Source organism: Vibrio sp. Vb2131, from assembly GCF_033338535.1.
Lineage (GTDB): Bacteria > Pseudomonadota > Gammaproteobacteria > Enterobacterales > Vibrionaceae > Vibrio > Vibrio alginolyticus.
Window position 1 is genome coordinate 64,510 of record NZ_JAWOSW010000012.1, and the last position, 103,259, is coordinate 167,768.

Below are 103,259 nucleotides of genomic sequence, written 5' to 3' on the forward strand. Positions count from 1 at the left end.
CATTTCCTAGCGAGCTGTAACCCGATTCCTAGTCTCGTTTTAACTCGCCGGAAAGACCCTATCTTGAAGCTGCTCCAATACCTAGGGTTGTGGCGAGCAATATATCTTCCAACATCCGTCATCCTGAACAGCGAGGGACGAGCGTGATTCAGGAGCTCCCCACCGAGAGCTTTGAAGTGCGGAAGTTATCGCTATTTCCTAGCGAGCAGTAAACCGATTCCTAGTCTCATTTAAACTCGCTAGAATGACTCTAACTTTAGTTCATGGTGCGGAGCCTAAGTATTAATATCAACCCACCAACTCTTTACGAATGATCTCCGCACCCGCACTTAACGCATTGAGCTTAGCGGTCGATACTTCACGAGACAAAGGCGCCATACCGCAGTTGGTACATGGGTAAAGCTTGTCGGCATCAACGTACTTCAACGCCTCTCGCAGTGTGTTCGCCACTTCTTCTGGCGTTTCAATTTCGTTGGTAGCGACGTCAATCGCACCAACCATCACCTTCTTACCGCGAATCAACTCAAGTAACTCAATAGGCACTCGTGAGTTATGACACTCAAGCGAGATAATATCGATATTTGACTGCTGCAATTTAGGGAATACTTCTTCGTATTGTCGCCATTCAGTGCCTAGCGTTTGCTTCCAATCCGTGTTCGCTTTGATGCCGTAGCCATAGCAGATGTGCACTGCAGTTTCACATTTCAGCCCTTCAATCGCACGCTCTAAACACGCAATGCCCCATTCGTTCACATCATCGAAAAACACATTGAACGCAGGTTCATCGAATTGAATAATGTCGACACCCGCCGCTTCAAGCTCTTTCGCTTCTTGGTTGAGGATCTTTGCAAATTCCCAAGCCAGCTTTTCACGGCTACCGTAATGATCATCATAAAGTGTGTCGATCATCGTCATAGGGCCTGGCAGCGCCCACTTGATAGGTTGCTTAGTTTGCTGACGCAAGAACTTGGCATTTTCAACAAACACGGGCTTTGTGCGGCTTACTGGGCCAACCACCGTCGGAACACTTGCTTCATAACGGTTGCGAATGGTCACCGTTTTACGGTTTTCAAAATCTACGCCGCTTAAATGCTCAATAAAGGTCGTCACAAAATGTTGCCGAGTTTGCTCTCCATCACTGACGATATCAACGCCTGCCAATTCTTGCTCTTGCAAAGCGACGCGTAGCGCATCACGTTTGCCATCAATCAGTTCTTCACCTTGCAGTTTCCACGGTGACCAAAGTTTTTCTGGTTCGGCCAGCCAAGAAGGTTTCGGTAAACTGCCAGCCGTTGAAGTCGGTAATAGTGTTTTCATCGTCATTCCTTTCTAGATTCTCGTTGTCGATTACGCGTAGTTTGCAGACCATTGTTCAAGCACAGATTGATAAGGTTTGATGAAATGCTCCTCGGCAAATTTTCCTTGTTCAATCGCCAGTTGGCTGCGCTCTTCTCGGTCGTAAACGATTTGAGTTAGCGAGTGGTCTAGGTTTTTTAGGTTTGGCTGGTAGCAATTACCGGCAACCGCGTTGGCATTGTAAATCTCAGGTCGGTAAATCTTCTGGAATGTCTCCATCGTGCTAATCGTGCTGATAAGCTCTAGGTTTGAATAATCGTTCAACAAGTCACCGAAGAAGTAGAATGCCAACGGTGCAACGCTGTTTGGCGGCATAAAGTAGCGCACCTGTAAGCCCATCTTCTTGAAGTACTGCTCCGTCAACGAAGATTCGTTCGGCTGATATTCAAAGCCCAAAACAGGATGTTGATTTTCGGTGCGTCGGTATACCTTGTTGTCCGATACGCTCAGACAAATCACTGGCAGCTTTTTGAAATGCTGTTTATAAGACTCAGAATTAACGAAAGCTTTGAACAGTTTGCCATGCAAATCACCGAAGTTCGCTGGGATGCTGAACTGTGGCTGGTTTTTGTTGTGGTCCAACAGCAAAACGCTAAAGTCGTAATCACGAACGTATGAAGAGAAGTTATTGCCCACAATGCCTTCGATGCGCTCGTTAGTGTTGTGATCAACAATGTTAGTTTTGAGCACTTCAATCGATGGGAATGCTTCTCCACTACCTTGGATATCCATATCAACAGAGATGATTTCAAGTTCAACTGAGTAGCGGTCACCTTGCGCGTTATCCCAATATGCCAACGCATTAAAACGATTATCGATCATTCGGAGCGCATTGCGCAGATTCTCTCGGCGGTAGTTTCCGCGAGCCAGATTAGCAAAGTTGGTAGTGATTCGCGTGTTGTCTGATGGTTGGTAATTCTCATCAAAGCGAATGCTTTTGATAGCAAATGTGAAATCGTTATTCATCGTGAGTTGGTATCCTATTTCCTTAGATAAAGCAGACTTTTCCTAACTCTGTGCATGGGGACATTTTTTGTTTTTTGGTTTTCCCAATCGTTAGGTTGCACAGCACTTACGACGAACGGTTCGTACAAAAAACGACCGTCGCAGTGCCTAACACCAGAGCAGTCCTTTTTTTATACTTGCTTCACGAGTTGAGTAATATTGGTATTGTTTCACATTGAACATGAAGGAAATTCATAGTGGCAGTTCCAACCCTGAGAGAGCTATCGTAGATACTGTTTTTCATTGACACCAATACACGTAACTTGGCGAGCATATTGCCAATATGTGTAATTAAGAAACGGATAAGAGATTAGCAGTACATAAACCAGTTTAAGCCGAGAAAACGCATTGTATGAACAAGGCACCAACTGGAATATAGGACAGCGTAACTTAAATAGCACTTTTCACACTCCATCGTTTATTCAAGCATTCGTTTAATTAGAAGTACGTTACATTTTATATTCTCGAAACATGATTATTTAATAATCTTATTTATTTCTTTTTCTATCTTTACCATCTTAAACGTAAAGTTTAATTTCCTGCTGTAAAAGCACATATAACTTCATACACGAACATGGCAACTTCATTGACGGACTTTATCACCAAACTATTACATTAAGCTCTAAAAAATAATAACAAAAAACACAAACCACTGTTTTAATTTGAATTAAACCCATAAACCCGAGATAACCACATAACGATACTTTACTTAATTTGGTATAACAAAAACCCTAAAAATAACATGGCTAACATTTATAAAATTCACTTTTATCAATAGAAAATCTCAACACAACATTAGAAAATTAAAATTAAGCAATAACTTAAAAAGACAAGACTTAATAACCAAATTCTTATTTATTATAGTTGAGTGGTGAATTTAAAAACTATGAGACATTAATCCCACGAATCTATCCTTTTTCTTTTTTTAATAAAAAACAAGATGCACTATTTTACCGCTCATTTATTGAGCTTGAATTTATAACCTGTCCATAATTATAAAGTGCCCATCAAGATGGTTTAAAACAAAAGTCTTTATGGGCTGACTAATAGGAAAAAATAATGGAAAAACAGCATCTTTCCGCGAGTATTATCGCACTCGCTTTACTTGGTTCTTTAGCACCAGCACATGCTGAAGATACATTGAAATCTTACACTTCGACATTGCTTCAGCTTGATGATGGTGATGCACGCTCGAAAAAAATCCGCTTAATTTATTCTTTAGAAAATGTCTGGAACCAATCTTTGCTACCAAATGGCGCTAAAGAAGCCAAGTTGATCCTAAATGGCGGTTCTGGCTTCGACATGACTAATGTTCCAAACAAAGAACAAATCTATGGTTTTGCTACTGGGGGAGATTACCGTTACACCGTTCCAACGGCTTTTAAGCTGGCACTGAGCTATTTAAATGGCGCCCCTTTACGCCACATGAGCCATGCTCCAGAAAACACCATTGCAACGGCATCTGTCAGTGAGTCGCTAGATTTTAACCTTGGATTCAGTGCTTCTACTTCTCCAAATATTAGTGGGGGAATCTCCTGGAGCAACCGTGTAACGTACGACCAGCCAGAGTTTCAAACGGTTGCCGATTTTAACCAAGCTAACGAAAGCATTAATTGGTTAATTGAAAACAAGACTATCCGCCATAATACGCCAGCTAAAGACTGGTTATTGTATCGTTGGACCAGTTGTGACATGGGTAATTTGATTGATTACAATGAGTTACCTGTCGTTATGCGTTCAGACTTTAAACCACAAGTCGGCGTCGTATATAGAAAAAATGACATTCAAGATGGCCTAGATACATCAGAGGTCAAGCTGGTTGCTGGTTGGCGAAAAACCAATTACTACTTTGGTCGCGACTGGTGTAGCTGGTATACCACACCAGAAAATACCTGGAAGAAAAATCGTGATAGCAGTCAATGGACAGAGACTAGCCGAGCCGTAACTATCTCTTGGAATGACGATCTCTACCACTAACTTATTAGCCTGCGGCCACGGAATAAATAAGTGGCCGCCGTATTTACTAATGAAATAAACGGTAAGACATGACACATGACAAGTAACAAAAAACTCTTGACTGGATCGGCGCTAGCACTTGGTGCAGTACTCGCCATATTTCTGATTAATTCAAATAACAAGAATGCCCAGACCGAACCTGTTGCAAGCCTTGACGAGCAAATCAAGACAGAAGACGCTGCGACAATAAGTGTAACGCCTCCTGAGAGCAATGCTGCTCAAAAGGTGGTTACCACTCCAACACCACAAAGTGGCAATGATGATACTTCCGACGTCATTCCAGCTACACCTTGGATATCTGCCCCATTAAATGAACTGAGCAATGAACTGTACGATTTTATTGAAGCTGAACAGGTAAGTTACATCAGTACGACCGACTATCCATTCGACGAGCAAAAGCAAAAACAATTGCGAACATTAGCTAAGCAAGGGGTTCCTATCTTGTTTGACAATACGGAGTCATCCTATTTGGATAGCTACGGTGTCAGCGAAACCAAAGTCGTATCAGAGTATTTTGGTACGGCGTCTGAAGGTGATGTCATCATCGCTACCGGAGTACAGAATGCAGATGGCAGCATTCATTATCTAGTTTTGCCTTTGAAGAGCAACGATCTCAACGATAACAGTAAATTGATTGAGGACACTAAGCTCGCAATCACTCTACTTAAAGAAAAAAAGCATGACTTGATAAAAGAGAGACAAAACGAACATCGCCAATAAAAAGTAAAGGGAGATAGCCTCTGTATCGCTATTTCCCTTAAAACTCAGTTCTCAATTAAGAAAAGCTCATTTCTCCCTACTTACCGGCACCCTATCCGAAATTACCTTGCCGTCTTTGATGGTGATGATGCGTTTAGTGCGCTCTGCCAGAGCGTTATCGTGCGTCACGATGATTAAGGTTCTACCTTCGGCGTGGAGTTGGTTGAACAGAGCTTCGATCTCAGCACCAGATTTTGAATCGAGCGCGCCGGTTGGCTCGTCAGCTAGGATGATTTGAGGGTCGTTCACTAACGCTCTGGCGATAGCGACTCTCTGCTTTTGACCACCAGAAAGCTGGTTTGGTTTATGGTCTAAACGATCCCCTAGCCCGACTTGCTCTAGCAATTTGGCGGCGCGATGGCGACGTTCTTTGCCTTTGATGCCAGAGTAAACCAACGGCAGCGCCACGTTATCGAGCGCCGTCGCGTATTCCAATAAGTTAAAGCTTTGGAAGACAAACCCGATCTTTTGGTTACGAATGCCAGCTAGGTCATTCGCACTTAAACTTGCGACGTTTTGGCCGCCAAGTTGGTACTCGCCATCTGTGGGCTTATCTAAACAGCCGAGCATATTCATCAACGTTGATTTCCCCGAACCGGACGGGCCAAGAATCGAAAGAAACTCGCCTTGATTAATGGTTAAGTCAACGCCGTCTAACGCGCGAACTTCCGCCTCCCCACTTGAGTAGTATTTGCAGATGTTGGTCAGCTCAACAAGCGGCTTGTTCGACATGTTCTCTCCAGAGTTATTGTTGTTATTCACTTTGTAGCGCCTCCAACGGGCTGACTTTTGCGGCTCGGTTTGCAGGTAACCATGCAGATGCCACACCAATGATCACTAAGGTGAGGATGACAATCGCGACAACGACCCACGACAACTCAGGGACAGGTTTACCCAGTTGTTCATAAAAGGCATTGCCCTCTAAAGGAATGGAACTGATGGCAGACACCAGCGCGTACGTCACGGCTAACCCAAACGCCCCCCCCATCATCATTGTCAATAAAGACTGTACTAAATAGTGCATGCGAATAGCCGTTGGGGTTGCACCGACTGCCATGCGCACACCGATATCACGCGTAGATCGCTTTACGGTGGCATACATCACATTGGCGATGCCAACGCCAGCAACAGCTAACGTCACGAAGCCGATAATGCCAAGGAAACTCTGCAAACCTATCAGAAACTGCTGCATACTCTTTTGCTTAAGGAACATATCATCAACTTGGACGACCTGTTCATCACTGACACTTGCCCCGTGTTTACGGGCAATCACTTGCCTGATCGTCTTTGCTAAGGCTTCTCGGTCTACATTTGCTTGTGGCTGCACATTGATGCCACCAATTTCACCGTTGACATGAAATCGCTTCCACGTCGCTAACGGCACAAAGCTGGAATAGTTGATAAGATCCCCCAGTTCTATTTGGGCGCTGTTTTTCTCCAATACGCCCACAACAGTGAACTCCTCATTGCCGATTTTTACCTTTTTCCCCACAGGGTTGACTTGCAATGTGACTGCCGCAAACCAACTAAAGTCCTCATTCGGGTTGAATAAGTCGGCTGCCAGTTCATAACCCAGTACAACGACTTTGCGCGTCTCTTTTTGATCGAGTGGGTTTAACCATCGCCCCCCCGCCATCGGCACCAAATTGGTCATGGATTGAAACTCGCTCGTGACCGCTAACGGCTCTTGCCACGAGCTTCTGTCACCAACGGTGATACGCTCTTTCCACTTCGCCGTTGGCGCAACGCTTTTTACATCGGGTAACGCTCGAACGACCTCTGAATCGTCCATTTTTAGTGTCAGAAACTTACCTTGGTGAAAAGCACCGTGGTCGACGGTGGCCATCCCTCCGGTCAAATAAATCAAGTTGCCGTTACCATTTTGTGCGGTTTTCAATACGCCCTGACGAATACCCTCACCTACCGCCAACATAGCAGCGATACAAAGGGTCGCCCACGCTACAGCCAGAATGGTCAAACCCAGTCTCAGCTTTTCTGCGGCCATTTCTTGGAAAATTTGTCTCATCGGTAACAACATGACTAGGCCCTCGCACTCAAAGCAATGACTGGCGTGAGACGCGATGCTCGCCTTGCTGGGAAATACGATGCCATCAATGCCAAGATAAGCGTCACAAGTAAAGACCAAGCAATGGAATCTGGCGTGATCACAGGCAAACCAATCCATTCCGGTAATGCCATGCTGCTCAGGACAGATACCACGGCATACGAAAACATCAGACCTAATGCCGTGCCCACAGCTACCAAAATAAGCCCCTCAAGAATAAACTGACTGAGTATGGATTTTTGAGTCGCCCCGATCGCCAAACGCACACCGATTTCACGCGTGCGCTCCGTGACAGATAAAAACATGATGTTGGCAACGCCAAGCGCACCGACCGCCATGGTCATCGCGCCGCTCGCTCCAAGAAAAATCTGAATGCCACGTAAAATTCCACTGATGACCGCCGCACCTTCACTAAAATCGGGTAATTCGACCGCATCTTTATCACTTGGGTCAAAATGAAGCTGCTTGGCGAAAAAGTTCACGATATTTTGTCGAAACGACGATGCATCCATCCCTTCTCTCGGCTTAATCAATACCATCCAAGGTTTCGCATCCCACAAATCGCGGTACGTTGTTTGAGGAATGAAAACCGTGCGGCTATCGCCGAATGAAATGCCAGTGTCCTCACCAACGGTTATCCCAATCACCAAAAACGGAATGCCGTTGACTTTGAGCCTATCCCCGATTTGGATTCCGCCCATTTGCGCAATTTGATCGCCTAACACCGCCACGCGAGTGTGGTTGTCCATATCACTGGGTGACAGGTTTCTCGAACCGGATTGCAGCTTGCGTTGCATTAAAGGAAAGTAAGACGTATCAATACCGCTGACCGTACTCGATAAATTCTGTCCTTTGAGATTGGTGATATTCGCATCCCATTTGGCGTAAACGCTCGACGCCTGTTGCACGAAGCCCGACTGTTTGATCATGTCGACTTTTTCTTGTGGAATATCAATTTGTCGCCTTGAAGGTAACCCTTGCCACGGTTTACTGGTGCTCGATGGAAACACCACTTGCACATTGTTGATCATAAACGAAAACGACTGGGTCTGATGGCGATAAAAGCCTTCGCCAAGTGCGATTAACACCACCACAGAGATCACGCCCCAAGCAATCGCGATAATGGCTAGCACGCTCTTCATGCGGTGCGCCATCAACGTTTGCCAAGTTTGTTGCAATAGGCTGCTCATGAATGAAAAGCCCGAGAGAGCAACGCCATGGTATCGTCATCGAGTTTCCCTGCGGTTTGCAGTAAGCCGATTCTCTTACGCCAGTAGCTGTACAAGTTGGTTTGCAGACTGTTTTTCGCCTCAAACAAGCTGTTGTGTGCGCTGATAACTTCCGACACTTCAAGCAGACCAGCGTCGTAAAGTTTCTCTTTGCTTTGCAACACTCTGGCGCGCGACTCAACCAGCTCGTTCGCTATCAAAACTTGATTCCAGTTGATATCGACCTGCGTAAACTGCTGAATAACTCGTTTCTGAATATCAATTTCCACTCTACGCATATCTTGCTTGGCGCTTAAAATGTTCAACGATGCTTCGTCCACTTTCGCTCGCACTGCACCATTGAGGTCAATCGGCAAACTCAAACTAATCCCAGCGTTAAACTCGCCGTTTGAACGATTGTCACCATCGCTGTAGCCCACACTGCCTTTGACGGTCGGGTAGTATCCACCTTTAGCTGAATCTTTCGCGAACTCGCTCGCTTTCACCATCTGCGCCGCCACCAACAGCTCTGGACTGCTGTCTGTCGCTAGCTTTAGCCATTGCTCCTGAGAGTTCACCAGCATCGGTGGCTGAATCAAAGAATCCGTTCGAATTTGGTCGACACTCTCGGGCATTTGATTGATTAACGCCGCAAGATCTGCTTTTTTCACTTCGAGATCGGCTTTTGCATTGAGGATACTTGCTTGCTCAGAGACTTGATTCGCTCGCATCTCTTCAACATCAACCGACTTCACTTTGCCTGCTCGATAGCGTTTCTCGATGATGTTGAGAAGTTCTTTCCCCTCCTCCAGCTTGGACTGCGCCAATTTGAGGTCGCCCTGTGCGCTTGCCACATCTAGGTAAGCAGTGAGAAACTTCTGCGCAAGCTCGTTATGCGATTGAGATAGCTCTAACTGTGCTTTGAGATAATTGGCATTCGCTTGATCCAGTTCCGACCACAAGCTGCTATCCCAAATAGTTTGAGATAAGGTAGCGCCGTAACTGTTCGAATGGCTTGAGGACTCATTCCAATCCGCTGACGCACTGGCACTTAAACCCGGCAATAACGCACTGCGGCTACTCTGTACGCCAACCTCGCCAAGCTGGACGCCGATTTTCGCTTTGTCGTAATTTGGATCGTTCTGCTTTGCTTGTTGCCAAGCTTGTTCAATAGAAATTGCGTAGGTCGGCAAACTGAGCGTGGCAGCCAACAATGCAAAGGCGATTGTTGATCGTTGCAGCTTAACCATGCGCCGCTCCCATCATACTGTTGTCGATAACCTCTTCATCAAGCTCCACGCCGTCAAGCACTTCGACATTGATGCCATCTGACAGACCGAGTTTCACAGGTTGTTTATGAAACCCTTGTTCTGAGCTATCGGGGATCAGAACATTCGGTGCGTCACCATCAAATTGCAGAGCGCGCTCCGGTAGCGTGAGTACGTTTTCAGACTTCTTAAGAATGATTTGAGCCGTCGACGAAAACCCAGAACGAAGCAACACATCTTGTGGGATCTTGAGTTCTCCCACTTCAACCTCAAAACCGTTATCAAAACTTTTTGCCGAAGCGTTGCCTTCTGGTGAGTTAAGGTTCTCAGATTGAATCGCCACTTTGGTTAGCACACCAGAAATCGCCACATCAGGATAAGGCGCAACCGTCAACATAACGGGCATTCCCGGAGACAACTGCGCAGCATCATGCTCACTGACGCTGCCTTTAAAAATCAGGCTGTTCATGTCGGCCAATGACATCATTTCAGTCGCGGCTTGGCTTGATTGAGTCGAGATGATCGGCTCTCCGACCTCAACTTTCTGGTTGAGTACCGTGCCATCAATTGGCGCGTAGATCGTCGACGTTAAACGCGCATCACCGATAGACGCCTCACCACTGCGGATGAGTTCGAGATTCTGGCGCTTTTGCAATACGTCCGCTTGCGCAGATTTGACTGCCGAGCGCGCACTTACGTATTCGTCGTAGTTACTTGGAATAATGTCCTGCTTGACCAAGCTTTCTAAGTTGGACAGTTTTTGTTTGGCGGATTCCAGATCGGCTTCACTACGCATGAGTTCTGCCGATGCATCCGTTAATGCTTGGGGAGTTGGGTTTGGACGCACTTTGATCAGCGGTTGGCCTTGCTTCACCTTTTCACCAACTTTCGCGTAAATTTCACCGACGATACCGTCGATTTGTGACTTGATAGACACAGAGTGTGCAGGGACAATTTTACCAACAGCCACCGCTTGTTTTTCAATCGTGCCTTTTTCCACAATCAATGTAGGCAGCAATTCTGGTTGAGCAGCAGATTGGAGATAGAAATACGTACCACCGCCGAGCAGCGCAATGCTCACAGCGGAGACAAGCCAACGTTTCGTCATTATTTATTCCAACAATTATTGGGTAGTCTAATGACTACTCCTAAAACACAAAGTTGAAGGAATAATATCCTGCTTTAATAGCGGTATGGTTGTCACAGTTGGTATGGTTTTGTCAGTCGCCTCTGACAATCAAAGACTAAAAAATCTCGACAAATCATTCAGCAAAGACGCTGTCTACGATGGCGACTAACATGCTCTGTAACCGCTCGTTTCAACCGCCACCCTTTTCATTCTGAACAATGTGCAAAATGGCGCTGTTCTGTATCCAAGTGAGCAGCTGTTTCTTGAGCGTTTAATATGTTCTCTTGATTAGCCCCAAACTCAGCCCCCGTTCCAGGCCAATAATATGTATCTTTATCACGACATAGTGTGAGAATGACAGGATCATTGTGTATATTGGGCTCATCTCCTAGCTCGCCATACATACTGAAAGTAATCTCAGACCCAACGTCTCCACGAAGTTTCTGAATCACTTCTGCTTGAACTTTAAAGAGAACATCTTCCTCGTGTTCAGCAAACTTTTCAAAACCTGTAATTTTCACCACTGCAGAATAGGGCGTTTGAAATATCGCATCTTTGAGTACCTCATTCTGAGAGTACACTCCCTGTGAAGCACAAGCTGATAAGCTCACACAGCCTAGCAAACTTATAAATTTCTTCATGTTTAACTTTCCGTTCCTGCTAAGGCAGAGCCTTTTGTATATACAGGTAAAGTACCTTTTGTTTCATCGTAGTTACTCGGTACTACGAACTTGTCCCAGACATCAATAGAGTACTTTGCTATATTGACTTGGTTGCTTTGGTTTCCTCCTAACATGTACAAATGCCTACCATCAGGGCTCTTTCCCACGACAAAAGCAACATGCCCACCACCTTTTCTCGATTTAATCCCTAGAGCTCCATGTATAGGTTCTGAGATGTTTTTACCAAAACCCTTCCACTCCTTTGCTCGATAAGCTTCTTTTACTGGAGTGATTCCGTGTTGTTTAAAAACCCAAGCGGCAAACGAACCACACCAAGCATTTTGACCTCCAGAGTCATCAGTGCCCCAGAACTTAGATGCTGTAAAATACTCTAAAATCCTTGGATTGGCCTTAGTGCCTGAAACTTCTTTTTGTCCAATTTCTCCCAACGCTGTTTTCATCCAAGGCACTTTGGTTACTAGTTTTTGAGCATCATGAGGATCATTTTTCACTGAACTATAGGATGGTAATCCATTGAGCTTACGATGAGTTCTACTATTTACATCGATCCGACCATCTGGCTTTACCATATAAAGTAGCTTACGCTGACACACTTTTATTGCCTCTACTGTTTTCGACAAATGAGGACTCCGCCCTAACGAGCCATCAACAACCAACAGTCGGGTAAAACCTATTCTCTTTTGGTTATCATTTAAAAATTGTTGAACTGCTTTAACATCATTTTTCGAATTAGTGCCATTTATACCAACAGAGCCACGGATTTTTAATCCCATTCTCGTTACCTTTATAACTAATCATATAATTAAGAAAGTACGCTTTAGCGTGACAACAATAAAGATAAAATGTTGTTTTATACGATTAGCCATACGAGGGGAATTAGGTGTTGAAAATATAGATTACAAATAAACTCAGCTCATATCACTAAAAACACCTATTTATCACCTTTTGGTCACACTTCAAAGCAGGACAGCCAAGATGTTTTAAACCATGCGTATTAATAGACGAAAAAATGTTTATAAATTAACACTTAAATTAACATAGTAAAACTATCAATTACTATTTTAAATTTAAATAACACTTCCTTTTTAAAGGCACTCTATAATTAAATTTATCAAACTTTAATTTTTATTAAATTGAGCTTTAATTTATTAATCTGACTATTTAACTAATTTCATTTCAGTTAATTGTACTTTTTGGCATGTTAGCGGGTGATGGCGGCGCCAATAACACCGACCCATTTTCAGAAGGAATAACGGACGATAACCAATGGATTGTGGAAGGACCACACATGATGATTATTACCCTAGACCAAGTGTTGCTCGACTATCTACCCATCGGTTCAAGTTATGATGGCCCATACGTGATGTGGAATGGTATGCCATACGCACACATTATTATTCCCGTTAGAGCAAGAAAATAAAAAGAAAAAATCCGATACTCAATATTTTGAATATCGGATTTTTATTACGTTATCGAGCTAACCAAATTCTCGCTAATATTCCTATCGGAGTAGTAACGCCAGTTGTGACGGAGGAAATTTCACCATTTCTTAAAACATAAATGGTTGGGGTCACGCTAATTTTCCATTCGCGCATAATATCGCTTGAAGGATCGTTTATGTTTTCGAAATGATATTCTTTTGCCCTCATAAACTGCGCCACACGCTCATTCGGTCCCGACGAGCCAGAAACGCCAACTACGGTGTAGTCATCACTCAGCCAGCTCACGCTTGGGCTTACAAATTTACAAGCGGGACACCAAGTCGCCCAAAAATAAACAACGACAGGTTGTTCATAACTTTGCGCGATTGCATCGAAGTGTTCACCATCGCTCAATACTGAGCTCAATGGTGGTGCCTCCTGTTTAGGAATATCTTTAGTGCGATACCAATCCATCGCGATGGAAATGACGGTGACAATGAGCACCATCTGTACGATTTGAACGAGCCAATATCGGAATGTTCTACGCCGCTTTGTCGAACTCATTGAATAGCTCCCCCACTCGCTTGCTTCACCGCACTTAAAACAACATCATCAGTCAGGATCACAGGTAACGGGATACCTTGTGGCGCTGCCGGGCCATAGACGATGTTAAACGGCACACCGTAACGCCCATGAGCTCGTAAAAAGTCCGTTACCGAGCCGTCCGGATGTGTCCAATCCCCTTTTAACGTCGCTACATTAGGGCTTTGCAGCAATGAGTAGACAGGATCTTGCCAGATCACACCGATCTTGTTCGCTTTACACGTGACACACCAATCCGCAGTGACATCCACAAACACCACTCGCCCATTATTGACGTGATCTTCAATCGCCGAGTTAGAAAGCTTCTGCCACGCTAAGTCCTCAGGAAGCGGTGTCGCCCATTGGTCGGCAGTGACACTACCAAGTAACAGGCCACCAGCTATCAACACTAATGACGCAGTTCCGGATACAGCAAGCGCTTTCTCACCATACACTTTCTTAACTCTTGCCATCATTACAACAAAAGCAACCACAGCGATAAGTGCAATCCATAACATCGGTACATGATTTGCCATTAATGAAAGTAGCCAAATGCTAGTCGCCAGCATCATTATGCCAAACACGATTTTAACGACATTCATCCACGAGCCAGGCTTTGGTAGTTTCAGCGCGATATTTGGAAACACAGCGACTAAGAGCCAAGGCAGTGCCATACCCAATGCTAATGCTGTAAAGGTTGCAAATAACGTTAATACGTCGGCACCCAAGGCAAACGCCACGGCCGTTCCTAGAAAAGGCGCGGAGCAAGGCGTCGCAAGCAATGTAGCAAACATACCTTGAACATAGTGACCAACTAGGGAGTTATCACCTTTCGAGGCCAGCCATGTATTGGTACCCGATGATAGACGGACTTCAAACAGCCCCAGCATATTGGCCCCAAACAAAGTGGTGACCAACACCATCAAACCTAAGAACCAAGGGCTTTGAAATTGCACGCCCCAGCCAATGGCATTACCTGTTAGCTTAAGCACCAAAATAAAACCAGCGAGAATCCAGAACGACGTTAATATACCAAGTGACGAGGCAACAAACTGAGCGCGAATTTGACGACGCTCGATACCTTGAGCGGCAACAATACTACTTAGCTTCATCCCCAAAACCGGAAGAACGCAAGGCATAATGTTAAGAATTAAACCGCCGAGCAACGCGAATAGAAAAACACTCGTTAGAGACGTGCTCGGCAACGGTTCAACTATTGCCTCAGCAGTTGCTTGAGTGGTTTCTTCTGCTAGTAAATTGGTGTCTTTGATGGTCACAAACAGCGACTGACCATCTAACTCCACATCGCCCAGCCAAGTATCAACGATATAGCTCGCGGTGACGATGTTTCCTTCTTGATACATTCCTTCAAGCTTGAAGCTATAGTCTCGCGTTGCTTCATCGACACCATCCACCAGCACTTGTGGTTGTTGCCAACCCTGACTGTTCTGTAGCTTGATTTGTAGTTTCGATTGGTTCGCATCCCAACTCGCCTGAGTAACATCAATAAACGGCGATGGCTGCGGCACGTTACTCACTGCTTGAGCGTAACTGAACATCACGCCTTCATCGACTGTTAGATCAGAAGGCAAGAACGTCAATTGAATTTGATAGTCGGTCAGCACACAAATCGTCGTACAAGAAGAAAGTGTCAGTACCGCATCAATCGTGACAGGTCTGGACATGTCTTCGACGTGCAGCGTCATGGGGAACAAAGTATCGCCTTTATACCCAAGAGTCTCGATACCTAACAGTTCGAATTTTTGTGGGTGCGGCCATTGCCAATCCACTTTGGATAAATTTTGTGAATTTTGCCAATCAATAGATGGTGCTACGCCGCCCTCACCAGGTGAACGCCAGTAAGTTTTCCAGTCTCCGGTTAACTTGACATCCAAATAACCTGTAAGTGTTTTGGCTTGCGGATCTTGTTGACCAGTGAGCACAAAGCGCGTTTGCACTGGAGGATGTTGTGGGTTGGTTAGCCAACCTGTATCAGTAGTTTGAGCTGAAATACTCAGAGAGAGCAAACTCAAAGCAAGCGTCATAAAAAACATGAACGCAAACTGAGTCAGTTTAGTAATTTGATTCATAGTGATTCCTAGTTAAAAGACAAAGGTGCTAAATAACTGACGCTAGTGGTCAGAAAGCACGCTTTTATTCTCGGAACACACAGAAAGTCAGATGGACTCGATACTTACGGCCTATCGGTTCCGTCCAATGTTGCGCACCAATATAGGCACTGCACAACCAAATTGCCGAAGCAAAAAGACCGACAAACAGAACAACAATAAATACATCGAGTTGATGTTGAGAAAACTGAATTAACTTTTCAGACAATTCGCACTTGCTGGTTTCTTTAGTATCAATCGACTTGACGCTCGAACGCTCATCAGCAAGTGAAACCGCGGGCGATTCCGCCTCATATTTCATAGAGCATGACGATGCAAAGCCTGAATTTTGCATCAGACACACAACGACCACCCAGCCAATAATCGCCAGTAGCCATTTTGCCCGCTTATGTGGCGTGTGATGTCGTTTAGTCAACAAACTCATAAGAATTCAGATAAAGTAAGAACGAAGAAGATAATACGCGAGTCGTCATAAAGCTCAAGTTGTATCCTCTAAATAGCCTTAAGAGGCTTCACTCGGTAAGCTTTAATCTAGCTTGCCATAAATATATGCCAACTCTGCGACGGTTTTTGCCGAGAACTTCTTCAATAGATTAGCTCGGTGTACTTCAACCGTTCGCATTGCTATGCAAAGTTCGTCAGCAATACGAATGTTGCGCTTTCCTTCAATAATCAAACGTAAAATGTCTTTTTCTCTAGGTGTGAGCGATTCATAAGCCGATTTAGCTGCTGCCATATCGAGGTTTGTGGCAGACTGCGCCTGTCCCTGCAAAATGGCTCGTGCCAGTTCATCGCCTTTGACTGGTTTTTGGAAGAAATTGACCGCCCCAGCTTGCAATGCATCGACCGCCATCGGAACATCACCATGCCCTGTCAGATAAATAACGGCTAGCGGGCTGTTGGCTTGATTTAAAATTTGGTGCACTTGCTGGCCACGAAGGTTGGGCATTCGGCTATCAAGGATCACGCATCCGGCCTGATGAATGTTCACTTTATCGAGAAAAGATTGCCCATCAGCAAAAGTCGTCACGTTGAAGTCATGCTCTTCCAACATAAAAGCGAGCGAGTCACGCACCGATTCATCATCATCGACTATAAAAACAGGTAGCTGCTTTTCACCGCTGCTCATTGAGTGCTCCTATGCCTAGTTCAGATTAGTTTTGATATGGAAACACAAGCTCAACCAAACAACCATGTGGTGCTATCGAGCTGATGACAAACTCGCCACCATGCATTTCCATCACATCGCGACAAATGGCTAACCCCAGCCCAAGCCCTTCTTCTTTGCTACTCACAAACGCTTGAGTCGGATTCTCTTGCTGCAACCCTGTACCATTGTCTAACACTCGAATAGAGAGTTGACTGATTTGGTAATCGCAATGCAGGGCAATTTTACCTTGATAACCTGATGAGTGATATTTCTCTTGGAACAAAGTACACGCATCAATCGCGTTGCTGATCACATTAACTAAAACCTGTTGTACGCCAACTGCATCGACAAGTAATGGACGAATGTTCCCTTCTGTACTGGCCACAATAGAAATGTTTTGCTTCTGCATTCGAAAATGGAGTAACTCAATCGTGTCATCAATGAGTACTTGAAGATCGCACGACGTTTTGTCGACACTGCGCTTACGAATCAACGTTCTTAATCGCTGAATAATTGCATCGGCTCTTTCAACTTGGCCCTGTATTTTCTCAAGTACAGGGACAATATCTTCATGAGGGCGCTTTTTGGCCAAGCGAAGTAAACCGCCTTCACTATAGTTGCGAATGGCTGCCAGTGGCTGATTGAGTTCATGAGCAAGACTAGTGCCGATTTCTCCGACAATCGCGACCCTTTGTGAATGTTCTAACTGTTCACTTTTCTCTTTTAATCGTAACGATGTCTGCTCCAACGCTTGCTTACTCTTGCTAAATCGATACTCAAGCCAAAAGTGGTACGCGTTCAACACAATCACAAACATGAACAGCGCCCATGCCCACTCTTGATGACTACGCAGCCAGCGTAGAGCCTCACTCCACCAAGGTTGTTGCAACGGATGGAGATCCAACGCCTGATAAAGTTTGTCGATGCTCAGCAAGCTGACGGGGGACGTCCAACCTGACGCGCCTGCCGCAATAACTGCAGGGTGTTCAGGTGGCATCGCTAACAATACTTGCGCAATCTGTTTGGCAATCTGAGCTGAGCCGCGCTCTGTTTTGGCAAATGACCAGTTAGGATAAAGCGGTGTGGAAACAGCGCATAACGAGCGCTCGTTCGGCTGTTGATTTAAAACTCGATAATTACTCGGTTGTAAAAGCCCTTCACTTAGCATCTGTTCCAATAAACAAGCAGGGACAACGGCCGCTTCCACATTGCCATCACGTAATTGATACAGGTTGGCATCAACAGGAAAACCAAGATAGCGGACATCAGAAAAGAAATCGTTTGGATTAAGCCCCATTTTGACTATTTGATAGCGCATCGTTAGATAACCACCAAACGCTTTTTCTGATACCGCCGCAACAGGACGTCCTGAGACATCTTGCACCGTTTGATAACTTGAATTGGCTCGAACCACAAGCGCCGAACCAATGCCGTAATTCGAGTTTTGTGGTGCTCTGCTGGTTAGCGTTGCCATCCACGACAGCGCGTATTGCCTGCCCAACCGCACTGCCTGACCTGGGTTGGTTAAGATGAAATCCATGGTCTGAAACTTCACCGCTTCGCCCATTTCATCCAAGTTAAGGGGATGAAGGACAAAATGCACATCGGAAATTTGCTGATTGAGCCAATCAATGGTCGGTTGCCATCTCTGCTCAGCATAAAGATGGCCGCGTATCGCTAACACGCCCACTTCGACTTTTTGCTTGGCCTGTGGCTGCTCTGCTTTTTGCTCTTGCATTCCTTGCAGATCTGCTTGTTCAGAAACTGCGCCCTGAGCCAAAGATGCAAAGGCAACTAAGCAAAGAACCCAAAACTGAAGCAACCGTGGCGTTTTGTTCATGATGAGTAGAATCGTTCCTTCGAAAGTAATGGAGCAAGAATAACAGCTACCCTTGGTAAACCACATTTGTTTTAGATCAAGTTTGATCTGGGTATGTGGAAATCCACAATATAAGCCTCGCGGTGCATTTCTCACAATGGAATCAGTCAATTCAAATACAACAAAAACGCAGGTGAGTTATGGATTCCACCAAACGTCGCTTTCTCAGCGCGGTCACAGCCGGAGCCGCGTTAATTCCAGTCGCAGGCATTGGCACGGCAACTGCGGGAAACATTATTCGAAATAACCAGTCCGCTGACCGAAAAGGACAAGTCGGCAAGCGTTATGCCATGGTGATAGATTTGCGTAAATGTGTCGGATGCCAGGCTTGCACTGTGGGTTGCAGCATCGAGAACCAAGCGCCAATCGGTCAGTTCCGAACCACCGTAAAGCAATACGAAGTTACGTTAGATGATGGCTCTACAGCCACGCGAGAAGCAAAAGCCTTTATGCTACCGCGCCTTTGTAACCACTGTGACAACCCACCTTGCGTGGCAGTGTGTCCGGTTCAAGCAACCTTTCAGCGCGAAGATGGTATTGTCATGGTGGATAACAGTCGCTGCGTCGCCTGCGCGTACTGCGTACAAGCTTGCCCTTACGATGCTCGTTTTATCAATGAGGACACCCTCACCGCAGATAAATGTACCTTCTGTGCTCACCGTATAGAAAAAGGTCTATTGCCTGCCTGCGTGGAAACCTGTGTTGGCGGAGCACGTGTAATTGGTGATTTGAATGATCCATCAAGTGAAGTCCGCCGCTTAATTGCGAAGCACCAAGACGACATCAAAGTGCTAAAACCCAATGAAGACACCAAGCCTCACGTGTTTTACATCGGCATGGATGAACGCTTTACCAGCCATATCGACGGGCAGCCAGCTATTTACGACCCACAAGGAGAGCACGCATGAACATCACCGAAGTGTTAGTCCAACCTCATGCGATGGCTTGGCTCCCGTGGGCGGTACAGTATTTCTTCTACATCGGTTCGGCTTATGCTGCCGCTATTTTATTCCTAATCGCCCTATTATTTGAAAAACACACCAGCCACAGACTGCGCGCTGCGCTTGTGCTGACGCTGGCCATCGGCGCCATCGTGGGGCCATTAGCGTTAACTGGTGATTTACACCAACCGGGACGCGCATGGCATTTTTACGCGCACATCACGCCGTGGTCATGGATGTCTTTAGGGTCGCTTTTCTTGCCTGTTTTCTCAGGTTTAGCGGTAGTGACTGCATGGCTGTATCTCCGCCAGGATCTGATCAACTTACGTAATCAGCCAGGGAAAGTACTGCCTCTAATTTCAAAGCTGTCACTGGGTGAATGGGTGCTCTCTCGTAGAGCGATGCTTATGGTGTCCGCCATCACGGTACTATCAGGCATCACCATCGCTGTCTACACAGGCGCTGAAATTGCGGTCGTAAAATCACGCTCGTTATGGCACCAACCCGCGTCACCGATTCTTTGGTTTGTTACTGCTTTTATGGGCGCGGTCGGATTTTCTCTGTTGATTTGGCTCTTGCTGCCTAGTCAGTCAAAGACACTGACATCTGGCGATACTAATTTACTTAAAAAATCAGTGGTTACCAGCGGTGTATTAACGCTGATACTGCTACCGATTTGGGCATCCAACAATTCCGCATTTTCGCTCTATTCTAGCGAACAATGGATGCACAACATTGCCCTGCTCACTTTTGTCGTTTTAGGTTGTGTTTTGCTCGCTTTCATCTTCTTGCGCGATACCAAAAAGTCCGCATCAGCCAGATTTCGTCACGTCATAGGGCTCAGTTTTGTGTCTGCTGCCGCACTGGCAAGTGCATGGCTGATTCGCTGGTTTACCATCATGGAAGTGCAAACCATCGCCAAGTTCGATGCAGGGCTGTATCCATACCAACTCACTATGGATGGAAATGGCTGGATAGGCATTATCGGCATGCTCGGATTATGGCTTGCACTGGCACTGCTCGGTTCGGAGCTGGTTCAGCCAAAACAAAAGATCGAAGTAAAAGCCTCATCACCCACCTTAACTGAACGCTAATCAAAGAGGATTTCATCATGGATAACAAACGCCGTCAGTTTTTGAAATCAGGCATTGCAGTGGGTGGGCTTGGCGCATTCGCTGCGGGTTACGCCACCACCACCAAACACATGGTCGAGGGTGCGCTCGAAGGCACTGCGGGAGAAAAAACGCGTGATATTCACCACGGTAACTCGCTTGAACCAGAGTACACGGTTAACAGCAAAGGCAACCTAATCCCGAATCCAAATCAGCGCGTTGCGCCATCGATGTGCTTTGGTTGTTGGTCACTGTGCGGATTGCGTGTACGCATTGATAACCGCAGCGACGAGATTTTGCGTATTACTGGCAACCCATATCACCCACTCTCTCATCAGCAACACATTCCGTTCGAAACGCCAGTCAAAGATGCTTATTTAAGTTTGGCAGGAGAAGCGGGCCTTGACGGGCGTTCAACAGCATGCGCACGTGGCAATGGGATGCTAGAAGTTCGCAACAGCCCGTACCGCATTACTCAGCCACTGAAACGAGTTGGAAAACGCGGCGAAGGAAAATGGATTCCGATCAGCTACGAGCAATTGATAGAAGAAGTCGTAGAGGGTGGTGATTTATTTGGTGAAGGCCATGTTGATGGCTTACGCGACATCCGCGATTTAACAACGCCCGTAGATCCTGAAAACCCGGAATATGGACCGAAAGCCAACCAATTGTTAATGACCAACGCCGGTAACGAAGGCCGAGACGACATATTCAAACGCTTCGCGTTCAATAGCTATGGTACACGTAACTTTGGGCATCACGGCTCTTACTGCGGCTACGCATTTCGTGCTGGCAGCGGTGCATTTATGAACGATTTAGATAAGAACGCACACTTGAAGCCAGACTTTGATAATGCGGAATACATCATCTTCATCGGTATGTCGCCTGCGCAAGCTGGCAACCCTTTTAAGCGCCAGGCGCGCCAACTCGCCAATGCGCGAACAGGAGGTAACTTGGAATACACCATCATCACGCCAAGTTTGCCTGCGGGTTCATCGAGCTTGGCCGCCGGTGACAACAACCGCTGGATACCAATCAAACCGGGTACCGATTCTGCCCTCGTGCTTGGCATGATCCAATGGATTATCGAAAACCAACGCTACAACAAAACCTTCTTGGCGCAGCCGGGGGCAAACGCGATGAAGCGAGCCGGCACCGCGCACTGGTGTAATGCTACGCATCTCGTGATAAGCGATAATCAGCACCCGAGAAACGGCACGTTTTTACGCGCGTCGGACTTGAATCTGCCATTCGAGGGCGAAGCGTTGTCTGACTCCGACCCATACGTCATCGTGGATGAGCAAAGCGGCGAATTTGGTGTTCATACCCAAGAAGAGGAAGCGGCACTGTTTGTCGATAAAACGGTTTCGCTTGCATCGGGCGAAGTGCGCGTAAAATCGTCTCTACAAAGACTCAAAGAAGAGGCGTTCAAATACAGCCTTGTGTTCTACAGCCAACAATGTGAAATCCCTGTCGAACAAATTGTTGAACTAGCAAAGCGCTTCACCAGTCACGGAACAAAAGCGGTGGTCGATACCCACGGTGGCAACATGCACACCAATGGGTTCTATAACTCGTTTACCATCATGATGCTCAATGCGTTGATTGGTAACATAAATATGAAAGGCGGCGCGATGGCCAAAGCGGGTGGCTACCCAACTTCCGCTGCGGGTCCTCGTTACGACTTCACCAAATTTGCTGGCAAAGTCGGCCCGAAAGGCGTCTTTTTGTCGCGCAGTAAATTCCCCTACCACAAAACCAGCGAATACAAACGTCGCGTTGAGGCTGGTGAATCCCCTTATCCAACTCGCGCGCCTTGGTATCCGTTTGCCGCGCCACTGCTGACAGAGCACCTATCTGCGGCTATTGATGGTTATCCATACCGCGTTAAAGCGTGGTTCAATCACATGGCGAACCCAATGTATGGTGTCCCCGGTTTGAAAGCGCTGCTGGAAGACAAGCTTAAAGATCCAAAACAGCTCGGTTTGATTGTGTCTGTTGATGCGTTCATTAACGAAACCACCGCGTTGTCGGACTATATTGTGCCGGACACGGTCACCTACGAAAGCTGGGGTATGGCAACGCCTTGGCACGACGTTCCGGTGAAAACCGTCACCGCTCGCTGGCCGATTGTGGGAGCGCGAACAGAGAAAACCGCCGATGGTCGTTCAATTTGCTTAGAAAACTTTTTGATTGATGTCGCCAAGAAAATGCAACTGGGCGGCTTTGGTGACAACGCGATTCAAGATGCGCAAGGGAATTGGCACGCTCTCCACAGCGCTGAAGATTTCTACTTACGTTCCGCGGCAAACTTGGCTTATGTGAAAGGCGGGGTGCCTGAAGTTTCGGCAGAAGACATTGCGTGGTCCGGCCTAGAGCGTTTAATGCCAGCCATGCAGAAGACGCTGACAGCGGATGAGATGAAACGTGTGGCGTTTATTTTTGCTCGCGGTGGACGTTTTGAAAATGCAACCGAAGCGTATCAAGGTGAGCAAATGAAGCACAAATGGACACGACCTGTCGCGATATGGAATGAACGTGTCGGCAGCGCAAGAAACACCATGACCGGTGATTTCTACACGGGTTGCCCAACATGGCATCCACAAAAACTGGCCGATGGCACACCAATGGAAGACCAGTTCCCAAGCTCAGAATGGCCTTTCAGCCTAACGAACTTTAAATCCAACATTCACAGTGCGGTATCCAACCTATCGCCAAGGTTGAACTCGATTAAAGGCGTAAACCCAGTGTACATCCATCCAATCGATGCCGAGCGCGCAGGCATTAAAACGGGTGATGAGTTTGTTATCGAGACACCATCTGCAAGCACCAAAGCACTTGCGATGATAGTCAGCGGGATTCGCCCTGGCACACTCGGATTTGAACATGGGTTTGGTCATACCGAGCTAGGACAACGCTCGCACTGGATCGGCGATAAACAGCAACCAGTAAAAACTCGCAGCCAAGATGGCGTCAACATTAACGACATCGGATTAATTGACCCAACCCGAGAAGGGAAAGGCGTGTTGTTGGATTGGGTCGTGGGCGCGGCGGCACGTCAGTCCCTGCCGGCCAAAATCCGCAAAGCGTAACGCCGCACGTTAAGACGTCTCTACCACTTAGAGCTGCCGATTTGTGCAGCTCTTCACCACTTTGTTTTTATCGCTTATAGAACAACCAATAAAAACAAATACGGCCATTTACACTTATTAAATATGTGGAAATCCACAATACCTTTCATTATTGACAAGGCCGACAATATTGTCCAAGTGACTACCAAGTAGCACTTAGACATATTAATAAAAATTAAAGTGAGTCAGCATGTCAAAAATTCTTCCAGTGGTGGTGGCCTGTTTGTTAGCAACCACTATGGGCGCAAGCGCCTCTTCTATTCCGGAAAAAGCCAGCGTATGTAGCGGTTGTCACGGCCAAGATGGCATGGGACAGCCAAATATCTCGCCGATGATCGCTGGTTTAAACGCGAACTATCTCAACACTCAAATCGAACTATTCCTTAGTGGCGAACGCCAAAATGTGGTCATGCAAGGCATGGCGAAGGAACTCAACGATCCCGCAGACCGTAAGGAAGTTATGGAGTACTTTGCTAACCTCCCGAGCTACGAGTTCACGAATCCAGAACAACGCGGCGACCAAGCTGATATTCGTAACCCGTATCGTAAATTAATTTTCCAAGGCGATTGGGATAGAAATATTCCAGCTTGCGCAACTTGTCATGGAGCCAGCGGTATGGGCGTCGACAAGTTCCCTCGCCTCGCAAGCCAACATGCTGATTACTTAAAAACGCAATTGATGGCATGGAAAAACGGCACTCGCAGTGGCGACCCGCTCAATATGATGGGGACCATCGCAAAAAATCTCACTGACAAAGAGATCGAAAATCTTGCTTACTACTTTGCCTCATTACGTTACTAGGAGCAGTCATGAAACGTTTCTATTCTTTGTTCGCACTGCCTTTCATTTCTACGCTCGTACTAGCTAACGATCCGTTACCGGACCGCCAGAAAGAGCTACCTGCGATAGAAAAAGAAAATCACGGTGAATACTTAAAACCGCGTGATCTCAGCACAATCCCAAACACCGCATTTGGTGAGCAAGTAAAACGCGGTTACTCGCTCTTTGTTAACTCACAACAAATGCGCGGAAAATACGTTGGCAACGAACAAAACTGTGTGAACTGCCATATGGAGGCAGGACGAAAAGCAAACGCTGCGCCACTGTGGGCAGCTTACATGGCATACCCGGCATATCGTAAGAAAAACGATCGCGTAAACAGCTATGCTGACCGTATCCAAGGTTGTTTCGAGTATTCCATGAACGGTAAAGCGCCCGCTTACGATTCGACAGAAATTGTTGCCCTTAGTGCTTACGCCTACTGGTTAGCGATGGGCGGCTTGCTTGACAAACATGGTATGACGGATGAACCCATCCCAGAGCTAGACGCAAAAGCGTTGCAAATTGGTGGAAAAGCAAAAGACTTTCCGTTGCCTGAAGCCATCGCACAAGCATTACCAGTTGAAAAGCGAGGTAATCTCTCTGGGCGTGGCTACCCAAAAATCGCCGCCCCTGAGAAAGAACCATCACTAGAGCGAGGCGCATTGGTCTACGAAAAGAACTGTGAAACTTGCCATCGCGCCGACGGTTCAGGCATCAAAGACACCAACGACCATTCATACATTCCACCACTTTGGGGCGAATATGCGTATAACTGGGGCGCAGGTATGCACCGGATTAACACAGCGGCCTATTTTATTTACGAAAACATGCCGCTTGGTAAAAGTGTACAGCTGACAGAGCAAGAAGCTTGGGATGTCGCAGCATACGTCAACAGCCATGAGCGTCCACAAGATCCTCGATTCAAAGGCAATGTCACCGCAAACGCGGAGAAATATCACCAGCACCAAGGCTATTACGGCAAAACGCTCAACGGTACGCAAGTCGGCTCCAATGCCTTTAAGAGCGGAACGGTCAAGTAAAGTACAACTAAGTACCTTAAATAAAATGCTCTTTTTCCCTGCTCTGATTATCTGGGCAGGGTTACTTACCCTTAAAAACAAGTAATTACCCCCCTCCACAGACAAGCAATATCACATTATTTTCGACTTCCAACATACTCATCTTCGCCGTAAAATCTTGTACCAAACGCGACTTCGTTTATGTCTTAGATCTCCCATATCCTCTAATGCCAAAAGTAAGAAACTCGTAAACTCCTGAATCAAAACAAGCGTGCCTAGTGAAAAAAGAGTATTCTTAAAGCAAATGAATCTAAAACCTACCCGATGAGTATTCAACCTAATTCCCGTCAGTTAATTTCATGCGAAGAGTGCGGCCTTGTTGTTCGCATTCCCGATATCGAACAGGGGCAAAAAGCACAATGTCCTCGATGTTCGCATTCGCTGACTAAAGTGAATGCCAAGCCTTACCAAAGCGTGATCGCCATATCATCGGCATGTTTGATCATGTTAGTGCTAAGCATTTCTTTCCCTTTTATGTCGTTCAGCGTGCAAGGGTTGTCGCAAGAAATCACCTTGTTGCACGCTGCCAAAATGCTGGCTGAGTTTCAAAATGTGCTTTTGGGTGTGCTGCTACTCGCAACAGTTATCGTTTTGCCTGCAATCTATGTTGGTCTCATTCTCTTTCTTCACCTTGAAGCATTAAAAGCACGTAAACATACCCCCTCTAGAAAGCAGCAACGAATGGCAAAAGTTTTATGCCGTCTTCTGTTTCGAGTCGAACCCTGGTTAATGGTGGATGTCTTTTTGATTGGCGTGTTGGTCAGCTTAATTAAAATCGCTTCCCTCGCAGACATAGGAATGGGCACTTCATTCTGGGCGTTTTGTGTATATACCGTTCTGGTAGTCAAATGCATATCAATGGTCGACAAAAGCTGGCTCTGGGGGCACTTTATTCCAGCTATCGAGCTATCTGATGTAAAAGAGGGTGATACGCACCATAACCACAACCATATTGGTTGTCATACGTGTCACCAGCTCAACCCTATTGAAGCTAAAAAACACCAACACTGCATTCGTTGTAAAAGCCCTATTCACAAATACAACCCCGCAGACAACTTACAAAAAGCTTGGGCGCTTTTGTTTGCTTCAGTCATTTTCTATATCCCTGCAAACCTCTACCCTATGATGTACACCGTAAGTCTTGGACATGCAGAAGGTTCGACTATCATGGAGGGGGTAATATTGCTTTGGCATTTAGGTTCTTACCCTATTGCGATGGTAATTTTCTTTGCTAGCGTATTTATTCCAATGGCGAAAATGCTGGCACTCGCGTGGCTGTATTACAATGCGCAAAAAGCGCGATATCTTCCGCACGAAGAGAGTATTTCACGCTTAAAGATCTACCGCATAACTGAGTTTATTGGCCGTTGGTCCATGATCGATATCTTCGTCGTCGCGATCTTAGTTGCACTGGTTCAGCTGCAAAACTTAATGGCGATTTATCCAGGTCCTGCTGCGCTCTCTTTCGCGGCAGTGGTCATTTTTACTATGCTTTCTGCAATGATATTTGACTCACGTTTGTTGTGGCAATTGCCACAAAACGAAGTGCAGGAGCCGATTTCTGACAACTTAAACGAGAAAGCCAAATATGAGTGATGAGAACAACGTAACCGCTCAAATAAAACCGCAAAAGCAGATTTCTGCGATATGGATTGTCCCGATCCTTGCGCTAGCCATGGGAGCGTGGATGCTGTTCCAATATATCAACAGTACAGGCCCACAAATTACTCTCCAACTGCCAACCGCAGATGGGATTGAGGTTGGCAAAACCGAAATCCGAGCATTGAATGTAAAAGTCGGACTGATTACTGAAGTCACTCTCAGTGAAAATTACGATCACATCATCGCTAAGGCACAAATGAACAAGGATGCAGAACGCATGCTGCGAGATGACACCATGTTTTGGGTTGTGAAGCCTCGTATTGGCCGTGATGGCGTTTCAGGTTTAGAGACCTTGCTCTCTGGCGCTTATATCCAACTTCAGCCGGGTAAATCTAAGATAGAGAAAGAGCGCTTTACGGTCTTAGATGTTCCCCCAGTCGCCTCTCCTGATGCAGAGGGGTTACGCCTTGTGTTAACACACCGCGAGGCTGGTAAGCTAGGCGTTGGTGACCCCGTCATTTATAAAGGCTTTACGGTTGGTCGTGTAGAGAAAACCAGCTTTGATGTTGACACTCGCAAAGCGTTATACCAACTCTTTATTTTCAAGCCTTATGACAGCTTAGTGCGCACTCGTACCAAGTTCTGGCTGAATTCTGGCGTAGATTTACAGCTCAACGCTGAAGGGTTCGAAGTCAAGTTTGGCTCATTAGAGAGCATGCTAACGGGTGGTGTTACCTTCGATACCGTTCCAGGTCTTGAATCCGGTGAACAGCTCACTGAAAATATGGTCAACTTCCGCTTGTACGATGATATTAAACAACTTCGAGAAGGCATGTACGATGATTATATTGAATTCGTTATGCTTTTTGATGAATCGGTACGAGGACTTAAACGTAAGGCACCTGTCGAATATCGAGGCTTGAGAATTGGTACTGTGATGCGTGTACCAATGCGACTTCCAACCCCAGAAGAGAACTTTTCTGCGAAAAAAATCCCTGTATTGGTACGAATCGAGCTCGGCCGTGTTTATGGCGATTTCCAATCCCAATCTTTACCAATGTTAAAAGATAAATTGAAGAGTGAGTTTGCTAAAGGCCTACGTGGTACTTTAAAAACAGGTAACTTATTAACAGGCGCACTGTATGTTGACGCCGACTTCTATCCAAACGACGAGCCTTACGTACCGAGTAAGTTTGCTGATTTAGATGTTTTCCCAACCATGCGTGGTGGTTTTGCGCAGGTTCAGCGCCAAGTGAACGACTTCCTAAATAAGATTAATAACTTACCAATGGAAGAAACACTAGACTCTCTCAATTCAACGTTAAAAACGTCCGAAAAAACGTTAGCTTCAGCAGAACGCGTGGCGGACAGTATTGATAAACTTTTGAATCAAAAAGAGACGCAAGAGATCCCAACAGATATTCGCCAAAGCTTACAGCAATTACAAAAAACACTCGATGGTTATGGGCCCAACTCAACCATGTACAGCGAAATGGAAGCCACGCTAAAAGAATTAGAAAGCGTAATGACAGAGTTTAAACCCGTACTTAAACAGCTAAACGAAAAGCCAAACTCTCTCGTGTTTGGAGAAGATGAAATCAGTGACCCAATACCAGTTAAAGGCAAAAACTAATGAAACGAGTATTCTTTCTGTCTATCGCGCTATTTGTCGGTCTAACGGGTTGCAGTAGCGCTCCGCAAACTAAAGGAGCTATGTACCTTCTACCTAAGGCGGAACCAGTGACGCTGAGCTCTTCTGATATCGCTCAGCGCCCAACTTTAGTTGTTCGTCCAGTGACATTGGCGAGTTATTTGAATGATAATGGCATTGTTTATCGAACCTCTGAGACCCAAGTTATTCAGGCGAAGCACAATCAATGGGCGCACAGTATTTCTGAGCAAATCACTCAGAGAGTCGTCGCGGAACTACGTCACAAGCAAAGTCATTACTGGCCGACTGAAATGAATAATCTGTTGGATCAAAGCGGTGAAGCCAAACTCCAGCTTACGTTAAATAAATTTAATGGCAGCTACAAAGGTAATATCGAAATTGAGGGGGAATGGTTACTCATTAATGCCGAAGGTAAGGTAGAAAACAGCGCGCCAATACAAATCTCTCAGCCGCTTCAAGATGAGGGCTATGAAGCGCTCGTCAACGCTTTATCCATAGGCTTAGAAAGCCTAACCTCAGACATTGCCAAACAACTCTAAGTCAATGTTAATTACAGGGAAGCAAGTTGCTTCCCTTTTTTATGCAGAGTGTAGCGACTTCTACTAAGCTGAAAGCTGACGAAAAGCCGAAAAGGAAATTGGATGAAACCATGTAACCTGCTATCACTCTCCTCACTCATTCTTGTATTACCTACATCAGTAGCGCTCTCAGCCGAGACACAAGAATCTCGTTGGCGAAATAGCATAGAAGTGTACATGCTAGGACTGAATATCCACGGGGATACCAGTATTGGTCGCTTTTCATCAGAGGTGGATGTCGATCCTAAGTTCATCGTAGACCACCTCGATATTGGGGCGATGTTGCGATTCGAGAGTATTTACCAAAGTAAGTGGGGCTACTACATAGATTATAGTTTCATGAACTTAAGTGGTGATGTTAATAATATCAAGGGCGCTCTGCCTAACGCTCGTTATCGTGCGGACATCGAAATACGGCAAGGTGTTCTAGAAGCAAAGGCATTCCAACGCGAACAATATTCATTTGGTAAACTGGATTATATGTTTGGATTACGTTGGTGGGACAATGACATCACCGGCAAGCTGTATCGTAATGACAACCGGGTACTAGAAGATAGACTGTCATTACAAGAAGATTGGGTCGATTTTTTAGTTGGCTTGCGACTCATTGATGAATTGAGTGAAAACTGGCGATTTCATGCCAGTATCGACGCCGGACTTGGCAACGATACTCACTTCACTTATGCCATTCAAACTGGTGTTCGTTATCGCTTTAACGAATGGTCTGATCTCAACTTAGCTTACAAGTCGACCTGGGTCGATTACAAAAATGAAGAGGTATTTGAATATGATACGGCTTCTCAAGGGCTTTTAGTCGGACTTGGCTTTTACTTTTGATCAGGTGAAACCCTAGCCTATATTCAAGCGTTGTAACGTGTACTAGCTCTAGGTACACGTCTAGTGCCGCGTTACAGATGCTTAAATAAGGCAAATTGATCTTCATCAGACTATAAATTGCTCTTCGGTGTTACTCTCTGTCGCAAAATATAAAACCCCACTCTATGACCTCATATAGGTCTTGTTGATAAGGTTCCCGAGTAGCAATGTCGATTAACATTTCCGATTTAACCACCGCCCTAAATAAGGTGGAGCATATTCATAAAGTGCAGCTTGAAAACGTACATCAGTTCTTCAAAGCAAACGAAGCTTTCTCGTTGCAAACATTCAGCCAGCTGATATCCAGCGACTCGCTTGATGATCGATTTAAAACCATCGATAAAGCGTTCTCTTTGCTTGGTGATGCAAAAACCTACCTTTTAGAAGTGTCTTACCTTGTTAAGTAAAAAAGAAAGCCCCGATAAAATTCATTACCGGGGCTATCATTTTCTATCTAAACTACTGATTTACAATTTGTAACGATCATCAATTACCGTTAATTCTGGGAAGGTTTTACCCTCGTCCATCGCTTCTTCTGTCTCTTCTTTTACTTGGTTATCAATCCAGAAATTACCGATATCCATTGGATGAAGCACCCATTCTGTCGCTTTTGTCATGCCGTTTTTAGGAATTTTAACCCAGCGCCAATGAGCAACTCGAGAATAAGGCACCATGTAGCCAGGAACGATGATATTCGCTTTGCTGACATAGTTTTGGATTTGATGCGACAAGTCGTAACGCTTCTCCTGATCAAACTCAGAATCATACGCTTCAATTAACTTGTCTAGCTCAGGGCTGCTGTAGTTGGTGTGAGCATTCGTTTGTGGTCGATTTGCATTATCCGAGTGTAGGTATTCCCAATACGCAGGGATCTCACCAGAGCCCATATTCAAAAACGCTAGCTGATGCTTTTTCTCAAGAATGTATTTAAACGCAGATGAGCCATCCACCAAGTTTAACGTGAACTCAAGACCAGCAAGTTTCGCTTGCTCTTTCAGGTATGCAATACGCGGTGTCCAAGAGTTGTATCCGTAGGTGATAGCAAAGCTCAAGCGTTGGCCCTTGTCGTTAACACGAATACCATCTGCGCCCACTTTGTCAAAGCCCGCTTTTTCGAAGTGTTTAACCGCCGCATCAGCATCAAACTTTGGCGGTGTATTGTTAGGATCATCGTATTCGCCATGACCAAAGCCGAGTCCATGCGGTTTACGTGAATAATCTCCACGCATGATGTTTTCAATCATGCCGTCATAGTCAGTGGCTGCCATAACACCTTTACGCACTTCTAGGTTATCCAACATCGGCATCGCTGTGTTCATCCAAAGACCACCAGCTCCTTGCGGTGCTTCGTTAAAGCCCCAGTACTTTTGGATATAGCCTTTTTTGTACACATCACTATTGGTCTTGTCATGCCAAAAGCTTGGTAGCACCATCTCAAAGTAGTCTAAGTTGCCTTTCTCAAAGTGCTTCATGGCAATATCAGGATCGCGAATCACCTTAATGCGAACCTTTTCAACGTTATAACGGTTTTTATAGTAGCGGTTGTTGTATCCCCACCAATCTTCACCGACATGTTTGAATGTTACGCTCTTACCTTTCTTCACTTGATCAATGTAGTAAGGCGCTGCGGTTGGCTCAGATTTAAAGTTAAACTTTCTGACGAAGTTATCAGGCATGCCATCGTTATTTGCGTCCTTTTCTCCTTCAAAGAAGTGTTCAGGACGAGGCTGAAAACCATTACTTGGCATGTTAATCATAACCATAAGTGAGTCATGACTTTGAGCTACAGCAAGATTGACTTTGATCGTGTAGTCATCAATTTTTTCAACACTCACAATACTGTTTGTGAAGAAGTCGTTGTACCACGGGTCGATAATGTCTTTTGACGTGTAGTACTTCATCATAAAGACGTAATCATCTGCTGTAATTTTTTCACCATCTGACCACTCGGCCGTTTCGTCGAGTTTAAAGAATACGGTTTTGTTGTCTTCTCCAAATGCCCATGACTTAGCAAGTTGAGGGATCCATTTGCCAGTATTTGGATGACGCTGAGCCAGTTTTGGTGAACCATCCATTAAGTATTGGCGCAAACCTGAGTTCGCATCTGGACCAACACTTCGTAATGTTTGCGGAAAGCTCTGAATGTAAGTGCGATAGGTGCCCCCTCGTACCGCCTCTTCAGAGGCAAATAGAGGTTCGTTGTTGTTTGAAATCCATTCGATATCAGCTGGCAATTCTGCCGCACTCAGTTGAAAACTGGCAGCGGTCAGTGTTGCTAGTACTGAAAATGGCAGTTTTTTAGTCATGTTTCTTCCTTGTTGTGTTTGCGCACTAAGGTCGTAACAAGGAAGACAGCGTGTGAAAGCTCACAGAAAGCTGCGATTTAAAATACGCAGATAGGAAATAATAGGAACGTAATATGAAGTGACGTCCTGCCAGCTTCTATATTAATTTCAAAGAGTTTCACTAGGTCATCCTAGACCTTACAACGCAGTGAATGCATCTTCGCCATAGTATTCTTTAGACATTTGTAACGCAAGCCATCAATAACACATGGTTGCATTTTCGAGGCATCACAATGAGTTATGTTACAAAAGTGTGATCGGCATAGTACCAAGCCCTACTTTACTCAGAATAAACCGCAGAACCTTTATCTCAATTGGCCCCGATATACCAGTTAAAGCGAGTAAATGATCAGACATAGCTGGTTAAAAGGAATGGTTGTTTACCGCGATTAGTATTTTCATTCGATGTAAAAAGTGAGGCATCTTAGCCTCACTTTTCTCCATACAATCGAGACAGTGCTTACATGTTAGATAAGCTCTCATTGACCGACTTCAGCACTTCTGCAGGATTTGACGCTTGAGTGATAGGGCGACCAATCACAAGATAATCTGAACCTGATTGGATAGCGTCTACTGGCGTCATGATACGGCGTTGGTCACCTTGTTCTGAACCAGCAGGTCGAATACCAGGGGTCACTAATTTAAATTCTTGGCCTAGTTCGCTCTTCAGTAATGAGGACTCTTGCGCTGAACATACGACACCATCTAAGCCTGCGTTTTTGGTCAAGGTTGCTAGACGAATAACTTGCTCCTGAGGCGCAACATTCAAACCAATACCAGCTAAATCACTTTGTTCCATACTGGTTAGTACCGTTACACCGATAAGAAGTGGACGATCTTTACCATATGGCTCAAGAATTTCACGTGATGCCGTCATCATACGCTCACCACCGCTCGCGTGTACGTTCACCATCCATACACCCATTTCAGCCGCAGCGCGAACTGCTTTCGAACAGGTGTTTGGAATATCGTGAAATTTTAAATCTAGGAATACCGAGAAACCACGTTTATGGAGTTCACGTACAAAATCAGGACCAAATAGCGTAAACATCTCCTTGCCAACTTTTAGTCGGCATGACGCAGGATCAATTCTATCTACAAACGCAAGTGCATCTGCTTGGTTATCATAATCCAGTGCGACAATAACTTTTTGGTCGATCATTTCATCTCCTAACTGTTTTGGTTCTTATTAAATAAAAAGTTAAAAAAATGCAGCGGACAGAAACTCTGCCAGCTGCATTAAGAATTATTCACCATCCAATCCGCGGATTGGCTTGATCGTCCCCCATCCTTTACAGGACGGACAATGCCAATAAAGGGAATGGGTAGAAAATCCACACTTCCGGCATCGGTAATGTGGTTTCACTTTTAACTGTTCACCCACCATCGCTTGTAGTGTTGATAGGCTGTCTTTCGCTCGACCATCTTCTGCTTCTGCAATGTGGTAGTCAATTAAACGGTAGAAGCCCTTCATGGTTGGGTTTTTCAGCAATTGTTTCGTCAGTAACTCTTGAGCAGCCCCAACGTTCTCGTGATGAGCAACTAATTGAGCCAACATCAACTCGGCTGATACGCCTGCTTTCTTATCAATACAAGCTCGCAGAAACTCGACAAGTTCATCTTCCTGACCCAGATGATGATAGCATTCTGCAATAGTTGGCAAGACATCACTGATAAAGTCTTTATCTTGCTCAAGTACCCCTGTCAGATATTTGATGGTGTGCTTATAGTCTTCAGACTCTAGATAAATTCGTCCCAAAGCAATACTTGCTCGAACACACTTCGGGTCTTCCGCTAACGCTTTTTTAAAATGCTGTATTGCCTTATTAGTATTCCCATCAGCTTGGTCGAGCATGGCTATTTCACACCAAAAATGGGCAATATTTGCACGCATCCTTGAGCGTTTATTACCTAACTTAGCCAATTGGTTCGCGTAATAAATCGCCTTTTCCCATTCTCGTGTTTGCTGATAAATGGTCACTAATTGTTGAAGAGCCGCCTCTTTGTAATCTGGCTCTTCGACTAACTGTTCGAAGATTTTCTCTGCACGATCAAGAAAACCTGAGACCATGTAGTCTTTCGCTAACTGTTGAAGGGCGAGGTTCTTTTGGTCCAGTGTTAAGCCTGAACGAGAAATAAGATTTTGGTGAATTCTGATTGCGCGGTCGACTTCACCACGAGACCGGAACAGGTTACCCAACGCAAGGTGAGTATCGATGGTCTCGTTATCAACTTGGAGCAATTCAATAAAGTGATCGACAGCCTTATCTGATTGGTCAGAGAGCAGCAGATTAAGACCCGTCATATACTGACGAGAGATTTGATGAGATTGCTTCTGCTTGTCTTGCTGAGCGCTGCGATGCCCCATATACCAGCCATACGCAGCAGCTATAGGCAACAACAAGAAGAGTAGTTCAAGCATTAAAGTTAAGCCTTATCCTTATGCCTGTTTTTCAATGGCTGGCTTATCAGCAGCGTTGTTTGATTCAGTTGGTTCGTACTTTTTCAGTTTTTTCTTTAAACGACGGACCTGTAGCTGAGTTTTCAGTTGGATGCTACCAAAGATAACCCACGCTAAAGCAAAGCCAACCACAAATACTACACCTAATAGCGTAGATAAGTGGAACTCTCCTTTTGCTAGAAGATAGTTAAAAGTCACGAGCTCTTGGTTTTGGGAACCTAACGCCAATGCAATTAAAAAGAGAGCTAAAACAGCAACGATTTTTATAATTTTCATGTTACATCACCCTTCTAGGAGTAAGTCGGTAAGATTATGCAGGAAAATGCTTCTTCAGACTACGTATATTAGCAATAATCTATACCCAAGTAACCTCAAGATGCTTAGTTTGTAGACATGCTTAGAAGTTAAAGTTATTTGGGTATAGAAAGCAGCAAAGAAAACAGCTGAATCCACAATTAGATTAGTAAACGATCTTGGATGTATGACTAACTTGGATACATTACAAAAAAGCGGCATACACAAACGTATGCCGCTTTTTTCAAACTAATAAGAGTGCATTAACCAATATTTACACGCTCACGAAGTTCTTTACCAGGTTTGAAATGTGGAACGTATTTACCTTCCAATTCCACTTTATCGCCCGTTTTAGGGTTACGACCTACGCGAGGCTCGCGGTAATGAAGAGAAAAACTACCAAAGCCACGGATCTCGATACGGTCACCGCTCTCTAGTGTAGAGGCCATGTGCTCTAAAATATCTTTTACAGCATCCTCTACCTCTTTCGCTGATAAGTGTGTTTGCTCAGCGCAGAGTCTTTCAATCAGTTCAGACTTAGTCATAGTTGCCCTCTTTGAGTATCTTTATCACTTATTATAGTAAGTAATACTAATTCCAACAAACACTTGCTGACAATTCTAGACAAATTTTATGCAAAATGCGCAATGAAGAAATGCCTTTTATTAAGATAGTTTACTGTCATTAGTATTACTACTTAAATATGACCAAATATAAAAAAGGAGCCTTGCGGCTCCTTTTTTGCTTAAGCGAGTATATTATTCGCCTTTAGCAGCTTTGAAAGCGTCAGCCATTGCGTTACCGAATGCATTGTCATCTTGCTTGTTGATAGATGCCATTGCTTCTTGCTCGTCAGCTTCGTCTTTAGCTTTGATAGATAGGTTGATTACGCGGTTCTTACGGTCTACACCTGTGAACTTCGCTTCAACAACATCACCAGCGCTTAGGATTAGAGAAGCATCTTCTACGCGATCGCGTGATACTTCAGAAGCACGGATGTAACCTTCAACGCCTTCTGCGATTTCAACAGTAGCGCCTTTAGCGTCAACAGCAGTTACAGTAGCGTTAACTAGAACACCTTTCTTGTTGTCAGCAACGTAAGCATTGAATGGGTCATTTTCCATTTGCTTGATGCCTAGAGAGATGCGCTCACGCTCAGCGTCTACTGCTAGAACAACTGCAGAGATCTCGTCGCCTTTCTTGTACTCACGTACAGCTTCTTCGCCAGCAACATTCCAAGAAATGTCAGATAGGTGAACTAGACCATCGATGCCGCCTTCTAGACCGATGAAGATACCGAAGTCAGTGATAGACTTGATCTTACCAGTAACTTTGTCGCCTTTAGCTTGTGCTTCAGCGAATGACTGCCATGGGTTAGCTTTACACTGTTTCAGACCTAGAGAGATACGACGACGTTCTTCGTCGATTTCAAGAACCATAACCTCAACTTCGTCGCCAACATTAACAACTTTAGAAGGGTGGATGTTCTTGTTAGTCCAATCCATTTCTGAAACGTGAACTAGACCTTCAACGCCTTCTTCGATTTCAACGAAGCAGCCGTAGTCAGTTAGGTTAGTTACGCGACCAGTTAGTTTGTGACCTTCTGGGTAACGCTTAGCGATTGCTACCCATGGATCTTCGCCTAGTTGCTTAAGACCTAGTGATACGCGAGTACGCTCACGGTCGAACTTAAGAACTTTAACTTGGATCTCGTCACCAACGTTAACGATTTCAGATGGGTGCTTAACGCGCTTCCAAGCCATATCAGTGATATGTAGAAGACCGTCAACGCCACCTAGGTCAACGAACGCACCGTAGTCAGTAAGGTTCTTAACGATACCTTTAACTTCAGAACCTTCTTGTAGAGTTTCTAGAAGCTCGTCACGCTCAACGCTGTTCTCTGATTCGATAACTGCACGACGTGAAACAACTACGTTGTTACGTTTTTGGTCAAGTTTGATAACTTTGAACTCTAGCTCTTTGTTTTCTAGGTGAGCAGTGTCGCGGATTGGACGTACGTCTACTAGAGAGCCAGGAAGGAAAGCACGGATACCGTTTAGTTCAACAGTGAAACCGCCTTTAACTTTACCGTTGATGATACCAACAACAGTTTCAGCTTCTTCGTAAGCTTTCTCAAGTACGATCCAAGCTTCGTGACGCTTAGCTTTCTCACGAGAAAGTTGAGTTTCACCGAAACCATCTTCAACAGCGTCTAGAGCTACGTCTACTTCAGCGCCAACTTCAACTTCAAGTTCGCCAGCAGCGTTCTTGAACTGTTCAGCAGGGATAGCAGATTCAGACTTAAGACCAGCGTCAACAAGAACGAAACCGTTCTCGATAGCTACTACAGTACCTTTAACGATGCTGCCTTGTTGGAATTCTGTTTCGTTTAGAAACTCTTCAAAGAGTTGAGCAAAAGATTCAGTCATTTAATTAATCTTCAATAAATTAAACTTCCACGGGTATCCTACCGCATGGGGTTATTAAATTCGCCAGTCATCATCCTTGCGACCAACGCTCTTAGCCTAGTCGAGTATTATTACTCAGCTAGCTTCGATTCGATATATTGTAGTGCCTTTTCTACTACTTCGTCGATAGTCATCGACGTAGAATCTAGCACAAGCGCATCCTCAGCAGGGCGTAATGGCGCCACTGGGCGGTTACGATCTCGGTCGTCACGCTCTTGGATCTCGCTTAAAAGGTCAGCAAATCTAACATCTAACCCTTTCTCTTGCAACTGTTTAAGGCGTCGATTTGCACGCTCTTCAGCACTCGCATCAAGGAAGATTTTTGCTTGCGCACTCGGGAATACAATTGTGCCCATATCACGACCATCAGCAACCAGACCCGGAGCGGTCTCAAATGCACGCTGACGACGTAGTAATGCTTCACGAACACGTGGCAAAGCCGCAACTTTAGATGCTGCCATACCCGTTTCTTCTTTACGAAGCTCCCCTGACACGTCTTCGCCTTCTAGAATGACCTTAACTAAGTCACCTTCCGCGATAAATTGAACGTCTAGGTGGGTTGCTAGTGGGACAAGAGCATCTTCTGACTCGGTGTCGACACCGTGGTGAATCGCAGCGAGTGCAAGTACACGATAAATTGCGCCAGAATCTAAGAGTTGGAAACCCAACTTTTTCGCCAGCAACATACATAAAGTGCCTTTACCTGCACCACTAGGTCCATCTACGGTTACAACCGGAGTTTGAGAGGACATGTTCTTCTCCACCAATAGTTTCTTTTCAGCAATTTGCTCGGTTTTCGAGGCGCACATTATACGGGTAATCAGTCTTTGGAGCGAGGAAAAATGTCGTGTAAAGCATTACACCTAATGCGTAATTGGATTCATCAATAAACATAAAGTTCAACAAAAACGGCGAGAGCTTCCGCCCTCGCCGTTTTAAATGTCATGAACTTAAGCTCGATTAAACAATCGGCTTTTGACCACGCTCAGCTAACTTTAAAATCACACTATCAGCGACTTTACCCGCCACACCTGCTAGCTTGTCGGCCAGTTTTTTCTTTTGTACATAATGCACAGAAAGTACAGTTTTATCTTTGCATGCCGCAACAACGATATCATCAGATGTACTAATGTCATCCACCAAACCAAGATCTTTCGCTTGTGTACCGAACCAGTGCTCACCAGTGGCTACTTTGTCTAGGTCCAAACTAGGACGACGCTCACGGATGAAGTCTTTAAACAAGACATGTGTTTCTTCAAGTTCTTGCTTAAACTTATCGCGCGCTTTATCGGTATTCTCACCGAACATCGTTAGCGTGCGTTTATATTCACCCGCTGTTAGTTGTTCGTACTCAATGTCATGTTTCTTCAACAGTTTGTTGAAGTTAGGAATTTGTGCGATAACGCCAATAGACCCCACAATTGCAAATGGTGCAGAAACAATCTTATCTGCTACACATGCCATCATGTAACCGCCACTTGCCGCAACTTTGTCAACAGAGATGGTCAGAGGAAGACCCGCAGCTTTGATTCGGTCCAGTTGAGAAGAGGCAAGGCCGTAACCATGAACCATACCACCGCCAGACTCTAAGCGAAGTAACACTTCATCACCTTCACGTGCGACAGCCAAAATAGCGGTGATTTCTTCACGTAGAGACGCGACTTCTTTTGCGTCTATGCTACCGTTGAAATCAAGAACAAATAGGTGTGGTTCACGCTTGCTATCTAATGAACCGTCTTTGCTCGCTTGTTTGATTTCTTTCTCGCGAGATTTGTTCTTCTCTTTTTCTTCTTTCTTGACGGCTTTATCTCGAGCCTTGATGAAAGCATCGTCATGCAAATGATGCTCTAACTGCTCAACAGATTGTTTGTGTTGCTCTGAAAGGTTGGTAATCTCTAACTCCCCTTTCGCCGCACCCGATTTGCCACCAGCCGATTTTGCAATAATGAGCAGAACAATTATCGCAGCAACCACCGTGATAATTTTGGCCAGAAACAGACCATAATCTAATAAAAATTCCAACGAGAGCTCCTTTATCTCATTTCAGATGACGTTAGGTTAGTATGTTACGCAGAAACATCAGCGAGAAGGCAGCGCGGTTTGTAACCACTTGTTCTGATTGATAGCATACCTAACGAAAGTTCTGGAATTGGTATAACACATGAATTGGTGTATTGTAACCATCTTGTCACGATTACCAAGATTTTCCATTGAGAAACAGGCGTTTTTTAGCGTCAATTAACTATCATGGACCCTCTTACAATAATAAGGATTTATCGCCGTGAACTACTCCGTTTCAGCTGATGCTCTAAAAGGTAAAGTCATTCTTGTTACTGGCGCTGGTAATGGCATCGGCCGTCAAGCCGCGCTTTCTTATGCCGAGCACGGTGCAACTGTTATTCTCTTGGGTAGAAATGTGCAAAACCTTGAATCTATCTATGATGAGATTGAAGCTTCTGGCTATCCACAAGCAGCTATCATTCCATTGGATCTCAAGGGAGCAACTCAGCAGAATTACATTGATATGGCAGAGACAATCGAAGGACAGTTTGGTCGCTTGGATGGTCTATTACATAACGCAGGTGTCTTGAGTTCGCTGTGTCCATTTGATCAAATCAAAGAGGAAGACTTCGACGATATCATGCAGATCAACGTGAAAGCCGAAGTGCTAATGACTCAAGCACTACTGCCTGTGATGCGTAAATCAGAAGCTGGGCGTATTATCTTTACCTCTTCAACCGTCGGCCACTCTGGCCGCGCATTCTGGGGGCCATACGCTATCTCTAAATTTGCCGTAGAAGGCATGATGCAAGTTTTAGCTGACGAGCTGAGTGATACACCGATCCGCGTTAACGCAATTAACCCTGGTGCCACTCGTACTCGCATGCGTGAAAAAGCATATCCGGGTGAAGATGCGAATACTCTCAAAACGCCACTGGATATCATGCCGCTATATTTGCACTTAATGGATCCTGCGGTTACCGATGTGAACGGTCAGTGCATCGACGCTCAACCGAAGCGTAAATAACTCATTCAGGTTACTTCACATAATCGATTGAAAAGGCAGCAAACGCTGCCTTTTTTCATTTCTCTCTTCATAAAAATCTTGCGACTTTCTCCCACAGAAATATACTGTATGTATATACAGGTGCTTATTATGCAAGATATTATTCAGAACTTAAAAAGCCAACACCTTGTTTGGCAAGCAAATTTAACGAAAGCAGATCCTCAGCAGTTGCAGACTAGTTCCGGTTTTTCTGAATTAGATGATTTGCTCGGCGGAGGCTTTCCACCTCATGGCGTAGTGGAGATGGAATCTATTGGTAGTATTGGTGAATTGCGTTTGCTCGCTCCCTATTTAAAAGCCACTCAGACCAATGGTATGACCGCATTTATTCAACCACCTGCGCTAGTGAATTCTCTGTTTTTACACTACATCGGGTTGGATATAAACCAAGTGTGGGTTGTTACTCCAACTCACCCCAAAGATGCTCTTTGGGCTGCAGAGCAATGTCTGAAAAGTGGGGTATGCAGTAATGTTTTGTTATGGCAAGAAGAGCTTGAAATACATCAAGTGAAACGCTTACAGGTAGCAAGTGAACAAGGGAGTTGCCCTCTCTTTATGCTTAAAACAGATACTATCAACCGCTTGTCTTTGCCTGTGTCACTCAGTTTAAAACTGAAAGGCGACGAGCAAGGGATTCATGTTGAAGTGCTGAAAAGGAAAGGAGGTTGGAATAGAGGTAGCGTTAGTATCGGCTTCCAACACCATTATCCGCAACTGGTGAAACCATCATCTGAAACTGTGCACTCGACTGTGGTCAATTTCCCACTGGCGAACCAAGGTTAGTGATATGGCTCTGTGGATTTACTTGCACTTCCCTCGCCTGCAGCTAGACGCACTCTTTGGTGATAACCAAGAACAACCCGTAGTGATTGTCGAAAGCCAACGTTGCCAGATTATTCAATACAACGAGATCGCCGAACAACAAGGCATTAAACCAGGTATGGGCCTAGGCAGTGCTGCGTCCTTGTGTCGAGATTTACAAGTGCATCCTTATCATCCGCACACCGAATGGAGCAAGTTACAAGAAATTGCTCAATGGCTGTATTTGATCACATCTGACGTTGTGTTGATGCCAAACCAAGGTATTTTACTGCGTGCTACTCCAATGCTCGCTCTGTATGAAGGGCTTGAAAACTATTGGAATAAAGTCAGAGCTCACTTATCGGAGCTGAAACTGAGTTTTCAATTCGGATGTGGTTTTTCGCCTTTTGCTGCCAAATTGATGGCAATATCAGGAGCGAACGTCATCAGTGAAGACAAATCTGCCATACAAAAAGCCTTATCACCAATACCGTTAACACTGACAGATTTATCAAACGCTACCGTAGAGAAGTTACAACGTGTAGGTGTCACCACATTGCAAAACCTGCTTGAACTGCCATTGCAAGACATCGCACGACGCTTTGATATCGATTTGGTGAACTACGTTGGTCGACTGACTGGGCAGTTTAAACACCCTGTCGACTTTTATCACCCTACCGAATCCTTCCAAGTTTATTTAGAGCTGTTGTTTGAGATCGAAAACGTTCAGTGGATTGAAAAGCCGTTGGCCAAATTACTTCGTCAACTCGAAATCTTTCTTAAATTAAGAGATAAGGTCGCTTTTGAACTGTGTTTAACACTCCACCAGCGTGAGAAACAAGAGCAACACCTTCAACTCACTTCTGCGCAAGGTGATTACCTATGTCAGCGTTGGCAACAGTTAGCGAGTTTGAGCTTAGAGTCACTCTCGCTTAATGGCCCAGTCACAGGGCTAACGTTAAAAGTCATCCGTCAAGGTGAGCCTCTTAGTGCATCACGCGATCTCTTTGCTGGGCAGAAAGGAAACATGAATGCTTTAGAGTTGCTTTCTTTACTGCAAGCTAAATTGGGAAAAAGTGCCGTTTTAAAACCCAATATTGCTTGCGATCCTAGACCAGAAAAGGCCAGTCAGTATCGCCCTGCTGATGCTACGGATGAAAAGGGGCACGCCATACCATCCATACTACGCCCAGCAATGCAATTACCGACTCCCATTGTATTGCAAGAGCAAGTTTCTTTGGTCCACGGACCTGAGCGAATAGTTTCTGGGTGGTGGGATGGTGATGAGATCATGCGTGATTACTACATTGCACACACCAAGCAAGGCCGCTGGTTATGGATATTTCGTGATCAGCACAAGCACTGGTTTCTTCATGGCTATTTTTGTTAAATCGACAGTTATTTTTGTTGGGTCATTATGAGTTACGCGGAACTATTTTGTCAGTCTAACTTCTCTTTTTTGACTGGAGCTTCTCATGCAGAAGAGCTGGTACTCCAAGCTGCTTTCTATCGCTATCAAGCTCTAGCTATAACGGATGAATGTTCAGTCGCGGGCGTTGTCAAAGCCCATGCGACCATCGAACAACATAAACTCGATATCAAACAAATCGTTGGAAGTATGTTTTGGTTAAATGATGAATGCCAAATCGTACTGCTTTGCCCTTGTCGCAAGGCTTATGCCGAGTTGTGTCGTATCATCACAAACGCAAGAAGACGCAGTGAAAAAGGCAACTATCAACTGTTCGAATGGGATTTGATGTCGGTTCGACATTGTTTGGTATTGTGGCTGCCCACACATCAAGAGAGTGATCACTATTGGGGGCGCTGGCTCAATCAACACCACGCTAATCGTTTGTGGGTAGCGATTCAGCGCCATTTGAGTAACAACGATACTGAGTACATTGCGCACTGCGAGCAGTTAGCACATGAATTTCAATTACCTATAACTGCCTGCGGAGGCGTTCTCATGCATGATGTTGAACGCTTGCCATTACAGCATGTACTTACTGCTATAAAGCATGGGTGTAGCGTCGATAAACTCGGTTTTGACCGTATTTCGAATACTGAGCGAGCGCTTCGTCCTTTTAAAAAGTTGATTCGGATTTACAAACCAGAATGGCTGGAAGAAAGTACTTACATCGCCGATTTATGCGAGTTTAAGCTCTCCGATTTAAAATACGAATACCCTACCGAGCTGATCCCAGATGGTTACACACCCGACTCTTACTTACGTATGTTGGTCGAGCGTGGTAAAAAGCTGCGTTTTCCTGAAGGCGTGCCAGCAGAAGTCAATCAAACCATCGAGAATGAACTGGCGCTTATTCAAGAGCTGAAATACCACTACTACTTCCTTACTATTCACGACATCGTAATGTTCGCGAAACAGCAAGGCATTCTTTACCAAGGGCGAGGTTCCGCTGCAAACTCTGTGGTGTGTTATTGCCTGGAAATTACCGCCGTCGATCCTCGACAAATCGCTGTCTTATTCGAACGATTTATCAGTAAAGAACGTAAGGAACCGCCGGATATTGATGTGGACTTTGAACACGAGCGCCGTGAAGAAGTTATCCAGTATATTTACAAAAAATATGGCCGTGAGCGTGCAGCACTTGCTGCAACAGTGATCAGCTATCGCTTTAAAAGTGCCGTGCGTGAAGTCGGTAAAGCACTAGGGATTGAAGAGACCCAATTAGATTTTTTCATTAAGAACGTTAATCGCCGAGATCGCAGCCAAGGCTGGCAAGCTCAAATTATTGAACTTGGCTTACAACCAGAATCTCTCAAAGGGCAGCAGTTTATCCAATTGGTCAACGAGATCATTGGCTTCCCACGCCATTTATCTCAGCACGTAGGTGGTTTTGTAATTTCATCTGGCCCTTTATATGAGTTGGTACCTGTTGAAAATGCCTCGATGGAAGATCGCACTATCATTCAATGGGATAAAGACGATTTAGAAAGCTTGAAGCTACTAAAAGTCGATGTACTCGCACTCGGCATGTTAAACGCCATCAAAAAGTGCTTTCAGCTGGTCGAGAAACATCACCAGCGATCCCTCTCTATTTCCGAAATCACTCGCCGACAAGATGATCCACACGTGTACCGCATGATCCAAAAAGCCGACACGATAGGCGTATTCCAAATAGAGTCTCGTGCACAAATGAGCATGCTTCCTCGCCTAAAGCCTGCTTGTTATTACGACTTAGTGATTCAAATTGCAATTGTTCGTCCAGGCCCTATTCAGGGTGATATGGTGCATCCTTTTTTAAAACGACGAGATCACAAAGAGCCTGTCAGTTATCCATCGGAAGAAGTAAAAAGCGTTCTTGAGCGGACTATGGGCGTCCCTATTTTCCAAGAGCAAGTCATCAAGCTAGCCATGGTAGCCGCAGGGTTTAGCGGCGGCGAGGCCGATCAACTCCGTCGAGCGATGGCATCATGGAAAAAGAATGGCGATCTCGCTAAATTCAGACCAAAACTGATCAATGGTATGCAAGAGAGAGGTTATGACTTAGCGTTTGCTGAGCGCATTTTCGATCAGATTTGCGGCTTTGGTGAGTACGGCTTCCCTGAAAGTCATTCAGCGTCTTTCGCAGTGCTGGCATATTGTTCTGCATGGTTAAAATATTATTACCCAGCCGAATTTTACACTGCATTGTTGAACAGCCAACCAATGGGATTTTATAGCCCATCGCAATTAGTACAAGATGCTCGCCGACATGGCGTCGAAGTATTGCCGGTGTGCGTCAATCATTCAAAATATCAACATCATCTCGTCTCACGTCCGAATGGCAGGCTCGGCGTGCAACTTGGTTTTCGCTTGGTGAAAGGCTTTAACGCAGAAAGCGCACAAAGGCTTATTGAGCGCAAACCACTTAATGGTTACCGATCGATTCAAGAAGTAAAGCAGGTATTAAGAAGCCGAAGTGACATTGAATTATTGGCTTCAGCCAATGCATTTCAGGCCTTATCGGGAAATCGTTATAACGCTCGCTGGGCAGCAATGGATTCCTTATCTGACCTACCATTGTTTCACAAGGTCGAAGAACCCAATGTTAGCTACCAGACTCGACCCTCTGAATATGAAAATTTAGTTGAGGATTACGCAAGCACGGGACTATCTCTTAGCCGCCATCCAATTAAATTATTAGAAGAAACGGGCAAACTCCCTCACTTTACCCGCATGAGGCAACTGACAGAGAAACCGCATAAGTCACTGGTCACAGTGGTAGGTGTGGTAACAGGAAGACAATCTCCAGGCACCGCCGCTGGCGTGACATTTTTTACGTTAGAAGATGACACGGGCAACATTAATGTGGTCGTTTGGCAAGCGACAGCACGAGCCCAAAAGCAAGCGTATTTAGGCGCTAAAGTATTAATGGTGAAAGGCATTCTTGAAAGAGAGGGAGAAGTCACGCACGTTATTGCTGGTAAGTTGATTGATTGCACGCACTACTTGAACAATCTACAAAGTAAATCTCGGGATTTCCATTAGTACAGAGGAATTAAGGAGAGAGATGTTAAAAATCAGAGAGAGGTGCGCTCCCTCTGATTTCACTAGATCTAATCATGCACTTTTAGAAAGCATCTGGCGTAATCGGTCTTGAGCAACTTCAACCAGCAGATCCGGTTGGAATTTAGATATAAAGCGATCACAGCCTACTTTTTGTACCATGGCTTCATTAAAACTACCGCTCAGAGAAGTGTTCAATGTGATAAACAACTTAGACATACGTGGATCTTGGCGCACTTCATGGGTCAGTTTATAACCATCCATTTCAGGCATTTCAGCATCCGTAATCATCATCAACAGCTCTTTTTCTACATCTTTACCTTCATCACACCAACGTTTTAAAACCGTTAACGCTTCTAGCCCGTCACGACACTCGATGATATTCATACCTAATTGAGAAAGCGTATCGCGAACTTGATTACGAGCTGTAGAGGAATCATCCACAATCAGAACATTACGCCCGACCATTGCTTGGGCCAATTCTTGATCGAGAATGTCCTCCGAGATAGTCACGTCGTAATGTACGATCTCTGCTAAAACTTTTTCAACGTCAATAATTTCGACAATTTGAGAGGCATCCCCCTCTTTGATTTGCGTGATAGCCGTGAGGTAATTCGAGCGACCAGACGTGGAAGGAGGCGGCTGAATTTCAGTCCATGCCGTATTAATAATGTTTTTAACCGGACCGACTAAGAAGCCCTGCACCGTGCGGTTGTACTCTGTCACGATCAAATTTTCTTCTTCCGCTTCACCACGTAAAGCAGGAAAACCAATTGCGCCTCGTAAATCAATCACTGGTACCGCTTCACCTCGTAGAGAAGCAACCCCACGAATATTGTAGTGCGATCCAGGGAGCTTGGTTAACGGTGGAAGCTTGATGACCTCTTTCACTTTGAACACATTAATCGCAAATAATTGGCGACTATTTAAAGTGAACAGCAGAAGCTCTAGTCGATTTTCACCAACCAAGTTTGTACGCTGGTCAACCGTATTTAACACTCCGGACATACTACTACCTAAATTATGGATAATTCTTATTTTACTCGAAATCAGTACAGACACAGCAAGGTTATATAACCAAATAACCTTAAAATATTTGGCTTTTCGAGCACAGCTTTAAAGTACAACAGTTTTAGCGTATTACTTCTCTTTGCATCAGACGCAAAGTCACGCAGCACATTGAAAGCCATTTTGTTTATTTACTTGAGCTTTTTAGGAAATTACATGAATGGCGCAGATATAGCAATGCAACATAACTCAAATTCCCTTTCTAGTAATAGGCGATCAAAAAGGGTGAGCCGTTAAGTCTCACCCTAAATCACCTACAAATGCAGTCTCAACAGCCCGGCACATCATCATGTTAAAAAGTACTTAACCTTCCACAACCTTCATCAATAGTTGACCATCGTACAACGCTTGCTTAATCAACGCGGCACCAGGCATTGTGGCTTGCTTATAGAAACGAGACTCCACCAGCTCAAGATCTTGGTGATAAACAGGTAAACTCTGCTCTTCGATACAGCGACGAACCGCAGGATAAAGCACATCTTTTGCTTGGTTAATCACACCACCGATCAAGATTTTCTCAGGGTTAAATAAGTTGATCACAATAGCAATTGCAGAGCCTAAGTAGCGTCCAAGTTTTTCAATCACATCGACGGCCAAAGGATCACCGTTTGCAGCGGCTTCACAAATGCTCTCAATACTCATTTCCTCTTGTTTAGCAAGAATAGAGTCTTCGCCATCAGCGATTCGTCTTACGACTTCTTCACGAATTGCCTGAGAACTGGCAACGGTTTCCAAACAGCCAATATTGCCGCAATGACAACGTTTTCCATTTGGGTCAATTTGAATATGCCCGAGTTCACCAATGTTACCGTGACGGCCTTGCAAAACGCGCCCATCCAGAATGATGCCCGCACCTAAACCGTGGTGGATAGAGATAAGAACGGAGTTGTCATTATCTTGAGAATGACCAAAAAGCTTTTCTGCTAATGCCCAAGCTCGCGTGTCATTGGCAATGAAAACTGGCAAGCCTGTTGCTTTGTATATCTCTGGTCCAAGAGCAAGATTTTCGACATTGTAATGAGGCATCTGCAAAACGACACCTTGCTCTGAGTTCACGAGACCAGGCAGCGTAAGGGCAATACTGGTAACCCGATCAAGTTGATCCGCGTAAGTCTGAAAGAATTCATCAATTTCGTAAAGCAGGCGCTCAAGCACATCGTCTTGATCAAGCTCGTGTATCTCGATTTTAGTATCGATCAGTACATCACCGCCTAACTCATGCAAAGCAATGGTTAAATAACCTCGCCCCAAACGCATTGACAAAAATTGCCAGCCTTCATTATTGACCTGCAAACCGACAGCAGGTCGACCACGACTCGTCGCTTCTTGTACTGTCGTTTCATGAATCAAGTGCGCTTCAATTAATTCTCGAGTGATTTTGGTGATACTAGCAGGAGCAAGCTCACTCTGCTTGGACAAATCAATTCGAGAAATAGGACCTTTTAGGTCAATTAGTTTATATACACGACCAGCATTGACCTGTTTGATATGATCAATATGGCCCGGTTGAGCCATGTACATCTTGCACTCCGAAATTCTATAACGGGACAATTTTTTTACTTTGCGAACTAATTGTGAAGTGAATTAATAAATCCCCGTGACAAGCATCACGTATAAACCTGTTTGTTTGTGTATTCAATCAAATAACGAAGAATCTACTCCTGTTAAATTGTTTGAAAAATAACTTATTTTTATTCACTAAATTATGAAGTAATGCCTTTAAAGCAGCGTATTTTTATCAATAAGGCCATTGCCTGTCGAATATCTGTCTGTTTTACCGGGGTTACTCTTAATGTAAACATTCTGTGCATATACTTATATTCAAGTAGCTTTAAGGTGTGGGCTAAGCGAGGCTAACCTTGAGAGCGATTGCGTAAAGTAAGGATAGAGTTCAAGTTACCTTTACACACACATTCATCGGAGAATCTATGACTTCCAAATTAAGACGAACAAAAATTGTCACTACGCTGGGTCCTTCAACGGATAAGGACAATATACTTGAGGAGATCATCAAAGCCGGTGCAAACGTTGTCCGTATGAATTTTTCACATGGAACCAGTGAAGACCACATTCAACGTGCGAACAAAGTCCGTACCATTGCAGCAAGACTTGGGCGTCAGGTTGCAATTCTTGGTGACTTACAAGGCCCTAAAATCCGTGTATCAACGTTTAAAGACGGCCAAGTCATTTTGAATGTGGGCGATAAATTCACATTAGATAGTGATTTACCAAAAGGTGAAGGCAATCAAGAATCTGTAGGGTTAGATTATAAAGAACTGCCGCAAGATGTTTCACCAAATGACATTTTATTACTCGATGATGGACGCGTTCAGCTGCAAGTTACTAAAGTAGAGGGTAATAAAGTTCATACCCGTGTGATTGTCGGTGGTCCATTGTCCAACAATAAAGGGATCAACAAAAAAGGCGGCGGATTGTCAGCGGATGCGCTCACTGAGAAAGATAAAGCCGACATTCTTACCGCCGCAGCAATTCAAGTGGACTACCTTGCTATTTCATTCCCACGTAACGGCGAAGACATGCATTACGCTCGACGCTTAGCCAGAGATGCAGGCCTTGAAGCCATGTTAGTGGCTAAAGTCGAACGAGCAGAAACCGTCGCGACCAATGAGTCTATTGACGACATTATTCTCGCATCCGATGTGGTGATGGTTGCACGTGGTGACCTTGGTGTAGAAATCGGTGACCCTGAGCTCATTGGTGTCCAGAAAAAACTGATTCGCCGCGCACGCAGTTTAAACCGTATCGTGATTACTGCGACACAAATGATGGAATCCATGATTACTAGCCCAATGCCAACGCGTGCTGAAGTGATGGATGTAGCCAATGCGGTTCTAGACGGCACTGACGCGGTGATGCTGTCTGGAGAGACTGCTGCAGGTAAATATCCTGTAGAAACGGTCAAATCCATGGCCGAAGTATGTGTGGGGGCAGAAAAAATGTCGGAGGCAAGTCTATCAACCTATCGCTTAGATAGAACCTTCGAAACCGCTGAAGAAACCATCGCAATGGCAACCATGTACTCTGCGAATCACATGGAAGGAATTAAAGCGATGATCTCGTTAACTGAGTCCGGCAGGACTGCGTTGATGATGTCTCGCTTAAGCTCTGGCTTGCCAATATTTGCCTTATCACGGAATGAATCGACACTAAATCGAGCAGCATTATACCGAGGCGTGACACCTGTATATTTCGAGTCAAAAAGTGATGCGGGTTTACCAACGGCTCAAGCAGCGATTACTAGCCTTAAAGAGCAAGGGTTCTTGCACAAAGGTGATTTAGTCATTATTACTCAAGGCGATGTAATGGATGTTGTGGGCTCAACCAACTGCATGCGCATTCTACAAGCGTAGTCGTTATACCTAACTGGAATTAATCACAAGAACCCGCAAATAAGGCTCAGAAAATGGAGCCTTATTTATATGCTTTGTATATTGCGCACATCGTGAACGTAAGAAGGTTTATGCACTCTCTCTACCATCAATTTCAACATCCAGCTGGTCGTAGAGTTGAACTAGGTTAAACCCAGCTTGAAGCCCAAGTTGATAGTCATGCTCTAGTGACTCTTGGTCACTTAACAAAGAAGAAGAACGAAGTCCCTCTTTAGGCGCAACTTGTAAAATAAAAGTGTCGTCAGGTGGAGCAGATATAAAGGCCTGCGTGAGCTCAAATGTTTGATAATGAATCATCAGCATGTCGGCTAAACCTGAGTCAAAATTCTCACCAATCAGGTGGCTTAAACGATACAAGTTATCGGCACCGAACAACCAACGGCCTCCATTTAACAGCATTTTCCCTGCAAGCTTCGATTGATGTGCTGCATTAATTTTTTGTTGGAAGAACGACGCCCAATCCAGCTTCCACTGATTCACTTTTTGCTGCCATGATTGCTGTACTGAGTTGATAGACTCCCGATACCATTCGACAGGCACATCCCCCACCTCACTTTGGGCTCTCGCTTCAATCTCTGAAAACGGCTCTGTGCGAATGACAATAATGTTGCGAGCATTCTGACGCCACGCTTCTTGAACAGGGATAGAGGCAGACACGCCGCCATCCACAAACTTATTGCCATTTACGTCGACAGGTCCGTGATATAACTTGGGAATCGCACATGTCGCTAGCATAGTGTTAAACCACGAGTCATCCAAGATTGGTAGATATTGATCTGATAGCGTCTCTATATTCGTTACCGCAGCAAACGCCCCTCGTTTTCCCAATGCACTGCGACCTAAATCAAGGTCAAGCTTGTATGGGAAATCTTGAATCCGTTCTAATGCCCACTCTAAACCTAAGTACTGCTGCTTTCGGATATAGCGAAACAGATTAAAAAATTCAGGAGACGTTGTCAGCTCGGTAATAAAAGCTTTGCCCATGCCATGTTGACGACACAAGTAAGAACATAAGTTAAGTGCTCCGGCAGAGGTGCCATAGAATTCATCGAAAGGATCGAAGTTGGAAAGTAAAAAGGCGTCTAAAACGCCAGCGGTAAAAATCCCTCTCTGCCCTCCACCTTGCGTGACTAAAGCAGTTTTACCATGCCTAAATTGCTCATAAACTTTTACATCAAGCTCTGCATGGCTTTCTGTGATTATACCGCTGTTACGTATCATAGGCTCACGCCATTTTGTTAAAACGTTTGGTAAAAGTGGTTATCTTAAGCTGTTGTAATAGCAATGATGCCAAATGACAAAAGCACTGCAAAAACAGTCACCACAATGATTAATGCGGATTTTAGATCGTGTTCCATAAACACCTCCTTAATATGTAACAAATTAATAACACCGGTGTGAAATATGTTCAAGATTTGCTTAATTTAGTCGCGCAATTTTGACTAACCCATCACAATTAGCTTAGTCATAATAAGGAGATAGGGCATGAACCAAAAACTCAGCTGGCTAGTAGGAATCATGATGATGAGTACTGCTATCAATGCACAAGCGAATATCATCGTTACACCATACATAGCCTATACAGGAGGCGGCCAAGTAGAGGATGAAAGTGGTAATACATACGATCTCGACCCCGCAGTGAATTACGCTCTTTCAGTCGAGACTCCCTTAGAAAAAGGAAGGATCGGATTGTTTTACTCCAATCAATCGACGGAACTTGAAAAGCTGTCCAACTCGGCAGATATCCATTATCTGCACTTCCAAAGCAGCATGTACTATCCTGTCGCAGAAAATTGGCAAACCTATATCGGTGTAGGTTTGGGCGCTTCTTATGCCGATGTGGATTGGGTAGACAAAAAATACGGATTTTCGGCTAGCGCTTTTGCAGGGCTGGAATATGAATTTTCAAAGAACTTTGCATTAACAGCCCAACTGAGATGGTTAGGAACGGTCGTTGATAACGATACATCTGGCGCCTGTAATCTACCTAATGACGGCTCAAACTGTATCATTAAGTTCGATACTGATTGGATGAACCAATTCCAATCAAATGTCGGTTTTAGTTTCCGCTTCTAATTTTTATGCATGTTCCTTTATAGAACTCGTCACAAAGAACGCTGAACGAGTCCTGCACAGAGCCGATAAAGGATATCGTCTAAACACCATTGTTTGGCAAAGTAACGAAGCATCATCTAGATAGGTGCACAAAAGATAGCCGTACGCCCTAATTAATCAAAATAGTCTTAAACACCAAAGCAATTATTAGATCCCAGTCATTTATTCCAGACAAACAACCACACACCCACATAAAACCACAATCAAACTCAAATTTAACAAGATTAAAACCAGATAACGCATCTGAATTAACATTTAGATTCTATTGCGCTAAGTATTATTAGAAGTTAGTCTGATCAGTGAAAACAGATAAATATTTCAGTTTTATCAAACACACATCAAAATTTTAAGATTAATAATCTACTTTCTCTTACAGTAGCCAGAATATAGCTCTATAAAATTATAAGAAGTTAGAATTAAGGATAGAAAAGCTGATGGATAACAGCGGTCCTTTCTTCCAACTATTTGCGCAATTATTACTGTGTTACGTAGAGAGCTTCATTCCTCAGGGAGTCTTATAGGAGTCAAATATGAAGCGAGAACAATGGGGATCCCGGGCGGGATTCATCTTAGCAGCAGTTGGGTCTGCTATCGGTTTGGGAAACATTTGGCGTTTCCCATACATGGCCTATGAAAACGGTGGCGGCGCATTTTTTATTCCTTACATTTTTGCCATGATCACTGCCGGTATTCCATTTATGATCCTTGAGTTCAGTATGGGACAAAAATACCGAGGCTCGGCACCAAAAACACTTGCGAAAATTCATTCTAAATTTGAATGGCTTGGCTGGTTCCAAGTTGGTGTGGCTGCAGTTATTGCCGTTTACTATGTGGCTGTTATCGGTTGGTCGATTTCTTACTTTGGGTTGTCGTTCACTCAAGGTTGGGGAACCGATACCAACGCATTTTTCTTTAGTGAATACCTAAAGCTAGGTGACAACTCACCAACAGACTTAGGCAGTATTCAATGGAAGATTGCTTTATCCATGGTAATTGCTTGGGCAATTACTTACACCGCCATTGCCAAAGGCGTGAAATCAGGAATTGAACGAGCATCTAAAATTATGATGCCAATCCTATTCTTGATGGTGATTTTCTTAATCGGACGTATGATTTTCTTGCCAGGAGCTCTAGATGGCGTGAACTACATGTTCGAACCCGATTTCAGCAAAATTTGGGATGTGAAAGTATGGGCAGCGGCATATGGTCAGATCTTCTTTACGTTAAGTATCGGCTTCGCCATCATGCTAGCTTACTCTAGCTACCTACCAGAAAAGTCGGACATAACGAATAACGCGTTTATGACCGTGTTGATCAACTGTGGCTTCTCGATCCTAGCCGGCATCATGATCTTCTCAGTATTGGGTTACATGGCTCAAGAGCAAGGTAAGCCGTTAACAGAGGTGGTATCTGCAGGCGTTGGCTTGGCTTTTGTTACTTTACCTGCGGCAATTAACCTACTACCTGCCCCATATATTCTTGGTCCACTGTTCTTCTTTGCACTGGTGGTTGCTGGTCTAAGTTCGCATATTTCAATTATGGAAGCCGTAACTTCAGCCATTATCGACAAGCTGAAGTGGAGCCGTAAAAAAGCTGCAAATGTTGTGATTGGTATTGGCTTCGTTGTCTCTATGGCGTTTGCTACCAATGGCGGTCTGCTGCTACTCGATCTAGTAGACCACTTTGCAAACAACGTTGGCATCATGGTTGGTGGTCTGGTTGAGATTGTCTTGATGGCGTGGCTATTGAAGCGCGTGCCAGAAGTACGTAATTACGTTAACGAGCGCTCTGATTTCTCTGTTGGTCAATGGTTCGAGATCTGCTTACGCTTCGTTACACCAATCATGCTCGCCATTATCTTAGCGACCAAGCTATACGCCCTAATTACTGAAGGCTACGGTGGCTATGATCTAACTTTAGGCTGGGCACTTATCGCCGCACTCTTTATCTTTGGTCTAGTGATCAACGCAGTGAACCGCAAGGAGACAGCAAAATGACAATCAGCGCAATTATTATGATGGTTATTGGTTTAGGTATCACTTGGGGCGGCGCTGCCGTTTGCATCAAGCGAGCCATGGATAAACAATAGAACGTTAAGTTCCACATAAAAAACGCCGGTAGTTACCGGCGTTTTTTATACATACATTAGCTCAATTCTAGAAACTGTACTTGATGCCAACGGCGCCGCCAAGTTGCAAGTCAGCACCTTTGTAAAGATCTAGCTCTGGGTGTATTTGACCATAAAGGTCCCAGCCGCGTGATAAATCCCAGTTCACACCAAGTGGTACTCTCACACCAAACTCGTCATCCCATTCATACCAGCCACCAACGCCGACATACCAAGTCACAGGCATGTTTTGATCGAATGTTCCACGCTTAGCGATGTAATCAAACGCCATACCATCGTTTCCGATAATGCCACGATATTTGTTATCTAACTCTACAACAACACTTAATTGTTGATCGACAGCCATACCAACTGATAGATCCGTTGGTTCGCTTGCCGCCATTGCCGTACTAGAAACTAGTCCCAAAACTAAAATGAATTTGTTCTTCATACACGTTATCAATTATTCCAAAAAACATTATTCGCTATTCAAACATAATGGCATATCAATATGTCAACGATGGGTAAGCTCGATGTATGAAAAAGCTGACAAAAGTAAAGATGAGTTTAGGATCACACTAAAAAGGAACTGTCAGTTAATAAAATAGGAACTAAAAAAGGAGGCCGAAGCCTCCTTTTATGCATTACTATGAATGACTGCGATTAACCGTGGTTACGAATCCACTCATCCATTTCAGTTTTTAGGTTATCAGACTTAGTACCGAAGATAGCCTGTACACCACCAGCTACAACTACAACACCAGCAGCGCCTAGTTGTTTTAGCTTGTCTTGGTCAACAGCTGCTGTATCTGCAACTGCTACACGTAGACGTGTGATACATGCATCTAGACCAGTAATGTTAGCTTTACCGCCAAACGCTGCAACCAGTTCACCGCCCATATCAGAGCCAGAAGCTACAGCTGCACTTTCCGTTTCATCTTCACGGCCAGGTGTTTTTAGGTCAAGCGCTGTGATTACACCACGGAACACTACGTAGTAAATTACTGCGTAAACTAGACCAACGGCAATCATTAGCACCATCTTCTGAGCGTTACCAGATAGAACTAGGAAGTCGATCAGACCGTGAGAGAAAGAAGTACCGTGTACAAAGCCTAGAGTGTTCGAAACGATGTATGCAGAACCAGCTAGTAGAGCGTGGATACCGTATAGTAGTGGAGCAACGAATAGGAATGAGAATTCGATTGGCTCAGTAATACCAGTTAGGAATGAAGTCAGTGCAGCTGACGCCATGATACCCATTACTTTTGCACGGTTTTCTGGTTTAGCACAATGAGCAATTGCGATTGCTGCAGCTGGTAGACCGAACATCTTGAACATGTAACCACCCGCTAGCTGACCGAAGCCATTACCAGCAGCACGAGATGCTTCATCAGCAACTAGGTAACAAGTTAGTACACCATTTTGAGCTTCACCGGCAGCGTTAACACAAGAACCTGCTTCGAAGAAGAACGGTACGTTCCATACGTGGTGTAGACCGAATGGGATTAGAGAACGCTCAACAACACCGTAGATACCGAATGCTAGCTGTGGGTTTTGGTGTGCAGCCCAATCAGAGAATGCAGAAATTGCACCGCCAATTGGTGGCCAGATAACAGAAAGGATAACACCTAGGATGATCGCAGCAAAACCAGTGATGATTGGCACTGCGCGCTTACCAGCGAAGAAGCCAAGGTACTCTGGAAGTTGGATTTTGAAGAAACGGTTGAATGCCCAAGCAGCCACACCACCGACAAGGATACCACCTAGTACACCTGTATCGATTTTCTCAACACCCATAACGCCCGCCATTACACCTAGCGTTGCCGTCATGATGCCGTAACCAACGATAGCTGCAAGACCTGCAACACCGTCGTTGTTAGTGAAGCCTAGCGCTACACCTACTGCAAATAGAAGTGCCATTTGGCCGAATACTGAACCACCAGCTTGTTCCATAAGATTAGAAACGATCTCTGGGATAAAGCTTAGATGGGCAGCACCCACACCTAATAAAATACCTGCAACTGGTAAAACTGATACTGGAAGCATCAGAGCCTTACCAACTTTTTGCAGGTTAGCAAAAAGGTTCTTAAACATGTTTATGCTCCTGATAAATTTATAAGTATTATTTGGGCACTAACGGCACACCCCCGTAGCCTAAAGGTTAGCACCCAATGAAAATGTAACCACAACTGCATTATATTTTCCGGCTCTAAATATATATTGATGACCCTCAAACTTTCCACACAGTTACGAAATTTAGTTTCAAAACAAGTCTTGGATCACACCCAAAAACAGCCGATGAAAAGGTTTGCATTGCACTTATATTACTGTTTTATAAAGAATTAATTATTTATATAATTAATTTTAAGGCGTAAATAAAATACGCCTCAATGTTATTTTTAGTAACAAAATTACATTTGTGATTTTTGAATGTTATTAAATCAACATTTTTAGTAAACATTAAACTCGTGAGCGTATCTGTTGTTTTTATCAACAAAAAAGGAGCCTAAGCTCCTTTTTTATGCTCTTATTATTTTTTCATCGCAAAAAAAGATTTCGGAAGTTTTCGGTGGTTTTTTGTGCCACTTCAGAAAGAGAGCACGATTTGAGTTGCGCAATATAAGAAGCGACTTCGACAACATAAGCGGGTTGATTCTCTTTGCCACGATGAGGGACAGGAGCCAAGTAAGGAGAATCTGTCTCAATAAGAAGCTTCTCTAAAGGTAGAGTCTTCACCACTTCTTTTAACTCTGTAGCTTGACGGAAAGTAACAATCCCCGAGATAGAAATATAAAACCCCAGCTCCAGTGCAGCTTCAGCAAATGGAAGATCTTCTGTAAAACAGTGGATAACACCACCACATTTCTCTGCCCCACCCTTACGCAAAATATCAAGAGTATCCGCACGTGCGTTTCTGGTATGGATAATTAAAGGTTTGTTGAGCTCCACTGCAAGATCAACGTGTTGCTCAAAGCGCTCTTTCTGTAACGCGGCCGTTTCGGGCTTGTAATGATAATCTAAACCCGTTTCGCCAATAGCGACGACTTTTGCATTCGACGCATGGTGGCGCAATACGTCCATCGAAAAGTCGCTTTCAACATCAAGTGGATGCACACCGCACGAAGCATAAACATTGTCATAAGGCTCGATCATTTCCATCATTTTCGGGAAAGAATCCAGCGTTACTCCAACAGAAAGTAGCTCAGTTACGTTTGCTTGTTTAGCTTTGTTAATAACGTCTTCCACATTGATGTGGAGATCGTCGTAATTCAATTTGTCTAAATGACAATGAGAATCTACGAACATAATGCCTCTCGTGATTCAATTAACCAATTCATTGATAGTAGCTCAAGGTTCAGGCCAGGAAAGGCTTGCACCTGAGCTTTCAGGTTCATCAGCGCCTTCGCTGATGAGTACAAACCGTTATAGTTGTCCGGTTGAAACTTTGTCGCGCCCGGAAGCATTTGAGCTTCTGATACACCAAACTGCGCTTTCTGAGCATCTGTCAGTAAATACCATGCCCAGTCTAGTGATTGCTCTGAGTGTTTAGCGATTAAAGAAGCACACTCAGAAACGTCTGAAACAGGCGAAGACATTGCCTTAATAAAACTGCGTTCAAAAGCCAAGTAAGCTTCGAGCTCACCATTATTTAACGCATCCAATGTTTTTATTGGAGAGCCCATATTCAGTTTTAAGGCATAAGCAGGAACTTGCTTCGCCCCTTGTTCGTGCATCCATTGCATCGCTTGTTCCGCTGACGGAGGCGCAACAACCCAGTGTTGGCAACGGCTACGAATCGTTGGGAGCAGACGCTCCTGATTGTGGGTAACGAGCAAAAACAAGCACTTTGCCCCAGGCTCTTCTAGCGTCTTTAACAGCGCATTCGATGCCGACTCGTTCATAGAGTCCGCCGGTTCTATTACAAATAGGCGGTAACCATTAAGCTGAGATGATTCCTGAGCAAGACGGTTACAAGCGCGAATTTGGTCCACCGTTATCGCCTTTCCTTCTTTCTCTGGCTTGATCCAGTGTAAATCAGGGTGGTTTTGAGATTGATTTAGCTGGCAGCTATGACAAAAACCGCATGCTTCACTCGCGTAATTTTGGCAAAGAAGTGCTTGGCTAAAAAACTCGATAAGTTTTTCGATGCCCAAGCCCTGCTCGCTTTGTAATAAAAGCGCACCTGGTATTCTGTCCGACTCTAACCCTACTTTGAGGTTATCCCATATTGGCTGTAGCCATGGATAATCATTTAACATGAGTCACCTAAATTTACGTTTCACTTATTGACGAGCTAGCCACTCGTTTAGAGCGTCCCGAATATCACGCGACACGCCTTCAATCGTCTGTTCTGCGTTAATGATAACGATGGAAGGATCGGCATGAGCAATCTCCAAATAACGCTCACGTGTACGCTCGAAGAAACTAATATCCATCTTCTCTATACGATCTAACTCACCACGCCCACGTGCACGCTCAAGCCCAACACGAGGGTCAATATCCATATAGAGAGTGAGAGCAGGTTTAAAATCACCAAGCGTTGTATCTCGGAGATTTTTCATTAACGATGCGTCAATCTGACGGCCACCACCTTGATAAGCTTGCGACGACATATCGTGTCGGTCACCAACCACCCACTGACCGTTTTCCAAAGCTGGTTTGATCACGTTCTCAACCAACTGAACACGTGCAGCGTACAGAAGAAGCAACTCCGTCATGTCCTTAAGTTCTTCGCCTTCGTGCTCTTCTTTCACCAGAGCGCGCATTTTTTCTGCTAGCGGTGTGCCTCCTGGCTCACGGGTATTTACGATATCCTCAATACCTGCCGCTTTTAGCGTATCTAAAACGGTTTTAATCGCAGTGCTTTTACCCGCGCCTTCTAGGCCTTCAACGACAATAAAGTTTGCTTTCATCATTTGTTCTTTCTTAGTTCTCTTAAATAGGCACGAACAGCACGGTTGTGCTCAGCAAGGGATTTCGAGAATACATGTCCGCCCTTTCCACTTGCTACAAAATATAAATAGTTGCTGCTTTCTGGATTCAAAGCCGCTTCAATGGAAGCTTCACCAGCCATCGCAATCGGTGTTGGTGGCAATCCATTGATGGTATAGGTGTTATATGGTGTCGGCGTACGCAAATCTTTCTTACGAATGTTGCCATCGTAGGCGTCACCCATACCATAAATAACTGTCGGATCAGTTTGTAACCGCATGCGTTTGTTCAATCGGTTGATAAACACAGAAGCGACGCGCTCACGCTCAGAATCAATAGCCGTCTCTTTCTCTATGATAGACGCGAGAATCAAGGCTTCATATTTATCCTGTAATGGCAGCTTTTCTTGACGAGCTTCCCAGCTAGCGTCCAGTATTTTATTGAGTTTTCGATGCGCTCGTTTTAATAACTGGCTTTCACTCGCACCCGCTGTGTAATGGTAGGTTTCTGCTAAAAACAACCCTTCTAGCTTTTCTCTCTCAATTCCGAGCTTCGCAGCCATTTCTTTTTCTGAAAGATCGGTTAAATCATGCTTTAAATAAGGAGCACTTTTTAGTTGATCTACCCATTCAGAAAAGCGGCTGCCTTCAACAAAAGTGATCGCAAACTGGTATTCTTTTCCAGTATTCAGATGCTCCAATGTTTGCGAAAGCGACATACCAGGCTCAAGTTGGTAAGTACCCGCTCGCACCTGCAACAATTCTGGATATAAGTGAGGAATTAAACGGATGTACTCCGATGTTTCAATCACCTCATCTTCAACTAAGGCGCGCATGACATGATGAAAGCTTGTACCACTTTCTACAGTAAACAGCTGAGGTTGTTCCAATAGAATAGGCTTTTCAACGTATTGTTTAGCCTGTGAAATTATATAAAAAACAGCTGCTGCGCCTATCACTGCGATCAGCACAACAAAAGCCAACAGTTTTTTAATCACGTAGTTAAATTCCCTTGCAGTCGTTGAGTCAATTTTCCTATCGGAAATATAGTCTTAGAGTTCGATGTCACTATGCTGCGAATAGGTGCGATACCTAATATTGAGTTACACATGAAAGCCTCGTCAGCACTCAGCAAATCTGGAAGTATAAAACGCCCCTCGATGACTTCAATATGACTTACTTTAAGTAACTCAAGCACCTTACGACGCATTACGCCCGTAACGCCTGATAAGGTCAGCTCCGGCGTAAATACTTTATTACCTTTAACCCAAAAAAGGTTGGCCATTGTAGTTTCAATGACATGGTTTTGCACATTTAACGTTATTGCATCTGCAAACTCTGTATTGTCGATTTCAGCCTTGGCGAGAATCTGCTCTAAACGGTTGTTGTGCTTATGTCCCGCAAGTAAAGGTTGAATCCCTAGACGAGTATTACAAACGCCCAAGTCCACACCTTGTTCTTGCCAAGATGAATAATGAGAAGGAAACGCAAAATTGGAAATCGTCACGATAGGGCCTTCAATCCCATTAGGGCTATACCCTCGCCCGCCAATACCGCGGCTAACGTGAATCTTCACCCCCGCTCGTGCGTCAGATAAAACCGCTTTGCTTGCCCAATCATGCACAACTTTCCAGTCAGGTGAAGAGATCTTCAAAGCGTCAAGGCAAGCACTCATGCGCTCAGTATGTTCTTGCCAGTAAACCAACTCTCCATTTTGGGTCAGGATGGTGGTAAAGCCTCCATCACCGTATTGGAATGAGCGGTCACCTAGCTCTACATGCGTTTGCGGAACTCCATTTACCCAAAACATTCACGTACCTTCAAATTAGCAGACAACAAATAAAACAAAACGGCTCAATGCTAAGCATCGAGCCGTTAGAATACAAGTTTCGCTTATCTAAATAAGGTTAGATAGTGTTACTCAGCGAACTTTTTGAAGATCAAAGAACCGTTTGTACCACCAAAGCCAAACGAGTTACAGATAGCGTATTCCATACCTTCAACTTTGCGCGCTGTATGCGGCACAAGGTCGATGTCTAGACCTTCTTCTGGATCATCAAGGTTAATCGTTGGTGGAACGATTTGGTCAACCAAAGACATAACCGTGATAATTGCTTCAACAGAGCCAGCAGCACCTAATAGGTGACCAGTCATAGACTTAGTTGAAGACACAAGAACTTGCTTCGCACCTTCTTCACCAAGAGCACGTTTCACGCCCCTGATTTCTGCAACATCACCAGCAGGAGTAGAAGTACCGTGAGCATTCACATAACCTACTTGAGTACCTGTGATGTTAGCGTCACGCATCGCCGCTTCCATCGCAAGTGCACCACCAGAGCCGTCTTCGCTTGGAGATGTCATGTGGTAAGCATCACCAGACATACCAAAACCAACCAGTTCTGCGTAAATCTTCGCGCCACGTGCTTTTGCGTGTTCGTACTCTTCAAGCACCATCATGCCAGCACCATCACCTAGAACAAAACCATCACGGCCTTTATCCCATGGGCGAGACGCTTTTTGAGGCTCTTCATTACGAGTAGATAGTGCTTTAGCTGCACCGAAGCCAGCCATGCCAAGAGGCGTAGAAGCTTTTTCTGCACCACCAGCAACCATCGCATCTGCATCGCCGTAGGCAATCATACGTGCTGCATGGCCGATATTATGCAGGCCAGTAGTACATGCGGTAGAAATCGCGATATTTGGACCACGAAGACCACGCATGATAGATAGGTTACCTGCAACCATGTTTACAATGGTCGAAGGAACAAAAAATGGGCTAACTTTGCGAGGGCCTTTGTCTACTAATGCAGTATGGCCAGTTTCGATAAGGTCAAGACCGCCAATGCCTGAGCCGATAGCAACACCAACTCGAGCCGCATTTTCTTCGGTAATTTGTAAGCCAGAGTTATCAAGAGCTTGAATACCCGCTGCAATGCCGTACTGGATGAAAAGGTCCATCTTACGAGCATCTTTTTTAGACATGTACTCTGTGCAATCGAAATCTTTAACAAGACCTGCAAAACGAGTTGAGAAGTTCGTAGTATCAAAGTGCTCGATATTTACGATACCACTTTGACCTTCTAGCAGGGCTTTCCAAGATGATTCTACTGTGTTGCCTACCGGTGACAACATACCCATGCCAGTGACAACTACACGACGCTTGGACACGATATAATTCTCCGGGAATTGAATATTTCTATGAGAGGATAGAAGAAGTTAGAAAGAACACAGGCGGTCTAGGAGACCGCCTGGGAGAGCTAATTACTGAGCGCTGTTTACGTAGTCGATTGCAGCTTGAACAGTAGTGATCTTCTCAGCTTCTTCGTCAGGAATCTCAGTGTCGAATTCCTCTTCTAGAGCCATAACTAGTTCTACAGTGTCTAGAGAATCAGCACCTAGATCGTCAACGAAAGAAGCTTCGTTTTTAACTTCTGCTTCGTCTACACCTAGCTGTTCAACAATGATTTTCTTTACGCGTTCTTCGATGTTGCTCATTTTTCTTTTCCTTTACAGATTTCGCCTAATGCGATGATTCCGTAGTTTATTCGAACTATTGAAAGTTGCAAGGGGGTCCTTGCTGGTCAAACCACAAAATTAGCGAATTTAACCGAATTTCAATACATTTTTGACTTAAATCATGCACAAATCTTGCGCATAAGCATGACAAGTTCATGACAGTTAACTGCAACTATAGGCTATTTTTCACAATGTAAAATAGCTTATTTTGCATAAACTGTCGCATTAAACCATGTACATGCCACCATTTACATGCAAAGTTTCACCAGTAATGTACGCTGCTTCAGGAGAAGCAAGGAAAACTACTGCTGATGCAATTTCACGTGGGTCACCTAAACGACCTGCTGGCACGTTCGACAATGTTGCCGCACGTTGGTCATCATTTAGTGCCTTAGTCATGTCAGTTTCGATGAAACCAGGAGCAACAGTGTTCACTGTTACACCACGAGACGCAACTTCACGAGCCATTGATTTAGTAAAACCAATCACGCCCGCTTTCGCTGCTGCGTAGTTAGTTTGACCAGCATTACCCATGGTACCAACAACAGAGCCTACGTTGATGATACGACCCGCACGTTTTTTCATCATACCGCGTAAAACCGCTTTAGACATGCGGTAGATTGGCGTTAGGTTGGTATCGATGATGTTGTTCCACTCATCATCTTTCATGCGCATCAATAGGTTGTCACGAGTAATACCAGCGTTATTCACCAGAATATCGATCACACCAAATTCTTCGTTGATCGTTTTTAATGTCGCTTCGATAGACTCGACATCAGTCACGTTAAGCGCTAAGCCTTTACCGTTATCACCAAGATACTCGCTGATAGCAGCCGCACCACTTTCAGAAGTAGCAGTACCGATAACCGTAGCACCTCGCTCGACAAGAAGTTCCGCGATCGCGCGGCCAATACCACGGCTTGCGCCGGTAACTAGCGCGATCTTACCTTCTAGATTCATCATGTTGTGTTTCCTTTTCTTATCGCAAATTTATCGCTTGATGGATTACTTCGCAGCGTCTAGCGATGCGATATCATTCACTGCGGCTGCAGTTAGCGTTTTCACGATACGTTTTGTTAGACCTGTTAAAACTTTACCAGGACCAAGCTCAAGAAGATTTTCTACGCCTTGTTCGTGCATCAGTTCAACTGTCTCAGTCCAACGAACTGGGCTATGTAGCTGACGAACAAGCGCATCTTTGATTTTTGCAGGATCTGTCTCAGCAACCACATCAACGTTGTTGATAACTGGCAGCTGTGGTGAGTTAAATTCGATAGACTCGAGAGCTACAGCAAGTTTTTCCGCTGCTGGCTTCATAAGTGCACAGTGTGAAGGTACTGAAACAGGAAGAGGAAGCGCACGCTTCGCACCAGCTTCTTTACATAGCGCACCAGCTCGCTCTACTGCGTCTTTGCTACCAGCGATAACGACTTGACCAGGCGAGTTAAAGTTTACTGGAGAGACCACTTCGCCTTGCGCTGCGTCTTCACACGCTTTTGCAATCGCATCATCAGCCAAACCGATAATCGCGTACATTGCGCCAGTACCAGCTGGTACTGCTTCTTGCATAAGTTGACCACGTAATTCAACCAGCTTGATGGCTTCTTTAAAGTCAATAACACCCGCACATACAAGTGCTGAGTACTCACCTAGGCTGTGACCGGCTAGGTTTGCTGGTTGCTCTAAGCCAAGTTCCTGCCATACACGCCAGATTGCAACAGATGAAGCTAGCAAAGCTGGTTGAGTACGGAAAGTCTCGTTTAAATCTTCTGCAGGTCCATTTTGAACAAGCGCCCATAGATCGTAACCTAGTGCGTCAGATGCTTCTGCAAATGTTTGTTTTACTACGTCATATTGTTCGCCTAGTTCTGCAAGCATACCTACAGCTTGAGAACCTTGACCTGGAAATACGATAGCAAACTTGCTCATGTTGTTTTCCTTTAAGCAAAGTAAAAAGAAATAAGATGCACCAAGTGCACCTTAAATTTTGAATTCTTGTGAAACTTAGAACTTCACAAGGGCCGAGCCCCAAGTGAATCCGCCGCCAAACGCTTCAAGAAGCAGAGTTTGACCGCGTTTAATACGACCATCACGTACCGCTTCATCTAGTGCTGTTGGCACCGTCGCAGCTGATGTGTTGCCGTGTTTATCAAGTGTAATCACGACTTGGTCTAGTGACATCGAAAGTTTCTTCGCTGTCGCTGAAATAATGCGGTAGTTCGCTTGGTGCGGCACTAGCCAGTCTAGTTCAGACTTATGCATGTTGTTGGCTTCAAGCGTATCTTTTACTAGTTTCGATAGCTGAGTGACAGCGACTTTGAATACTTCGTTCCCAGCCATATGAAGCCATTTATCCGCATCTTGCCCCCGCACAGGTACAGGTAGGCTTAGAAGCTCTCCGAATTGACCATCCGAGTATATGTGGGTAGAGATAATGCCAGGCTCTTGGCTAGCGCCTACGACAACGGCTCCGGCACCATCACCAAATAGGATAATGGTTGAACGGTCTGTCGGATCACACGTTTTAGACAAAGCATCTGAACCAATCACAAGTACGTTTTTGCACATACCAGATTTGATATGTTGGTCTGCAACAGATAATGCGTACACAAAACCAGAACAAGCAGCGGCTAAGTCAAAAGCTGGACAACCTTTAATGCCAAGCTTTGCCTGCACCTGACACGCAGATGAAGGGAAAGTATGGCTACTGCTCGTTGTGGCTACGATAATCAGGTCGATATCGTTTTTATCAATACCCGCCATATCGATAGCGTTTTCAGCTGCGTAGAATGCCATGTCTGCTACAGTCTCGTTTTCTGCAGCAATTCGACGCTCTTTAATACCCGTGCGAGCAACGATCCACTCATCACTTGTATCTACCATTTTCTCTAGATCTGCGTTTGTACGCACCTGAGATGGCAGGTAGCTGCCAGTACCTAAAATTTTGCTATACATGAAGACTAATAATGCCTCTCGAGTAAAACCGCTTCCAAACGATCGCTAATACGGCTTGGTACTTGTCGTTTGACCTCGTGTACTGCCTCGCCAAGTGCATTGACAATCGCAGATACATCCGCACTTCCATGGCTTTTTATGACAATGCCGCGCAATCCTAGCAAACTTGCGCCGTTATACTGGTCGGGGTTCAGTGTTTTTAGTTCATTAAACAGCCTAGAAAACAACTTTCTAGCTATCCAACCCTTTATCGTTGATGCCATTATGCTGGTTTTAATTTTTTCGATAAAAAGTTGAGCTGTTCCCTCACTGGCTTTTAAGCATACGTTGCCGACAAATCCATCACAAACAATGACGTCAGCAACATCATGCAAAATTTGATTACCTTCAATATAACCGACAAAGTTAATCGCATCGGTCTGAGAAAGCATTTCTGCGCAACGTTTGACTAAATCGTTACCTTTAATCTCTTCTGCGCCAATATTGAGTACAGCAACGCGAGGAGGACGACCCAAGTGTTCTTCAGCTAATGCACTGCCCATTACAGCAAATTGGAACAAGCTATCAGCATCGCACGATACATTCGCCCCCAGATCTAGCATCCAAGTGCGCTTTCCGGTAATCGTCGGTAAAGCGGAAACTAAAGCAGGACGTTCAATGCCAGGAAGTAACTTAAGAATGAAACGCGATAGTGCCATTAATGCACCGGTGTTGCCACCACTAACACAAGCATCCGCTTTCTGCTCAGAAACCAAATCGATAGCCATACGCATAGAACTATTTTGGCTATTACGCAACGCCAATGAAGGTTTTTCTGAGTTCGAGATAACTTTCTCGCTGTGAAGAATAGTCAAGCGGGAACTGGTCGAGGTACCGAGTTGAGATAATTGAGACGTGATCAGAGATTGCTCACCAATAAGAATCACTTTTAGCTCTGGGAAATGAGACAGTGCCTGCACGGCGGCAGGCACTGTTACGCGTGGACCGAAATCCCCGCCCATTGCATCAAGTGCAACGGTAATACTTTGCAAAGGTTCAACCTTACTTGTTGATAACCTTTTGACCACGGTAGTAACCTTCAGCAGTTACGTTGTGGCGTAGGTGAGTTTCACCAGAAGTCGCGTCTACAGATAGAGCAGCTGTAGTTAGCGCATCGTGTGAACGACGCATACCGCGCTTAGAACGAGTTTTACGGTTTTTCTGTACGGCCATTGACCCTACTCCTATACTATTGGGTTAAAAACCTGAAGAAGAATCGGCTACCACACCTATTACTTTTTCAGACTTTTCAAAACGTCGAATGGATTCGGTTTTTCTTCCTCAATTTCTTCAGGAATCTCACCAAAAACCATGTTATTTGAATCAACGCTACAATCCGCTTCATCGTGCATCGCAATTTGAGGTAATGCTAAGATGAACTCGTCTTCAACAAGTTGTATGAGGTCTAATTCACCATATTCATTTAGATCTACCAAATCATAAATTTCTGGTGCTTCCTGTTCTGTTTTCTCACCGTAGTAAGGAGTAGAAAGGAATTCAACTTCGCACTCATGTGCGAATACCTCATTACAACGCTGACACTCTAAATCGACTTCGATGTTAGCTTTACCAGAGATAACAACGAGTCGCTGTTCATCCATCCCAAATGACAATGAGACTTCTGCGTCGCGTTTTACGCCTTCAGTTGTTTCCACTAAGCGCTTGAAAAGACTAGCTTGGATGATGCCATCGTAATCCAATCGTTTCTGTGCAGCTTTAGCTGGGTCAACCGTTCGCGGTATTTTTACCTTTTGCATAGGGCGCGAATATTATCTTCCAAATCAAAATTAGTCAAAGAAAAAGGCAAAAAAGTTGTACTTTTTTGCGCTTAACATACAGAGCATTAGCCAGAATCATTTTTGATCGATTATCCTATTGGAAATGCTCCCACGAATTGTAATTCAAAATGAAAAATTACCAACTGGTTTTAGCCTCAACTTCCCCTTTTCGTAAACAACTGCTTGAAAAGCTCTCACTACCATTCGTTTGTTTATCACCTGATTGCGATGAAACACCTTTTGACCAAGAAACGCCAACTGAACTTGTGCAGAGACTGGCCCAAGAGAAAGCAATATCTTGCCAGACGGATAAAGCAAGTTTAGTTATCGGCAGTGACCAAGTTTGTGTCATTAATGGTGAAATCGTTGGCAAGCCTTTAAATAGAGATAACGCGATAAATCAACTTTTGGCTCAAAGTGGAAAAGTCATCACTTTCTATACTGGTCTTGCGGTACATAACACCGTGACAAACCATACAGAAGTCGGCTTTGATTCTTTCGAGGTGCACTTTAGAGATTTAACGCTTGAACAAATCGAACGCTACGTCGACAGGGAAGAACCTTTTTACTGCGCAGGCAGCTTTAAAAGCGAAGGCATGGGAATTTGCTTGTTTACGAAATTAGTTGGTAAAGACCCGAACACACTTGTCGGACTACCATTGATTGATTTGATTGATATGTTGCATGTTCAAGGACTCGATGTCCTTTAACCCAAATACGATAAAAGGGAGCCTGTGGCTCCCTTTTGCATCCGCGAGGAAAACATGGTTACGCGTTTCTTAAACCCGCCAACACTTTTTCTAGTTTCGGTTCCATCGGTGCGTTGATTTCCATCCACTCATCATTTGATGGGTGTTGGAACTTGATGTTTGCCGCGTGTAGGAACAAACGATCTAAACCAACTTGACCTGTATAAGCATCAAAGCGGCGATCACCGTAGCGATCATCCCAAGCGATTGGGTGACCAGTGTATTGCGTATGAACTCGGATTTGGTGAGTTCGACCAGTAATCGGACTCGCCTGAATCAATGTAGCTTGTTCGAACTTTTCCAAAATCTTAAAACGCGTTTCTGACGGCTTACCATTAGGGTTAACACGAACAATACTGTTCACTTCGTTTTTGAGCAGTGGCGCGTTCACAACCTTACAACTGCTTTTCCATTGCCCCATGACAAGAGCTAAGTAAAACTTCTTTACTGTCTTTTCACGAAACTGGGCTTGCAAGTGACGAAGTGCAGAACGCTTCTTAGCAACCAGCAAAATCCCTGAAGTATCACGGTCAATACGATGCACAAGTTCAAGAAAGCGAGCTTGAGGACGCAGAGCCCTAAGCGCTTCAATCGCACCAAACTTTAAACCACTGCCACCATGCACAGCGGTGCCAGATGGTTTGTTTAGAATCAACATATGATCATCTTCGAAGATAATCATATTTTCCAACTCAGCGACTTTGTTAAGTTTCGTACTTGGTGCGACATCGTCATCTTTTTTCTCGACGGTAACCGGTGGAATACGAACGAGATCGCCTGCTTTTAACTTGTACTCTGCTTTTATACGCTTTTTATTTACGCGCACTTCGCCCTTACGCACAATTCTGTAAATCATGCTTTTAGGAATGTCTTTTAATTGGTTGCGCAAAAAATTATCAATGCGCTGACCCGCCATATCTTCGTCAATGTCGACGAACTGGACTTTTGTTCTTATTTCGTTCATGAGCCGTATTGTAAACTCAATTTCGTGCGACTTCACATTATTCTTGTCGTAAAAGAAACACTCGGTGGCACATACTGGTCTAAATTTCGCCAAGCTTTTGTTTAAATTATTAAAACTCTCAATCAAGTTCTCAATTTGTTTTCTGTCTTGAACAGTTTGCACATCTCAATTGCTTATGAAACAGCCAGTTATAAAATAGAAATTTTGAGTTTAGCGGCAAATTTTCTATCGTTTGCGTGAAAGCAGATTGCTGATAGCCACGCGCACTGCTATAGTTCACAGCTGCTAAGGAAGGTTTGGTTACATTTTATTCATTACCAATCATTTATCCTCAAGCAATGTGAGTAGATCGTTGAAGGTCGAGTGCAGCATTGGCGTGAGACACATCGAATTCAACACTCTTGCCACCCTACTCCTCGCATATTCACGTTGAGTACCTACCGCCCAAATAGCGGGTCACAAGTCTACGTTTCCAACAGAAACCACAAGAGGCTTGTGATGACTGAAGTGCCCGAGAGCATCCCCTTCCAGCCGGGAGGCTGCAAAATACAAGCCATGGGATCAGGCACCGTGAAAGAGCGAAAAAACAGTGGCAAGTCGACAAGAAAGATATAAAAGAAAAGACAACGAGAATTTTCAATGAAAAGAATGTTAATTAACGCAACTCAAAAAGAAGAGTTGCGTGTCGCTCTGGTTGATGGCCAGCGACTTTTCGATCTTGATATCGAGAGTCCAGGTCATGAATCTAAAAAAGCGAATATCTACAAAGGACGTATCACACGTATCGAACCAAGCTTAGAAGCCGCATTTGTTGATTACGGCGCCGAGCGTCACGGTTTCCTCCCTCTCAAAGAAATTGCCCGCGAATATTTCCCTGAAGGTTACACCTACCAAGGTCGTCCAAGCATCAAAGAAGTGCTAACGGAAGGCCAAGAAGTTATCGTTCAAGTGGAAAAAGAAGAACGTGGAAGCAAGGGCGCAGCTCTTACTACTTTCATTTCTCTTGCTGGTAGTTACCTTGTTCTGATGCCTAACAACCCTCGTGCTGGCGGTATTTCTCGTCGAATCGAAGGTGACGAGCGTACTCAACTAAAAGCCGCATTAAGTACTTTGGAACTGCCTCAGGGCATGGGCCTAATCGTACGTACTGCTGGCGTTGGCAAGAGTGCTGAAGAGCTTGAGTGGGATTTGAATGTACTACTTAACCACTGGGGTGCAATCAAAGGTGCAGCGGACTCTAACCCTGCTCCATTCTTAATCCACCAAGAAAGTAACGTTATCGTTCGTGCAATCCGTGACTATTTGCGTCGTGATATTGGCGAAATCTTAATTGATAGCAACACCATCTACGAACGTGCAAAAGAGCACATTCAATTGGTGCGCCCTGATTTCCTTAACCGCGTTAAGAAATATGAAGGCGAAGTTCCACTATTCAGCCACTACCAAATCGAAAGCCAAATTGAATCGGCTTTCCAACGTGAAGTGCGTCTGCCATCTGGTGGTTCTATTGTTATTGACCCGACTGAAGCACTAACGTCTATCGATATCAACTCTGCTCGTGCAACCAAGGGCGGCGATATTGAAGAAACAGCTCTAAACACGAACCTAGAAGCAGCCGACGAAATTGCTCGCCAATTGCGTCTACGTGACTTAGGTGGCTTAGTGGTTATCGACTTTATCGATATGACCCCAGTTCGTCACCAACGAGAAGTAGAAAACCGTCTACGTGAAGCCGTTCGCCTTGACCGCGCTCGTGTACAAATCGGTCGTATTTCTCGCTTTGGTTTGTTGGAGATGTCACGCCAGCGCTTGAGCCCTTCTCTAGCAGAAGCAAGCCACCACATCTGTCCTCGCTGTAGCGGAACTGGTGTCGTTCGCGACAACGAATCTCTAGCACTTTCTGTACTTCGTTTAATTGAAGAGGAAGCGCTAAAAGACAACACAGCACAAGTACTTGCAGTCGTACCTGTGCCAATCGCCTCTTACTTATTGAACGAAAAACGTCGTTCAGTAAACCATATCGAACGCATTCAAGAAGTGAAAATTACGGTTGTTCCTAACTCTGATATGGAAACACCGCACTTTGAAGTTATCCGTGTTCGTGAAGGCGAAGAGTTCGATCTGATTTCTTACTTACTTCCTAAGAAACTGGAAGCAATGAAAGAAGCAGAAGGTAAAGAGCCAGCGGAAGTTGACGTAAAACCAAAACGAATTGAAGAGCCAGTTCTTAAAGGCTTTGCTGCTCCGTCTCAAACCGCACCTGCACCAGCAGCTAAACCAGCTCCTGAGGCGAAGAAGAAAGAACAAAACGTTGAACAAGAAGAGAAACCTGGATTGTTCAGCCGTCTGTTTAAAGCACTTGGTAGCTTCCTATTCGGTGGTTCTGAAGAAACAAAAGAAGAACAGAAACCTCAGGAAGAGAAAAAACCAAATCGCGATAATCGACGTAACAAACGTGATCGCAACGATCGTCGTCGCAATAACAACCAGCGTGATAATCGTGATAACCGCGACAATCGCGATAACCGACGTCGTCGTAAGCCTCGTGATGAGCAGGCTAATGAGCAAAACGAAGCTCAACAACAAACAAATAAACCGCAAAGCCGTAACCAAAAGCGTAAACCTAAAGCTCAACAGGCAGATAAAGCCCAAGAGCAGAAAGCAAACGCAAAAGTAGCGGAAAAAGGTCTGCAGCTAGCAGCGGAAGCTCGTACTGAAACAAAACCAGAAGAGAGCAAACCGAAGCAGCAAAATGCGAAAGCAGAAAAAGTGAAAGAGCGCCGCCAACGTCGCAAATTGAACAAGTCTGTACGCGTTAAGGACCAAGAAGCTATTGAGAAGAAAGCCGAAGAAACAGCGGTTAAGACTCAAGAAACGGTTGAAGCTAAAGTTGAAAAGCCAACAGAAGCAGCGGTAGAGGCACAGCAAGACAACAAGCAAGCAGAGTCTAAGCAACGTCGTAATCGTCGTTCGCCACGTCACCTGCGTGCAAGCGGCCAGCGTCGTCGCCGTGGCCGTGATCGCCGCCCTAACCCATTCCGCCTACGTAAGGGAGGTGTCGCTTCTCCTGAAATGGCTATGGGTAAAGTAATGCCACGTTACATTCCGAAACCAGCGCCTAAGAAGGAAGAGCGAGTTAAGGAAGAAGCTGTAGCAGCAGTACCTGCAATCCAAGGTGGCTTTGCTTGTCCAGAAATGGCAATGGGTAAAGTGATTATTCGTCGCGAGCAGCCTGTCGTAACAGATGCGCCAGTTGTTGAACACAAGGTTCAAGAAACCGTTGAAGCGAAAGTGGAAGCTCCAGTAGTAGAAGCACCCGTTGTGGAAGCACCTGCTGTGGAAACAGTAATCACAGAAAAAGCTGAATCAGCAGTAATAGAAACAGCATCGGTAGAGCCTATCGTTGAAACTCCTGTAACTGAACATGCTGAACCGGTTGATGCCATTGTAGAAACGGCACCTACTGAAGAGCCTATCGTCGAAGCAGAAAAAGAGATTGCGGCCGAAGCGCCAGTAGATAAACCAGAGCCTAAAGTCAAAGCCATTAAAGTTGCGGCTAAGCTAAACGCTAGCGCACCGATGACGAAAGCACCTGGCCCTCAAGAGCTACGCGAAATCACGGTTGCAGCAGCACCGTTCAAAACCGAACGTTACCAAGCTAAAGGTGCTGGTAGCCAAGTGGCTAAAAACCGTGCATCGGCAGAGATGACAAAGCCTAACTTTAACTAGGCTAAATCATTACGTTCAACTGCTTAACGGCATAAATAAATTAAAGGCTACCATCTGGTAGCCTTTTTTATCTTCATATTTGCCCAATAAATTGTTCATATAAATACCAATTCGTGATCACATTTGTACGCCATTATTCGTATCATTCTTGAACTTAATCACACTTTTCGGTAGCATGCGCCGACTCAAGTTTTCGACACCATTCTGATGCTGCTCTTTTAATACTACGGTTTACACTGCAATGTTTGATTAAAATTCAACCTTCCAGTGGCTTGTGCAAATACGAATATGTGTCGGGTTTAACTCATTGCAAAGAGAACTTAAAAACAAACATGTTCGAATTTCCCCAATTTTCTAAGCACTCCGTAAAAAATGATGTGCTATCAGGCTTAACCGTTGCGCTAGCATTGGTTCCTGAAGCTGTCGCATTTGCGTTCGTCGCAGGCGTAGATCCGATGGTCGGTCTTTACGCTGCATTCATCGTTGGTCTTATTACTTCCATTTTCGGTGGTCGTCCTGGCATGATCTCTGGTGCAACAGGTGCCATGGCAGTCGTAATGGTTTCGCTTGTCGCGACTCACGGTGTCCAGTACCTATTCGCAGCCATCATGCTCGCTGGTATTCTTCAAATTGCCGCTGGTATGTTTAAATTGGGTAAGTTCATCCGTATCGTACCTCACCCTGTGATGATCGGTTTTGTGAACGGTCTGGCTATTGTTATCTTCCTAGCTCAGTTGGGTCAGTTTAAAGCGCCAGACATCAACGGCATGCTTACTTGGCTACCACAAGACCAGATGCTGCTAATGCTTGGTTTGGTTGCGCTGACTATGGCAATCATTCACTTTCTACCAAAAATCACAACAGCTGTACCCTCTTCACTTGTTGCGATCGTAACGGTGACGGCTTTAGTGGTTGGCTTGGATCTGGAAACTCGCACTGTTGTTGACTTCCTGCGTACAATGTCTGGTGATGAAGCTGCAACACTCGCAGGTTCACTACCAACCTTCTCTATTCCTGCGGTACCATTTACACTAGAGACACTACAAATCATTCTTCCATACGCGATCATTCTCGCGGCCATTGGTCTAATTGAATCTCTACTAACACTGACAGTTTTAGATGAGATGACGAATACTCGTGGTCAATCTAACCGCGAATGTATCGGTCAAGGTATGGCAAACATGACGTGCTCTGTGTTTGGCGCAATGGGTGGTTGTGCGATGATTGGTCAGTCGATGATCAACGTAAACTCAGGTGGTCGTGGTCGTCTATCTGGTATCGTTGCGGCTATCGCTCTATTGATGTTTATCTTATTCGCATCTTCGCTAATTGAAATGATCCCACTCGCTGCTCTGGTTGGTGTGATGTTCATGGTTGTCATTGGTACATTCGAATGGGCAACATTTAAGCTAGCACGCCGCGTACCGAAGCAAGACTTCTTCGTTATTGTTCTTGTGACCGTTGTTACTGTTCTTACTGACCTTGCTGTTGCCGTAGCGGTTGGTGTTATCGTTTCTGCATTAATGTTTGCATGGCAACACGCTAAGCACATCTATGCCGACACGTGCTTAAACGAGGAAGGTTCAAAAGAGTACAAGATTCACGGCCCTATTTTCTTTGGCTCTGCGGCTAACTTCCTGGAGTTGTTTAACGCGCCTGAAGATCCAAAAGATGTGATTGTCGATTTTGCAGACTCTCGCGTGACTGATCACTCTGCAATTGAAGCCATTGAAACACTGGCTGAGCGTTACAATGCTCAAGGTAAAACGCTACACCTTCGTCACCTAAGCCCAGATTGTCGTAAACTTTTGGACAAAGCTGGCAGCTTGGTTGAAATTAACGTGAAGGAAGACCCAAGCTACAAAGTCGCAACCGACATACTAGCGGGTTAACACGAATAAAAAGGGATGAGCTGAGCTCATCCCTTTTTCTATTGTCTTCAAGCACGGCGATTATAGCTTCTTCAAAATTGCGTCTGATGCCTCTTCGATTAAATCAAGCACCAGTTCAAAGCCATCTTCCCCACCATAATATGGGTCCGGGACTTCGTCGTAAACTGACTCAGAATGACTTAAAAATAACGATACTTTGTGTCGATACTTCAACGGACAAATATCCAATAAATCGGCCAAATTTGCTTTATCTGCGGCTAATATAAGGTCAAACTTTTCAAAGTCATCAATGGTGACTTGGCGCGCTTGCATTCCTTTAAAAGAATAACCTCGCTGCTTTCCTGCTGCCATCGCTCTTGAATCCGGTCGGTTTCCTGCGTGGTAGCCAATTGTACCTGCCGAATCAACCTCTACTTCAACGCCTAGCTTTTGAGCTTTCGCTCTTAACACTGCCTCTCCAGTTGGTGACCGACAAATGTTTCCCATACAAACAACAAGTATTTTCTTCATTTTATTCCCTGAATTATCGGTGGTTTTTCTTCACGATATGTTGGTCTATCATAGCGAGATAAATCAATGAACCCAAATTAGCTTGGGCACAGCACGAAAAGGAATTGAGGAAGTATTATGTCTATCGAAGAAAATAAAGAAGCACGCCATAAAGCTCGCCAACAAAAAGTCAAAGAACAGGTAGACGCAAAAATCGCTGCTGCTCAAGAGGAAAAAGGTCTGCTACTGATCATTACCGGAAATGGTAAAGGTAAATCGACATCAGGATTCGGTACGATCGCACGCGCAGTGGGTCATGGTTTGAATTGTGCTGTCGCGCAGTTTATTAAAGGTACTTGGGACAACGGTGAGCGCAACCTACTTGAGAAACTCGGCGTTGAATTCCAAGTAATGGCAACCGGCTTTACGTGGGAAACTCAAAACAAAGCCGCTGATACCGAAGCAGCGCAAGGCGTATGGCAAGAATGTAAGCGCATGCTGCAAGACGACTCTATCGATGTCATCTTGTTTGACGAGCTAACTTATATGGTGAGCTACGGCTACATCGACTTAGACGAAGTGGTCGAAGCACTGAGCAACAGACCTAAAATGCAGTCGGTTATTATTACTGGGCGTGGCGCACATCGAACCCTGATTGAAATGGCCGATACCGTTTCTGAAGTGAAAAATGTAAAGCACGCATTTGAATCTGGCGTAAAAGCCCTCAAAGGCGTCGATTGGTAACACTCGCAGAGTAATTTAAAAAGGGTTGGCAAAATGCCAACCCTTTTGATTTTCACGCACGGTTAGTTGAAAAGATTCTTCAATAAACCATCGACCGCATCTTTGGTTTTCTCGTCTTTGATTTTGTCCGTTAGCTTCTCTACGCCACGATCGATTTCTTTCTGAGCTTTCTGCTTCAGAACATCATCGAATACGAGCTTGAATTTAGGTTCTGCCCACTTACCAGACACATTGATTGGAATCGTGATGTCTTTCAGCTCATCTATATCTTTACCGCCCTGGCCTTCTAGGCTGCCTACAACTGACGTGCTGATAGTAAAGTCGACTGTTTCATTAATGTAGTTTGCGGTACCTTTACCACGAACACGTAACAATGGAGACTGAGCTTGCATATTATCCGTTGATACAACACCTTTGTTGAGTTTCAATGTCGCCGTCATCGCACTGAAGTCTGTTTTCTTAGCTTCATTGGTGCCTTCAACTTTTTGCCCTTTAAATTTCGCATAGTTTTCACGAATCAACTGAGCAACGTTGATGCCATTCACCGCACCGTCAGCAAAGTTGATAACAACCGTACCAGATAGATTCTTCTTGATACCGGTAGGCGTGAGACTCTTACCTGTAACATTCACATCAATGTTACCTGTCCCTTCAAGTTTGTCGTTTTCAGCAACGTCTATAAGTAGCGGTTGAACTTTCACGCCTTTGATTGACTTTTTAACACTGTAAGTCGCTGGTGATTGGCGTGCATCTAACTTCGCTGTCGCTGAGATTGAGCCTTGGTACAACTTCGAACTAAAAGATGTAAGCTCAAACACGCCACGATTTACAGTGAAGCTCGTTTTTACCGCTTCCATCTTCGCATTTGCCGCTTTGAATTTGTCGATGGTAATGTCACCCTTTACATCTAACGTTTTCAACGCAGACAAATCAGGCTCAACCTCAGGTCCGGCAGGAGCACTCTCGCCACCAGAAGCAGGCTTATTACCTTCGGCAGCTTGCTTATCTAACCCTAAAAACTCATCAAGATCGATATTGGGGCTATGGAGAGCAAAGCGTACTTTAGGAATATCACCGAGTGTCACATCTGCCTTACCATCTAGGGCGATAGCATTCGCTGTTAACTTCTCTAGAACAAAACTCAGATGGTTTTTCGTTAGGTCGAAAGACAGATCAGACACCATGTCGACTTTCATCGGGGACTGAGGTAAAGCATCACCCTCAAAAGTCGATTTAAGAGTTAACTTATCCAACTGTACTTTGCTGATAGCCTTGTCCACGCTAAGTTGACCAGCACCCTGCATATCTAACTTCATACCACCAGCGTCACCCTTAATGGCATAAGTCAGGTTATTTACTTTATCGAATTCAAACGTGTCTAAACCGATCGTTGCCGATTCAATTTTATTGGCAGGGTCAGAGTATGTCGCATCAAAGTTGATGTTCTTTAGCGCGTAGTTTGCCAAACCTTTTTCTAGCTTAAAGTCTGCCTGACCTTTCGCGGTGAACTTTTGGTCGTTCATTTCGCCCTTCACGCCAAAATCAGCCGTTGTCCAGTTGTCAAAAGCGAATTCGGAAAGGTTTAATGAAATATCATAAAGTTTGGTGTAACTACCGGCTTGCTTATCCTGCATTTCTAATGAACCGTTAGAAACCGTAACGCCAGCAAGATTAATACTCCAATCAGAACCAGAAGTTTGCGTTTCACCATTTTGCGTAGGCGCAGCATTGCTCTCTTGTTCTGCTTGTTGTGTTTGGGCTTTCGTCAATGCATCAATATTCTTGCTGCCATCTTTCTTGGTTTCAATGTAGAACTCAGCACCATCAAGCGTGACGTTTCCAATTTCAAGCTGTTGACTAAAAAGTGGCATAACAGAGATGTCTACACCAACGGTATCAACTTTGAATAAATTGGGTTTACTAAAGCCTTGTGGGTTTCGCAATTCTGTATGTCCCAACTCAAAGCCAATTGATGGGAAAAATTGCCAACTGATATCCCCTTCAATCACCAACTCTAATCCCGTTTGCTTTTGCGCTTGCTCAACAATAAGGGGTTTAAACTGATTCGGATTGACGAAGATGGTTAACGCTAAAATTGCGACCAAAATGACCACAATCGGTATTGCTAGAATTAAGAGCAGTTTCTTCATTTGTTTTTCCTTGCTCGAGTGTTTTTACAATTATAAGCGCAGACTCCATTTGCCGCTGACAGTTCCACAAAAGCGTGAAAAGTGTCTGGTTTTAACCTGCAACTGACTAATTTAAAAACAAAAAAAGAAGTGGCACTTAAGGTGCCACTTCTTCTCCTAAAAATAAAGCGATATAGCCGTCTATAGGCTTAAGCTTTCAAAAGTCTTGCAATGTGAGCTTTTAATACATCAATTGCGATACGGTTTTTACCACCGCGAGGAACAATAATGTCCGCATATTGCTTAGAAGGTTCGATAAACTGCATGAACATCGGACGTACTGTTTGTTGGTATTGCTTAAGAACAGACTCCATAGTTCGGCCTCGTTCTTCCACATCACGCTTAACACGGCGAAGCAAGCAAATATCTAACGGTGTGTCCATAAATACTGTCGCATGCATCAAATCACGAAGACGAGGGTCTGTAAGAAGAAGGATACCTTCTAGAATGATCACCTTTTTAGGTGTCATTGTGGTGGTGTTAATTGTTCTTGTGTGCTCAGTGTAGCTGTACTCAGGCACTTCTACTGCTTCACCACGTACCAATTTTTCTAGGTGCTCACACAGTAGGTCGTGGTCCAACGCACTCGGGTGATCGTAGTTCGTCTTTACTCGCTCTTCCATGCTTAGGTGGCTTTGGTCGTTGTAATAGCAATCTTCCGTGATGACACCGATTTGATGATCGCCTACTTTCGCGCGAAGCTCATTATAAATAGTGCTCGCGATCAGACTTTTTCCAGAAGCAGAAGCGCCAGCAATACCTACGATGACGCATTGATTATTATCAGACATTAGTTTGCACCCGATGATGATTTCTAGTCACATAAAAAGATAAACTGCCTGATTATAGGGAGTTCACCCCATAGTTACTAGTTGGAATTAGGGTTTAGTCATAAGTTTCTGCCTGCTCAGAGGATTAACCTCCGAGCAAACGTTAAAATGTGCAATTATCAACCAACAGGCATAGTAAACTTAGTTCACCATTGTAAAGCTAATCGCATCTGGTTTTGCTTTGCCTTGCCAAAACATCGTGCTACATACGCGATCTGCAAGTTGCTTATAATACCCTGCATGCTCACTTTCTGGGCGTCTTGCTACCGTTGGCACGCCAGCGTCAATATCTTCTCTCATAGAGATATGAAGCGGAATTTGTCCTAACAATGCTAAGCCAAATTCTTGCGACATTTTTTCAGCTCCGCCCATACCAAAAATATGCTCTTTCGCGCCACATTGACTACAAATGTGATAACTCATGTTTTCCACAACACCAATAACCGGGACATGGACTTTGTTAAACATTGCCGCTCCCTTCCTTGCATCGGCAAGGGCTAAATCTTGCGGTGTTGTGACTAGCACGCTACCTGTTACCGGAATTTGTTGTGACAGAGTCAATTGAATATCCCCCGTACCTGGCGGCATATCAATCACCAAATAATCCAAATCTGGCCAATCTGTTTCAGTTAATAACTGCGACAACGCTTTTGAAGCCATTGGACCGCGCCATATCGCCGCTTCTGATTTATCCACCAAATAACCGATAGAATGAGTATAGATGCCGTGAGCAAAAATGGGTTCCATCCACTTGCCATCACGAACTTCTGGTTTAGCATCTTCTTGCCCCAACATCATAGGTACAGACGGACCATAGATATCTGCATCCAACAATCCCACTTTCGCCCCAGATTGAGCAATCGCCAACGCTAAGTTAACTGCGGTAGTAGATTTACCAACGCCACCTTTCGCAGAACTGACGGCAACGATGTTCTTAACACCCTTAACCGAGTTAGCCACTTGAGTTTCTAAAGCTTTAACTCCAAGGCGAATATTAAATGGGAATTCAGCCACTTTACCCGAGGCTTGCTGCTGTTTGATCCAGTCATGCAGTACGGTTTGAAGCTCATTACTTGCGAATGGCAACGTTATATCAATAGAACCCTGTGTCGTAATCGAAATTGCGCCATGAATATCTGCCCAGTTTTCCACCAACTGTGGATGTTGGAATTGGTTAAACCAGTGACAAAAATCTTGTTTTGAAGTGAACTGATGCATAAGCCCTCCTTTTAGATGTCATGCTACCACCGTCCAGGCGCAACCAGAACCCCAAAAAAACTAAGGCATTCCGCAGTTTGACACCTTGGAGTTAGTCAGTTCATGGGGTAGTATTATCCATCAAAATTTATTTATACCTATCAAGAAAAGCGAATATTAAGTATGGCAAACGATCCAAAAAACTTTCCGTCAAGGAAAATGCTGGTAACTTGTGCCCTTCCGTACGCTAACGGTTCGATCCACCTTGGTCATATGCTTGAGCATATCCAAGCGGACATTTGGGTTCGTTACCAACGCCTACGCGGCAACACTGTAAACTTCATCTGTGCTGACGATGCTCACGGCACGCCAATCATGCTTAAAGCGCAACAGATGGGTATTACTCCTGAAGAAATGATTGCCGCAGTTAGCGAAGAGCACCAAAAAGACTTCGCTGGATTTGATATCAGCTTTGATAACTACCACAGCACACACTCAGATGAGAACCGTGAGCTAGCGTCACACATTTATCTTGAGTTGAAGAAAAATGGCTTTATCTCTAGCCGCACTATCTCTCAGCTGTTCGATCCAGAAAAAGAGATGTTCTTACCGGACCGTTTCGTAAAAGGTACCTGTCCAAAATGTAAGTCTGAAGACCAGTACGGTGACAACTGTGACAACTGTGGTGAGACTTACAGCCCAACAGAACTGATCAATCCTAAATCTGCGGTTTCTGGTGCAACGCCAGTAATGAAAGATTCAGAGCACTTCTTCTTCGACCTGCCTCAGTTTGAAAGCATGCTAAAAGAGTGGACTCGCTCTGGCTCGCTACAAGCTGAAACAGCGAACAAAATGCAAGAATGGTTCGAATCTGGCTTGCAGCAGTGGGATATCTCACGTGATGCACCATACTTTGGCTTCGAGATCCCTGGTGAGAAGAACAAATTCTTCTACGTATGGCTAGACGCGCCTATCGGCTACATGGGCTCTTTCAAAAATCTATGTGACAAGCGCGACGACCTAGATTTCGACGAGTATTGGAAAAAAGACAGCTCAGCAGAGCTGTACCACTTCATCGGTAAAGACATCGTTTACTTCCACAGCCTATTTTGGCCAGCAATGCTAGAAGGTTCTGGCTTCCGCAAGCCTAACAACGTATTCGTACACGGTTACGTAACCGTAAACGGCGCAAAAATGTCGAAGTCTAAAGGTACGTTCGTAAAAGCAAGCACTTACCTAGAGCACCTAGACCCTGAGTGTCTACGTTACTACTACGCTGCGAAGCTAAACAGCCGTATCGACGATCTAGATCTTAACCTTGAAGACTTCACTCAGCGCGTAAACGCTGACGTTGTTAACAAGATCGTTAACCTGGCATCTCGTAACGCAGGTTTCATCGCGAAACGTTTTGAAGGAAAACTGTCTGACAACTTTGCTGAGCCTGAACTTTACAACGAATTTGTTGCTGCTGCTGACCGTATCGCTGAGCTTTACGAAACGCGTGAGTTTGGTCGTGCAATCCGTGAAATCACGGCATTGGCAGACAAAGCTAACCAATACGTTGATGAAAAAGCACCGTGGGTTGTAGCAAAAGAAGAAGGCAAAGATCAGGAACTACAAGACATCTGTTCTGTCGGTATCAACCTGTTCCGCGTACTGATGACTTACCTGAAACCAGTAATGCCATCGCTAGCTGCGCGTACTGAAGCGTTTCTAAACCAAGAGCTAACTTGGGAAAACATCGCTGCTCCACTAACAGACCACGAGATCACTAAGTTCAAAGCACTGTTCAACCGTATCGATCCGAAGAATGTTGAAGCGATGATCGAAGCATCTAAAGAAGATGCGGCGGCAGAAATGGCGGCGAAAGAGAAAGCAGAAGCGGAAAAGAACAAGGCTAGCGAAACTGAGCTAGACAAAGAGCCAATCGCTGAAGAGATTGAGTTCGATGCTTTTGCTGCAGTAGATATGCGTATCGCTCGTATCATCTCTTGTGAAGAAGTACCAAAAGCCAACAAACTGCTTAAGTTCCAATTGGACATCGGTGGTGAAACTCGTCAGGTATTCTCTGGCATCAAGTCAGCTTACAAACCTGAAGAGCTAGAAGGCAAACTAACGGTAATGGTTGCAAACCTAAAACCTCGTAAGATGAAGTTTGGTATGTCTGAAGGTATGATCCTAGCGGCAGGCCCTGGTGGTAGTGACCTGTGGATCCTTGAGCCACACGAAGGCGCTCAACCTGGTATGCGCGTAATGTAAGTATCTTTATTGAAAAGGCTTAACTAAATCAGTTAAGCCTTTTCTCGCAGTTAAGCTTATCGATTAAGCTTGATTGTACTACAAAGAGAATTCTTCTGGACCCCAAGTAATAATCGCGCCACATGCAAGGAAAAGTACAAAGCTGATCGTGACTACAAAAGCGAGAACTCGATCAAATGTCGTTGCGTATTTTAGTATTAACTGATCATCTACAAGTGATACTTTCGCAGGCTTGCCTCGCATTAAAACTGTAGTATACATTGGGAATCTAACCCCCCAGGTATCTCTATCCCAACCGACAGGGCCATGACCATCCTTCGACATCTTTTTCTCAATCCGCTTTACCGATATACGAATAAAAAACAAGGTACTCACTAGCCAAGTGCATCCAACAATAATGTTTACAATATTAAAATAAAACACTTTGTTCCCTTTACTAGGATTTGGCTTTTCAACTAGGCTTGTATTCACCGTTCTACAGAGCCCTGCGCTTAACTGGTTTTCACTCAGTACTCTTCAGGCCCCAACCCCATTACTGCTCCCAAAGCAAGTGCCATCACGAAGCTTATTGTGACAATATACGCAAGCACTCGGTCAAAGACCGTCGCGTACTTTAGAATAAGTTTGTCTTCTACCAGCGATACTTTCGCAGGTTTACCTCGCATCAACACTGAGGCGTACATGGGAAATCTAAAACCCCACCCATTTCTGTCCCAGCCAATTGGATCATGACCATCCTGCAATATTTTTGTCTCAATCCGCTTTGCTGATACACGAATAAAAACCAATGTGCTCAGTAACCATGTCCAACCAACAATCATCACTATAAGATCGAAACAAAACACAACTACTCCTTTAAAACCAATTTACTTTAGAGCTAGTTTCATAGGTTTTTTCTGCTAAACCTTGCCCAAACCAATCACCCATTTTTGCAGCCGCATAACCAGCCCCTAAACCAACACCTATTAATACTACTACTCCAAATGGGCCAGCAGCCAAAGCGACTCCCATTCCAGATACAATCACTTTGGATGTAGTCCAAACGCCAGCAGCGTTGCTCGCACCAAACCCTGCAACTTCCATTGCTGCTCTTTTTTGCCAATTTTCTCCGTTATTCTTGGCATTTCGAACATTGTTAAAGCGAACACCAGCATCAATCATGATGATCTTTTTACCCACAATACTAGAGCTTTGTTCAAGAAATCGAATTGAGCGGATGTTAGCTATAGATGTTAAATGTAACTTAGTTATATCCCTACCGCTTCGCGCGATATTGACAGCCCTATTCGGGTTGCTCCAAATGTTACCGCGGCTACTTTTAATTCGCCCTGCATGATGGGCAAGTTCTTTTGTAAATTTTGCATTCAAAGAACTATGAGCTTCTTTAACTCTATATCCAAGCTTCACAAGCTCCTTTTTCTGCGCACCATTTCGTGAGGCTGTACGTACATCTAGTAAGGCATTTTGATATTTGAGCAAAGCTTTCCCGAAATTACTCAATCTGACTTGCTTTTCATTAACCGCCGTAGCGGCAGCACCTGCTGCAGTATACTCATCGATTTCCCCCCCCCCATAGTATGATTAGTAGCATCTAAAAAGGCTTAATCTCTTTTTCATAGAGGAGGGCTACCGCTTGTAAGTTTTCATCGCCAAACTCACTTGTTAGATTGGCTACATTTCTTTTGGTTTCTTGTGACCAACTTTTTACAGTATCAAGAGCACAAGCTATATCAGGTCTCTCGCTACGCAACTTAGCTATGTTGATCACAGAGCCTTCGTTCAGTATGAAAGGAGTACCTGCGGGAATAAAACTACCAAATATATGTGGGTTGTCCTTACGAAACTGAAGGTACCTATCCTCATCATTTGTATCGATAGGGAGCGTTATCTTTGAGTGAGTACTGAAGCATAGGTCGAATTTATTAGACAAATTAATTACCTCGAACAATCAACAAAATAGACAACTTATATCATATGAAGTGTTCGAATATTTTAATTTCTAAACATTGTGACTTGAATCAGACTAAAAAGTAATCAATATGTGACTCACAAAGAATAACGCGTACACCAAGCATCGACACCGAATAATCAACCATATTCACAAATTTGGTGAATCCATGCACCAACAACGACCATTCAAAAAGAACATTCAATATAACCAATTGTTTAAATTGAGTTTTTGTTTGGCATCAAAACTGCAATCTTCCTTGTTAGGTCCAAACACTAACAAGGAGTTGGTTATGTTTGTTTTGATTTCCACACTATTGTCCATCGCTATTTTAGCCGGAATATATCACTTATCTTCTAAACGAGAGCAGCAACATGCGCGCAAATATCAGCTGTTAACATTGTTGCGAGATGTTGTTCACCTTCTGAGACACCACCGAGCTGCTACTCACTACTCGCTTCAATTTCAACAAAACGATCAACAAAAATTGGACGCTCTTCATGATGCTCTGACTAACAAGCTGCATCTTTTAGTCGAAACATCACGGTTTGAAAACAAACCCATGTATCGCGTATTACAGATTAAAGTAGGGAAACTACTTGAACAATGGAATGACCATAGTGTTGCAAGAAACCAGATGGAGCATGGTAAGTTAATTCGTCATTGCTTGTTTTTGATGGATGAAGTAACCATCGCATGGCTAGCGGTTGAGCAAAGAGATGACTTGCATAATGAGTATCACATGAACTGGCAAAACATTATGGATAGCTTGGAGACCCTGACTCAGTTACGAATCAGCATTCAAGATTTAGGAGAGCAAGGCGGAAATGAGCGTTTCAAAAACTATGCATCGGTCATGATGCGTAAGCTAAACCAACTAGCGGTTATCGCTCCACTTAGCATTACCTCTCCTGCTTCCACGCGCTCAATACAGACGCTAAATGAATACGTGACAGGGAGTCATGTCGACTTAACAGAAGCAGAGCTTTATGGCGTCACATCGGACTTGTCATTGACCATCTTCAATACTTACGACCATGTCCTTTCAGATGTCGTAGAGTCATTATATCTACCGTTACCCAGACTCTCGCTAGCAGGATAAACGTTCCATGCCTTATTATTGGTGCTAGGTCCGTCGCCGACTTATAAATAAAAACAAAAAAACCGCAGGCCTAAGGCACTGCGGTTTTCGTTTATCCAACTTGTCAGCGCTTAGCTGTCGTCTTCCGTGAAGTTCGTTGGTAATTGCTTTTTCATTTCGTTCCAGATCAACGCACTTTCCATACCATAATGACGAATCACTACTGGTAGTTGCTCACGCTGGCCACTTTCACAAGTTTCGAGCAATTGATGGTAAAACTTCAGAGCTAGCTCACGAGAAGCTGGATTTGAGAAGTAGTAGCTACCGACACGATCGTAGAGCTTCTTCAAACCATTAAAGATCAAACCGTAAATTTGATTTCCTGAATGGAATGCTAGGCGCTGGAAAAGCATATAATCGTAAAAGTTGAACGTTTTAGCAATCAAGATTTCTTGACGCTTCGCTTCATCTTTCTCGTTATCTTCTTTCACATTCTGCAGAACTTTTTCAGCATACGGCGAGGAAGCGATGAATTCGTCCCAGGAAGCCGCATTCATTAAAGCTTCACAAGATTCGATTACGTTCTTAATTGTACGCTCAGAGCTCTCTTTGTTCGCTTTAAATGCATAGCGCATAAAGAGAGGACTGATGTTGGTACGTGCCGCAAGCAGATCTTCTACAATGTTTGTCGCATTATCAACGTCTAGCGTCATTAAAGTATCCAAAATATGCAGACCAGAGGTCTCCATAAATTGGTTAACTTTCGTAGGTTTGCCGTGCTGGATAGTCAACCATCCGTCACGGGCTAGTCGTTGAAGAACCTCTCTTAAAGTCGTTCGAGTAACACCAATCAGTTCGGACAGCTCGCGCTCAGCAGGTAAAATTGAGCCTGGAGGAAAACGGCCGTTCCAAATGCTCTCGATAATATATTTTTCTGCGAATCCCGCAGGGCTTTTCGCCTTTATGACCATTCTACTTTTTATCCAATATTGATTTCTGAGGGTCGATACTACTCATCATACCACTACTTAGCGGTTTGAGAAAATTTACGATCAATAGTGGAAACGACTCCATAACATAGAGTTAATACTCTATATGTTGTGTCAATTTAAGAGGCTCTAACATGCGAGCGAAAGCAGTAAAATATGAATTTTCATTTAATTAAACAGCTCACAAATCTCGGAGAAATAAAGACAACCGTGTCACATTTTTATATTCAAAATATGAAAAATTACTTTGTATATCACAGTTAATATTCTTTCTTAATTTGCCTTTTCTCGTCACTGACCGTCATTTAAAATCCAAGAGGATTTTTTTAAGACTTTCATGGTATAGTAACGCCGTTTTGATCGCGTTATTACATTTAAAAAGTCATTTTAGTCGGTAGCATCACGTTTTGTTATTGACTAATAAATGCCTGAGTGTAGAGTTTGCGGTCGAAAGTGAGCGGTGCTTGAGTTCAGGGGAAGTAACTTGGCAAGACTACAATAAACAAAGGATTGTTGTTTTACTAAGTTATTGTTTTTAAAGACTAGTTAATAAGTCTAACAAACAGATACTTAAGCACTATTGTAGTGTCTATTCATAATTTTGTTATAAAGAGAATTATCATGCCGATATCGCTCGGAAACGCTTTTATCAAGAACTTCCTTGGTAAAGCGCCTGATTGGTACAAAGTTGCCATTATAGCCTTCTTAATAATTAACCCGATTGTATTCTTCCTAATAAACCCATTTGTAGCTGGATGGTTGTTGGTCGCTGAATTTATTTTCACGCTAGCAATGGCATTAAAATGCTACCCATTACAACCTGGCGGTTTACTTGCTATTGAAGCCATTGCTATCGGCATGACTAGCCCTGCGCAAGTTAAGCACGAATTAGTAGCAAATATCGAAGTACTGCTACTTCTGGTATTTATGGTTGCGGGCATCTACTTCATGAAGCAGCTATTGCTGTTCATTTTTACCAAAATTTTACTTGGCATTCGCTCTAAAACCCTACTATCACTCGCGTTCTGCTTTGCTGCGGCATTTTTGTCTGCGTTTTTGGATGCCTTGACGGTTATCGCCGTTGTTATCAGCGTGGCGATCGGCTTTTACTCTATCTATCACAAAGTGGCGTCTGGTAACCCTATCGGTGACCATGACCATACACAAGATGACACGATCACTGAACTAACGCGTGATGACCTAGAAAACTATCGTGCCTTTTTGCGCTCTTTGTTGATGCATGCTGGTGTAGGTACTGCCTTAGGTGGCGTAACCACGATGGTTGGTGAACCTCAAAACTTAATTATTGCAGACCAAGCGGGTTGGTTATTTGGTGAATTCCTAATCCGTATGTCTCCAGTGACACTCCCTGTATTTTTCTGTGGTCTCATCACTTGTGCTTTAGTTGAAAAGCTTAAAGTGTTTGGCTACGGCGCGAAGCTTCCTAACAACGTTCGTCAGATCCTCGTCGATTTTGACCGTGAAGAGCGTAAAACGCGAACAAATCAAGATGTCGCAAAACTCTGGGTTCAAGGTCTTATTGCGGTTTGGTTGATCGTTGCACTCGCTTTGCACTTAGCGGCTGTCGGCTTAATTGGCCTTTCTGTGATCATTTTAGCGACCGCATTTACTGGTGTAATTGAAGAGCACTCCATGGGGAAAGCGTTTGAAGAGGCCCTGCCCTTCACTGCACTGCTTGCAGTATTTTTCTCGATCGTTGCCGTAATCATTGACCAAGAGCTATTTAAACCAGTCATCGATGCGGTGCTTGCCGTTGAAGATAAAGGTACCCAGCTAGCTCTGTTCTATGTGGCGAATGGCTTATTATCTATGGTGTCGGATAACGTGTTCGTTGGTACGGTTTACATCAATGAAGTAAAAACTGCACTCATTGAGGGTCTCATTACTCGTGATCAGTTCGACTTACTGGCGGTGGCAATCAATACTGGTACTAACCTGCCTTCTGTTGCAACGCCAAACGGTCAAGCGGCATTCCTATTCTTACTCACATCGGCTCTCGCTCCATTAATTCGTCTGTCTTACGGTCGAATGGTTATCATGGCGCTGCCTTACACCGTCGTTCTTGCGATTGTCGGTCTGATGGGAATCATGTTCTTCCTAGAGCCTGCAACCGCTTCTTTCTACGAAGCTGGTTGGATTTTACCTCATAGTGGTGATCTGACTCCCGTAGTATCCGGTGGTCACTAAAATTTGAGTTGATTAGGAAACTTATCCACGATAAAAAGCTCTGAGTATTCAGAGCTTTTTCTATTTCAGACAGGAACAAAAACGTGACTATTTTAAATTCACTTAACCAGTTTTCAAAGGGACGTTTATCGTGGCTACTGCTTCTGCTATTCGTCGTTTTCTTTGAAGCATGTGCCCTCTATTTTCAGCACGTCATGATGCTTGCACCATGTGTCATGTGTATTTATGAAAGAGTCGCGATGATGGGAGTGGGCGTCGCTGCAATGGTTGGTATATTGGCACCCAAGAACCCAATTTTCCGCTGGCTAGGTTTGATAGGCTGGGGATTAAGTGCTTACAAGGGTTTGTTACTTGCGATGCAGCACGTTGACTACCAGTTTAATCCATCACCATTCGCGACTTGCGATTTATTCGTCACATTCCCTAGCTGGGCTCCGCTCAATCAGTGGGTTCCTTGGATGTTTGAAGCATATGGTGATTGCTCTAAGGTTGTGTGGCAGTTCCTTGATTTATCAATGCCACAATGGTTAGTCGTAATTTTTGCAGGCAATTTAATCGCTTTGGCATTAATTGTAATTGCACAATTCTTCCCTGCAAAACGCGTTAATCCAATTCGTTAATCCTACTGACGCGTAAAAATTAACAAAAAGCCGACCATCTGGTCGGCTTTTTGTTAAGTGGATAGCGCGGCGATTCGCTTTAGCCGCGTGATTGACCACAGCACTGCTTGAATTTTTTTCCGCTCTCACAAGGACAGGGATCATTGCGCCCGATACCTTTGAATGGGTTTAGGCTTTGAGCTTTATTGCCTACCATCAACTCATCCGCGCCCAGCGCGACTTCACCGACCATTAAATCAAGCTGGTCGACTAAATCTGTCAGGGCCGGTGGCGTTTCAATACCTGCGTCGCGCATCTGTTGCTGCGTTGCTGGCTCATCGATAGCCAGCATCAAAGTGGTCAGTAATGCTTGCAGCATACGCTGTAATCCATCATTGAGCTCAACGTCCTGCCACTGTTCTTCAATCATTGGCCAAACAGACATAAAGCCTTCGGCAAAATCAGCAAGTTGTTCGGGATCTTTGCCTGTTAGCTCTAGCACGGAATATTCGTTTCGTTGAATTCGGTTATGCTGCTTGTGAATTTGCTCTTCCACAGCTGGTTGAATCGCTTTGAATCCCTCACCTAATAGCGGCTCTAACCACTTTTCAGGAGCGAGTGGTTTTGTCGTCAGATTCGCAGCTAACACTGCGCCTTCGATAAATAGGCAAGATTCATCGACGTGAACTTCACCTTTTTCAATCAATGTGTATTGCATGACATCTGGTTTCCCATAAATTTGGCGGCATTATACCTCAGAGCTCAAAAGCACGTAACCTAACGTTGTGTGTTTGACTGCATTGGGCGCTTCGACTCTTTTAATGACAAACTTAACTTACATCGCTACAATCGCCCTCCTTTTTACCACCAAACTGTATTAGGCAAGCTATGCGAGTAGTACTAGGCCCAATGGAAGGCGTTTTAGATCATTTGATGCGCCAAATCCTGACCGAGATAAACGACTATGACCTGTGTGTTACGGAGTTTGTTCGCGTAATCGACCAGCTATTACCCGATCATGTATTTCACCGTTTATGCCCGGAGCTGTTGCAAGGTTCTCAGACTGCATCTGGTGTGCCAGTACATGTGCAATTGTTGGGACAAGAACCAAACTGGATGGCTGAGAACGCAATTAAAGCGGCAAATCTTGGCGCCAGAGGTATTGATATAAACTTTGGTTGCCCAGCCAAAATGGTCAACAAAAGTAAAGGTGGTGCTGCTCTACTTCAGCATCCTGAGCTCATTCACCGTGTGGTTAAAGCTTGTCGAGAAGCCGTTCCAGAAGCCATTCCCGTAACTGCAAAAATTCGTCTTGGCTGGGAGAACCCTGAAGATTGCTTTGAAATTGTCGATGCCATTCAGTCTGCTGGCGCAAATGAATTGACCGTACACGCACGTACTAAACAAGGTGGTTATAAAGCTTCTGAGATAAAATGGGATTACATCAACCAAATTCGCGAACGTTTCGATATCCCACTGATAGCGAATGGTGAAATTTGGAATTATGAAGACGGTCAACGTTGCATTGAAACGACTGGCGTTAACTCTTTGATGGTGTGCCGAGGCGCTTTCAATATCCCTAACTTAGGCAATATGGTAAAACATAACCACCAGCCAATGTCATGGCCCGAGGTGGTTGAGTTGCTCATCTATTATTCCAAGTTTGAGATGAAAGGCGATAAAGGCTTGTATTACCCAAACCGCGTAAAACAATGGTTCTCTTACTTACGTCAGGCTTATCCTGAAGCAAAAGACCTATTTAGAGAAATCAGAACGTTCAACAAAGCCGCACCAATTGTTGAGCATATTCAACGCTACCGCGATGACTTAAACTCTCAGGTTGCATAACTCCCGAACACAAAAAAGGACGAATATCTCGTCCTTTTTTGTACCTAAATCCTAGTAACAGATCTTATTTTTGCCGGTACTTTTGGCTTGATATAACTTTTCATCCGCCGCTTTAAACAATTCATCAAAGTTTTCTACTCGGCTCTCTTTACTAAACACCACACCGCCAGAGATCGTAAAGCCTTCTTTCGTTACGCGTGTCGAGCGCTCATCTATGGCTTTTTTTACTCTGTCTAAAATGAGTTTAATGCCTTCTGAATCTTCGTCATAAATCGCTAAAACGAATTCTTCGCCACCAAACCTTGAGGCAACATCGGTATGGCGAATATTTTCACGTATACATTTTGCAACAAGCTGAATTGCAGAATCACCGACATCATGACCATAGGTGTCGTTGATCTTCTTGAAGTTATCAATATCGAACACTGCCAAAGCAACCTGTTTTTTTGTCATCTTATTACGCCACACGGTTTGCATACCTCGACGATTCAATAAGCTGGTCATTGGGTCTCTTGCTGCCAGTTCTTTAAAGTAACGTCGCTCGCTATGCATATTCACATAGAACAAGACGACGGTACTCAGCACGTAAATAAATAGTGCGACAATAAGGCTGTATTTTTCAAAAACCGCTAGGTTCTTAGCTTCATCCCAAAGGTTGTACTCGTAGTACATGCTGTGATTCGCACTCAATCGCTCTAATTCGACTGGTTTGATTCGTGTACTGTTTGAAGGAATGGATTGTAAATTGGAAACCAAATGAAACTGACCAACAAGACCTAGCGACGAAGCCATGAGCGTATTGATGTCAAAATCAATAGACAAAACACCTTGATGTTCTCCTTTCTCATAGACGGGTACCGTCATACTAATGACTTGACCTTCCATCGAGTCCAACACAGGCCCTGGTCCAGCCAAGGTAATGTTCACTTTATCTTGCGCGGTTTTTTGCCAAAAAGGTCGGGCTTTTAGCGTTGACAAAAGCTCTCTTGTGAAATTTTTTGCGTAGGTATCGGGTGAGGAGATAACGTAACCGCGCTTGTCAATGTAATGGATTCCAACAATGTGCGATTCAATATCGTGCAGAAATGACAATGACGGCGCAAAACCCGCCTTTTGTTCAGCTAACTGGTTAATCGTTGAACCTTGCTGACATAAGCTTTCGTCCCCTACGATCATATAATCAAGGTCAACCGCAGGTAACCCTTCACTATAAACACTTTCGAGTAATAACACATCTATAGGCCAAAGATAACAAAGCCCTTCTTTGACTAAAGAATTATGTTCTTCAAACAGTGGGTTAGCGTAATTGGTATAGTTGGTGAAGCTGTAATCTAAAGCCGTGAGTACTTTAATACCGCGAGACATTGCACGCTCGATACGCGAATACTCAGAATCGATATAGCGGTTAACCGCATCATAGTAATTTTTCGTTGTCACGAGTAAAACCACTACAAATAACGCCAGAGGAAAAAAGATGACAAATGAGAGGCTAAATCGCCTTTGGTTTACCATTGAGTACCATGCATATGAAAGGTCAATAGTCTCTTATGACTGCTATTAAATTGATACTCGTTATCTGGTGACGCATGCAATGCAGCACCAGATAACAAGAGACCAAACAAATGTGTGCGCGCTGTTTGAGACCGTTTATATATTAAAGGAGTTTAATCAATATAGAGTGTGGTGTCACTTTAGTCGCCATAATTTGCAGCTCTGTGCCGACATATTGACAGAGATATGACCTTTATAATCAACCTGTTCTGTGTCATCTAACAACGATATAACTTGGCTAACCTCCAAGCCCAGTTGCCACATAGGTAAATCGATTGAACATTCATTACCACTGAGATTAATCATAACAACGACTGCTTCGCGACCCAGTACACGTGCGTACGCCAACTGGTTGTTAGTGCAATGAAGCCATTGAATACAGCCCGACTGTAAAGGCTTACATTGTTTACGTATCTTGATCCATTGTTGGTAAAGCGATAGCCATTGTGAACTTTCGATTTCATTCCAAGGAAAACAGCGACGATTATCCGGGTCTAGACCTCCTTCTAGACCGACTTCACTCCCGTAGTAAATACAAGGCGTGCCAACGTAAGTCATAAGCATTGCTAGCGCGATGTTCATTTTACGCTTATCACCATCAACCAATGTGATAAACCGAGCAGTATCGTGACTATCGAGTTGATTTAGCTGCGATAGCTGATTAGAAAATGGGATTTTTGCTCTGGCTTCGTCCAACCATGCTTTAAACTCCAAACCATCAATGTTGATTGGATCGTACATAATGTCTTGTCGTGCGATAAAAGCTCGGACTGGATGAGCAAAACCGTAGTAGTTCATCGCCCCATCCTCTTGATCACCTTGCAACCACTGCGTTGCTTCAAAAAAGTGCTCACCTAACACATAAGCATTCGGTTTTACTGACTTAGTCGCATTACGAAACGCTGCCACATAATGAGCATTGTTTTTCGCGCCGTCCCCTTCGCCAAGCATATGAATTACATCAAACCGCCAGCCATCAACCAAGTACGGTGGCTTCAGCCAGTACTTGATGACAGACTCTTCACTTTGGTAGATGTAGTCGCGCACCTGTTCATTTTCGAAGTTCAGAACCGGTAAGTTACCAATGCCTTTCCAACCAATGTAGTGATTGGTTTCGCCTTCGAAAAAGTAGTAATCACGGAACTTTGACTGCGGATTGCCATATGCTCCTTCTCCTTTTTGTTGGATATCAAACCAAGGATGATGCACTGACGTGTGGTTAAACACCGCGTCTAAGACAATCTTCATATTCTTACCACGGATTTTCTCACACAGTTCAGCAAACTGATCGTTGGTGCCGAACATAGGGTCAACAGTGAAGTAATCAGTGGTGTCGTATTTATGATTACTTGGTGAAGAAAAGATCGGATTGAAATAAAGCGCAGTAACGCCGAGCTGTTCAAGATAGTCCAACTTTTGTTCTACACCTTTGAGGTCGCCGCCAAAGAATTCACGTGCCCCGGTATTTTGGTGAGAGCCTACCGCGTCTCCCCACGGCTTGACGATCGATGCAGAATCATACTGAGCATAAGCGTGGCGAATATCGGACTCACTTTTACTAGCAGAAAAACGGTCAGGAAAGATTTGATAGAAAACTTGCTCTTGGACCCAGCTTGGTGGTTGATGCTCTACATTCAACTTAAAGTGGAACTCTTTGGGTGGAATACGCTTTTGTACGCCTCGTGCATCGAGCCAGTATTGTTGTCCGTCTTTGAGGAGCTTAAACACATAATGTGTGACATCTCGATCTTGATTTGGTCGAAACGATGCCTCCCATAGTAATAATTCACCAGCCGTTCCTACTTGAGCCATGTCGACCAGATATTCTTCATTGTCCGGCTCAATACGCACATAGACGGAATCAAAATCCAATGTCTCGGTTTTCAGTCTGACTGTAATTTGCTCGTCATTAAAAGCTAAACCATCAATAGTTTGACTATGAAAAATAAATGGCAGGTTCATTATGGGCACTCCTCGTCATCGGATATGCCACTATGTTATTGAAGAATTAGAGACAAGAAATCCTCCTTGCGAGTTGACATATCAGCCAATTTTCCCAAGGAGGATCACACTTAGTAGGCGTAGTGACTTGTCGGATACCGCTTAGTTCAACAAGAGACTGTCATCTGCCAGCTCTTCACCACGCACTTTGGAGAACATATCCAACAAGTCTGGTACTTGCATGTTAGCGCGCTGCTCTCCAGCCACATCAAGCACAATTTCACCTTGGTGAAGCATTACGGTCCTATCGCCACATGCTAATGCGTCTTTCATCGAATGCGTCACCATCATCACGGTTAAATCGAACTCATCGACAATACGTTTAGTTAAGTCGATAACAAACGCCGCCATACGAGGATCAAGCGCAGCCGTGTGTTCATCAAGCAATAACAACTTACTCTCCGATAACGTCGCCATCACAAGGCTAACGGCTTGTCGTTGCCCACCAGACAGCAACCCAATGCTATCGCCCAAGCGGTCTTCTAAACCAAGACCAAGGATGCTAATTCTCTCTTGGAACAGCTTGCGACGTTTAGTAGAGAGCGCCAACCCCCAGCTGCGTTTTTTACCACGCATGTGCGCTAGAGCCATGTTCTCTTCTATCGTCAGTTCACCACAAGTCCCGGCCAATGGATCTTGAAACACTCGGGCACATTGCGTCGCACGTTGGGCTACCGTCTGCTTGGTGACGTCTTTGCCATCAATGATCACCTGACCACCTATCATCGGCGTCTCACCTGTCACCGCACCAAGCAACGTCGATTTTCCTGCGCCATTAGAACCAATCACGGTAAGAAATTGATGCTCTGGAACCTCTAAAGAGACGCCTTTCAATGCACGATTTTCCAAAATCGTCCCTGGGTTGAACGTGACCTGAATGTTATTTAGTTCGATCATAATGCCTCCCCAGAACCATTTTTTGATGCCGCTTGTTTAGCATCAGTAACGCGTTGTTTCGCTCTCATGCTCTGTTTTAGCTTTGGAGCAATAAGCGCCACAGCCACCAATACTGCGGTAACCAGGTTGAGGTCTGAAGCTTGTAAACCAAACATGCCAGAACTCAAAGCGAAAGCCACTGCAAGACGATAAAGTACCGAACCGATGATGACCGCAAATACCGCAACCCAAATCTTGCGCCCGGGAATAAGGGTCTGCCCCAAAATCACAGCTGCCAAACCAACGACAATGGTGCCCACGCCAGAGGTCACATCCGCAAAGCTGTTCGTTTGTGCAAACAACGCGCCTGCGAATCCCACAAACCCGTTGGATAAAGCCAAGCCAAAGTAGGTATAAAAGCCAGTGCTCGCCCCTTGCGCAGAAACCATACGCGCATTCACACCCGTGGCTCGTAAACCAAGACCAAAGTCGCTGTTCAGCAGGCGAATGACAAAGAAAGCGGACAGAAGAACTAAGGCCCCAACAACCAGAGGGCGAATAAACATCGCATCGCCCAATGCTTCAAACGGAGTGAGAATCGTATCCTCTCCAAGCAACGCCATATTAGGTTTGCCCATAATACGAATATTAATTGAAAATGCAGCGATCATGGTAAGAATGGAAGCTAACAGGTGTAAAATACCACACCGAACAGCCAGAAAAGCGGTTACCCACCCCGTCATACTACCAGCTATCATCGCCATTATTGTCGCAAGCCAAGGATTAATACCTGCGACAATCGCCGTTGCAGCCACCGCCGCTCCCATTGGAAAGCTGCCATCCACACTCAAATCGGGGAAATCGAGAACACGGAACGTAAGATACACACCCAGAGCGACTAGGCCATAAATCAAGCCAATTTCGAGTGCACCAAAAAAAGCAAATGCAGACATAACTGCTCCTTTCTGCATGCTCAGGCTGGCTAATACCAACCTGAACTTAAGACTTCTAACGTATACTCCCCTTCTTCTCTAGCAGAATGCTTTACACGAGAAATCTGGCGAGTATCAATTTTGGGGCAACCCTCTATCAACCAACGTGACAGGCTTAACCCCAAAAAGCGTTACTTATTGCATGCTTGTCGCACGTTCAATCACAGAACTTGGCAGCTTGATACCGAGCTTAGATGCTGCGCTTTCATTAATTACAAGGTCAGAGCCCGTCGCGACTTTTACATCCAGCTTGCCTGGTTCTTGACCATCAAGAATCGCCGCCACGTAATCCGCGGTTTGTACACCAACCTGGTAGTAGTCAAAACCTAAGCCTGCAATTGCACCCTTTTCGACATACGACGTCGCGCCACCAAATACAGGTTTCTTCGCTTGATTCGCTGCCACAATCATCCCTTCAATCGCACTTGCAACTGTATTGTCTGTTGGGGCGTAAAGAATATCTGATTTCGCTGCAATGGCTTGAGTCGCAGACTGAACATCAGCACTTTTTAGGGCGGTCGCTTCAACCACTTGTATGCCTTTTGCTTTTGCACTTTCTTTTAGCAATTCAACCAAAGTCACGGCATTAGCTTCACCTGGATTAAATACAACCCCGATGCTTTTCACCTGAGGAAGAATTTCTTGGATGAGATCGACATGCTGAGCAACGGGTGAAAGATCAGACAGGCCAGTTACGTTTTTGCCTGGTTGTTCCATCGACTTAACCAATTTCGCACCGACCGGGTCTGTTACCGCAGTAAAGACAACAGGAATAGAGCGAGTAGCCGACACCAAAGCTTGTGCCGAAGGTGTCGCGATGCCAACTAACACATCAGGATTTTCGCCGACGTACTGACGGGCAATTTGCACCGCAATCGCTGGATTACCCTGTGCGGTCTTATAATCAAATTCTAGATTTTTGCCTTCTTCGTAGCCTTTCGCTTTCAAACCATCAAGTAACCCTTGGCGCGTCGCGTCTAACGCCGGGTGTTCGACAATCTGTGAAACTGCGACAGTTGCAGTGGCGGCCAGTACATTGGTAGAAGAGAAAATAGCAGTAGCTGATAGAACGGCAGTGGCTAATAAACGTTTCGTTTTCATCATAACTCCTTGATGTGACTTCGTCCTTGTTTCACGAGCTTTCAATATGTGTATCGACTCGTGAATTCAAATGTTTGAAGGCGGTATTGTTGTGTTCGTATAACTGTGCACTTCTTGCGCATCTTGTTTTTATTATTACTACTAAGTCTTAGTAAAGAAAAGAAAGATTTAACACTAAAGCAACATTTGTGATCGGGGGGACTTCTTCATCCGGAAAGAATCTTTGGTAAACAAAGCTTCGCTCGCTTCGTCAAAGTAGGTAATAGAGGCAGGATCAAAAATGGAGCGGCCAGTGCACACTCCATTTCAAACAATTTAAATTAGAACCAACGCTCTAATGACGATTTATCGAGCTGGCGAAACGCTCGGTTCAGTATTATCGCAAGCTCTTTGTAACGAGGGCGAGCTTTGACAGGCTCTAATGCAAAACCTGTTTCCACAATTTTTTGATGCAACTCCCGATACCAAGAGGCCAAAGAAGGCGGCAATTTCGTGTTGGATCGAGCACCAAGCCACCAAATGCCTTGAAGTGGCAAGCTAATCGCAAACAAGGCGACAACAATGGATTGAGGTAACGCGTGGTAATTGTTGAATGCCATTTGAGTGAGTACGCTGATCGCAGCAACGGCCGGCATGACTTTAATGCCAAAGCGAGTCGCCTTAATGATACGCTGTTCCGGAAATATGGCGCTTAGCTCTTTACGAACCGGCCAGATCTCCATGTAATTCTGGCCATCTTTCAGGCTATGGATCAATCCGACTTTATTACTCATACCGCTCTCTCACTAAAAAATAGTTGAACATTTCAACTGAAGGTACAAAAAATTGATGAAAGTTAATATTCTTTCAAATTTTTTTTGTTATCATTGCTTATTATCGCTATCCTTTGCAGACCCTCAATCTCATTGTTGCTGTTATTTACAATTTAAGCAACTCCGAGATATCTATCTGCACGGATCGCATCATAGTGATGGAAGGGTTCATCACTATTTCTTTATATGGAATTAGAACAATTTTTGACCAGGATTAGTACGCAGCCTTCTGGGTATCGGCTATTCTTGTGATTAATTTTTCATTCTTTAACTGATTTTTTATCAGACGAATAACAGGTAGTCATACATGTCTAAGCTAGTTTTAGTTTTAAACTGCGGTAGTTCTTCTCTTAAATTTGCCGTTGTTGATGCCGAGAACGGCGACGAGCACTTGTCAGGTCTTGCTGAGTGTCTTCACCTTCCTGAAGCTCGCATCAAGTGGAAACTTGATGGCAAGCACGAAGCTCAACTAGGCAATGGTGCAGCTCACGAAGAAGCACTAGCGTTTATGGTAGAAACTATTCTTGCTTCTAAGCCAGAGCTTAAAGCTAACCTAGGCGCAATCGGTCACCGTATCGTTCACGGCGGCGAGCAGTTCACTCAATCTGCACTAATTACTGATGAAGTTCTAAAAGGTATTCAAGACGCTGCAACATTTGCACCTCTTCATAACCCTGCTCACATCATCGGTATCGAAGCGGCTAAGAAAAACTTCCCAGAGCTGAAAAACGTTGCTGTATTTGACACTGCGTTCCACCAAACTATGCCTGAAGAGTCTTACCTATACGCTCTTCCATACAACCTATACAAAGAACACGGTATCCGTCGTTACGGCATGCACGGTACTTCTCACTTGTTCATCACTCGTGAAGTTGCAGGCCTACTAAACAAACCAGTTGAAGAAGTAAACATCATCAACTGTCACCTAGGTAACGGCGCATCTGTATGTGCGATCAAGAACGGTCAATCTGTAGACACTTCTATGGGTCTTACTCCACTTGAAGGTCTGGTAATGGGTACTCGCTGTGGCGACATCGACCCTGCTATCGTCTTCCACCTACACGACGCTCTAGGTTACTCTGTTGATCAAATCAACACGATGCTAACTAAAGAGTCTGGTCTTCAAGGTCTAACTGAAGTGACTTCTGACTGTCGTTTCGTTGAAGACAACTACGGTCAAAAAGAAGAAGCAACACGCGCAATGGACGTGTTCTGCCACCGTCTAGCTAAATACGTTGCTGGCTACACTGCTTCAATGGAAGGCCGTCTAGACGCAATCACTTTCACTGGCGGTATCGGCGAGAACTCTGGCCCTATCCGTGAAATGGTTCTAAACCGTCTTGGCATCTTCGGTATCGAAGTAGATAGCGAAGCTAACCTTAAAGCTCGCTTCGGCGGCGAAGGCGTTATCACGACTGAAAACAGCCGTATCCCTGCAATGGTTATCTCTACTAACGAAGAGCTAGTCATCGCTGAAGACACTGCTCGCCTGACAGGTCTTTAATTGAATTCCTGGCTAGCCACTCGGCTAGCCAGATTTTCATTCAAACGAATTTCTTAGGGGCTCAACTCCTATTCTTCGAGCTTCATGGAATAAGAGTTGAGCTTTTATCCCCCAAATAGCTAAAGGTACTCTACGAATGTCTCGTACTATTATGCTTATCCCTACTAGCGCAGGCGTTGGCCTAACAAGCGTTAGCATGGGTGTTCTTCGCGCTATGGAGCGTAAAGGCGTTAAAGTTTCTTTCTACAAGCCAATCTGTCAGCCACGTTCAGGTGGTGATCAGCCAGATCTGACTTCAACTATCGTTGGTCGTAACAGCGATATGAAGATCGGTGAACCAATGGCGATGTCTGTTGCTGAAAGCCTAATCGGTAACGACAACATGGACGAGCTGCTAGAAACCGTTGTTGAACGTTACAACCAAATCAACAAAGACGCAGACGTTACGCTAATCGAAGGTCTTGTACCTACTCGTAAGCACCCATTTGCAAACCAAGTAAACGCGGAAATCGCGGCAACACTTGGTGCAGAAATCGTGCTAGTTGCGACTCCAGGTACTGATAACCCTGCGCAACTGAAAGAGCGTATCGAAGTAGCATGTTCTAACTTCGGCGGCACTAAAAACAAAAACATCTCTGGTGTTATCATCAACAAGCTAAACGCTCCTGTTGACGAAGCTGGCCGTACTCGCCCTGACCTATCTGAAATCTTTGACGATGCAGACAGCGCAAAACAAAACGAATTGAAAGTGATGGAAATTTTCAACACTTCTCCAATTCGTGTACTAGGTTGTGTGCCATGGAGTATTGATCTGATTGCGACTCGCGCAATCGACATGGCTAAGCACCTGAAAGCAGATATCATCAACGAAGGTGACATCAACACTCGTCGCATCAAGAGCATCACTTTCTGTGCACGTTCTCTGCCAAACATGATTGAGCACTTCAAACCGGGTTCTCTACTTGTTACTTCTGCAGACCGTCCTGATGTTATCGTTGCTGCTTCTCTTGCTGCAATGAACGGTGTGGATATTGGTGCAGTACTGCTAACTGGCGGTTACGATATCCCTAGCGAAATCGAAGGCCTATGTAAACCAGCATTCGACACTGGTCTACCTATCTTCAAAGCACAAGGTAACACTTGGCAAACGTCTCTAAACCTGCAGAGCTTCAGCATCGAAGTACCTGCAGACGATAAAGAGCGTATCGAGTTCATCAACGAACACGTTGCTGGCCACATCGACGGTAACTGGATCGAGTCTATGACTGAAGGCACTCAGAAGTCTCGTCGTCTAAGCCCACCAGCGTTCCGTTACCAGCTAACTGAACTTGCTCGTAAAGCAGGTAAGCGTATCGTTCTTCCAGAAGGTGACGAACCACGCACAGTTAAAGCAGCAGCGATCTGTGCTGAACGCGGCATTGCAGACTGTGTACTTCTAGGTAACCCAGATGAAATCCGTCGCGTAGCGGCTCAACAAGGCGTTGAGCTAGGTACTGGTGTAACCATCATTGATGCAGATGCTGTTCGTGAAAACTACGTTGCTCGCCTAGTTGAGTTGCGCGGTGCGAAAGGCATGACTGAAGTTGTGGCTCGTGAGAAGCTACAAGATTCAGTATTCCTAGGCACAATGATGCTTGAGAACGACGAAGTTGACGGCCTAGTTTCTGGTGCTGTTCACACTACGGCGAACACTATCGTTCCTCCGTTCCAAATCATCAAGACGGCACCAAATGCGTCTATCGTATCTTCAGTATTCTTCATGCTTCTGCCTGATCAAGTACTGGTTTACGGTGACTGTGCAATCAACCCAGATCCAACTGCTGAACAGCTTGCTGAAATCGCTATCCAATCTGCTGACTCTGCAGCAGCATTCGGTATCGAACCACGCGTTGCAATGATCTCTTACTCTACTGGTGAATCTGGTAAGGGTGCAGACGTTGATAAAGTACGTGAAGCAACAAAACTGGCTCAAGAGAAACGTCCTGATCTTATCATTGACGGTCCTCTACAGTACGACGCTGCTATTATGGAAAACGTTGCTGCTTCTAAAGCACCAAACTCTCCAGTTGCAGGTAAAGCGACAGTATTTGTATTCCCAGACCTAAACACGGGTAACACGACTTACAAAGCGGTACAACGTTCAGCTGACCTAGTATCTATCGGTCCAATGCTGCAAGGTATGCGTAAACCTGTAAACGACTTGTCTCGTGGCGCGCTAGTAGACGACATCGTGTACACCATCGCTCTAACAGCTATCCAAGCAGACCAAGAAGCTAAATAATCGCTTCTGACATCTAGTTGGATGACCCGTCCTGATATGGGTTGACACTTTTTAACTAAAACGCTCGATGTACTTCATCGGGCGTTTTGTATTTTAA

The 103,259-nt window shown here is 44.5% G+C and carries 90 protein-coding genes; 32 read left to right on the forward strand and 58 right to left on the reverse strand.

Features of this window, described 5'->3' with window-relative positions; genetic code table 11:
* Nucleotides 1-288: 288 nt before the first annotated feature.
* Entirely contained in the window at nucleotides 289-1,317 is a 1,029-nt protein-coding gene (locus tag R7E38_RS13950) for a methionine synthase (protein ID WP_318081841.1), read from the reverse strand.
* A 30-nt stretch (nucleotides 1,318-1,347) separates the two neighbouring features.
* The gene (locus tag R7E38_RS13955) at nucleotides 1,348-2,322 is read right to left on the reverse strand and encodes a DUF1852 domain-containing protein (protein ID WP_017636059.1); all 975 of its coding nucleotides are present in this window, start codon (nucleotides 2,320-2,322) and stop codon (nucleotides 1,348-1,350) included.
* 1,098 nt (nucleotides 2,323-3,420) lie between these two features.
* Between R7E38_RS13955 and R7E38_RS13960 the strand changes: the two genes are divergently transcribed.
* Both R7E38_RS13960 and R7E38_RS13965 read left to right on the forward strand, forming a co-directional pair.
* Nucleotides 3,421-4,338 (forward strand): leukocidin family pore-forming toxin, encoded by a 918-nt coding sequence (locus R7E38_RS13960; protein ID WP_005376731.1) that lies wholly within the window; start codon nucleotides 3,421-3,423, stop codon nucleotides 4,336-4,338.
* Between the two features lie 75 nt (nucleotides 4,339-4,413).
* Nucleotides 4,414-5,097 carry a topoisomerase I gene (locus tag R7E38_RS13965; RefSeq protein WP_086046922.1) on the forward strand — a complete coding sequence of 228 codons (684 nt, stop codon included), beginning with the start codon at nucleotides 4,414-4,416 and terminating at the stop codon, nucleotides 5,095-5,097.
* A gap of 66 nt (nucleotides 5,098-5,163) precedes the next feature.
* On the opposite strand, the gene R7E38_RS13970 is transcribed toward R7E38_RS13965, so the two are convergent.
* The 7 genes from R7E38_RS13970 to R7E38_RS14000 all read right to left on the reverse strand — a co-directional run bounded on the left by R7E38_RS13970 (nucleotide 5,164) and on the right by R7E38_RS14000 (nucleotide 12,262).
* The gene (locus R7E38_RS13970; RefSeq protein WP_203345920.1) at nucleotides 5,164-5,868 is read right to left on the reverse strand and encodes an ABC transporter ATP-binding protein; all 705 of its coding nucleotides are present in this window, start codon (nucleotides 5,866-5,868) and stop codon (nucleotides 5,164-5,166) included.
* 22 nt (nucleotides 5,869-5,890) lie between these two features.
* Nucleotides 5,891-7,174: an ABC transporter permease gene (locus R7E38_RS13975; RefSeq protein ID WP_065274691.1), complete on the reverse strand. Its 1,284-nt coding sequence runs from the start codon at nucleotides 7,172-7,174 to the stop codon at nucleotides 5,891-5,893.
* A 2-nt stretch (nucleotides 7,175-7,176) separates the two neighbouring features.
* Entirely contained in the window at nucleotides 7,177-8,391 is a 1,215-nt protein-coding gene (locus R7E38_RS13980; protein WP_226083584.1) for an ABC transporter permease, read from the reverse strand.
* A complete protein-coding gene (locus R7E38_RS13985) occupies nucleotides 8,388-9,659 on the reverse strand; it encodes a TolC family protein (RefSeq protein WP_226083585.1) in 1,272 nt (423 codons plus the stop codon). The genes R7E38_RS13980 and R7E38_RS13985 overlap by 4 nt, the downstream gene beginning before the upstream one ends.
* Nucleotides 9,652-10,785 carry an efflux RND transporter periplasmic adaptor subunit gene (locus R7E38_RS13990; RefSeq protein ID WP_005376722.1) on the reverse strand — a complete coding sequence of 378 codons (1,134 nt, stop codon included), beginning with the start codon at nucleotides 10,783-10,785 and terminating at the stop codon, nucleotides 9,652-9,654. Before R7E38_RS13990 ends, R7E38_RS13985 begins: the two co-directional genes overlap by 8 nt.
* A gap of 227 nt (nucleotides 10,786-11,012) precedes the next feature.
* Nucleotides 11,013-11,447 carry a hypothetical protein gene (locus tag R7E38_RS13995; RefSeq protein WP_017633884.1) on the reverse strand — a complete coding sequence of 145 codons (435 nt, stop codon included), beginning with the start codon at nucleotides 11,445-11,447 and terminating at the stop codon, nucleotides 11,013-11,015.
* Nucleotides 11,448-11,449: 2 nt separating this feature from the next.
* Complete coding sequence (locus R7E38_RS14000; RefSeq protein WP_226083586.1) at nucleotides 11,450-12,262, reverse strand: TIGR02594 family protein; 813 nt, start codon at nucleotides 12,260-12,262, stop codon at nucleotides 11,450-11,452.
* Nucleotides 12,263-12,777: 515 nt separating this feature from the next.
* On the opposite strand from R7E38_RS14000, the gene R7E38_RS14005 reads away from it, so the two are divergent.
* Complete coding sequence (locus tag R7E38_RS14005) at nucleotides 12,778-12,909, forward strand: hypothetical protein (RefSeq protein ID WP_258480658.1); 132 nt, start codon at nucleotides 12,778-12,780, stop codon at nucleotides 12,907-12,909.
* A gap of 49 nt (nucleotides 12,910-12,958) precedes the next feature.
* Here the strand turns inward: R7E38_RS14005 and R7E38_RS14010 are convergent, their stop codons facing one another.
* The 5 genes from R7E38_RS14010 to R7E38_RS14030 form a co-directional block, all read right to left on the reverse strand.
* Nucleotides 12,959-13,474: a protein disulfide oxidoreductase gene (locus R7E38_RS14010; RefSeq protein WP_171344323.1), complete on the reverse strand. Its 516-nt coding sequence runs from the start codon at nucleotides 13,472-13,474 to the stop codon at nucleotides 12,959-12,961.
* Nucleotides 13,471-15,582: a protein-disulfide reductase DsbD family protein gene (locus R7E38_RS14015; RefSeq protein ID WP_171344324.1), complete on the reverse strand. Its 2,112-nt coding sequence runs from the start codon at nucleotides 15,580-15,582 to the stop codon at nucleotides 13,471-13,473. The genes R7E38_RS14010 and R7E38_RS14015 overlap by 4 nt, the downstream gene beginning before the upstream one ends.
* 64 nt (nucleotides 15,583-15,646) lie before the next feature.
* A complete protein-coding gene (locus R7E38_RS14020) occupies nucleotides 15,647-16,045 on the reverse strand; it encodes a hypothetical protein (RefSeq protein ID WP_025767242.1) in 399 nt (132 codons plus the stop codon).
* A gap of 102 nt (nucleotides 16,046-16,147) precedes the next feature.
* Nucleotides 16,148-16,750: a response regulator transcription factor gene (locus tag R7E38_RS14025; protein WP_213911085.1), complete on the reverse strand. Its 603-nt coding sequence runs from the start codon at nucleotides 16,748-16,750 to the stop codon at nucleotides 16,148-16,150.
* 25 nt (nucleotides 16,751-16,775) lie between these two features.
* On the reverse strand, nucleotides 16,776-18,611 hold the full coding sequence (locus R7E38_RS14030; protein WP_238852990.1) for a sensor histidine kinase: 1,836 nt from the start codon (nucleotides 18,609-18,611) through the stop codon (nucleotides 16,776-16,778).
* A 179-nt stretch (nucleotides 18,612-18,790) separates the two neighbouring features.
* On the opposite strand from R7E38_RS14030, the gene dsrO reads away from it, so the two are divergent.
* The 10 genes from dsrO to R7E38_RS14080 all read left to right on the forward strand — a co-directional run bounded on the left by dsrO (nucleotide 18,791) and on the right by R7E38_RS14080 (nucleotide 30,871).
* Nucleotides 18,791-19,558: a sulfate reduction electron transfer complex DsrMKJOP subunit DsrO gene (gene dsrO / locus R7E38_RS14035; RefSeq protein WP_226083588.1), complete on the forward strand. Its 768-nt coding sequence runs from the start codon at nucleotides 18,791-18,793 to the stop codon at nucleotides 19,556-19,558.
* Nucleotides 19,555-20,685, forward strand: coding sequence for an NrfD/PsrC family molybdoenzyme membrane anchor subunit (nrfD, locus tag R7E38_RS14040; RefSeq protein ID WP_226083589.1), 1,131 nt, complete (start codon nucleotides 19,555-19,557; stop codon nucleotides 20,683-20,685). Before dsrO ends, nrfD begins: the two co-directional genes overlap by 4 nt.
* 17 nt (nucleotides 20,686-20,702) lie before the next feature.
* Nucleotides 20,703-23,795, forward strand: a complete 3,093-nt coding sequence (locus R7E38_RS14045; protein WP_226083590.1) for a tetrathionate reductase subunit A — start codon at nucleotides 20,703-20,705, stop codon at nucleotides 23,793-23,795.
* 277 nt (nucleotides 23,796-24,072) lie between these two features.
* Entirely contained in the window at nucleotides 24,073-24,636 is a 564-nt protein-coding gene (locus R7E38_RS14050) for a c-type cytochrome (protein WP_411913246.1), read from the forward strand.
* An 8-nt stretch (nucleotides 24,637-24,644) separates the two neighbouring features.
* Nucleotides 24,645-25,697 (forward strand): c-type cytochrome, encoded by a 1,053-nt coding sequence (locus R7E38_RS14055; RefSeq protein ID WP_213911081.1) that lies wholly within the window; start codon nucleotides 24,645-24,647, stop codon nucleotides 25,695-25,697.
* 303 nt (nucleotides 25,698-26,000) lie between these two features.
* Nucleotides 26,001-27,332, forward strand: a complete 1,332-nt coding sequence (locus R7E38_RS14060; protein WP_005385807.1) for a paraquat-inducible protein A — start codon at nucleotides 26,001-26,003, stop codon at nucleotides 27,330-27,332.
* A complete protein-coding gene (gene pqiB / locus R7E38_RS14065; RefSeq protein ID WP_017821656.1) occupies nucleotides 27,325-28,971 on the forward strand; it encodes an intermembrane transport protein PqiB in 1,647 nt (548 codons plus the stop codon). Before R7E38_RS14060 ends, pqiB begins: the two co-directional genes overlap by 8 nt.
* Nucleotides 28,971-29,549: a membrane integrity-associated transporter subunit PqiC gene (locus R7E38_RS14070; protein WP_017821657.1), complete on the forward strand. Its 579-nt coding sequence runs from the start codon at nucleotides 28,971-28,973 to the stop codon at nucleotides 29,547-29,549. The genes pqiB and R7E38_RS14070 overlap by 1 nt, the downstream gene beginning before the upstream one ends.
* 102 nt (nucleotides 29,550-29,651) lie before the next feature.
* Nucleotides 29,652-30,425 (forward strand): hypothetical protein, encoded by a 774-nt coding sequence (locus R7E38_RS14075; protein ID WP_017633868.1) that lies wholly within the window; start codon nucleotides 29,652-29,654, stop codon nucleotides 30,423-30,425.
* Between the two features lie 206 nt (nucleotides 30,426-30,631).
* Nucleotides 30,632-30,871, forward strand: coding sequence for a hypothetical protein (locus tag R7E38_RS14080; RefSeq protein WP_017821658.1), 240 nt, complete (start codon nucleotides 30,632-30,634; stop codon nucleotides 30,869-30,871).
* Nucleotides 30,872-30,931: 60 nt separating this feature from the next.
* Here the strand turns inward: R7E38_RS14080 and R7E38_RS14085 are convergent, their stop codons facing one another.
* The 8 genes from R7E38_RS14085 to sohB all read right to left on the reverse strand — a co-directional run bounded on the left by R7E38_RS14085 (nucleotide 30,932) and on the right by sohB (nucleotide 40,054).
* Entirely contained in the window at nucleotides 30,932-32,770 is a 1,839-nt protein-coding gene (locus R7E38_RS14085; RefSeq protein WP_017633867.1) for an extracellular solute-binding protein, read from the reverse strand.
* Nucleotides 32,771-33,269: 499 nt separating this feature from the next.
* A complete protein-coding gene (gene pyrF, locus R7E38_RS14090) occupies nucleotides 33,270-33,971 on the reverse strand; it encodes an orotidine-5'-phosphate decarboxylase (protein ID WP_151515003.1) in 702 nt (233 codons plus the stop codon).
* 84 nt (nucleotides 33,972-34,055) lie between these two features.
* Nucleotides 34,056-35,231, reverse strand: coding sequence for a lipopolysaccharide assembly protein LapB (gene lapB / locus R7E38_RS14095; RefSeq protein WP_005376665.1), 1,176 nt, complete (start codon nucleotides 35,229-35,231; stop codon nucleotides 34,056-34,058).
* 18 nt (nucleotides 35,232-35,249) lie between these two features.
* Nucleotides 35,250-35,546 (reverse strand): LapA family protein, encoded by a 297-nt coding sequence (locus tag R7E38_RS14100; RefSeq protein WP_005376663.1) that lies wholly within the window; start codon nucleotides 35,544-35,546, stop codon nucleotides 35,250-35,252.
* Between the two features lie 281 nt (nucleotides 35,547-35,827).
* Entirely contained in the window at nucleotides 35,828-36,109 is a 282-nt protein-coding gene (gene ihfB / locus R7E38_RS14105) for an integration host factor subunit beta (RefSeq protein WP_005385816.1), read from the reverse strand.
* A 213-nt stretch (nucleotides 36,110-36,322) separates the two neighbouring features.
* Nucleotides 36,323-37,993 (reverse strand): 30S ribosomal protein S1, encoded by a 1,671-nt coding sequence (gene rpsA, locus R7E38_RS14110; protein ID WP_005385817.1) that lies wholly within the window; start codon nucleotides 37,991-37,993, stop codon nucleotides 36,323-36,325.
* A gap of 110 nt (nucleotides 37,994-38,103) precedes the next feature.
* Entirely contained in the window at nucleotides 38,104-38,784 is a 681-nt protein-coding gene (cmk, locus tag R7E38_RS14115) for a (d)CMP kinase (RefSeq protein ID WP_021033981.1), read from the reverse strand.
* Between the two features lie 208 nt (nucleotides 38,785-38,992).
* On the reverse strand, nucleotides 38,993-40,054 hold the full coding sequence (sohB, locus tag R7E38_RS14120; protein ID WP_213911080.1) for a protease SohB: 1,062 nt from the start codon (nucleotides 40,052-40,054) through the stop codon (nucleotides 38,993-38,995).
* A gap of 259 nt (nucleotides 40,055-40,313) precedes the next feature.
* On the opposite strand from sohB, the gene R7E38_RS14125 reads away from it, so the two are divergent.
* From R7E38_RS14125 to R7E38_RS14140, 4 genes are all read left to right on the forward strand, one after another.
* Nucleotides 40,314-41,060, forward strand: coding sequence for a YciK family oxidoreductase (locus tag R7E38_RS14125; RefSeq protein ID WP_213905694.1), 747 nt, complete (start codon nucleotides 40,314-40,316; stop codon nucleotides 41,058-41,060).
* A 129-nt stretch (nucleotides 41,061-41,189) separates the two neighbouring features.
* A complete protein-coding gene (imuA, locus tag R7E38_RS14130) occupies nucleotides 41,190-41,882 on the forward strand; it encodes a translesion DNA synthesis-associated protein ImuA (protein WP_033905734.1) in 693 nt (230 codons plus the stop codon).
* A 4-nt stretch (nucleotides 41,883-41,886) separates the two neighbouring features.
* The gene (locus R7E38_RS14135) at nucleotides 41,887-43,290 is read left to right on the forward strand and encodes a Y-family DNA polymerase (RefSeq protein ID WP_213911079.1); all 1,404 of its coding nucleotides are present in this window, start codon (nucleotides 41,887-41,889) and stop codon (nucleotides 43,288-43,290) included.
* A 27-nt stretch (nucleotides 43,291-43,317) separates the two neighbouring features.
* Nucleotides 43,318-46,392, forward strand: coding sequence for an error-prone DNA polymerase (locus R7E38_RS14140; protein WP_213911078.1), 3,075 nt, complete (start codon nucleotides 43,318-43,320; stop codon nucleotides 46,390-46,392).
* A gap of 72 nt (nucleotides 46,393-46,464) precedes the next feature.
* Here the strand turns inward: R7E38_RS14140 and R7E38_RS14145 are convergent, their stop codons facing one another.
* The gene (locus tag R7E38_RS14145; protein WP_005372976.1) at nucleotides 46,465-47,418 is read right to left on the reverse strand and encodes a chemotaxis protein CheV; all 954 of its coding nucleotides are present in this window, start codon (nucleotides 47,416-47,418) and stop codon (nucleotides 46,465-46,467) included.
* Between the two features lie 363 nt (nucleotides 47,419-47,781).
* Nucleotides 47,782-48,999 (reverse strand): ROK family protein, encoded by a 1,218-nt coding sequence (locus R7E38_RS14150; RefSeq protein ID WP_005385828.1) that lies wholly within the window; start codon nucleotides 48,997-48,999, stop codon nucleotides 47,782-47,784.
* Between the two features lie 407 nt (nucleotides 49,000-49,406).
* Here R7E38_RS14150 and pyk point away from each other — a divergent pair, with 407 nt between their 5' ends.
* A complete protein-coding gene (pyk, locus tag R7E38_RS14155; protein WP_005372972.1) occupies nucleotides 49,407-50,849 on the forward strand; it encodes a pyruvate kinase in 1,443 nt (480 codons plus the stop codon).
* A gap of 108 nt (nucleotides 50,850-50,957) precedes the next feature.
* On the opposite strand, the gene R7E38_RS14160 is transcribed toward pyk, so the two are convergent.
* The gene (locus R7E38_RS14160; RefSeq protein WP_149192474.1) at nucleotides 50,958-52,109 is read right to left on the reverse strand and encodes a patatin family protein; all 1,152 of its coding nucleotides are present in this window, start codon (nucleotides 52,107-52,109) and stop codon (nucleotides 50,958-50,960) included.
* A gap of 44 nt (nucleotides 52,110-52,153) precedes the next feature.
* Nucleotides 52,154-52,246: a YnhF family membrane protein gene (locus R7E38_RS14165; protein ID WP_005372970.1), complete on the reverse strand. Its 93-nt coding sequence runs from the start codon at nucleotides 52,244-52,246 to the stop codon at nucleotides 52,154-52,156.
* Between the two features lie 127 nt (nucleotides 52,247-52,373).
* On the opposite strand from R7E38_RS14165, the gene R7E38_RS14170 reads away from it, so the two are divergent.
* The 3 genes from R7E38_RS14170 (at nucleotide 52,374) to R7E38_RS14180 (ending at nucleotide 55,092) form a co-directional block, all read left to right on the forward strand.
* Entirely contained in the window at nucleotides 52,374-52,964 is a 591-nt protein-coding gene (locus R7E38_RS14170) for an outer membrane protein (RefSeq protein WP_318081845.1), read from the forward strand.
* 569 nt (nucleotides 52,965-53,533) lie between these two features.
* A complete protein-coding gene (locus tag R7E38_RS14175) occupies nucleotides 53,534-55,000 on the forward strand; it encodes a sodium-dependent transporter (RefSeq protein ID WP_005372966.1) in 1,467 nt (488 codons plus the stop codon).
* On the forward strand, nucleotides 54,997-55,092 hold the full coding sequence (locus R7E38_RS14180) for a MetS family NSS transporter small subunit (protein ID WP_005372963.1): 96 nt from the start codon (nucleotides 54,997-54,999) through the stop codon (nucleotides 55,090-55,092). Before R7E38_RS14175 ends, R7E38_RS14180 begins: the two co-directional genes overlap by 4 nt.
* 67 nt (nucleotides 55,093-55,159) lie before the next feature.
* Here R7E38_RS14180 and R7E38_RS14185 read toward each other — a convergent pair whose 3' ends face one another.
* The 15 genes from R7E38_RS14185 to yceD form a co-directional block, all read right to left on the reverse strand.
* Complete coding sequence (locus R7E38_RS14185) at nucleotides 55,160-55,561, reverse strand: hypothetical protein (protein ID WP_005372960.1); 402 nt, start codon at nucleotides 55,559-55,561, stop codon at nucleotides 55,160-55,162.
* A gap of 212 nt (nucleotides 55,562-55,773) precedes the next feature.
* Nucleotides 55,774-57,204, reverse strand: a complete 1,431-nt coding sequence (gene ptsG, locus R7E38_RS14190) for a PTS glucose transporter subunit IIBC (protein WP_176311091.1) — start codon at nucleotides 57,202-57,204, stop codon at nucleotides 55,774-55,776.
* Between the two features lie 444 nt (nucleotides 57,205-57,648).
* Complete coding sequence (locus R7E38_RS14195; protein WP_005372957.1) at nucleotides 57,649-58,416, reverse strand: TatD family hydrolase; 768 nt, start codon at nucleotides 58,414-58,416, stop codon at nucleotides 57,649-57,651.
* Nucleotides 58,407-59,369 (reverse strand): DNA polymerase III subunit delta', encoded by a 963-nt coding sequence (locus R7E38_RS14200; protein WP_054729226.1) that lies wholly within the window; start codon nucleotides 59,367-59,369, stop codon nucleotides 58,407-58,409. Before R7E38_RS14200 ends, R7E38_RS14195 begins: the two co-directional genes overlap by 10 nt.
* 24 nt (nucleotides 59,370-59,393) lie before the next feature.
* A complete protein-coding gene (gene tmk / locus R7E38_RS14205) occupies nucleotides 59,394-60,026 on the reverse strand; it encodes a dTMP kinase (RefSeq protein WP_005387350.1) in 633 nt (210 codons plus the stop codon).
* Nucleotides 60,023-61,039 (reverse strand): endolytic transglycosylase MltG, encoded by a 1,017-nt coding sequence (mltG, locus tag R7E38_RS14210; protein WP_005372950.1) that lies wholly within the window; start codon nucleotides 61,037-61,039, stop codon nucleotides 60,023-60,025. The genes tmk and mltG overlap by 4 nt, the downstream gene beginning before the upstream one ends.
* The gene (pabC, locus tag R7E38_RS14215; RefSeq protein WP_206959650.1) at nucleotides 61,036-61,851 is read right to left on the reverse strand and encodes an aminodeoxychorismate lyase; all 816 of its coding nucleotides are present in this window, start codon (nucleotides 61,849-61,851) and stop codon (nucleotides 61,036-61,038) included. Before pabC ends, mltG begins: the two co-directional genes overlap by 4 nt.
* Nucleotides 61,852-61,958: 107 nt before the next feature.
* Nucleotides 61,959-63,209, reverse strand: coding sequence for a beta-ketoacyl-ACP synthase II (gene fabF, locus R7E38_RS14220; RefSeq protein WP_213911075.1), 1,251 nt, complete (start codon nucleotides 63,207-63,209; stop codon nucleotides 61,959-61,961).
* Nucleotides 63,210-63,302: 93 nt separating this feature from the next.
* Nucleotides 63,303-63,536 (reverse strand): acyl carrier protein, encoded by a 234-nt coding sequence (gene acpP, locus R7E38_RS14225; RefSeq protein ID WP_004406112.1) that lies wholly within the window; start codon nucleotides 63,534-63,536, stop codon nucleotides 63,303-63,305.
* Between the two features lie 246 nt (nucleotides 63,537-63,782).
* Nucleotides 63,783-64,517 carry a 3-oxoacyl-ACP reductase FabG gene (gene fabG, locus R7E38_RS14230; protein ID WP_318081848.1) on the reverse strand — a complete coding sequence of 245 codons (735 nt, stop codon included), beginning with the start codon at nucleotides 64,515-64,517 and terminating at the stop codon, nucleotides 63,783-63,785.
* 45 nt (nucleotides 64,518-64,562) lie between these two features.
* On the reverse strand, nucleotides 64,563-65,486 hold the full coding sequence (gene fabD, locus R7E38_RS14235; RefSeq protein ID WP_005387313.1) for an ACP S-malonyltransferase: 924 nt from the start codon (nucleotides 65,484-65,486) through the stop codon (nucleotides 64,563-64,565).
* A 75-nt stretch (nucleotides 65,487-65,561) separates the two neighbouring features.
* Nucleotides 65,562-66,512: a beta-ketoacyl-ACP synthase III gene (locus R7E38_RS14240; protein ID WP_017821385.1), complete on the reverse strand. Its 951-nt coding sequence runs from the start codon at nucleotides 66,510-66,512 to the stop codon at nucleotides 65,562-65,564.
* 5 nt (nucleotides 66,513-66,517) lie between these two features.
* A complete protein-coding gene (plsX, locus tag R7E38_RS14245; RefSeq protein WP_318081847.1) occupies nucleotides 66,518-67,543 on the reverse strand; it encodes a phosphate acyltransferase PlsX in 1,026 nt (341 codons plus the stop codon).
* 10 nt (nucleotides 67,544-67,553) lie between these two features.
* The gene (rpmF, locus tag R7E38_RS14250; RefSeq protein WP_005396978.1) at nucleotides 67,554-67,724 is read right to left on the reverse strand and encodes a 50S ribosomal protein L32; all 171 of its coding nucleotides are present in this window, start codon (nucleotides 67,722-67,724) and stop codon (nucleotides 67,554-67,556) included.
* A gap of 59 nt (nucleotides 67,725-67,783) precedes the next feature.
* Nucleotides 67,784-68,308, reverse strand: a complete 525-nt coding sequence (gene yceD, locus R7E38_RS14255) for a 23S rRNA accumulation protein YceD (protein WP_005387307.1) — start codon at nucleotides 68,306-68,308, stop codon at nucleotides 67,784-67,786.
* 149 nt (nucleotides 68,309-68,457) lie between these two features.
* Between yceD and R7E38_RS14260 the strand changes: the two genes are divergently transcribed.
* The gene (locus tag R7E38_RS14260; protein WP_005380845.1) at nucleotides 68,458-69,039 is read left to right on the forward strand and encodes a Maf family protein; all 582 of its coding nucleotides are present in this window, start codon (nucleotides 68,458-68,460) and stop codon (nucleotides 69,037-69,039) included.
* A 58-nt stretch (nucleotides 69,040-69,097) separates the two neighbouring features.
* On the opposite strand, the gene rluC is transcribed toward R7E38_RS14260, so the two are convergent.
* Nucleotides 69,098-70,042, reverse strand: coding sequence for a 23S rRNA pseudouridine(955/2504/2580) synthase RluC (gene rluC, locus R7E38_RS14265; RefSeq protein WP_021033985.1), 945 nt, complete (start codon nucleotides 70,040-70,042; stop codon nucleotides 69,098-69,100).
* Nucleotides 70,043-70,681: 639 nt separating this feature from the next.
* Here rluC and rne point away from each other — a divergent pair.
* Together rne and R7E38_RS14275 are read left to right on the forward strand one after the other, a co-directional pair.
* Nucleotides 70,682-73,771 carry a ribonuclease E gene (rne, locus tag R7E38_RS14270; RefSeq protein WP_226083591.1) on the forward strand — a complete coding sequence of 1,030 codons (3,090 nt, stop codon included), beginning with the start codon at nucleotides 70,682-70,684 and terminating at the stop codon, nucleotides 73,769-73,771.
* A 332-nt stretch (nucleotides 73,772-74,103) separates the two neighbouring features.
* Nucleotides 74,104-75,663 carry a SulP family inorganic anion transporter gene (locus R7E38_RS14275; RefSeq protein ID WP_005380840.1) on the forward strand — a complete coding sequence of 520 codons (1,560 nt, stop codon included), beginning with the start codon at nucleotides 74,104-74,106 and terminating at the stop codon, nucleotides 75,661-75,663.
* A gap of 60 nt (nucleotides 75,664-75,723) precedes the next feature.
* On the opposite strand, the gene R7E38_RS14280 is transcribed toward R7E38_RS14275, so the two are convergent.
* Entirely contained in the window at nucleotides 75,724-76,173 is a 450-nt protein-coding gene (locus tag R7E38_RS14280; protein WP_053304232.1) for a low molecular weight protein-tyrosine-phosphatase, read from the reverse strand.
* A 117-nt stretch (nucleotides 76,174-76,290) separates the two neighbouring features.
* On the opposite strand from R7E38_RS14280, the gene cobO reads away from it, so the two are divergent.
* Nucleotides 76,291-76,896 carry a cob(I)yrinic acid a,c-diamide adenosyltransferase gene (cobO, locus tag R7E38_RS14285; protein WP_005380837.1) on the forward strand — a complete coding sequence of 202 codons (606 nt, stop codon included), beginning with the start codon at nucleotides 76,291-76,293 and terminating at the stop codon, nucleotides 76,894-76,896.
* Between the two features lie 62 nt (nucleotides 76,897-76,958).
* Here the strand turns inward: cobO and R7E38_RS14290 are convergent, their stop codons facing one another.
* The 3 genes from R7E38_RS14290 to apbC form a co-directional block, all read right to left on the reverse strand.
* Nucleotides 76,959-79,046, reverse strand: coding sequence for an AsmA family protein (locus tag R7E38_RS14290; RefSeq protein WP_226083592.1), 2,088 nt, complete (start codon nucleotides 79,044-79,046; stop codon nucleotides 76,959-76,961).
* A 188-nt stretch (nucleotides 79,047-79,234) separates the two neighbouring features.
* Complete coding sequence (gene udk, locus R7E38_RS14295; protein WP_005380833.1) at nucleotides 79,235-79,876, reverse strand: uridine kinase; 642 nt, start codon at nucleotides 79,874-79,876, stop codon at nucleotides 79,235-79,237.
* Nucleotides 79,877-80,056: 180 nt separating this feature from the next.
* Nucleotides 80,057-81,133: an iron-sulfur cluster carrier protein ApbC gene (apbC, locus tag R7E38_RS14300; protein ID WP_054574796.1), complete on the reverse strand. Its 1,077-nt coding sequence runs from the start codon at nucleotides 81,131-81,133 to the stop codon at nucleotides 80,057-80,059.
* A 162-nt stretch (nucleotides 81,134-81,295) separates the two neighbouring features.
* Between apbC and metG the strand changes: the two genes are divergently transcribed.
* Complete coding sequence (metG, locus tag R7E38_RS14305) at nucleotides 81,296-83,371, forward strand: methionine--tRNA ligase (RefSeq protein WP_064354181.1); 2,076 nt, start codon at nucleotides 81,296-81,298, stop codon at nucleotides 83,369-83,371.
* 78 nt (nucleotides 83,372-83,449) lie between these two features.
* Here the strand turns inward: metG and R7E38_RS14310 are convergent, their stop codons facing one another.
* From R7E38_RS14310 to R7E38_RS14325, 4 genes are all read right to left on the reverse strand, one after another.
* Complete coding sequence (locus tag R7E38_RS14310; RefSeq protein WP_226975267.1) at nucleotides 83,450-83,695, reverse strand: hypothetical protein; 246 nt, start codon at nucleotides 83,693-83,695, stop codon at nucleotides 83,450-83,452.
* Between the two features lie 182 nt (nucleotides 83,696-83,877).
* The gene (locus R7E38_RS14315; protein ID WP_062730501.1) at nucleotides 83,878-84,216 is read right to left on the reverse strand and encodes a hypothetical protein; all 339 of its coding nucleotides are present in this window, start codon (nucleotides 84,214-84,216) and stop codon (nucleotides 83,878-83,880) included.
* A gap of 10 nt (nucleotides 84,217-84,226) precedes the next feature.
* Nucleotides 84,227-84,871, reverse strand: coding sequence for a hypothetical protein (locus R7E38_RS14320; protein WP_226083593.1), 645 nt, complete (start codon nucleotides 84,869-84,871; stop codon nucleotides 84,227-84,229).
* A gap of 91 nt (nucleotides 84,872-84,962) precedes the next feature.
* Complete coding sequence (locus R7E38_RS14325) at nucleotides 84,963-85,301, reverse strand: hypothetical protein (RefSeq protein ID WP_238852703.1); 339 nt, start codon at nucleotides 85,299-85,301, stop codon at nucleotides 84,963-84,965.
* A gap of 310 nt (nucleotides 85,302-85,611) precedes the next feature.
* On the opposite strand from R7E38_RS14325, the gene R7E38_RS14330 reads away from it, so the two are divergent.
* Complete coding sequence (locus tag R7E38_RS14330) at nucleotides 85,612-86,421, forward strand: hypothetical protein (protein WP_017821380.1); 810 nt, start codon at nucleotides 85,612-85,614, stop codon at nucleotides 86,419-86,421.
* Between the two features lie 110 nt (nucleotides 86,422-86,531).
* Here R7E38_RS14330 and fadR read toward each other — a convergent pair whose 3' ends face one another.
* Entirely contained in the window at nucleotides 86,532-87,371 is an 840-nt protein-coding gene (gene fadR, locus R7E38_RS14335) for a fatty acid metabolism transcriptional regulator FadR (RefSeq protein ID WP_226083595.1), read from the reverse strand.
* A gap of 639 nt (nucleotides 87,372-88,010) precedes the next feature.
* Between fadR and nhaB the strand changes: the two genes are divergently transcribed.
* Together nhaB and dsbB are read left to right on the forward strand one after the other, a co-directional pair.
* Nucleotides 88,011-89,597 carry a Na(+)/H(+) antiporter NhaB gene (gene nhaB / locus R7E38_RS14340; RefSeq protein WP_005380822.1) on the forward strand — a complete coding sequence of 529 codons (1,587 nt, stop codon included), beginning with the start codon at nucleotides 88,011-88,013 and terminating at the stop codon, nucleotides 89,595-89,597.
* A gap of 83 nt (nucleotides 89,598-89,680) precedes the next feature.
* Nucleotides 89,681-90,217, forward strand: a complete 537-nt coding sequence (dsbB, locus tag R7E38_RS14345) for a disulfide bond formation protein DsbB (RefSeq protein ID WP_017821379.1) — start codon at nucleotides 89,681-89,683, stop codon at nucleotides 90,215-90,217.
* Nucleotides 90,218-90,296: 79 nt separating this feature from the next.
* On the opposite strand, the gene R7E38_RS14350 is transcribed toward dsbB, so the two are convergent.
* A complete protein-coding gene (locus R7E38_RS14350) occupies nucleotides 90,297-90,914 on the reverse strand; it encodes a YecA family protein (RefSeq protein ID WP_017633855.1) in 618 nt (205 codons plus the stop codon).
* 170 nt (nucleotides 90,915-91,084) lie between these two features.
* Here R7E38_RS14350 and dusC point away from each other — a divergent pair, with 170 nt between their 5' ends.
* Entirely contained in the window at nucleotides 91,085-92,044 is a 960-nt protein-coding gene (gene dusC, locus R7E38_RS14355; RefSeq protein ID WP_017633856.1) for a tRNA dihydrouridine(16) synthase DusC, read from the forward strand.
* Nucleotides 92,045-92,095: 51 nt separating this feature from the next.
* Here dusC and R7E38_RS14360 read toward each other — a convergent pair whose 3' ends face one another.
* The 6 genes from R7E38_RS14360 to yfbV form a co-directional block, all read right to left on the reverse strand.
* Nucleotides 92,096-93,556 (reverse strand): sensor domain-containing diguanylate cyclase, encoded by a 1,461-nt coding sequence (locus tag R7E38_RS14360; RefSeq protein WP_005380815.1) that lies wholly within the window; start codon nucleotides 93,554-93,556, stop codon nucleotides 92,096-92,098.
* 174 nt (nucleotides 93,557-93,730) lie between these two features.
* A complete protein-coding gene (malZ, locus tag R7E38_RS14365; protein WP_213915948.1) occupies nucleotides 93,731-95,557 on the reverse strand; it encodes a maltodextrin glucosidase in 1,827 nt (608 codons plus the stop codon).
* Nucleotides 95,558-95,698: 141 nt separating this feature from the next.
* Nucleotides 95,699-96,493 carry an ABC transporter ATP-binding protein gene (locus R7E38_RS14370; RefSeq protein ID WP_005387275.1) on the reverse strand — a complete coding sequence of 265 codons (795 nt, stop codon included), beginning with the start codon at nucleotides 96,491-96,493 and terminating at the stop codon, nucleotides 95,699-95,701.
* Nucleotides 96,490-97,425 carry an ABC transporter permease gene (locus R7E38_RS14375; protein WP_005380812.1) on the reverse strand — a complete coding sequence of 312 codons (936 nt, stop codon included), beginning with the start codon at nucleotides 97,423-97,425 and terminating at the stop codon, nucleotides 96,490-96,492. Before R7E38_RS14375 ends, R7E38_RS14370 begins: the two co-directional genes overlap by 4 nt.
* A gap of 174 nt (nucleotides 97,426-97,599) precedes the next feature.
* Nucleotides 97,600-98,565 carry an ABC transporter substrate-binding protein gene (locus R7E38_RS14380; RefSeq protein WP_005380811.1) on the reverse strand — a complete coding sequence of 322 codons (966 nt, stop codon included), beginning with the start codon at nucleotides 98,563-98,565 and terminating at the stop codon, nucleotides 97,600-97,602.
* Nucleotides 98,566-98,885: 320 nt separating this feature from the next.
* A complete protein-coding gene (gene yfbV, locus R7E38_RS14385) occupies nucleotides 98,886-99,338 on the reverse strand; it encodes a terminus macrodomain insulation protein YfbV (protein WP_005380809.1) in 453 nt (150 codons plus the stop codon).
* Between the two features lie 346 nt (nucleotides 99,339-99,684).
* Between yfbV and R7E38_RS14390 the strand changes: the two genes are divergently transcribed.
* Both R7E38_RS14390 and pta read left to right on the forward strand, forming a co-directional pair.
* On the forward strand, nucleotides 99,685-100,881 hold the full coding sequence (locus tag R7E38_RS14390) for an acetate kinase (RefSeq protein ID WP_005380807.1): 1,197 nt from the start codon (nucleotides 99,685-99,687) through the stop codon (nucleotides 100,879-100,881).
* Nucleotides 100,882-101,017: 136 nt separating this feature from the next.
* Nucleotides 101,018-103,162 (forward strand): phosphate acetyltransferase, encoded by a 2,145-nt coding sequence (pta, locus tag R7E38_RS14395; protein ID WP_005380805.1) that lies wholly within the window; start codon nucleotides 101,018-101,020, stop codon nucleotides 103,160-103,162.
* Nucleotides 103,163-103,259: the final 97 nt, after the last annotated feature.

Coding starts and splice junctions, on each gene's coding strand:
- R7E38_RS13985 (WP_226083585.1), bottom strand. CDS start 9,659: ATGGTTAAGCTGCAACGATCAACAATCGCCTTTGCATTGTTGGCTGCC.
- rne (WP_226083591.1), top strand. CDS start 70,682: ATGAAAAGAATGTTAATTAACGCAACTCAAAAAGAAGAGTTGCGTGTC.
- R7E38_RS14200 (WP_054729226.1), bottom strand. CDS start 59,369: ATGTTAAATGATTATCCATGGCTACAGCCAATATGGGATAACCTCAAA.
- R7E38_RS14135 (WP_213911079.1), top strand. CDS start 41,887: ATGGCTCTGTGGATTTACTTGCACTTCCCTCGCCTGCAGCTAGACGCA.
- R7E38_RS13960 (WP_005376731.1), top strand. CDS start 3,421: ATGGAAAAACAGCATCTTTCCGCGAGTATTATCGCACTCGCTTTACTT.
- pyk (WP_005372972.1), top strand. CDS start 49,407: ATGACTTCCAAATTAAGACGAACAAAAATTGTCACTACGCTGGGTCCT.
- imuA (WP_033905734.1), top strand. CDS start 41,190: ATGCAAGATATTATTCAGAACTTAAAAAGCCAACACCTTGTTTGGCAA.
- R7E38_RS13995 (WP_017633884.1), bottom strand. CDS start 11,447: ATGAAGAAATTTATAAGTTTGCTAGGCTGTGTGAGCTTATCAGCTTGT.
- R7E38_RS14100 (WP_005376663.1), bottom strand. CDS start 35,546: ATGAAAATTATAAAAATCGTTGCTGTTTTAGCTCTCTTTTTAATTGCA.
- R7E38_RS14260 (WP_005380845.1), top strand. CDS start 68,458: ATGAAAAATTACCAACTGGTTTTAGCCTCAACTTCCCCTTTTCGTAAA.
- apbC (WP_054574796.1), bottom strand. CDS start 81,133: ATGCATCAGTTCACTTCAAAACAAGATTTTTGTCACTGGTTTAACCAA.
- R7E38_RS14375 (WP_005380812.1), bottom strand. CDS start 97,425: ATGTCTGCATTTGCTTTTTTTGGTGCACTCGAAATTGGCTTGATTTAT.
- tmk (WP_005387350.1), bottom strand. CDS start 60,026: ATGATGAAAGCAAACTTTATTGTCGTTGAAGGCCTAGAAGGCGCGGGT.
- R7E38_RS14030 (WP_238852990.1), bottom strand. CDS start 18,611: ATGAACAAAACGCCACGGTTGCTTCAGTTTTGGGTTCTTTGCTTAGTT.
- pabC (WP_206959650.1), bottom strand. CDS start 61,851: ATGTTTTGGGTAAATGGAGTTCCGCAAACGCATGTAGAGCTAGGTGAC.
- R7E38_RS13950 (WP_318081841.1), bottom strand. CDS start 1,317: ATGAAAACACTATTACCGACTTCAACGGCTGGCAGTTTACCGAAACCT.
- R7E38_RS13970 (WP_203345920.1), bottom strand. CDS start 5,868: ATGTCGAACAAGCCGCTTGTTGAGCTGACCAACATCTGCAAATACTAC.
- R7E38_RS14380 (WP_005380811.1), bottom strand. CDS start 98,565: ATGAAAACGAAACGTTTATTAGCCACTGCCGTTCTATCAGCTACTGCT.
- R7E38_RS14290 (WP_226083592.1), bottom strand. CDS start 79,046: ATGAAGAAACTGCTCTTAATTCTAGCAATACCGATTGTGGTCATTTTG.
- R7E38_RS13990 (WP_005376722.1), bottom strand. CDS start 10,785: ATGACGAAACGTTGGCTTGTCTCCGCTGTGAGCATTGCGCTGCTCGGC.
- R7E38_RS14050 (WP_411913246.1), top strand. CDS start 24,073: ATGGGCGCAAGCGCCTCTTCTATTCCGGAAAAAGCCAGCGTATGTAGC.
- pqiB (WP_017821656.1), top strand. CDS start 27,325: ATGAGTGATGAGAACAACGTAACCGCTCAAATAAAACCGCAAAAGCAG.
- R7E38_RS14005 (WP_258480658.1), top strand. CDS start 12,778: ATGATGATTATTACCCTAGACCAAGTGTTGCTCGACTATCTACCCATC.
- R7E38_RS14185 (WP_005372960.1), bottom strand. CDS start 55,561: ATGAAGAACAAATTCATTTTAGTTTTGGGACTAGTTTCTAGTACGGCA.
- R7E38_RS13980 (WP_226083584.1), bottom strand. CDS start 8,391: ATGAGCAGCCTATTGCAACAAACTTGGCAAACGTTGATGGCGCACCGC.
- R7E38_RS14000 (WP_226083586.1), bottom strand. CDS start 12,262: ATGGGATTAAAAATCCGTGGCTCTGTTGGTATAAATGGCACTAATTCG.
- R7E38_RS14020 (WP_025767242.1), bottom strand. CDS start 16,045: ATGAGTTTGTTGACTAAACGACATCACACGCCACATAAGCGGGCAAAA.
- R7E38_RS14055 (WP_213911081.1), top strand. CDS start 24,645: ATGAAACGTTTCTATTCTTTGTTCGCACTGCCTTTCATTTCTACGCTC.
- lapB (WP_005376665.1), bottom strand. CDS start 35,231: ATGCTTGAACTACTCTTCTTGTTGTTGCCTATAGCTGCTGCGTATGGC.
- metG (WP_064354181.1), top strand. CDS start 81,296: ATGGCAAACGATCCAAAAAACTTTCCGTCAAGGAAAATGCTGGTAACT.
- rpsA (WP_005385817.1), bottom strand. CDS start 37,993: ATGACTGAATCTTTTGCTCAACTCTTTGAAGAGTTTCTAAACGAAACA.
- rluC (WP_021033985.1), bottom strand. CDS start 70,042: ATGAACGAAATAAGAACAAAAGTCCAGTTCGTCGACATTGACGAAGAT.
- dusC (WP_017633856.1), top strand. CDS start 91,085: ATGCGAGTAGTACTAGGCCCAATGGAAGGCGTTTTAGATCATTTGATG.
- fadR (WP_226083595.1), bottom strand. CDS start 87,371: ATGGTCATAAAGGCGAAAAGCCCTGCGGGATTCGCAGAAAAATATATT.
- R7E38_RS14310 (WP_226975267.1), bottom strand. CDS start 83,695: ATGTCGAAGGATGGTCATGGCCCTGTCGGTTGGGATAGAGATACCTGG.
- R7E38_RS14145 (WP_005372976.1), bottom strand. CDS start 47,418: ATGTCCGGAGTGTTAAATACGGTTGACCAGCGTACAAACTTGGTTGGT.
- R7E38_RS14160 (WP_149192474.1), bottom strand. CDS start 52,109: ATGATACGTAACAGCGGTATAATCACAGAAAGCCATGCAGAGCTTGAT.
- R7E38_RS14240 (WP_017821385.1), bottom strand. CDS start 66,512: ATGTATAGCAAAATTTTAGGTACTGGCAGCTACCTGCCATCTCAGGTG.
- acpP (WP_004406112.1), bottom strand. CDS start 63,536: ATGAGCAACATCGAAGAACGCGTAAAGAAAATCATTGTTGAACAGCTA.
- R7E38_RS14275 (WP_005380840.1), top strand. CDS start 74,104: ATGTTCGAATTTCCCCAATTTTCTAAGCACTCCGTAAAAAATGATGTG.
- udk (WP_005380833.1), bottom strand. CDS start 79,876: ATGTCTGATAATAATCAATGCGTCATCGTAGGTATTGCTGGCGCTTCT.
- ihfB (WP_005385816.1), bottom strand. CDS start 36,109: ATGACTAAGTCTGAACTGATTGAAAGACTCTGCGCTGAGCAAACACAC.
- rpmF (WP_005396978.1), bottom strand. CDS start 67,724: ATGGCCGTACAGAAAAACCGTAAAACTCGTTCTAAGCGCGGTATGCGT.
- R7E38_RS14070 (WP_017821657.1), top strand. CDS start 28,971: ATGAAACGAGTATTCTTTCTGTCTATCGCGCTATTTGTCGGTCTAACG.
- R7E38_RS13965 (WP_086046922.1), top strand. CDS start 4,414: ATGACAAGTAACAAAAAACTCTTGACTGGATCGGCGCTAGCACTTGGT.
- cmk (WP_021033981.1), bottom strand. CDS start 38,784: ATGTCCTCTCAAACTCCGGTTGTAACCGTAGATGGACCTAGTGGTGCA.
- R7E38_RS14150 (WP_005385828.1), bottom strand. CDS start 48,999: ATGTACATGGCTCAACCGGGCCATATTGATCATATCAAACAGGTCAAT.
- yfbV (WP_005380809.1), bottom strand. CDS start 99,338: ATGAGTAATAAAGTCGGATTGATCCATAGCCTGAAAGATGGCCAGAAT.
- R7E38_RS14075 (WP_017633868.1), top strand. CDS start 29,652: ATGAAACCATGTAACCTGCTATCACTCTCCTCACTCATTCTTGTATTA.
- R7E38_RS14180 (WP_005372963.1), top strand. CDS start 54,997: ATGACAATCAGCGCAATTATTATGATGGTTATTGGTTTAGGTATCACT.
- R7E38_RS14280 (WP_053304232.1), bottom strand. CDS start 76,173: ATGAAGAAAATACTTGTTGTTTGTATGGGAAACATTTGTCGGTCACCA.
- pta (WP_005380805.1), top strand. CDS start 101,018: ATGTCTCGTACTATTATGCTTATCCCTACTAGCGCAGGCGTTGGCCTA.
- R7E38_RS14045 (WP_226083590.1), top strand. CDS start 20,703: ATGGATAACAAACGCCGTCAGTTTTTGAAATCAGGCATTGCAGTGGGT.
- R7E38_RS14350 (WP_017633855.1), bottom strand. CDS start 90,914: ATGCAATACACATTGATTGAAAAAGGTGAAGTTCACGTCGATGAATCT.
- R7E38_RS14175 (WP_005372966.1), top strand. CDS start 53,534: ATGAAGCGAGAACAATGGGGATCCCGGGCGGGATTCATCTTAGCAGCA.
- dsrO (WP_226083588.1), top strand. CDS start 18,791: ATGGATTCCACCAAACGTCGCTTTCTCAGCGCGGTCACAGCCGGAGCC.
- R7E38_RS14085 (WP_017633867.1), bottom strand. CDS start 32,770: ATGACTAAAAAACTGCCATTTTCAGTACTAGCAACACTGACCGCTGCC.
- pyrF (WP_151515003.1), bottom strand. CDS start 33,971: ATGATCGACCAAAAAGTTATTGTCGCACTGGATTATGATAACCAAGCA.
- R7E38_RS14330 (WP_017821380.1), top strand. CDS start 85,612: ATGTTTGTTTTGATTTCCACACTATTGTCCATCGCTATTTTAGCCGGA.
- nrfD (WP_226083589.1), top strand. CDS start 19,555: ATGAACATCACCGAAGTGTTAGTCCAACCTCATGCGATGGCTTGGCTC.
- nhaB (WP_005380822.1), top strand. CDS start 88,011: ATGCCGATATCGCTCGGAAACGCTTTTATCAAGAACTTCCTTGGTAAA.
- R7E38_RS14010 (WP_171344323.1), bottom strand. CDS start 13,474: ATGAGTTCGACAAAGCGGCGTAGAACATTCCGATATTGGCTCGTTCAA.
- fabD (WP_005387313.1), bottom strand. CDS start 65,486: ATGAGCAAGTTTGCTATCGTATTTCCAGGTCAAGGTTCTCAAGCTGTA.
- R7E38_RS14060 (WP_005385807.1), top strand. CDS start 26,001: ATGAGTATTCAACCTAATTCCCGTCAGTTAATTTCATGCGAAGAGTGC.
- cobO (WP_005380837.1), top strand. CDS start 76,291: ATGTCTATCGAAGAAAATAAAGAAGCACGCCATAAAGCTCGCCAACAA.
- R7E38_RS14195 (WP_005372957.1), bottom strand. CDS start 58,416: ATGTTCGTAGATTCTCATTGTCATTTAGACAAATTGAATTACGACGAT.
- R7E38_RS13955 (WP_017636059.1), bottom strand. CDS start 2,322: ATGAATAACGATTTCACATTTGCTATCAAAAGCATTCGCTTTGATGAG.
- ptsG (WP_176311091.1), bottom strand. CDS start 57,204: ATGTTTAAGAACCTTTTTGCTAACCTGCAAAAAGTTGGTAAGGCTCTG.
- fabG (WP_318081848.1), bottom strand. CDS start 64,517: ATGAATCTAGAAGGTAAGATCGCGCTAGTTACCGGCGCAAGCCGTGGT.
- R7E38_RS14015 (WP_171344324.1), bottom strand. CDS start 15,582: ATGAATCAAATTACTAAACTGACTCAGTTTGCGTTCATGTTTTTTATG.
- R7E38_RS14360 (WP_005380815.1), bottom strand. CDS start 93,556: ATGGTAAACCAAAGGCGATTTAGCCTCTCATTTGTCATCTTTTTTCCT.
- R7E38_RS14370 (WP_005387275.1), bottom strand. CDS start 96,493: ATGATCGAACTAAATAACATTCAGGTCACGTTCAACCCAGGGACGATT.
- R7E38_RS14165 (WP_005372970.1), bottom strand. CDS start 52,246: ATGGAACACGATCTAAAATCCGCATTAATCATTGTGGTGACTGTTTTT.
- R7E38_RS14390 (WP_005380807.1), top strand. CDS start 99,685: ATGTCTAAGCTAGTTTTAGTTTTAAACTGCGGTAGTTCTTCTCTTAAA.
- R7E38_RS13975 (WP_065274691.1), bottom strand. CDS start 7,174: ATGTTGTTACCGATGAGACAAATTTTCCAAGAAATGGCCGCAGAAAAG.
- R7E38_RS14025 (WP_213911085.1), bottom strand. CDS start 16,750: ATGAGCAGCGGTGAAAAGCAGCTACCTGTTTTTATAGTCGATGATGAT.
- yceD (WP_005387307.1), bottom strand. CDS start 68,308: ATGCAAAAGGTAAAAATACCGCGAACGGTTGACCCAGCTAAAGCTGCA.
- R7E38_RS14170 (WP_318081845.1), top strand. CDS start 52,374: ATGAACCAAAAACTCAGCTGGCTAGTAGGAATCATGATGATGAGTACT.
- malZ (WP_213915948.1), bottom strand. CDS start 95,557: ATGAACCTGCCATTTATTTTTCATAGTCAAACTATTGATGGTTTAGCT.
- R7E38_RS14140 (WP_213911078.1), top strand. CDS start 43,318: ATGAGTTACGCGGAACTATTTTGTCAGTCTAACTTCTCTTTTTTGACT.
- R7E38_RS14080 (WP_017821658.1), top strand. CDS start 30,632: ATGTCGATTAACATTTCCGATTTAACCACCGCCCTAAATAAGGTGGAG.